Raw genomic sequence first — 97667 nt, 5'->3', positions numbered from 1 at the left:
GGGCATGGTGACCAAGTCCAACCTGATCCTGGGCATGGGCGAAACCCGCGAGGAAATCTCCGAAGCCCTCCGCGATCTTCACGCGGCCGGGTGTGATTTGATCACGATCACCCAGTACCTGCGCCCCTCCGAACGGCACCTGCCGGTGGACCGGTGGGTCAAGCCCCAGGAATTCGTGGACCTCCAGCACGAGGCCGAAGAAATCGGCTTCCTCGGTGTCATGTCCGGTCCGCTGGTCCGCTCCTCCTACCGGGCCGGGCGTTTGTGGGCCACCGCGATGCGCAAGAAGGGCTGGGAAATCCCCGCCGCCCTGGCCCACATCGAGTCCTCCGGCACCACCCGCCAGGAAGCCTCCACCATCCTCGCCGCCCACGCCTGACCCCGGGTCGGCAACACTTCACCGGCAACACCATGAAGCAGTACCGAAGGGCCGGATGCCAAGCGTAATGGCGTCCGGTCCTTCGACGTCCATCACGTAGAATTAAGGCACTATGGCGAATTCCTCTGATTCCAGCAAATCGACCCCCTCGGCCGACGCCCCCAAGCGTGGGCTGTTCCAGCGCAAGCCCAAGGAAGCCAAGGCCAAGAAGCCGAGCCAGCTGAAGCAGATCGCTGAAGTCTTCAAGATGACCCGGCGGAATGATCCCCAGGTTGTGTGGATCATGCTGCTGGCATTCCTGGCAGTGGTTGCCGTGGCCTTCCTCGTCGGCTTCCTCCTGGACAACTGGGTTACCGGCCTCATCATCGGTATTCCCTTGGGTCTCCTGGCCGCCGTTTTCATCCTCTCCCGTCGCGCAGAGAAGGCTGCATTCGCGCAGATCGAGAACCAGCCTGGTGCTTCCGGCGCGGCCTTGGGTACTCTCCGCCGCGGCTGGGTCACCCAGGACCAGCCTGTCGCGGTCAACCCTCGCACCCAGGACGCCGTGTTCATGGCAATTGGTCGTCCCGGCGTCGTTTTGGTCAGCGAAGGTCCCACGCACCGTGTCAAGCCGCTGGTGGAAGCTGAACGTAAGCGACTCACGCGCATCCTGCCCAACGTCACCATCCACGTTCTGGAATCCGGTCGCGGTGAGGGCCAGGTGCCTTTGAACAAACTCGCCAAGACCATGGGAAAGATGAAGAACGAACTCACCAAGGTGGAGGTCAACGCTGTGTCCAAGCGCATCAACTCCCTCGGTACCCGCCTGCCGATCCCCAAGGGCATCGACCCCTACAAGGCCCGCCCGGACCGCAAGGCTGCACGCGGACGCTGATTGTCCGTAGGTGCTTGATTGCCTATACGAAAAACCGCCCTTGTCTCAAACGAGACAGGGGCGGTTTTTGTTGGTTTTGCTTATTTATTGGTGCTTCTATGGGGTTGCTTCCAACCGCGAGGACTGAAACGCTACATCCGAATGAGGATGGTGTTCATCGCTTTATCATGAATTCCACGCTGATCCGGATCAAAGATGACTGCGGGGATAACCAGGCACAGGAGCAAAGTGCGCACCACAGCGGCGAGGGGTCCGGCCGGGCCTCCCCCCAAGCGGACCACATGGATCCCGGCAATCCTGTGGCCAATGCTGTAGCCGAGGGTGCCGATCAGCAGAATCTGCTCCGCAGCAAAGATGGCGAGCGTTGCCCACTGGTTTCCACTAAATGCGAAGTTGCTGATGACCAGGGCGATCGTCCAGTCGATCACGATTGCCAGGATTCGCCGTCCGGCCCGCGCCATCGAGCCTGGTCCGGCCTCAGGAAGGCCGAGTCTCTCACCCGGGTATTTAGAGATGCCGGATGTGTCTGGCCCGCTCAGCCAGGAGCCTATGTCTTTTCGATCAACCACCCTCCAAGCCTAACGGCTGCCGGACTGACGGTCCGACGTCGTAGGGCACCTATCGTGCCTGCGCCTTCGCTTAGCTGGGGCCAAAGTGTTCGCCCACTGGACCCGCTTGGACCTGACACAGGAAAGCCGACTACCGTTTACACAACAGATCATTCTGTAACCTGCCCGAAACAATACTGACACTCCCGGGAAATCCCATCTCCCTAAGGTGGTATGAGTTGCTAGCCACCGCGGCAAGGGGAATTTTTTGTGTCTCCGGGCCTCCGGCATGGGCTGGCTCACGCGGCCTTCCGGGCCTGTTACTTGATATGCATAAGGAGCATAGATGTTCAAGACTGCGGACGAAGTCCTCAAGTTCATCAAAGACGAAGACGTCAAATTCGTCGATATCCGCTTCACCGACCTTCCGGGCGTCCAGCAGCACTTCAATGTGCCGGCAAAGAGCGTAGACCACGACTTCTTCGTGAACGGTCAGCTCTTCGACGGATCTTCGATCCGCGGTTTCCAGGGCATCGCTGAATCCGACATGCAGCTCATCCCGGATGTGACTTCGGCTTTCATCGACACATTCCGCATTGAGAAGACGCTGGCGCTGAACTTCTCGATCGTGAACCCCCGTACGGGCGACCCCTATCACCGCGACCCCCGTGGCGTAGCCGAGAAGGCTGAAGCCTACCTGGCTTCCACCGGCATCGCGGACACGGCGTTCTTTGCTCCCGAGGCAGAGTTCTTCGTCTTCGACAACATCCAGTACCAGTCCTCCCCGCAGGGCAGCTTCTACAAGATTGACTCCGAAGAAGCCCACTGGAACACCGGCCGCAAGGAAGAGGGCGGAAACCTCGGCTACAAGACCCCCGTCAAGGGCGGTTACTTCCCGGTTTCCCCCACCGACAAGCAGGCTGACCTCCGCGATGCCATGTGCGTTGAACTGGACAAGGCCGGCCTTGAGGTCGAGCGCTCCCACCACGAAGTTGGCTCCGCCGGCCAGGCAGAGATCAACTACAAGTTCACCACGCTGACTGCAGCTGCTGACGACCTCCAGAAGTTCAAGTACGTCATCAAGAACACTGCGGACGCATGGGGCAAGTCCGTAACCTTCATGCCGAAGCCGGTCTTCGGTGACAACGGCTCTGGCATGCACTGCCACCAGTCGCTGTGGAGCAACGGCGATCCGCTGTTCTACGACGAGAAGGGCTATGCCGGCCTCTCCGACACTGCCCGCTGGTACATCGGCGGCCTGCTGAAGCACTCCTCCGCGGTCCTCGCGTTCACCAACCCGACCGTCAACTCGTACCGCCGTCTGGTCAAGGGCTTCGAAGCTCCGGTCAACATGGTGTACTCCCAGGGCAACCGCTCTGCTGGTATCCGTATCCCCATCACGGGCTCCAACCCGAAGGCCAAGCGCATCGAATTCCGCGCTCCGGACCCCTCGTCCAACCCCTACCTGGCCTTCGCTGCCCAGCTGATGGCCGGCATTGACGGCATCCGCAACCGCATCGAACCCCCGGCTCCCATCGACAAGGACCTCTACGAGCTCCCGGCCGAGGAAGCCAAGGACATCCCCAAGGCTCCGGGTTCCCTGGAAGAAGCCCTTGAGGCCCTGCGCGAGGACAACGAGTTCCTGCAGGCTGGCGGCGTCTTCACCCAGGACCTGATCGATACCTGGATTGACTACAAGTACGAGAATGAGATTCGCCCGCTGTCGCTGCGCCCGAACCCGTACGAGTTCGAGCTCTACTACGGCGTCTAGCAACTCCCGCGGCTAAACCAGGTTTAGCCTACGCGGAACCCACCAAGGTTCCCGAATAAGAAGGGCCGGCAACAGGTTTTGTACCTGATGCCGGCCCTTCTCTTTGTCTTTTTGCTGCTGCTACCGCCGAATCAGCAAGATCCGTAAGGCTGTGGCGAAGTGCTAGCTACTCGGATTCCTTGCCCTGATCCCGGTCCCGGATGTTTTTTCCGAACTCGTCCAGCTTCTCCTTCACCACCTTTGCGGCATCTGCAAGACCCTTTTCCGCGCTGCTCAGGGGATCCAATTGCAGGTAGACGTGCCGATCGATGGGGAGGTCGTACTCGTCCTTCAAATGCGTGCCGCCGGAGACGCCATCGAGCGATAAATATACGAGCGCCTCGGTTCTTGCGATGCCCGCGATCGTCCCGAAGACAACCGTGAAATCGTTGGGCTGAAAGCTAATGGATTGACCCACGTGGCGGCGATCCAACTCTCCAGCAGGAATAGCCTTCTCAAACGAACTTCCGTTGTATTCCATGTACTTCTCCTAAGCATCGAGAGCAGTTACGGAACGAGTCTATAAGGCTTTTCAACGGACGAACCAGCACCTTGCCTTGGTCTTTAGTGCCTTGTTTTCGGGACTTCACCGGGTTGTTCCGGGGCTGCGCAGTCCGCGCAAAACACCTGATCGGTTTCTTCACCGCAGCACTGACAGCGGTGAATCAGTGCCGCTTGCTCAATCACATAGGTTGTCATAGCAAACATGGTGCCTACCAGGGGTAGGTCAGGGCACGAGTAGTGTGTACTCGTTTTTTACCCTTCGGGCACAGCCGGCTACTTGGTTTCGAAAAGGCCCTGCGCTCCCCCGTCACCCTGCCGCCATTCGGCGTCAGTAAAGGTTGCGAAACAGCGCCGGCACGCATAGACGTCGCCGCGGCCATGCGGCGAAGACCAGTGCGGGCCCGCCTGCTCACACCGGAAGCACGACGCATCTGAGAAGGGTGCCCCCTCCGAATCCCGCCTGACTGTCACGCGAGAATCCTAAGGGACAGCATGCCCGCTCGAACAGACCCTGGGGGATGCCCGGCATTGGTCGTTCGAACTGGTCCTACTGCTTCCCGTACTTCTTATGTACCGCCTGCTTGGTCACGCCGAGGCAAAGTGCGATTGCCTCCCACGATAAACCGGACTGCCGGGCTGCGCGTACAAGGGAGGCCTCGGCCCTGCCAACTTCCTTGTGGAGTTCCGCTACCGCATACAGCGCCTCCGCGGGCCCCATACCATCCATTGATCCAACAAGGGTTTTCATTCTGTCCACCTCCATGCCGTCAACCATAGTTGACTCCATGATCTTCGTCAACATTTGTTGACGGCTCACCCGGGGACGAAATTTCAGCATGCTCAAAGGCCCTGTACATGATGCGTTGCGGGCCGGAGTTGCCGCCGAGGTAGCGGCCAGCATCCACAAAGCCAGCTTTTGCATAGGCTGCAATGCCTGCAGGGTTGCGCTCGTTGACGGAAAGCACGACGCCGGCCTGATCACCACCGCGCCTGGCTGTCAGTTTCCGGGCCTCGCCTACAGCAGCCTCCGCAGCCAGCGTCCCGAGGCCCCGACCCTGGCATGTTGAATCGATAAGGAATCCCCTGAGAAGCCACACGGAATCGTCATCCTGCCATCCCGCAAGGCGCGCCGCTCCAGACTGGAGGGTCAGGACTCCGACACCCACTCCTTGAGCCTCAATCACGTAGGGCAGCCGTGACTCCTCTTCGAGTCCGACCAACATCATGCGCAGGGGGTCCCCCACAAAATCCCGCTGGGCTGGCTCCACCGCCATTTCCGCCACAGCGCCCAGCTGGATGTCGCGGGCATCATCGTCCAGCAGCTTGAGCGGAATAAGCCAGATACTCATCACCAGCCACCCTCAATTACCGTAGAACTCTTTTTCGAACACAGCCCTGGCCCGGCGGCTAAGGCGCAAGTAATCCTCCTCGAACTGTCCCGCGGCTCCGGGCGCGTAGCCACACCAACGTGCCACAGCTTCAAGATCCCTCCGTGAGGATGGAAGAACATCCGATGCCCGGCCCGTCACTATGACGTTCGCCGAGCGGATTCGGCTGGCGAGCTTCCACGCCTCCCGTAAGAGTCCGGCGTCGTCCTTGCCAACAAACCCAAGGTTCTCGGCCGCGGCAAGTGCCTCCAACGTGGACGTAGTGCGCAGCTCAGGCTGCTTCCCCGCTTGCTGCAACTGGATGAGCTGGACCAGCCATTCAACATCGCTCAATCCACCGCGGCCAAGCTTCACGTGGCGCGCCGGATCAGCGCCTCGAGGTAGCCGCTCCGATTCCACGCGGGCCTTGACGCGCCGGATTTCCCTGACGTCCTGCTCGGAGAGTTCAGCCGGGTAACGAATGGGATCAATAAGCTGGAGGAAGGCCACTGCCAAGTCGTCTGAACCGGCCATGGGACGCGCCCGCAGCAGTGCCTGCGATTCCCAGATGAGGGACCACCGGCGATAGTACTCGGCATAGGACTCCAAGGACCGGACCATGGCGCCGTTCTTCCCTTCCGGCCGCAGGTCCGCGTCTACCATCAACACCCGCTCGGCCATGATCGCGGGCTTTAGCGGCTGGGTAAGAAGGCTGGAGACTTTGGCGACTATCGCCGTCGCCTGTTCCTGGGCTTCCTCATCCGTGAAGCCGGGCCGTGCTCGGTGAACGTACATGACGTCGGCGTCTGAGCCGTAGCCGATCTCACGGCCACCTTGCCGTCCCATCGCCACCACCAGAACCTCTGTTTTCAGAGGATCGTGCTGGGTAGCGATAGCTTCTGCCACGTGCAGGGCTCCGAGCACGGCCGCCCGGTCTGTTTCGGCCAACGCCAGCCCCACGGCGTCCTGGTCCAGCAACCCGGCGCTATCGGCAATCGCGGTCCGCAGTATCTCCCTGCGACGAATCAACCGGATGAGGCGCATGGCACTTTCCGGATCCGGGTGCCGCGACAATTTGGACCGGATTTCCTGCCATTGCGCCTCGAACGGGACAGGAGCCAGGTCCTTGTCGCTGCCAAGCCACGCCACGGACTCCGGTGAGACTTCCAGGAGGTCCGAAATGAGGCGGGAATTGGCAAGTACCTGGCAGAGGCGTTCGGCTGCCGCTTGGGAGTCACGAAGCATTCCCAAGTACCAGTGCGTGGTCCCCAACGCTTCGCTGACCCTTCGGAAGGCCAGGAGCCCTGCGTCGGGATCCACGCCCTCGGCAAGCCAGCCCAGAAGAATAGGGAGCAACTGCCGTTGAAGTGCCGCACGCCGGCTGACCCCGGCAGTCAGCGCCTCAATGTGACGCATCGCGCCCTTGGGGTCAAGGTAACCGAGGGCAGCAAGACGGCCCTGGGCAGCTTCCGGGCTCAGCTTGGCGTCTTCGCTGCTGAGTTTCGCGGCGGTGTTGAGCAATGGACGGTAGAAAATACGCTCATGCAAATCCCGCACGGACCGTTTGGTCTTCTGCCAGGTCGCCATCAGCTGGTCGGGATGCGGGCGTTCAAGTGAGAAGGGCCCCAGGACAGCCTTGGCCAACACCCGCTGCGCATCCTCCGCCACGGGCATGAGATGGGTGCGTCGCAACTGGAACAACTGAATCCGGTGCTCCAAAAGCCGAAGATAGCGATACGCGTTGTCGAAGCCGGCGGCGTCGGCACGCCCGATGTAGCCCCCGGCCGACAATGCCGCAATGGCCGACGTCGTGTCACGGCAACGAAGGGACTCGTCCGACTTGCCGTGAACCAGCTGCAACAACTGCACAGTGAATTCGACGTCGCGCAGCCCACCACGTCCCAACTTGATCTGCCGCTGTTCCTCGGCGGCCGGAATGTAGTCGGTGACCCGGCGCCTCATGGCCTGGACGGATTCGACGAAGCCATCACGGCCGGCGGACGCCCACACGAGTGGCTCCACTGCCTTTTCATAGCGCTGGCCCAGTTCCCGGTCACCGGCAATCGTGCGTGCCTTCAGCAACGCCTGGAATTCCCAGCTCTCAGCCCATCGGGCGTAATAGCTCAGGTGTGAAGGAAGGGTCCGCACCAACGGCCCGGATTTTCCTTCCGGGCGAAGGTTGGGGTCCACTTCCCACAAACCCGGCTCGGGTGCGGATGAGGAAATCGCCCGCGAGATGCCGGAGGCCAGGGCGGTGCCGATGGTCGCGGCGCGGGCGTCGTCCAACTCCTCTGCCTCAATGACGTAAATGACATCGACGTCGGAAATGTAATTAAGCTCGCGGGCACCACATTTGCCCATGCCAATGACTGCGAGTCCGACGTCGGCCACCTCCGAGGCGTCGAACTGGGCCGCCGCCTCGGCCCGGGAAACGGCAAGGGCAGCTTCAATGGCGGCTCCAGCGAGGTCGGCAAGCTCTGCACCCACGGCGGGCATGAAGTCTTGCGGCGAGGCAGCGCAGAGGTCCTTGATGGCAAGCTCTGTTAGCCCGCGGCGGTATGCCGTCCGCAAGGCCGCATACGCCGGAAGCCCCGTCAACCCGGCCACTGGACGCTGCGCACCCGGCTCGGCCTTGACCGAACGAAGGAGGAGGGACCTGAGCTCTTCGCTTGATGCCGGAAGGGGCTCCGGGCTTACCCGGGCCTCAAAAACATCCAGGTGCTCCGGCCTGCGCATGAGGAACTCCCCCAGCGCCTCCGATGCCCCCAACAGCCGATACAAGGATTCGCTCGTGTCAGGGTCCGCGCCGGCCAACTTCTTGAGGCCGGGATTCTTCTCAATCAGCCGGACCAGTGATTGCAACGCGGTATCCGGGCTCGCCGCCAAGGAGAGCCCGGCGAACAGGGCATCCTGCTCGATCCCTTCGAGTTCCGGGGCAGCGAGAAAACGTTCGCCCTTTTCCAGGTCATTGAATCCGGCTGATATGAGCCGACGTGCAAGGCTCATTCGCCCTGCCTACAGTATGCCGAGGTTGCGCTGCAGCTCGTACGGCGTGACCTGGAGGCGGTAGTCCTGCCATTCTGCGCGCTTGTTGCGCAAGAAGTGTTCAAAGACCTGTTCACCCAGAATCTGGGCTACCAACTCCGATTCCTCCATGGCACGAATGGCATCGTGGAGGCTGGCCGGCAGCGGAGCGTGGCCCATGGCTTTGCGCTCCGCGGTGGTTAGCGACCAAACGTCATCCTCGGCAGCTGCCGGAAGCTCGTAGCCTTCCTCGATACCCTTCAAACCGGCGCCCAAAAGGACGGCGTATGCCAGATATGGGTTGGTGGCGGAGTCGATGCCGCGGTACTCGATGCGCGCCGACTGGCCCTTGCCGGGCTTGTACAACGGCACTCGCACCAGCGCGGAGCGGTTGTTGTGGCCCCAGCTCAAATAGCTCGGTGCCTCACCGCCGCCCCAGAGCCTCTTATAGGAGTTCACGAACTGGTTGGTGACCGCCGTGAATTCGGGAGCGTGCTTGAGGATCCCGGCGATGAACTGGCGGGCAGTCTTGGACAGCTGGAACTCCGCGCCGGCCTCAAAGAAGGCATTGGTGTCGCCCTCGAAGAGCGAGAAGTGTGTGTGCATTCCGGAGCCGGGGTGGTCCGTAAACGGCTTGGGCATGAACGTGGCATACGTGCCCTGCTGCAGGGCGACTTCCTTGATGACCGTGCGGAAGGTCATGATGTTGTCCGCAGTCTGCAGGGCATCCGCGTACCGCAGGTCAATCTCGTTCTGGCCCGGCCCGCCCTCGTGGTGGCTGAACTCCACCGAGATACCGACCGATTCCAGCATGGTCACCGCGGTACGGCGGAAGTCCTGCGCAACACCACCAGGGACGTGGTCGAAATAGCCGCCTTCGTCAACGGGGACCGGCGCACCATTGGGGCCAAGCTCCTTTGACTTCAGCAGGTAGAACTCAATCTCAGGGTGCGTGTAGCAGGTGAAACCCATATCCGCGGCCTTGGCAAGGGTCCGCTTGAGGACGTTTCGGGGATCTGCTGCCGACGGTTCCCCATCCGGCGTTAAGACATCACAGAACATTCTGGACGTTTGCTCGGTCTCACCGCGCCAGGGAAGGATCTGGAACGTTGAGGGGTCCGGCTGTGCCAGCATGTCCGACTCAAAAACCCGCGCCAGGCCCTCAATCGCTGAACCATCGAATCCCAGGCCCTCTTCGAAGGCACCTTCAACCTCAGCCGGCGCAAGTGCCACGGACTTCAGTGAACCCACGACGTCGGTGAACCACAAGCGTACGAAGCGCACGTCACGCTCTTCGATCGTCCGCAGAACGAACTCTTGCTGGCGGTCCATAGGGCCTCTTTTCCGGTTCGGTGTCCATGCCGCAGTTCCCATCATTGAAGCCACGGCAGCTCAGACTTCACTCTACTAAGCATTCGGGAGGAATGCCGCCGCAGTAGCTGCGCGTAACACAGCGTTTACAAACAGTGACCCTTGGCACACTGCTGGCAGGCGCCGTCGGCACGGCTTAGGCTCTATCCATGGCCCCAAGCAACCTTCCTGAGTCCACCACGCCCGCCGAAGTCCCCGCGCCCTATGGCACCGGCCCCACGGCGGCAGCCCAGGCATCGCCAGCGGGCGCCAAGAAGCAGGTCAGCAGGGTGCGCATCCATCACCTCCAGCAGGCCAAGGACAACGGCGAGCACTTCGCCATGCTCACCGCATACGAGCAATACACCGCCGAGATCTTCGACCAAGCAGGGATCGAAGTCCTCCTGGTGGGCGACTCCGCCTCAAACAACGTCTTCGGCAACGAGACCAGCCTTCCCGTCACTGTGGACGAACTGCTGCCCTTGTGCCGTGCCGTAAGCCGCTCAGCCAAGCGCGCCCTGGTCCTGGCGGACCTGCCCTTTGGCAGCTATGAGGTTTCAACCGAGCAGGCAGTCGCCACAGGCGTCCGCTTCCTCAAGGAAGGATTGGCCCACGCGGTCAAAATCGAAGGCTCTGCCTACTATGCGGAGACCGTGAAGGCCATGGTCCAGGCAGGCATTCCTGTCATGGCCCACATTGGATTCACTCCCCAAAGCGAACATTCCCTGGGTGGCTACCGGGTCCAAGGCAGGGGCGAGGACGCCCAGCGGCTGATCGAGGACGCAGTTGCCCTGCAGGACGCTGGCGCTTTCAGCGTCCTCATGGAAATGGTGCCCGCGGAAACTGCCGCTGCCGTGGATGCCGCATTGCGCGTACCGACCGTAGGCATCGGAGCCGGCAAGAGCACCACAGGCCAAGTGCTGGTCTGGCAGGACATGGCCGGACTGCGTGGGGGCAAGATGGCCAAGTTCGTCAAGAAGTACGCAGACCTGCGCACCACGCTCACGGATGCCGCCGCAGCTTTTGGAGAGGACGTCAGGTCCGGAGAATTCCCCGGACCCGAGCATTCCTTTTAGCTAAGTCCGTGGTGCGCCAGTAGAGCTAGTCGTCGTCCTGGGCGTCCCAGGCGTCGTTGCGTTGCTTGACCTTTTCCAGCGCATGTTCGGCTTCTTCCCTGGTCTTATAAGGGCCAATCAGCTGTGTCCAATCGGACATGGCGTCCTCTTCGATCTCATGCGTCTTGACGTTGTACCAGTACTCCGTCACGTCTCCTCCTCATTGCGTCGGCCCTCAAACGCGTAACGTTGGCGTCAGTCACGCGGACCCGGCCGCACTTTGTTACTTGCGTCTCTTGCCTGCCTTATATGATCAATCTATGCCTTCTCTTGCTTCGACCGCACCCATCGGCACGCTCACTCCGGGAATCATCAGCCCTGAACGGGCTGTCCCGGCGTCGATCCCCCGCCCCGAGTACGTGGGCAAGAAGGCACCCAGCAAGTTCACCGGCTCCGAAGTGAAGTCAGCGGAGACCATCGAGAAGATCCGTATTGCCAGCAGGATCGCTGCCCAGGCCATCGTTGAAGTTGGCAAGCACATTCAGCCCGGCGTAACGACGGACCAGTTGGACATGGTTGGCCACGAGTTCCTTGTGGACCACAACGCCTACCCGTCCACGCTGGGCTACCGGGGCTTCCCGAAGTCCCTGTGCTCTTCCCTCAATGAAGTCATTTGCCACGGCATCCCGGATTCCACGGTGGTACAGGATGGCGACATCCTGAACATTGACATCACCGCGTTCATCGGCGGGGTGCATGGAGATACCAATTACACTTTCCTGGTTGGCGACGTGGACGAGGAATCCCGTTTGCTGGTTGAGCGGACGCAGGAGTCACTCAACCGGGCCATCAAGGCCGTGGCCCCCGGCCGCGAAATCAACGTAATCGGCCGCGCGATCCAGTCCTACGCCAAGCGCTTCGGCTATGGCGTGGTGCGGGACTTCACGGGCCACGGTGTTGGTGAGGCTTTCCACACGGGCCTCATCATTCCGCATTACGACGCAGCCCCGGCGTACAACACCGTGATCGAGGCAGGCATGGTCTTCACCATCGAACCCATGCTTACCCTTGGCACGATCGAATGGGACATGTGGTCCGACGACTGGACGGTTGTAACCAGGGACCACAAGCGCACGGCCCAATTCGAACACACCCTGCTGGTCACCGAGACCGGCGCGGAAATCCTGACCCTTCCTTAAGCTGTCTGGAAGGTCCATCGCAGCCGCGGGCGGCTGCGCCATGCCCACCCCTCCTGCCATGATCGGAATTGCATTGTCCAAGAAGGATGAGAAGACCCACAAGAACCCTCCGCTGATCGGAATCGATATCGGCGGCACGGGCATCAAAGGCGGCATCGTCGACCTGAAGAAGGGCAAGCTGATCGGCGAACGCTTCCGCGTTCCCACGCCGCAGCCGGCTACCCCAGAGGCAGTCGCCGAAGTGGTGGCAGAGATCGTCAAAGAACTTTCCAGCCGCCCCGACGCCCCTGCCGCTGATTCGCCAGTGGGTGTCACCTTCCCGGGCATTATCCAGCACGGTGTGGTCCACTCCGCTGCGAATGTGGATAAGTCCTGGCTTGACACGGACATCGACAAGAAGTTTACGGAGCGGCTGGGTCGGCCGGTTGAGGTCATCAACGATGCCGACGCAGCAGGTCTCGCAGAGGCCCGCTATGGCGCCGGCGAGGGCGTGGACGGCACCGTCCTGGTCATCACGCTCGGCACCGGCATCGGCTCCGCCTTCATTTTCAATGGTCAATTGGTTCCCAACGCCGAGCTCGGCCACCTCGAGGTGGACGGATTCGACGCCGAAACCAAGGCATCAGCCGTGGCCCGCGAACGCGATGGCTTGAGCTGGGACGAGTACGGCGTGCTGCTCAACCGCTACCTGCAGCACGTCGAGTTCCTGTTCTCCCCCGAGCTTTTCATTATCGGCGGCGGCATCTCCAAGCGCTCGGATGAATACTTCCCGCACTTGCAATTGCGCACCAACATCGTCACAGCCAAGTTAAAGAACGACGCCGGCATCGTGGGCGCCGCCCTTGAGGTCGCCTTGCACCACAAACTCGCCAAGTAGCCGCAGGGTGACTGTGGACAACGACGCCATAGCCGGAATCGCGATCGTCACGGGTGCCAGCCGCGGAATCGGCGCGGCAGTTGCAAACGCTGCGGCACGTTCCGGATATGGCGTCGTGGTCAACTACTCCTTGGATGCCGAGGGTGCTGATGCAGTGGTCAAAGACATCCAGGCGCAAGGGGGCAAGGCACTGGCCGTGCAGGCCGACGTCAGCCAGCCCGCCGACGTCGGGCGTTTGTTCGACGCAGCCGCAGCGTGGGGTCCTGTAACAGCGGTCATCAACAACGCGGCCATTACCGGCAACCTCATTGGAACACTTGCCGACGTGCCTGCCGAGACAGTGCAGCGTGTCATGGACGTGAACGTCGCTGGCATGATCTTCATGTGCCAGGAAGCGGTTCGGAGACTCTCTACCGAGAACGGCGGCCCTGGTGGTTCGATCATCAACATCTCCTCGACGGCAACAAAAGCAGGCTCCCCCCGGACATGGGTTCACTATGCGGCGTCGAAAGGTGCGGTGGACGTTTTGACGGTGGGCCTGGCAGCGGAAGTGGCAAAGCAGGGCATTCGTGTCAACGCCGTGGCTCCGGGCAGTACCAACACCGGGCTCCACGCAGCTGCAGGAATGCCCGACCGCGTCGAGAGGCTCAATCCAACCATTCCGATGGGCCGGGGCGCTGAACCTGAGGAGGTGGCCGCGGCTGTGATGTGGCTAATGTCCGGCGAGGCCGGCTACATTACTGGAGCGGTACTCCCCGTATCAGGCGGCCGCTAGAGCTGGCTTTTCTCGGAACCTTTGGCTTCCTTGGCCCCGGCTTTGGCGTGGGTCCCCGCTTTTGCGTGCGCCTCGGCCTCATGCCGTAGCAAAGATATTGCGGATTCGAAGTCTTCGAGTGACTCGAATGCTTGATAGACGCTGGCGAACCGCAGGTACGCCACCTCATCCAGTTTCCGCAACGGACCGAGAATTGCCAGGCCTACTTCGTGGGCGTCGATTTCAGCGGCACCCGAAGAGCGGATGTTCTCCTCGACTTCCTGCGCCAGCATGGCGAGATCGTCTTCGGTGACAGGGCGGCCTTGGCACGCTTTCCGCACACCGCTGATGACCTTGATACGGCTGAACGGCTCCCCGACTCCTGAGCGCTTGATGACGGACAGGCTGGTGGTTTCCACCGTGGTGAAGCGTCGCCCGCATTCAGGGCATTGCCGGCGGCGCCGGATGGAAGTTCCGTCGTCGGCCATGCGGCTGTCAACGACGCGTGAGTCAGGATTCCGGCAGAACGGACAGTACACGCTGGGCCTCCCTGATCAGCTCCGGCCCACGTCCCAGCGGCAGTGTGCCGGAAACGCAAAGGTGCCGGAAGATTTCCTTCCGGCACCAGTTTACGTTCGATGACACTGTAATGACAAGCTTGTAATTACTACATGTAGTGGTGTTGACCCGTATATGTTGTGGTCAGGTCCCGTTTACCCTGCTGGTTTCGATGTCAGCGTTGCCCGCTGAAGCGGATCCTGACTGCATCCCCATGGCCTGGAAGGTCCTCGGCCCCGGCCAAACTCACGATGTGGCCGCTGACCTGTTCCAGAGCCGCACGGTTGTAGTTGATGACCTGCACTGCGCGCAGGAAGGTGGTGACGTTCAGCCCCGAGGAGAAGGCAGCCGTGCCGCTGGTGGGCAGCACGTGGTTGGATCCGGCACAATAATCGCCAAGGCTCACGGGACTGTAATCCCCCACGAAAATGGCGCCCGCGTTACGGATCCGCGCCGCCACCGCCGGTGCGTCCGCCGTCATGATCTCAAGGTGTTCAGCGGCGTAGGCATTGCACACGGCAATCCCCTGCTCCAGGTCATCCACCAGCACTACACCCGATTGCGGACCGGAGAGTGCCTCAAGGACGCGTGCGCTGTGCTTCGTGGCGGCTGCCTGCCGCGCCAATTCACCCACGACGGCGTCCGCCAGGTCAGCGGAGTCCGTCACCAGGACAGAGGCGGCTTTGGGATCGTGCTCCGCCTGGCTGATGAGATCGGCAGCCACGAGCGCGGGCTGGGCAGTGGAATCGGCCAAGATAGCGATCTCGGTAGTCCCCGCCTCGGAATCGATGCCAACGACTCCCTTCACCAGCCTCTTGGCAGTGGCGACGAAAATATTGCCAGGCCCGGTGACGAGATCCACAGGCTCGATAGGAGGCACTCCCTCCGAACCGGGGATGCCGTAGGCAAACGAAATGATTGCCTGCGCACCGCCAATTGCGTAGACCTCATCGATGCCCAGCAGCGCTGCCGCCGCAAGGATGGTGGGGTGCGGGAGTCCGCCGAAGTCCTTTTGAGGCGGTGACGCCAAGGCGATGGATTCCACACCTGCAGCAACCGCGGGAACCACGTTCATGATCACCGAGGAGGCCAGGGGCGCGAGGCCACCCGGGACATACAACCCAACACGCCCCACGGGAATCCAGTTCTGGCTGACAACCGCGCCATCAGCCAAAGCGACGTCAACATTGGCCGGACGCTGCTGATCGGCGAACTGCCTCGCCCGGCTGATCGACTCTTCCAGCGCGGCGCGGACAGTGGGATCAATATCAGCCAGGGCCTTGGCAAGTGCCTCCGCCGGTACACGCGGGTGGGACTGTTCAACGCCGTCGAAGTTCCTTGCAAGTTCCGTCAGCGCGGCGAAGCCACGGCTACGAACAGCTCCCATGATGTCCAGGACCTTCTGCTCCGCATCGGCCATCGTCTGATGCTTGGCCCTGGGTACCGCGGCGCGCAGCTCAGCCAGGGAGAGGTGGCGGCCGCGGAAATCGATACTGCGGAAATTCAAGGATGCAGTGGCAGGGGCGGAAGTATCCGAAGAAGTGGTCACCCGCCTATTTTACGGGCTTCCTGGAAAGAACCCCGAACAGCGCAAGTACGAACGTCACGAAGGCGATGGCGCCCGGCCACAAGACGAGGACGGCGTACGAGCGGAGGGTGAAACCGTATTCCGCACCCAGTGAAGGATCCGGAGCGGGGCCCCACAGCTGCCCTGCAACCAAGCCAACCACCCAGGCAACCGCAGCGCCGGCGGCTCCCCCTGCCAGTGCCAAGGCCAGCCGCCTGCCGCCCCCAGTCCCCTGGAGCTTTCCGTCGAGCAAGAGGCCAGTGACACACCCGGCCACCAACATCAGGGCGGCAAGGGCCAGATCGCGCGGCAGCCACGAAGCCGGGTTGGCAGGATTTGCCAGATCGGGGTTGCCCGAAACCAGGTTCCCCCCGCCCGGGGCCAGGATCCACCAGAGAATTCCTATGACTACCCCCGATGCCGCCGGCAGGACAAGCCACAGGGCGTCCCGCGAACGCCGGGGAGTTGCGGCGTCGGTCTGGACTTCCGCGGGAACGTGCACAGTGGGCTCAGTCATGGAACTCACATTAACAAAGGTTCGTGTGTGCTCATTAAAATGGAGAAGTGGGGCACAGGGAGGAATACCCTGAGAGAAAGACGCCCCCGACCCAGTTCCAGGAGATTCATCAACGTGGCAAGCGAACTATCCGGCTTCGAAAAGACGTTCAGGGAAATGTTTCGCCGCCATGCCGCCGGGGTGGCCATCATCACAGCCAACCTGAATGGCAAGCCTTTTGGCTTCACTGCCACCTCCGTTGCATCCCTGTCCGCCGAGCCGCCACGTTTCACCTTCAACATGGCCCGAAGCTCAAGTTCCTGGCCGGCCATCGCCAATGCCAACTACATTGGCGTGCACATGCTCGGACTGGAGAACCAGGCGCTGGCAGATCGCTTCGCCAAGACACGGGACCGCTTCGAAGGCGACCACTGGGAGCCAGGTCCTTACGATGTGCCCATTCTCAAGGACGTAGCAGGTTGGCTGGTGGGAAAGATCCAAATGCGGTTGTCGTTTGAGAACAATGCTGTGGTGGTCGTGGAGGTCGTCGACGGCCAGGTGGGCGACGACGGCGCTCCCCTGCTCTATCACGGTGGCGGCTATAGCCAGCCGAGGCCGTTGGACTACGAAATCTAGCCTTCTGGACTAATTATCCAGGCAGGCCGGACCCAACAGCACCTTCAGGTCGCCGAAGAGCGATGGGCTGGGGTTGACCCTCATGTGCACGGGAAGCCCCATGACCTCCACTTTGGTGTCCCCCATGAGCTTAAGCCGCACCTCGGAGTTGCCCCGATGCGTCCGCAACACATCCCGAAGGTCGGTAACCACTGCCTCGGTGGCCTTGAACGTTGGAATGGTGATCACCACCGGTCCGTTCACGCTCTCACTGAGGTCCGGCACCGAGAGTTCCATGCAGTTCAGCGTCACGGCTCCATCATCCCTGCGCTGCAGGCGCCCCTTGACCACCACGATCAAGTCTTCAGCCAGGACGGAAGCGATGGGTCCGTACACCTGACCGAAGAACATGACCTCCATGGAGCCGCCCAGGTCTTCAATCTCGGCACGGGCGTAGGCGTTGCCACTGGCCTTGGCGATCCTGCGGCTCAACGACGTGATCATGCCCGCGATGGTGACAATCGCGCCGTCGTGCGGTCCGTCCTCGGCAATGATGGAAGTAATGGACTGCTCCGCATGCTGGCTGAGGACGCCTTCCAAGCCCTGCAAGGGGTGGTCCGAAACATAGAGACCCAGCATGTCGCGCTCGAAGGACAGCTTGTCCTTCTTCTCCCATTCGGGGAGGTCCGGAATTTCCGTGGTCAGCGAAGCTTCAGGTTCCTGGTCCTCGAAACCGGCGAAGAGATCGAACTGGCCGATTGCTTCGTTGCGCTTGAGGGTGATGACGGAGTCGATGGCCTCTTCATGGATCATGGCCAAAGCACGGCGATGATGTCCCAGTGAGTCGAAGGCACCAGCCTTGATCAAGGATTCGATGGTGCGCTTGTTGCAGACAACTGCAGGGACCTTCATCAGGAAGTCCTTGAAGGATGTGTAGTTGCCTTCCGTAGTCCGTGCAGAGACCATGGCTTCCACCACGTTCACGCCGACGTTTCGGATGGCCCCCATGCCGAAGCGGATGTCCGTTCCCACGGGAGTGAAGTTCAACGAGGATTCATTGACATCCGGCGGAAGAACGGTGATGCCCATCCGGCGGCACTCGTTGAGGTAGATAGCGGACTTGTCCTTGTCATCACCAACGGACGTGAGCAGGGCAGCCATGTACTCGGGCGCATAGTGTGCCTTCAAGTAGGCAGTCCAGTAAGAAATGACCCCGTAAGCGGCCGAGTGCGCTTTATTGAAGGCGTAGTCGGAGAACGGAAGCAGAATGTCCCAGAGCGTTTTGACGGCGGCCATGGAGTAGCCGTTGTCCTGCATGCCTTGGGAGAAGCCGGCGAACTGCTTGTCCAGCTCCGATTTCTTCTTCTTGCCCATGGCACGGCGCAGGATGTCGGCTTGGCCCAGCGAGTAGCCGGCAAGCTTCTGCGCCACCGCCATAACCTGTTCCTGGTACACGATCAGGCCGAAGGTCCCGCCCAGGATCTCCTTGAGCGGCTCTTCCAACTCCGGGTGGATGGGAATCACTTCCTGGATCCCGTTTTTGCGCAGCGCGTAGTCGGTGTGGGCGTTGGCACCCATGGGTCCAGGCCGGTACAACGCGAGAACTGCGGAGATATCTTCGAAGTTGTCAGGCTTCATGAGCTTGAGGAGGGACCGCATGGGTCCACCATCGAGCTGGAACACACCCAAGGTGTCACCACGCGCCAGAAGCTCGTAGGATGCAGCATCGTCGAGTTCCAGGTTTTCCAGGTCCAGGTCAACGCCGCGGTTCATCTTGATGTTTTCCAGGGCATCCGAAATGATCGTCAGGTTTCGGAGGCCGAGGAAGTCCATCTTGATCAGGCCGAGGCCTTCGGACGTCGGATAATCGAACTGGGTGATGACCTGGCCGTCCTGGAAACGGCGCATGACAGGAATGACGTCGATGATGGGATCCGAGGACATGATGACGCCCGCCGCGTGAACACCCCACTGGCGCTTCAGTCCCTCAATACCCAGCGCGGTCTCGAAGACTTTGGCGGCCTCGGGATCGGTGGCGATCAGCTGGCGGAAATCTCCCGCTTCGCTGTAGCGCTTGGATTCCGGGTTCTGGATGTCCGCCAAGGGAATGTCCTTGGCCATGACCGCCGGCGGGAGTGCCTTGGTCAGCTGCTCGCCCATACTGAACGGGTAGCCAAGCACACGGGAGGAGTCCTTGAGCGCCTGCTTGGTCTTGATGGTTCCATAGGTGACGATCATCGCCACGCGCTCGTCGCCGTACTTCTTGGTGACGTAGTCGATCACCTCGGAGCGACGGCGATCATCGAAGTCGACGTCAAAGTCGGGCATGGAAACGCGGTCCGGGTTGAGGAAGCGCTCGAAGATCAGGCCGTGCTGGAGCGGATCAAGGTCAGTAATACGCATGGCGTAGGCCACCATGGAACCTGCACCGGAACCACGCCCCGGACCAACACGGATCCCGTTGTTCTTGGCCCAGTTGATGAAGTCGGCGACCACCAGGAAGTACCCGGGGAAGCCCATGGAGGTAATGACCCCGAGTTCGTAGTCAGCCTGCTTGCGGACATTGTCCGGAATGCCTTGGGGATAGCGGTACTTAAGGCCGGTGTCTACTTCCTTGACCAGCCAGGAGGTCTCGTCTTCCCCGGGAGGACAAGGGAAGCGCGGCATGTAGTTGGCGCCGGTGTTGAACGAAACTTCGCAGCGCTCGGCGATGAGCAGCGTGTTATCGCAGGCCTCCGGGTGATCGCGGAACAGCTCACGCATTTCCTGCGGAGATTTCAGGTAGTAGCCACTGCCCGAGAAGGCGAAGCGGGAGCCGCCGTTGTCGTACGTCGGCTCCAGGAGCGTGGAGCCGGACTGGATGGCCAACAAAGCTTCGTGGGCCTTGGCATCGTGTTCATGCGTGTAGTGGAGGTCATTGGTGGCCACCAGCGGGAGGTTGAGCTCCTTGGCAAGGCGCAGGAGATCCCCGGTAACGCGCCGTTCAATGTCCAGCCCGTGGTCCATCAGTTCGCAGAAGTAGTTTTCCGCCCCAAAAATGTCGCGGAACTCTGCGGCGGCTTCGACAGCCTCGCGGTAAAGGCCGAGCCGCAGCTTGGTCTGGACTTCCCCGGAAGGGCAACCGGTAGTCGCAATGAGCCCTTCGGAGTACGTATTGAGCAATTCCCGGTCCAGCCGCGGCCACTTACCAAAGACAGAATCCAGCGATGCGATGGACGAGGCCCTGAACAGGTTCCTCATGCCGACGTTGTTGTAACTCAGGAGCGTCATGTGGGTATACGAGCCACCACCAGAGACATCGTCCTTACGCTGGCTTTCGTCGCCCCAGCGAACGCGCTCCTTATCCCCGCGGGCAGTACCCGGGGTCACATAGGCCTCGACGCCGATGATCGGCTTGATGCCCTTGTCCGTGGCCTTGCGCCAGAAGTCGAACGCACCAAAGAGGTAGCCATGGTCAGTGGTAGCCAGGGCCGGCATGCCCAGGCGTTCGGTTTCATCGAACAGCTCACCCAGGCGGGCCGCTCCATCCAGCATGGAGTATTCGGTGTGGGTGTGCAGGTGGACGAACGAATCATTGCTGGAAGTCACCACGACAGTCTACCGTCCCGCCTCCGACAAAATAGGGAACCTTGGACCGGGCCGGCCCGGAAGGATTGCCTAGGCTGAGCCCGTGGCCAGCAGGTCCAAGGCGTATTGAAGGTCCGCTGGGTAGTCGCTGGTGACTTCCACCCACTCGCCGGTCCGCGGGTGCGTGAAGCCCAGTTGCCGTGCATGAAGCCACTGTCGGGTGAGTCCCAAGTTTGCTGCAAGACGGGGATCAGCACCGTAGGTGAGATCGCCGGCGCAAGGGTGCCGCAAAGCAGAGAAGTGGACCCTGATCTGGTGCGTCCGGCCCGTTTCCAGGTGCACCTCCACCAACGTAGCTTTACCAAAGGCTTCCAGAACCTCGTAGTGGGTCACCGAGGGCCGGCCGTCTTCTATAACTGCAAAGCGCCAGTCGTGGCCAGGGTGGCGGCCGATCGGGGCATCAATAGTGCCCTCAAGTGGATCCGGAAGTCCTTGGACAACCGCGTGGTAGACCTTGTCCACCGTCCGCTCCTTGAAAGCCCTTTTGAGGACCGTGTAAGCATGCTCCGTCTTAGCCACAACCATCACGCCGGAAGTGCCGACGTCGAGCCTGTGGACAATGCCCGCACGCTCGGGTGCTCCCGACGTCGAAATCCGGTACCCGGCTCCAGCCAGGCCGCCGACCACCGTGGGTCCCACCCAGCCCGGCGACGGATGCGCCGCTACTCCCACTGGCTTGTCGATGACAACGAATTCCTCGTCATCCAACAGGATCTTCAAGCCTTCCACAACTTCCTCCACGACTTCCAGGGGATCCGGCCGCTCGGGAACCGTGACGTCCAACACCGCGCCCGCAACAAGCTTTGCCGATTTGCCGAGAGCCGCACCGCCACTGGTGACGTTGCCTTCGGCAATCAGCAGTGCCGCAGCAGAACGGGAAATGTCCAGCAAACGTGCAAGTCCAGCGTCAGCCCGCGCTCCTGCAAGGTCCTCAGGCACCACAAGCGACTCACTCACCGACGCTCTCCTCATTGGAGCCCCCAGCGGGCTCGGCTGGCTTGGCTGTTTTTGGTGCTGCCACTTGCCGGGTGCCGTCCATGCCCACCCCGCGCAGGGTCAGCAGGCAAATGATCACAACGCCGGACACCACGGCTGAGTCGGCGATGTTGAAGATGGCAAAGTTCGGTACCTGGATGAAATCCACCACATGACCCATGGCAAAGGACGGTTCACGGAACAATCGATCCGTCAGATTGCCCAATGCGCCACCGAGCAGCAGCCCAAGCGACAATGCCCACCAGGCGGAGCCGAGCCGCCGCAACTGCAAAAGAATGGCAACGGAAACCCCGGCCATGACGATCGTGAAGACCCATGTGACATTCTCACCAATGGAAAAAGCAGCCCCGGAATTGCGGATGTAGTACCAGTGCAGCAACGGTGGCAGCACTGGAATCCGCTCACCTTCCGTCATGGTGCTGGTCACCCAAAGCTTGGTGAGCTGGTCAAAGGCGTAGGCAAAAACTGCAAAACCCGCAAAGAGCCAGATCATTGCAGGACGCCATTTGCGTCGGACGGGAAGTGCCGGCCGCGATGCGTCGTCGGTGAGGTCGTCGGTCATAGTGCTTTCGTTCGTGGAGCGTTGTGGGCTGCTACCAGGGTGTTAACAGCAAAAGCCGGTGGCAGAGGAGACCTCAGCCACCGGCTTTTAGAATACTTGCTAAACGTCTGCGGTTGCTTCGCCGACCTCAGGGGCAGCGACGGAACCACGGGCGTCGAGGTCGCGCAGCTGGCCCTCGATGTAGGCCTTCAGGCGCGAGCGGTAGTCGCGTTCGAAGCCACGGAGCTGCTCAACCTTGCGTTCCAGGACCGAACGCTGCTGCTCAAGGGCGCCAAGGATCTTGCGGGACTTCTCCTGGGCGTCGTTGACGAGACTGGAAGCCTCGATCTGCGCCTCAGCGATAATCTTTTCCTTCTGCTGTGCACCGTCGGCAACGTGCTTGTCGTGCATCTGCTGCGCCATGGCCAGCAGTCCTGCAGCGGACTCAGCAGTAGGCGTCACACCGTTGCTGGGAGCAGGTGCCTTGGCAGCGGCGGCAGCCGCAGCGGCCTGCTCGGCTTCCTTCTTCTTGGCAGCTTCAGCAGCCTTCGCCTCGGCTTCCGCCTTGGCCTCGGCTTCCTTGTCCACCTTAACCGGGGCCGGAACCTTCTCGACGACCGGAGCCGCAGCAGTTGCCGCGGGCACAGCCGAGCCAGCTTSGCCGAGCTTCTTGCGAAGTTCGTCGTTCTCCTGGTTCAGGCGGCGCAGTTCAACCACGATCTCGTCGAGGAAGTCATCTACCTCGTCCTGGTCGTAGCCTTCGCGGAACTTGGTCGGCTGAAAGCGCTTGTTGACAACGTCTTCTGGCGTCAAAGCCATCTGGTCACCTCGTTGGTCTAGTTAGTCAGTAGGCCTTCCGGCCGTTCAAAACTACGGTACCTAAATATCATCTGGTTCCTCCAATTCAACACCATCGTGTTGAATTGGAGAATTTGCGGCCTTCGAACCCTCGCGAGCCCTCGGTTCCGCGGTACAGCATCAGTGCGCAGCTACGCCAGGCCGCTGCTCACCGCCATGGCGATGCTCACGGCGATAATCAGGATCAGGAAGCCCAGGTCCAAGGAGATTCCACCCATTTGCAGTGGCGGTATCAACCTGCGAAGCCTTCTCAGTGGTGGGTCTGTCACGGAGTAGACAACATGGGCTGTTACCAATGCCACACCGCGGGGCCGCCATTGACGGGCGAACATCTGAACCCATTCGAAGATCAGCCTGATGATAAGGGCAATGAAAAACAGCAACAACACAATATAGATAAGGCCGAAAACAATGCCCACGAGTTAGCTCAGATCTCCCACTTGTTCCGGAATGCCGATCAGTCCCTGCTCTTGAAACGCCGACCGGTCCTTACTATTGCAACACAGATGCCAGGCAGGTTGACCCGCCTGGCATCCTCGTAGCGATCGTTCTTAGCTCTGGTTGAAGAAGCTGGCCTGGGTTTCGCTGGCCTTCTTGTCGTCCCCAATGACTTCCACATACGACGGCGACAACAGGAAGACCTTGTTGGTAACCCTTTCGATGCTGCCGTGGAGGCCAAAGACCAAACCGGCCGAGAAGTCCACCAGGCGCTTGGCGTCTGCCTCGCCCATGTCGGTGACATTCATGATCACGGGAATGCCATCCCGGAAGCTCTCGCCAATAATTTTGGCGTCATTATAAGAACGCGGATGAACTGTGGTGATCTGCCTCAAACCCGAGGCATCTTCGCGGCTGGACGCCGCACGCTTAATGGGTGTCACGGGTGCGCGGTATTCCTCTTCGGCGTCAACAGTGGGCATTTCACGGACAACTTCCCGGACGGGTGCAGGCGCTCGGCGCTCTTCCCGGTCCTGTGCCTGGGGGCGTTCTTCGTCGTGGTGCGCGACGGCCTGCTCAGATTCGTAGTGTTCATCGCCGTCGGCGAGCCCAAGATAGATCATTGTCTTGCGCAGAGCGCCAGCCATGGTGCACTCCTATCGTTTCTGCAGTAGGCGGGCCGCCATGACTTGACATATTGGAACCCCGGCCCGTCATTCCAATACTTTGACGCTACCCCACGGCCGGACGCGAACCGAGAATATCGGAGCCAATTCTCAGGTGTGTCGCCCCGAACTTGATAGCGGCTTCAAGGTCCTGGCTCATGCCTGCTGATATTCCTGAAGCAGCCGGATGATTGGCCCGCAGTTCCGCGGAAACAACCGCAAGTCGTTCAAACGCCCCTTCCGGATCGGCGCCCAGCGGGGCCACAGCCATTACTCCAGCAAGCCTCAGTCCGGGCGCGGAAGCGATCTTTGCCGCGAGGGATTCCACCTCCGAGGGATGGGCACCACCACGGTGCGCCCCGGCGTCGTCATCCAAACTGACTTGGATGTAGCACTCAAGGTCTTTCCGCCCGGTGACGTCCTGTTCACGGGCGACTGCTTTTTCCAGGGCGTCGATCACCTGTAGACGATCTACTGACTGCACCGAGTAGGCGTATTTGGCCACGGATTTCGCTTTTTTGCTCTGTAACTGGCCAATGAAGTGCCATCGGACGTCCAGGTCTGCGAGCTCGGCACTTTTCCCCGCGGCCTCCTGGTCCCGGTTCTCGCCGACATCCCGGACTCCGAGCGTGGACAGTCGCCGCACATCAGCTGCCGGATGGAACTTGGTCACGACGATCAGCCCGGGCCGATCCGTACGTCCCGCCGCAGCCGTCGCCGCTGCAATCCGTGTCTTAACGACCTCGAGCCGGCGGGCGAGTTCAGTGGTGCGTGCATCCGAAGCCGCAACGCCGGACGGGGCATCGCCGGACAGGGCATCGTCATGTCCAAGGTTAGTCATGAGTCCACACCAAACCTGCGAATCGACCCGTACGGGAATCCCGCCGGTAGGAAAAAAGGGAGTCATTTTCCAGGGTGCACTCCCCTGAATACTCAACCGTGACGTCGCCCTCAGCCAACTGGGCGCGAACACCGGCAGGAAGGTCCAAAGCAGGCGTTCCCCACGATGTACTCGACCAGGCGGCGGGTGCCACCGTGGCAACATCTTCGCGAAGCTGCTCGGGAACCTCATAGCAGGATCCACAAATAGAGGGCCCCAGCCAGGCGCGGATGTTCAGGGCACCGAGCCTGCGAAGCTCGTTGACGGTTGCCGGGACAACGGAAGAGGCCACGCCTGGACGTCCTGCGTGCGCGACAGCGATGATGGGACCACGATCGCCTGCATCTCCAACAAGGACCACAGGAACACAATCAGCCACCATGACGGACAATGGCTGGGCAGCCTGGCTACCTGAAGGCATGGAAACCATTGCATCCGCAGTGGGACCGGGACCGTAGCTCGAAATAAGGGCGACCTCATTGCCATGAACCTGGTCCATGTACTGAAAGCTACGGTTTCCCAGGTTCGCAGCATCGTCCAACCGGGCACGACGCTCGGTCACATCCCCGGGGTTGTCCCCCACATGGAGGGCCAGGTTCCCGGCGCCTGTGTCCGTGAAGGCCACAGAAACGCCGGGCTGTACTTCATTGCGCCACCAAAACACGGGATATTGACTCTCGAAGCCCGCTTACTTCAGGAAATCAGGAACGTCGAGGTCATCCGAGCGGCTGCCCGACAGGTCCGGCTCAACAACGGCAGGAAGGTCGACGTCGAAGCCGGAGTCCGCCGGGAGCGCCGACGGACGCTGCTGGCCCCAATTGCTCAAGCCTGCCGCGCCGATGCCTGCAGTTGCATGCTGCGGTGCGTTTGCGTTGGAAGGAGCCGTGTTTGGCGCAGCAGGACGCTCGGCAGGCACGGGGTTCTGCGCCGGACGCGACTGGTCCATGGACGGAGAGGTTGCCTTGACGTCGTCGAATCCAGCGGCAATGACGGTGACGCGGGCTTCGTCGCCAAGGGCGTCGTCGATGACCGCGCCGAAGATGATGTTTGCCTCCGGGTGCGCGACTTCCTGCACCAGGCGGGCTGCCTCGTTGATTTCGAACAAGCCGAGGTCTGAACCACCCTGGATGGACAGCAGCACGCCATGCGCGCCGTCGATGGAGGCTTCCAGGAGTGGCGAGGCGATGGCCAACTCGGCAGCCTTCACTGCGCGGTCTTCGCCACGGGCGGATCCGATACCCATGAGCGCAGAGCCCGCACCCTGCATGACGGATTTGACGTCGGCGAAGTCGAGGTTGATGAGGCCCGGGGTGGTGATGAGGTCCGTAATGCCCTGGACACCGGAAAGCAGTACCTGGTCAGCTGAGCGGAAAGCGTCCAGGACGGAGACGTTGCGATCGCTGATGGACAGGAGTCGGTCGTTGGGGATGACGATCAGGGTGTCGACTTCATCACGCAGGGCGTCGATGCCGGCCTCGGCAGAGCCCGCACGACGGCGGCCTTCGAAAGTGAAGGGGCGGGTCACCACGCCAATGGTCAGCGCACCCAGGGAGCGGGCGATGCGTGCGACTACAGGGGCTCCGCCAGTACCGGTGCCACCACCTTCGCCAGCCGTTACGAAGACCATGTCAGCGCCGCGGAGAACTTCTTCGATCTCGTCAGCGTGGTCTTCGGCGGCCTGCTTGCCGACCTCGGGGTTGGCTCCGGCGCCAAGGCCGCGCGTAAGCTCGCGACCGACGTCGAGCTTGACATCGGCATCACTCATGAGGAGCGCTTGCGCGTCAGTGTTGATGGCAATGAACTCGACGCCCCTGAGGCCGACCTCGATCATGCGGTTGACTGCGTTCACGCCACCGCCGCCGATGCCGACGACCTTGATGACGGCCAAGTAATTCTGCGGTGCTGCCACGTTTCGTGCCCCTTGCTTGTGTCCTATAGCGAAACTGATCGAGTCCAACTTGAATCCTTGGACCTTAACCCTCTAGTTGAAGGTTATAGTTATGTCAAGTAACTCTACTGCGACGGTATTTCCTCCGCTTCGCACATGCAATGACCGCTTGCGCGTGTCGCTTGATTGTCGCGAAATAAGGTCACCGAGGCCCGCAGGTTACGTGCTCAATGCTCTTTATTTGGTGAATGGATGCCGGGGCACGCTGACGTCGTAGACGTTCACGGGAACTTTGGGATCCGGCGGCATCTTAAGTAGTGCCTCAAGCGCCTTCGCCTTCAGTTCCTTGTCCTCGGCATTGCCCCACACTACCGTCTTTCCGTCCACCAGTTTCAGCTCCACGGCATCAGGCGACGCAGCGGATGCGGTGGACATCCTCGCAAGCACATCGGCCGGCAAAGTGTTCAGGACAGCCGCAATGGCTTTAAACAACCCAGTGTTGGTGGCACCCGCACCAGCGTCGATCAGGGGCAGCGCAACCGCAGACTGATCCTGTGTGGCTCCCAACTGGACTCCGTCTACATCCACCATCACAAACGAGTCGCCTTGCTTCAACAGGGCCACTGGTACGCGCTCATTGACGTGCACGAGCAATTCCGACGGCGGCCTTGCCTCCACAGTTGCCGAACGCACCTGGACCAAGGGTTTCAGGAGCTCCTTGACTTCCTGCTCGCTCACCTGCGGCAGCGGCTTGCCCTCGACACCTGACAAAGCCTTCTGCACAGTCTCAGGCGTCACTAGCTTGGTGCCGTCCACAGTGATGGTCCGGACCGCGAGCACGGGCGAATAGATGGCACCCACTATGAGCACCGTTACGAAGGCCGTAATGATGCAGAGCGTCCACAGCAGGAGCCTGCGTTTGCGTTTGCCCTTTGGCTCGGGAAAAGCAATGACGTTGTCCGCGCTGCTCTGCTTGACCGTACTCGTCACTGGAGATGGCCCGACTGAACGTTGGGCGCTGATGACACTGTCCGGGGAACCACCGGCCGAACGGCTCTTGTTCTCCCGGCTGGAATCTGCCCCGGGCTTGAAGGTTGGCTTACGGGTGCTAGCCACCCAGCGCCTCCACAATCACCGGGCCGTAAGCAGTGACATCTCCGGCTCCCACTGTCAGCACTATGTCCCCCTCGCCAGCGGACGCCACAACAGCATCCACAGCTTCGTCACCAGAGACCAGCCGTCCTTGGGAGAGCCGGTCAGCAATCAACGAACTAGTGACGCCGGGGATGGGGTCTTCACGGGCAGGGTAGATGTCCAGGACCAGCGCCGTGTCCGCAGCGTCCAGTGCCGCTGCAAACTCCGCAGCGAATTCCCGGGTCCGTGAAAACAAATGCGGTTGGAAGAGAACGTGGACTTTGTTGCCGCCGGCCACAGAGCGCGCGGCGGAAAGGGCCGCACGCACTTCAGTTGGATGGTGGGCGTAGTCGTCGTATACACGCACGCCCCTCCCCTGCCCTTTGAGTTCAAAGCGCCGGGACGCACCGGTGAAGTGTCCAAGTGCCGTAGCCGCCGTCCCGGGCGCTACGCCAAGCTCCAAGGCCACGGCGAACGCGGCAGCCGCATTGAGCGCGTTATGCCTTCCCGGGACCTGCAGGTCCAAGTCGTACCCGACTCCATCGACTGCTACCGAGACATCACCCGGGCCACCATCGTGAAGGCGGATATCGGCGTCGTGACTTGTCCCGTACGTAAGCACGCGAGTGGTTCCCTTGGCGGCTGTCCGCTGCGCCAAGGCGCGGGCGCCCTCGTCGTCCGCACATGCCAGAAGGACTCCGTGGGGCGGCAGGAGCGCCGCGAAGTTATCAAAGGAGGCATAGACAGCTTCAGCGGTTCCGTAGTGGTCCAGATGGTCCGCTTCCACGTTGGTGACGACGGCGATCAGAGGACGGTAGTTGAGGAACGAACCATCGGACTCGTCCGCTTCAGCCACGAAAATATCCGAGGAACCATGAGCCGCGTTGACTCCCAGTGCCGGGACGTTCGCGCCAATGGCGAACGACGGATCCAACCCTGCTTCCTTGAGCAGGACCGCGACCATGGAGGTGGTAGTGGATTTGCCGTGCGTACCGGCGATGGTGACCACCCTGTGGCCGTCCATGGTGGCAGCCAATGCCTCGGAACGATGCAGGACGGGCAAACCGGCCTGGCGTGCCGCAGACAACTCAGGATTGTCAGCACGGATTGCGGAGCCGGCAACAACAGTTTGGGCGTCACCCAAATTGGCGGAGTCGTATCCCACGGCAATACGGGCACCTGCTGCGGTCAGGTCATGCATGACTGGAAGGTCCTTGGCGTCCGTACCACTCACGGGAACGCCCCGGGCCACCATGATCCGGGCGATGGCTGACATTCCCACGCCGCCGATGCCGATGAAATGTACTCGTCCAAGGGACTCGAGTGGTGCAATCGCGTGCGTCATGCGGATACCGCTTCCAAGACAAGATCAGCCATGCGCTGATCGGCGTTTCTGATGCCAAGGGCCTCGGACCTGCGGGCCATGTCGTCCAGCCTGCCGCGGTCCGATACGAGTGGAATGAGTTCTTCTTTGAGCCATTCCGGGGTGAATTCTTTGTCCTGGACCATCAGCGCTCCGCCGGCCTCCACCAAGGCAGCTGCATTAAGGGCTTGCTCACCGTTGCCGATCGGCAAGGGCACGAACACCGCTGGAACCCCTACTGCTGCCACTTCGCTGACGGTTGCGGCCCCGGCACGGGCGAGCAGGATGTCTGCAGCAGCGTAGACATTCTCCATTCCATCCACGTACTCCACCTGCCGGTAGCCATCAGCGGCGAGGAGTCCGCCGTCGTTATCCAGAACAGCCTTTCCGGTACCGGTGATGTGCAGTGTCTGGATCCCGGCAGCTGCCAGCGCGGGCAAGGCAGCAGCCACAGCACGGTTGATGCTCAGTGCTCCGGAGGACCCGCCAGTCACGATCAAGGCAGGACGGTCCGGATTGAGGCCCAGCGAAGCCTTGGCAGCAGGCGCGGCCTTGGTGCGGTCCAGTCCTGAGATGGCGGGGCGCATGGGCATTCCCACGTGGCGGGCGCCGCGAAGGCGCGTACCGGCAAACGCCACGGCAACATGGCGGCTGAACCGTGCACCCACGCGGTTCGCCAGCCCCGCCTTCATGTTGGCCTCGTGGATCACGATAGGCGTACCGCGCCTGCGGGCGGCCAAATACATGGGCGTGCACACGTAGCCGCCCACACCCACCAGCACATCGGCCTGTGCGTCATTCAGGATTCGTTCCGCCTGCTTGACTGCTCCCCTCAAGCGCCCCGGAAGCTTCACGAGATCAAGGGACGGTTTTCTTGGCAAAGGGACACGGTCAATAGTGGCGAGCTCGTACCCGGCCGCCGGGACAAGCCTGGTTTCCAGGCCCGACGGCGTGCCGACAGCCAGGATGGCAGCTTCCGGACGCTTTTCCTTGATTGCGTCCGCGATGGCCAGCAACGGACTGACATGGCCGGCCGTACCACCGCCTGCAAGCACGACGGACAACGGCTTGGACGCGTGGGGGGAATCTGAAGTCATGAAGTGCTATTTACGCTTTCGTGCGGTCTTGGACAAACGACGCGGCAAGAGCCTGGGACGCTGTTGTGGTGGCAACTGTCCGCGGGCCAAGGACAACACTACGCCCACGCCGCACAGCGACATCACCAAGGCCGAGCCACCTGCAGAAATGAAAGGCAGCGGGACACCGATCACTGGAAGCAGCTGGGTCACCACGGCCATGTTCATGCTTGCCTGTCCCAGGAGCCACACCATGATGCCACCGGCGAGCGTGCGCTGGAACGGATCCGTCTGCCGGACAACGACACGGAAAATGGCGATGCCAAGGATGGCGAACAACACCAGGACCACAAGGGTGCCCACCAGTCCCAGTTCCTCGCCGATGATGGCAAAGATGAAGTCATTGTGGGCCTCGGGAAGCCAGTTGTATTTTTGCCTGCTCTGCCCCAACCCAAGTCCGGTCCAACTGCCCTGCGCCAATCCATACATGCCGTTGGTGGACTGGTAGGTGAAGTCGGAATCTGCGGTGCAGGAATCCCCTGCCATACCCAACCAGGCTGTCACCCGGCAGATCCGGTTGGGACTGATGATTGTCATGGCCGTAGCGCCAATGGCTCCCGCGACGCCCGCAATGGCCAGCATCTTGGTGGGAACCCCGGCAAAGTACAACCCCGCAGCCACAATGGCCATGACAACGATCGCCGTGCCCAGGTCATTGCCCACGAGGATCAGCCCAAGGACCAGGGCAGCACCGGGGACCACCGGGATGATCACGTGCATCCAGCGATGCAGGTACTTCTCCTTGCGTGCCAGGACCGCCGCTATCCAAACACAAAGAACCAGCTTCGAAATTTCCGAGGGCTGGATGCTGATCCCGCCGATGTCGATCCAGTTCTGGTTGCCCAGTGTGCTGCGGCCGAAAACCTGGACAAGTATCAGCAGGACCACAACGGCACCGAGTCCCCACCAGGACAGCCTCTTCATCCAGCTGACGTTGGTCCGGGAGATCAGGTACATCGCCACAAGTCCAACGACGCCAAACATCGCCTGCTTCAACGCGTCTGCGTACGGGGACTTGCCTTCGGAAATCGCTTCCACACTGGAAGCAGAGAGCACCATCATGACACCGATGGCCGTGAGGGCCAGGGCGCATCCAAGAATGAGGTAGTACGTGGAGCTGTTGGGCGCTTTGCTCTTGCCCTCCAGGCCTTCCCAGAAGGAGCGAACATGGCCCCGGAGCCGGACGGGCTTCTTGCGGGCAGCCGACGGAGCCTCGGCTCCGACGTTCCCGGAAACCTTGCCGCGGCTGCGGGTGGGCGTGCTGACCATTGTTACTCCTCGGTGGTCTTTGCCTGCCCTTCCACGAGCTCGCGTACTGCCTGGACGAAAGCGTCGCCACGGTGAGCGTAGGAAGAGAACTGATCCATGGATGCAGCCGCTGGAGCCATGAGTACGGTGTCACCTGGTTCCGCCACGCTGGCCGCTGCCCTCACAGCCTGGGCCATGATGGTCTCACCAAAAATCGGCGAGGAGGCGTTACCGTCTGCGGTCTGCACACTTTCAGTGTCGCCCTTGGGCTGGGCTATCACGGGGACATCCGGTGCGTGTCGCTGGAGGGACGCTTCCAAGGCCTCCGTGTCAGTGCCGATGAGCACCACGGACTTCAAGCGGGGGGCGTGCTCCTTGACGAGGTCATCGTAATTGACGCCCTTGGAGAGGCCCCCTGCGATCCAGACCACGTTGTGGAAAGCTGAAAGTGCGGCCGAAGCGGCGTGGGGGTTGGTGGCCTTTGAATCATTGATCCACAGGACGTCGTCGTGTTTGGCCACGAGCTGGATACGATGCTCGCCAGGCAAATAGTTGACCAAGCCCTGCTTCACGGCGGCAGGCTCAACCCCATAAGCACGCACGAGGGCCGCGGCGGCCAAGGCGTTGGCCACCATGTGGCGTGGTGCCACTGGCCCAAGATCGGAGATGGACGCGAGTTCGGCGGCTGAGTTTTTCCGCTCTTCGATGAACGCGCGGTCAACCAACAATCCATTCACCACACCCAGCATGCTGATGCCGGGGGTGTTCGTGGTGAATCCGACCGCACGGCAACCTTCCACGACGTCAGCGTTCTCCACCATCCGTTCGGTTTCAATTTGGTCGGCGTTGTAGATGGCCGCCTTCTGCGTGTTCTCGTAGACCTTGGCTTTATCGGCAAGGTAAGAGGCGTAGGAGCCATGCCAGTCCACGTGGTCTTCGGCCACGTTCAGGCATACGCTGGCCACCGGGGACAACGAATGGCTCCAATGCAACTGGAAGCTTGAGAGTTCCACCGCAAAAGCGTCGTACTCCACCGGGTCCCTGAGAGCGTCAAGGATGGGCGTGCCCACGTTCCCCACGGCAATGGCTTTGAGTCCGGCGGCCTGCAGCATGGACTCGGTCATCCCTACCGTGGTGGTCTTACCGTTGGTGCCGGTGATGGTGAGCCAATCAGCGGTCTTCCGGCCCGCCCGTTCGCGGACGCGCCAGGCTAATTCGACGTCGCCCCACACCGGAATGTGCTTGCGTGCGGCGGCGGCCAGCAGGGCTTGGTCCGGGCGCCACCCCGGCGAGGTCACAATGAGCTCCGGCTTGTTGCCGTCAATGAGGGGAAGGACCTTCACGGCCTCTTCGCCCAGCAGTACATCCACCGCCCCCACGATTTTCAGGGTGTCGGCCTGCGCCTTTGCTTTCGCCGTGGTGGAGGCATCCACCACCACAACTCTTGCACCAAGTTCGATGAGGGTATCTGCGGCGGCAAAACCGGACACGCCGATTCCCGTCACCACTACACGCAAGCCACTCCAGTCGGCATCCCAACTGGTGAGATCCTTAAGGCGGTCGTTGGCCGACGGCGCGCTCTCCTGGCTTGCATTCACAGCAGCACCACCCATTCAGCGTAGAAGATTCCAAGGCCGGCGGCCACGAAGAGCCCGGCAAGGATCCAGAAGCGGACAACAACCGTGACCTCTGCCCACCCCTTCAGTTCGAAGTGATGTTGCAATGGGGCCATCTTGAAGACGCGTTTGCCACCTGACAGCTTGAAGAAACCCACCTGGATGATGACGGAAAGGGTGATCAGGACGAACAAGCCACCGATGAAGGCCAGTAAAAGTTCTGTGCGGGACAGGATCGCGAAAGCGGCAACGGCGCCTCCGATTGCCAGGGAACCGGTGTCACCCATGAAGATCTTGGCCGGTGATGTATTCCACCAGAGGAAGCCCACCAAAGCAGCGCTCAGGATTGCCGCGAGGAGCGCCAGGTCCATGGGGTCGCGCACTTGATAACAACCGCTGCCGGCCTCACGCGGCGAACCGCAGGCCTGGTTGTTCTGCCAGATCCCCATGATCGTGTAGGCGCCGAACACCATGATGGATGCTCCCGACGCGAGCCCATCCAGGCCGTCTGTCAGGTTCACGCCGTTGGTTGCTGCGGTGATGATGAGGTTGGACCAAACGACAAAGAGAATTGCGCCCAGGATGGTCCCACCAAAGGCGAGATCCAGCCAGGGGATGTCGCGGACGAGGGAAATTTGCGTGGAAGCCGGACGAAGTCCGTCCTCGTTCGGAAACTGCAGCACCAGAACGGCAAAAATGATGCCGACGGCGGCTTGCAGGATCAGCTTGGCGCGGGCGTTCAGGCCCAAACTGCGCTTGTTGGAAATCTTGATGTAGTCATCCAGGAAGCCAACGAAGCCCATTCCCACCATGAGGAACAGCAGCAGCAGCCCGGACGCGGAGGGTCCCGCGGACCGTGGATTCATCATCCACATGATCAAGTGGGTCACGAAGTAGCTGATCAGAACCGCGGCAACAACCACGGTCCCGCCCATGGTAGGCGTGCCTCGCTTGGTGTGGTGCGAGGTGGGACCGTCATCGCGGATGAACTGCCCATAGCTCTTGGCCACCAGGAATCTGATGAACAGGGGCGTCCCTATCAGGGCCGCTAGGAGGGCGACGCCGGCGCCGATCAAAAGTGCAATCACAGCAGCTCGTTCCCTTCGCTTGCGGCATCTTCAGCCGCGCTTTCCCCGGTGGACTCGGCCCGTGGGGGTAATGCTATCCGATCGCCCAAATGCCTCAGCCCCACGCCGTTGGAGGACTTGAACAAGACCAGGTCTCCGGGTTGCAGCTCCCTTTGCAGGAGTTCGTAGGCTTCTTCGGCAGTCTCCGTGAACGAACATTCGTCCCCCCACGAACCTTCCTGGATGGCCGATATGTAAAGGGCCCGCGCTTCGCGTCCCACCACCACGAGCCTGGAGATGTTCAAGCGCACCACCTGTGTTCCCACTGCAGTGTGCTCCCGGATGGAATCCTCGCCGAGCTCAAGCATGGCTCCAAGGACGGCCCATGTGCGCCTGCCTTGGCCAAGATCAGCGAGGGTGCGCAGCGCAGCCCGCATCGACTCAGGATTGGCGTTGTACGCGTCGTTGATGATGGTGACACCGTCAGGGCGCTCGGTTCGCTCCATGCGCCAGCGGCTGGCAGCGGACTGGGAACTAAGCGAGGAGGCAATGTCTGCCGCAGGGATGCCCGCGGCAAATGCCGCAGCAGCAGCCGCCAGCAGGTTCGTCACGTGATGGCCGCCGATCAGGCGGCTTCGGACGTGAACGGAAGGGCCGCCGTCGGGCAGTACAAGTTCAAACTCGGGGTGGCCTTCGGCGTTGACCACAACGTTGCGCGCTTCCACGTCTTCGTTCGTCGCTGGAGAGGCACTGAAGCCGAGGACTTTGGCCGTGGTGCGGGTCTTCATGGCGGCAACGCGGCCGTCGTCCAGATTCAGGACGGCGGTGCCGTGCTCACTTAGCCCTTCGACGAGTTCGCCCTTGGCCGTGGCGATGTTTTCGACACCACCGAATTCCCCGGCGTGGGCGGTGCCGACCACCAGCACCACACCAATATCGGGCTGCACCATCCCAACGAGGTACTTGATGTGTCCGATGCCGGTGGCACCCATCTCGATGACGAGGAAGCGGGTGTCCGTATCGGCAGCAAAAACCGTCAGGGGGACGCCAACCTCACCGTTGTATGAGCCCCGGGGAGCCACCGTGGGCCCCGCTTGGGACAACACGCCGGCGAGTAAGTCCTTGGTGGTGGTCTTGCCGGCGGAGCCAGTAATGCCGATCACCGTAAATTCCTCGCCGCGCTGTTCCCGGGCAGAGCGGATGCGGCGGACTGCTTCGGCAGCAAGCGCTCCCATGGCGAGCACGGCATCATCAACAACGACGGCGGGATACGGCTTACCGTCAACGTCAGTGACCTCGCGTTCGGCCAACACCAGGACGGCACCCCGCTCGAAGGCAGCGTCAACGAAGTCATGACCATCTGCGTGCTCGCCGGGCTTCGCCACGTAGAGCGAACCAGGTGTAGCTTCCCGGGAATCAGTGACGACGGAAGTGGGCGCGATGTCCCCGTCTCCGGTTAAACGGCCATGGGTGATGTGGGCGATATCCGCCGCAGTAAGTGCAATCATCTCGGTTTAGGACTCTATCCGCTGGTCCGTTGAAACGCTGAATCCCCTGGATGTCAAGGCGGTCCGTAGTTCCACTCTGTCGTCGAGAGCCAGGTTGACGCCCTTGACCTCTTGCCATACCTCGTGGCCACGACCAGCGATCAGGATGGTGTCCTTCGCAGTGGCCAGCTCCACGGCGAGTCGGATGGCGGCATCCCGGGGTGATGATTCGATGATTTGGCTGCTCAGGTTCCCTGATTCACGGGCGGCATGGGCACCTGCGAGGACCTCTGACCGGATAGCCGCCGCATCCTCGTCATGGGGGTCGTCGTCACTGACAATGACAATATCCGCCAAGCGTGCCGCGATGGCGCCCATGGTCGGACGCTTGCTTTGGTCCCGCTGCCCGGTGGCCCCGAACACCACGATCACCCGGGAGCCTTCCTCACGTGAACGCACAGCCTGGAGTGCGCGGGCCAGGGCGTCGGGATTGTGGGCAAAATCAACCACGGCCGCCGGCGCGGTGGAGATGAGCTGCATTCGTCCAGGAACGGCCACGGTGAAGGGATCGTGGGCGTCCAGTGCGCCTTGGAGGGTCTCTACATCTATGCCTGATGACAACACCATGATCGTGGCAAGGGCCGCGTTCGCCACGTTGAAGTCACCCGGTAAGCCAGTGTGTACGCGCAGGACGCGGCCGTCTGTGTGCCGCAGTTCAAAATCGGTGCCGAGTCCACGGGAGGTTGTTGAGGCAACGGACCAATCGGCAGGGCTGCCCCCTGTCGTGGCAGTAAGTGTGGTGACCGGAATGTCCGCTGTTCGCGCCAGGTTCCGGCCCCACTCGTCATCGACCATCACCACAGCCTGGCGTGCCCGTCCGGCAGTGAACAGCTCGGCCTTGGTGCGGAAGTACTCTTCCATGCTGCCGTGCAGGTCCAAGTGGTCCTGGGTGAGGTTCGTGAACCCGGCGACGTCGAACATCACGCCATCGACGCGGTGATAAGCAACGGCGTGGGAGGACACCTCCATGGAGGCAGCCTCCAGCCCGCGTTCCCGCATCAAGGCGAGCAGTGCATGGACGTCGGTGGATTCCGGCGTGGTCAACAGGCTCGGAATAGGATCTCCCCCGGCCAGGATCTCGATTGTTCCGATGAGTCCCGGGGTTTTACCCAGGGCACGGAGCAAGGAGTTGATGAAGTATGTTGTAGTCGTTTTACCGTTGGTCCCGGTCACTCCAAACAGCGTCGGGAACCCGCCGTCGTCCGGCTGGCTGCGGTAGACCAGGGCCGCCAAACGCCCGACGACGGCGCGCGGCTCGTCGACGATGAGGACAGGTACGGGCTGCTCGCCTGCCAGGGCGAGCTGCCGTGCCCCGGCGTCATCAGTGACTACTGCGACGGCGCCGGCCTCGACCGCCTGTGGGACAAAGTCGGCTCCATGGCGCGAAGCGCCGGGCAGGGCCATGTAAAGGTCACCCGGTTCAATGGCCCGGGAGTTCAGCGAGATCCCCGTCACTCCCTTGTTGTCGCCGTCCGCCGGGACGGGGACACCAAGGGCTTCCGCAAGGGTCGACAAAGGCACTGCAGCCACAGACGCCGGACGAAAGCCGGAGGTGCCGGTCTCGGGCGTCTCGGCATGGAAAGCGGCCTCATTGTGCTCTGACACGTGGTTCTCCGTTGATGCTCGGTGGAACGACCGGCTTGGGGCCAGCGGCGCCCAGCCGATAGTGATGGATCAAATTCTTTGGCCGAAACAGACGCCCAAGAAGCTTACTTGACGAACTGCGGCAGGCGCGCGGGGGTGCCGGTGGATGGCGCCACGTTGTAGGTCCTGAGGACCTGGGACATGACCGAACGGAACACGGGACCATTGGTGATGCCGTAGATATTTCCCCGGGGACGCTGCAGGACTACCTCCACGATGAAGCGCGGGTCATCCATGGGCGCCATCCCCACCATCGAGGCCGTATACCCGTCAAAGCCGGCGAGTCCATCTTCCCGGGGCGCCTGTGAGGTGCCTGTCTTTGCTCCCACCCGGTACCCGTCAATGGCCGCGTCCTTGATCTGTCCTTCGGTCACTGCGCTTTCCAGGATGTCCTTCATTTGTTGGGCAGTCTCCTTGGACACCACCTGCCGGGACTCCTTGGCAGGCACCTTCTGCTCTACACCCTCAGGCGTGATGTAACTATCGATGAGCCTTGGCTGCACCATCACGCCGTCGTTGGCAATCGTCTGGAAGGCCCGGACGGTTTGCAGCGTCGACTGCGAAACTCCCTGACCAAACAGGACCGTGTACTGCTGGCGTTCATCCCACTGATCAGGCTTGGCGAGGATACCCGTCGCTTCCGCGGGAAGGCCAATGTCCGTTTGTTCGCCGACGCCGAACTTCTTCAACCATTCGTAGCGCTGCTCTTTGCTCAGCCTGCTTCCCGCCATCACGGTGCCGGTGTTCATGGACCAGCCCAGGATTCCGGCCAGCGTGCGTTCTTCGGTGCCGTGCTCGAACGCATCGGTGAACGTCTGACCGTCGATGGTATACGAGGGCGGGATGGTGAAGTGGTCCAGCGGAAAGGACTTTCCCTCCTCAATCACGGCAGAGGCAGTGATCATCTTCTCGACGGATCCAGGCTCGTAGGCGGCCGTCACAGAACGCACACCGCGGTCCTTGGCATCAACCTTCCCGGGGTCGTTGGGGTCCGGGGCGTTCGTGTCGGCCAAGGCGATGAGGTTGCCCGTCTTGGTGTCGATCACAATGATCGAACCCCACTCAGCGTTCATCTTGTTGACCTGGCTTTGGATGGCCTGCTGTGCGAAGTACTGGATGTCTGTATTGAGGGTCAGCTTGACGTCGCTTCCATCGACAGCTGGTGTGAGCTCATCGGTGGCCACGGGAATCCTGAGGCCATCCGCGCCAATCTCGAAAACACGCTTGCCCTCGGTACCGCGGAGCACTTGGTCCTGGGTTTGCTCGATGCCTGCCTGGCCTGTGGTGCCATCCTGGAGGAAACCCACCACGCCCCCTGCAACGCTGCCGTTCGGATAGACACGCTTACTGACGCCTTCGGCGGCCACACCCGGAATGTGCAGCTTGGAGATGCGGTCTTCAAGCTCCGGCTTCACGTCCTTGGCCACCGTAGAGTACTTCTTGTCGCCAGTGAGCGACTCCCTGACCTTGGCAGGGTCAGCCCCGAGGAGCGAAGCCAGTTCGGAGATCCCCTGGTCCCGGGAGATCGTCTCTATTTCTTCAGTCTTCTCGTTGTACCGTTTGAACTCAGCTGTAGCAGTGTTCAGGACCTGATCCACAACAATGTTGTAGCGGATGACACTGCTGGCGAGGACAGTACCGTTGGCGTCCAGGATCCTGCCGCGTTCGGCCGGCAGTACCTGCGGCGTGAGCCGGTTGGCAAGAGCGGCCTCGGCCATCCCCCCGACATCGAGGCCCTGCACCATGAAGAGTTTTCCGCCCACCACCAACAGCAGGGTCAGCATGATGCCAAGACCAACCCGGAGCCGCTTCCTTGCCGCCGGCACCTTGGTCTTTTTTGATTTGCCGGGGTTTTGCGCCACGTTGATTCCTTGCTGCTGGCCTTGCGTCGGTGATCTTGTGGGCTAGTGCCCTGGTGCCTTCTGCTGGGGAGCGGGAACTGATCCCCCGTGAAGCTCCGCAGGGGGTGCTGCCGGCTTGGCAGCAGGCGCAGCCGGCTTCGCAGCAGGAGCAGCCGGTGTGGCCGCAGGCGCTGCAGGTGTTGCCGGCTTGAGGTTCTCCAACGGATCCTTGGTAGTCACCGAGGGAACCACATCAAGCTGGCCGGCAACGGCCGGAGGGGCGATCACCGCCGCGGGGTTGTCTCCCTTGACAGCAGGGGTTGCCTTTCCGGTGACCGCCATGGTGTTCAGATCAATCTGCCCCTTGACGGTGGACTGTACCATTCCCAATTCTGCAGCCTTTGCAGCAAGATTCTGGGGAGCCTCGAAGTTCTGCTTCTTCTGTGTCAGGTCCTGGTTTTCCTTGTTCAGCGTGGCTGCTTCTGATTTCAGCTGCACCAACCGGTACTGGGCTGTGGATACAGAGATGTTAAGGACGAGCACCGTCAGCAGGGCGGCCGCCATCACCACGAAGCACAGGACAACAAAGGGAGTGCGCCGCTTCCCGGGGACGCTGCGCACAAGCGAAAGCGGCGTGCGCGCCTTTCGGCCGACGTCGGGCTTGCCTGCTGGAGCCGGGAGTGCCCTGGCCGTGTTGCCTACCACGGAGGAGGGCAGTGTCTTCGCTGCGGCGGTGCTCATGCGACTCTCCTTGGCTTGATGCGCTCCACGGCCCTGAGTCGGGCAGACGCCGCGCGGGGGTTCTCGGCAATTTCTGCGGCCGTAGGCACTTCCGTGCCTTTGGTCAGCGTTTTCAGTTCGGGTTTGTGTTCTTCGAGTTCAACGGGGAATCCGAGCGGTGCTGAGGACTTGGATCCGGCCTGGAAGACGGACTTTACGATCTTGTCCTCCAGGGAGTGGTAGGACATCACGACAATCCGCCCGCCCATGGCCGTCGCTGCGACGGCGGCTGGAACAGCCCGTTCCAGGACGTCGAGCTCTTCGTTGACCTCGATACGCAGCGCCTGGAAGGTCCGTTTGGCCGGGTGGCCACCGCTCTTGGCCGCGGCAGCAGGTACCACGCCCCGGATTTGCTCAACGAGTTCTCCGGTGGTGGCGAAAGGCTTCTCAGCCCGGGCAGTAACGATCCTGTTCGCAATCCGCCCGGCGAACTTCTCTTCGCCCCACTTGCGGATGATGCGGACCAGGTCTTCTTCGCTGTAGTTGTTGACGACATCTGCCGCGGTTTGCCCCCGGCTGGTGTCCATGCGCATGTCCAACGGAGCATCGTAGGAGTAGGCGAAGCCACGCTCCCGTTCATCCAACTGCAAGGACGATACACCCAGGTCCATGAGGATGCCGTGGACCTCAGGGATACCCAAATCCGCCAGGACGTCCTCGATTTCGTCATAGACCGCGTGAACTAAATCCGTGCGATCCGAGAAAGGTTCCAGCCGCGCACCGGCCAACGCCAAGGCTTCCTCATCGCGGTCGATACCCACGAGGTGCAGATCAGGGAAGCGTTGCAGCATGGCCTCGGAGTGGCCGCCCATGCCCAGCGTCGCATCGATAACGATCGGCCTCTCACCACGGGTGCGTGCTGCTTCGAAGCCGGGGGCGAGCAAGTTGATGCAGCGGTCCTTCAGGACGGGCACGTGGCGCTCAGATGTGGGCTTTGCCGCGTCCTGCTCTGCCACGTTGCCTCCTCTTTCCTCAATCGCTTGCATTCAATTCCTTGGATCGGATCCCCATCCGCGCCTATCGTTCCGCCGGCCTGGCTCAGGGGAAGTTGAGCCAGGAAGACAGTTCGATGGGCGGCTGGAGATCCCATCCAAGAACCGGGGCCAAGGCCCCCTCCGCCGGTTAGATGAACCCGGGCAGATTGTCATCGTCGGTTTCCGAGAAGGCTGCTTCCTTCTCGGCGAGGTATTCATTCCAAGCCTCGGCATCCCAGATCTCCGCGCGGGTACCGGCACCGATAACTGCCAATTCCCGGCCAAGCCCTGCATAGGCCCGGAGCGCCGGCGGAATCGTCACGCGCCCCTGCTTGTCAGGTACCTCGTCAGAGGCTCCAGACAGGAAAACCCGAATGTAATCACGAGCCTGCTTGGAGGACAGTGGCGCCTCCCGCATCGATTCGTGAATGCGCTCGAATTCCTTCTGGCTGAAGACGTAAATGCAACGTTCCTGACCCCTTGTGAGAACCAGGCCCTCGGCAAGTTCCTCACGGAACTTCGCGGGAAGTATGATCCGGCCCTTTTCATCAAGACGTGGGGAATGGGTGCCAAGAAACACCGGCCCACCGCCCCTCAGTCAAGGTGCCCGTTCATACCCAACCCTGCCAATACCCTCTTATGTGCTCCACTTTACTCCACAAAGCCCCACAGTCAACGCACAACAGGGCGTTTCTCCACCACTTTGAGTTTCTGAAGGCGCGTAATGGCGCGGATCCACGGACGTGGTGGGAAGTGGAGGACAGAGGCAGGTCTGGGTGCACGCCTCAATGGGCCACGCTGGAATCAGGCGCAGCACGGTGTCGCTGCCGCTCCACAGTGGGCTGCCAATCCTGAAGGGGTGGAAAGTGGAGGATGGTGCAGCAAGGAGGACTGGGCAGTTGGGAGGACTGTGCAGTTAAACGCAAAAAGACCCGTTAGGGGTCTTTTGTGTCCCCTGCAACTCAGGGGCATGCACCAATTACGGCGCAGGTAATTATGGAATCGCTACTTGGAAGGATCCGTTTCCGGGCTAATGCTGGCGGTCACGCTCAATTGTCGTCGCGGCGACGCTCGTCCCAGCGCTCCTCAAGATTGCTCATGAACGAACTCTTGGACTTTGACTTTCCGGCTTTCCCCTTCCGGGCCTTGCCGAACGCCGCGCCCCGAAGAGTCGCAAAGTAGACACCTGCACCCATCACGACAAAGCCGAGGACACCAACGAAAATCTGTTGGAGTGACACGCCAACCAGCAGCAAAAGGATGCCTGCAATGGCACCCAGGACACCAATTATCACGTGCCGGGTTGACCAGCTGCGGATGGGATCCGAACCCATGGTGTTGGCAAACTTCGGATCGTCCTCATGAAGCTGCTTCTCAAGTTGCTCAAGCAGCTTCTGTTCATGCTCCGAGAGGGGCATCGCGACCTCCTTTAGTCAGCCAGCGTCTGGACGAATCGCGGCCTGTGCGTCTGTTTCCAAAACGATCGGGCCACGAAAAGCGTTCCCAAAAATTTCCGCTTTGTTAGCGGACACCCTGGGACCGACTGCTCAGGAAACAGCTGTCCAGACGATCTAAATATCTGTACTAATTAGGATAGTTTGTCAGGCGCTGTTCTGAAAGACGCGCGGAGGGCGCCTGCCCGGCTTCGCGGGGGTCATTGGGCGTCAGGAGTCTTGCCCGGATCCAGGAGCCTGGCCGGGAGCAGGGTTTTGGAGCCGAAGCGTTCCGCAACGCGGTCAAGGGCCTGCTCCGCGGCCCGCCAGTTGTCATCCCGCCGGTCAAGGCTGAGCTGCAGGGACGCCTGGCCGGCCGGTTCCAGCTGCTCAGCACGGACGCCTACAAGACGGACGCTCATGGATCGTGCCCCCAAGGACTCCAGCAATTGCACGGCAACCTGGTAAATAAGCTGGGCGCTGTCAACGGGAGTATGTACCGTCCGGCTACGGGTCACAGTGGAAAAGTCGGCGTATCGGAGTTTCAAAGCTATGGTTCGGGCCAGCATCCCGGAACTTCGCAGCCGCGCTGCCGTGCGATGGGACAACCTGAGGAGCTCCCGCTGCACCAGGGCGTCGTCTGCCGAATCTGTGGCGAAGGTCTCTTCTGCCCCGATGCTCTTTTCCAGCCTGGTAGGAGTGACTGGCCGGGGATCTATTCCCAGGGACAGTCGGTGCACATGCTCTCCGCTGGCGCCAAGGACCTTTTTCAACGATGCCACGGGCGTTGCTGCTACGTCGGCCACCGTCCGTATGCCGAGGCGTGCCAGCACCTCGGCGGTCTTGCCGCCGACGCCCCAGAGGGCATTGACGGGCAGGCTGTGGAGGTACGGGATGGTGTCCTCGGCGTCGATCTGGAGGATGCCGTCCGGCTTGCAGCGGGTGGATGCGATCTTGGCCACAAATTTGGTTCCGGCAATCCCCACTGAAGCGGTGATACCAAGCTCAGACCGAACCCGTTTGCGGATGAGATGGCCAATGTCCAAGGGGGATCCGAGACGGCGGATTGCACCGCCGACGTCCAGGAAAGCCTCGTCAACGCTCAACGGCTCCACGAGATCCGTGATGGAGGCGAAGATCTCCATGAGCTGCGCCGAAACCTCGTAGTAGAGCTTGTGGCGCGGGTGGATGATGACAGCGCCCGGGCACATCCGCATGGCTATGGCCATCGGCATCGCTGACTTCACACCTGTGGCCCGGGCTTCGTAGGACGCCGATAACACAACCGAACGTTCAGCAGGGAAGCCGACGATTACTGGCTTGCCCCGCAAGTCTGGCCGGCTGCGCAATTCCACGGAAACGAAAAAGGCATCCATGTCCACGTGGAGGATGCTGGTTCGCCGCTGTTCCCGCAGGGCATCCTGAGCGCTGCGGGCTGGTTCGCTGCCCACGCTTTGGGCGCTACCGGATGCTTCCTGACTCACAACGGCAATACTATGCCCGGCCACTGACTAAACTGGAGGCACAGTCCCCCGTCAGCCCAAGGAAGGATACCCCTGTGAAGCTCTTTGGAACTCCTCAATCGCGAGGGTTTGCCCTGCTCGCAGCGAGTGTCGCCCTGGCGGTTTCCGCCTGTACTCCGCCCACCAGCAGCCCGGCCCCATCCGCATCGGGGAGCTCCTCTGATTCCTCCACGGCTGCGCCATCTTCCCCGGCATCCCCTTCATCCTCGACTCAGGCTCCTGACTCGTCCGGATCAGCCGGACCTGTGCCGGGCGCGACGGCCACAGTGGGCGCCTTGGTCCCCGGCTTTCCGGAACAGCTCATCCCGGTGATGCCCAAGACGTCCGTGCGCTCCAGCAGCTTTGACAAAAACGTGTCTCCTACCACCGTTGCGCTCGTAGGAACGGTTAAAGCTCCGCCGGAAAGCGTGGTGGATTACTACAAGACATCCCTTGAAGCGCAAGGGTTCAAGGTTGTTCCGGGCGCCCAAGCCGTAGGCAACGTCACGTCGATCGACTTCATCCGCGGTGACGGTGAAACGGTCAATGTTTCCGTGAGGCAAAAGGAAGGCGTTTCCACGTTCACGATCGGCGCGAACGTGGYGGCCGGGTCCGTCAAGTGACACCGGTTTCCCAACTCCACACGGAGCAACTCGAGTTTATTGGCGGCGTAGCCGGGAAGCTGAATGAGTTCCTGGCGGTCCAGCAGGACATGATGGCTACGATTTCGCCCGATGTCGCTCCCCTTATGGGGTCAATATCGAACCTCGTCACCGGCGGAAAACGGCTCCGTGCGCTGATGTGCTACTGGGGCTGGCGGGGTGCGGGCGGTCCCGCCGGTGACTCGGACATCCTGACGGCCGGTTGTGCTTTGGAACTTTTCCAAGCCGCGGCCCTCATCCACGACGACATCATTGACCGTTCGGATACGCGTCGCGGGGGTCCCAGTGTGCACCGTCGCTTCAGCCAACTCCATCAGGCCAATGGTTGGGCGCTGGACAATGAACGCTTCGGCCATGCAGCGGCGATCCTGACCGGCGATTTGTGCCTTTCCTTCAGCGAGGAATCCTTCACGGAAATCGGACCCCGGGCAGCAGCAGGAAGCGAAGCACGCCGTATTTTCAATCTCATGCGGGCCGAGGTAATGGCCGGGCAATACCTGGACATTCTCGAGGAAGTAGCCGGCCCTGTACGCGATCGAGCGGGTTCCGTGGACCGCGCCACCTCGATTATTCGCTACAAATCCGCAAAATATTCCACCGAGCACCCCTTGGCCCTGGGTGGAGCGTTGGCAGGCGCATCCAAAGAGCTGCTGAAGGCATATTCCGCATTTTCCTTGCCCTTGGGCGAGGCGTTCCAATTGCGCGATGATGTCCTGGGTGTTTTCGGCGATCCCGAGACGACAGGAAAACCCGCGGGCGATGACCTCCGCGAGGGCAAACGGACAGTGCTCGTTGGATTTGCCATTAACCTGGCTCCCACGGATCAAGCCACGTACCTGGACGAAATGCTGGGGAAACCGGATCTGGGTGAGGACGATGTTTCCACAATCCGCAATATAATGGTCAACTGCGGAGCGCTTGATGCCACGGAGTCCCTTATTGACGAGCTGAGCGACCAAGCCTTCGCCGCCCTGGAAGAGCTGCCGGTGGAAGAATTACCGCTCACAGCATTGCGCCAACTGGCTGAGGCAGCTGTCAGCCGGGCCGCTTGATGGCACTTCCCAGGCGTTGAGACGACGACGGCGGTCAAGAACCGCCGTCGTCCGATGTTTAACTGCTTATGACGGAATCCAACTGTCGGCTAACCGACTACCGGGCGAGACTGCGTTACCAGGCGAGAGACTGGGCGCGACGCCGAATCTCCGTCTTGCGTCCTTCGCGCAATGCATCGATAGGCCGTCCGCGCAATGAATCGTCAGGGGTAAACAACCACACGATGAGTTCTTCGTCGTTGTAACCGGCATCGCTAAGAACCGCAATGGTTCCCTTCAAGCTGTCCACGACGTGTCCATCCTGAATAAACAGCGCCGGAATCGAGCGGATATTCCGCTCCCCCCGCCTGATGGCAACCAGCGCACGCTCATCCAACAGTCCGTGGACTTTGGTGATGGAAACTCCGAGCAGCTCGGCGACATCCGGCAGCGGCAACCAGTCGGAAACAAGGCTTTCTACATTACTCACGGAACAAGGTTGCCACGCCGGGCTGCCTGTCGCCTAGCCGAAGTACGACGGCGACCCTCCACGCCGGAGAAAGTCGCCTTTTCATGGGGGTGAATTCGGCGAGGAGATTTCCAAAGCGCGCGAATTGTTGTGCCTGATGAATAAGTGTGAGAGATTCACACTGATCACACTTGCAACATTGATAACATCAGTAACATTGGCAACACTGGTAACAGCGGCAACACAAACTAACTCCCGCTGCTGAGATGAGGACACATTCCATGACGACGCCCCGCTCGCCGAAACGAACCATGAGCATGCCGGTTATTGCGGCAACCACGGCTGCGCTTCCCGCCGTGGTTTTGTCCTCGCTTGCCTTGGCCCAGCCAGCCACGGCTGCACCGGCACCCCAGCCGCGCAAGATTCCCGCTACCCTCGCTGCAGCCATGAAGGCCCAGGCCACCAAAGTGGGCAATGTGATTCCCGCCCAAGCGGTTGCGGCGACGCTTCCGTCCGCCCTGCGGCCCATGACTCCCTCCGTACCGGACACCTACAAGATCGTCCGCGGAGACACCATCAGTGCCATTGCACGCCGCTTCAACCTGGACACGTCCGCCGTCCTGCAGTTGAACAAGCTCACGGCGACAACGCTTATTTACCCGGGCCAGACCATCAAACTCACTGGCACTGCCCCGGCCGCCCCTGACCAGGCGCCCGCGCCGGCGCCGAGCGCACCTTCAAATGCCACAACCTACACGGTGGTTTCTGGCGATACGCTGGGCGCGATCGCCGCCCGGTACGGTGTCCCACTGTCCAGCATCTTCAGCTGGAACAATCTCAGTGGCAGCTCCATCATCTACCCTGGCCAGAAGATCAAGGTCAGTGGGGACTCTTCGCCCTCGACTCCCTCTGCTCCTGCCCCGGCTCCGGCACCTGTGGCCACTCCCGTAGCCAACACTGGCTCCTACACCATCAAAGCGGGCGACACCCTGAGCTCCATTGCATCCCGTCACAACGTTTCGTTGTCAGCGCTGATGAGCGTCAATACAGTTTCGGCAACGACCGTCATTTACCCCGGACAGAAGCTCACCATCCCCGGCACTACGTCACTGCAGCCCGCCGGGGAAACCAAGCCCCTGGTGCCGAGCTCGTTCCTCGGCTTTACGTACCCGCCCGCTGTCGTCAGCTCCGCCAACGAGAACAAGGCGCTGCTGAACGCTTCGCCTGTCCCGAGCCGTGATGAAATGAAAACAATCGTGGCTGATACCGCCCGGCGCATGGGAGTCAGCCCCTCATTGGCACTTGCCTTCGCCGAACAGGAATCCGGTTTCGACCAGCGTGCGGTCTCCCCCGCCAACGCCATTGGAACCATGCAGGTCATTCCTTCCTCCGGCCAATGGGCATCTGATTTGGTGGGCCGCAAGCTCAACCTCCTAGATCCCTATGACAATGCAACGGCCGGCGTCGCCATCATCAGGGCACTCATCGCCACCAGCAAAGACCTCGACAACGCCATTGCGGGTTACTACCAAGGGCAGTACTCGGTCAGCAAGTACGGCATGTACGACGACACCAAGCGCTATGTCGAATCGATCAAGGCCCGGCAACGTACTTTCGGCTAGGCCGTTCCCAAGCACCTTCGGACGAGGCCCGGGTCCTTTGCGGATTCGGGCCTCTTCCCTGCCTCGTTTAGGATCGTATGGTGCAGGAACCAACGCAGGACCACCTCATCGGGACCACCGTGGACGGGCGCTACAACGTCCGATCACGACTTGCCAGAGGTGGAATGTCCACCGTCTACCTGGCCACAGACCAGCGCCTGGAGCGCGACGTGGCCCTCAAAGTCCTGCACCCGCACCTGGCCAATGACGAGACGTTCCTGGAGCGGCTCAGCCGCGAGGCCAAGGCCGCTGCGAGCCTGTCCCATCCCCACGTTGTCAGCGTGCTGGACCAAGGCGAAGACGGGCACATCGCGTATCTGGTGATGGAGTATGTCAAAGGCCATACGCTCCGCGACGTCATCAACCAGCAGGGTGCACTTCCACCGCGCCTTGCCCTCGCCCTGATCGATCCGGTCATCGAAGGTTTAGCGGCAGCCCACGGATCAGGACTCATCCATAGGGACATCAAGCCCGAGAACGTGCTCATAGCCGAAGATGGCCGGATCAAGGTAGGCGACTTCGGATTAGCCAGGGCTGTCACGGCCACCACAAGTACTGGCGCCTTGATCGGCACGGTCGCGTACCTCGCTCCCGAATTGGTGCTCGGCAAACCCGCTGATGCCCGCAGCGACGTCTACTCAGCGGGCATTATGCTGTACGAAATGCTCACAGGCAAGCAGCCATATGCTGGTGAGTCCCCGATTCAAGTTGCTTACCAGCACGTCAACGCCGTAGTTGGCCGCCCCTCCGAAGCTGCTCCCGGTCTTGCCGAAGATCTGGACGAACTGGTGCAGTGGTGTACTGCTGTGGACGCCGAAAACCGGCCCGTGGACGGCTCCGCCTTGCTGTCGGAACTGCGCCACATCCGAACCACACTGAGCGACGAACAACTGGACCACAGGCAGCCCTCCTCCCGGCCCCTCTCCCCTGGCGCTGCTGCTGGGGCAGCTGGTTCGGCGGGTCGCGCTTCCGGCGCCGCTCGGCAGGGAGCCACCCCGCAAGAGAACCCCACCGAGGCCCTTGCCACTACAGCATCGCCCACCGAATTCATCCCACACCAGAGCAACCCGACAACCGTGATGGCAGGATCTGTACGGCAACCACGCAACGCCGACCTGGCCCTTCCCGGTGTGGACGATGACCTGCGCCAGCCCAGCAAACGGGAGCAGAAGAAGCTGGAGCGGCAACAGGCTAAAGACCAGGCCCGGGCTGCTGCCACCCCGATGCGCCCCTTGCGTGAAGGCAATCCCCGGCGGCGCGCTGTTATTTGGACAGTCGTGATCGTGATCCTGGCGCTGCTGGCAGGTTCTGCCGGATGGTTCTTCGGCATGGGACCTGGATCTCCAGGCACCGTTCCCGATGTCAAGAACAAGACAGTGGCCGAGGCCCAACAACTCCTGCGAACAGCCGGATTCCAGTCCGAGCCTAAGGATGTATTCGACGACGACGTCCAGGCCGGGCTCGCCGTCGGGACTGAACCCAAATCCGGGGAAGTGGTACGGAAGTTTCAAACCATCGCACTTTTCGTTTCAAAAGGCGCACAGCTCTTCGCGCTCCCTGGGCTGACAGGTGGGACTCTTGATGACGCAAAGACGGCCCTGAACGCTGCCCAAATGACCCTTGGCAACGTCACAGAGGCTTTCGACGAAAAGATCCCCGCAGGCATTGTCATCTCCCAGGACCCTGCCCCGGGCAAAGAAGTCCGCCACGGCACGCCCGTTTCCTTCGTTGTTTCCAAAGGACCCCAGCCCATCCCCGTTCCCGATGTTCGGGGTTTGCCGCAGGATGCTGCCGTGAAAGCAATTCAGGATGCCGGTTTGAAGGCCGCTGTAGCCCCGGAGACGGTCAACGACAAATCTGTGCCCAAGGGCGCCGTTGTGGCGCAGTCCCCTGGCAACGGCACGCTCGTCCGCGGTGAAACGGTGACCCTGACGCTGTCCAAGGGACCCAAGCTGGTGAAAGTGCCGAGCTTTATTGGCAAGCAGGCCGATGATGCAGAGAAGGAACTGAAAAAGCTCGGTTTCAAAGTAGAGATCAACAAGATTTTGGGTGGATTCTTCGGCACAGTCCGCGATCAGAACCCAGTGAACACCGAAGTACCTGAGGAGTCAGTGGTGACATTGACCGTCGTCTAGCGAACCGGCGGGACGATTATCTGAAAGGTTCACGAAAAAAGGTGCGGTCCGGATTCATCCGGACCGCACCTTTCTTGTATCTACTACCGCTTGGAGAGAGCTCCTGCCACGAGGAAGGCCATCTCGAGGGACTGCATGTGGTTCAGGCGCGGATCGCAGACAGACTCATAGCGGTCCAGGAAAGCGTCCTGATCGATGGGATCTGCACCACCGAGGCACTCAGCGACGTCGTCGCCGGTCATTTCGACATGCAGACCACCCGGAACCGTTCCCAGGGAGTGGTGTACCTCGAAGAATCCACGTACTTCATCGATGACGTCGTCGAAGTTGCGGGTCTTGTACCCGTTTGGCGAGGTCACCGTGTTGCCGTGCATCGGGTCCGTGACCCACAGGACCTGGGCACCGGAGGCAGTAACGCGCTCGACGACGGCCGGCAGCTTTTCGCGGATGTTGGTGGCACCCATGCGGGTAATGAATGTCAGGCGCCCGGGTTCGCGGTTCGGGTCCAGCTTGTCGATGAGGCGCAGGGCATCGTCGCCGCTGGTGGTGGGGCCGAGCTTGACTCCAATGGGGTTCCGTACACGGGAAAGGAAGTCCACGTGGGCATGATCAAGTTCGCGGGTCCGCTCGCCGATCCAGAGGAAGTGGGCGGAAGTGTCGTAGGGCAGGCCGGTGCGGGAGTCGATGCGGGTCAGTGCGCGTTCGTAGTCGAGCAGCAGTGCCTCGTGGCTGGCGAAGAACTCAACCCGCTTGAGCGCCTCGAAGTCAGCACCACAGGAGTCCATGAACATGATGGCGCGATCAATGTCGCGGGCAAGGGACTCGTACCGGGCATGCGCCGGGTTCTCAGTGAAGCCCTTGTTCCATTGGTGGACCAGCCGAAGATCCGCGAAGCCACCTTGGGTGAATGCCCGGATCAGGTTCAGTGTGGATGCCGACGTATGGTAAGCCTTCAGCATCCTGCCGGCGTCGTGCGCGCGGGACTCGGGTGTGAAGTCGTAGCCGTTGACGATATCTCCGCGGTATGCGGGAAGTGTCACGCCGTCGCGAGTTTCATCGTTGGACGATCGTGGCTTGGCAAATTGGCCGGCCATGCGGCCCATCTTGATGACCGGCATCGCCGCACCGTACGTCAGCACGACGGCCATCTGGAGGATCGTCTTGACGCGTGCGCTGATCTTGTCCGCGGTAGCGGCTTCAAAGGTTTCTGCGCAGTCTCCACCCTGCAGGAGGAAAGCCTTGCCCTGGGCGGCCGCAGCCAAGCGCTCCCGAAGAACATCAACTTCGCCGGCAAATACCAAAGGCGGAACGACGGAAAGTTCCTTGACGGAGGCCTTGAAGACCTCGGAGTCAGACCACGTGGGCTGCTGGGAAATCGGCAGGTCCCGCCAGGCGTCAAGGCCGGGGTAATTTGCAGCCCCACTCTGGGCGGTGCTGGCGAGTGGGTCTACTACAGGGGGTGCGGTGTTCGCGGTTAGCTCAGTCACCCTTCAAGAGTAGTAGCCTCCGCCAAGGTTGGGGCACTGCAGGCGTAACTGTCCCTGCCGAATGCGTCACAGTCCCCCGCTGGCCGCTCCCCCGTCTTCCTTGGGTTCATCCTTGTCATCGGCGATGTCTGAAGGGGCCTCCTCGGCCGCTTTGACTTTACCCACGGTCCCGGGCCCTTTGCCGTCCAGGCGGGCCTTGACCACAGCTGCGTACTCGTCCACATACTCTTGTCCGGAAAGCCGCATCAGCTCGTACATGATTTCGTCAGTTGCAGCCCGTTGAATGAGCCGGTCATCCTCCATGCCGTAATAGCGGCTGAAGTCCAAGGGCTGCCCAAAGATGACACCGATACGCCGGATGCTGGGCAGCCTCTTGCCAATGGGCTGGACCTTTTCCGTGCCAATCATCGCCACCGGCACCACAGGGACACGGGTCTGGAGCGCGAGCCGCGCAACACCCACCTTGCCGCGGTAGAGCTTGGCGTCCGGACTCCGGGTGCCTTCGGGGTAGATCCCCAAGAGCCCGCCGGAATTCAGGACGTCCTTCCCGGCTTGCAGCGACAGCTCCGACGCGGCTCCGCCGGAGCGGTCCATGGGCAGTTGGTTCGTCAGCCTGAAGAACAGCGCCGTCAAGCGGCCCTTCATGCCCTTGCCGGTGAAGTACTCGGACTTGGCAAGGAAGATCACGGGCCGATCCACCATCAGGGGCAGGAAGATGGAGTCCGAAAAGGACAAATGGTTGGACGCCAGGATTGCTGGGCCGTTTCCGGGGACGTTGTCCAGCCCTTTGACCCATGGCCGGAACAGGAGTTTGAGAACAGGACCAAGAAAGATCCTCTTCATGACCCAATAGAACACGTTTGTCCTCTCACGGCCGGTTTACGGGCGTCCTTCCGGCCAAGCCGGTGGGACTCAACAGCAACCCTACTCCAGAGAGAAATATCGGTAAGAGTGACACGATGGAGCCATGACGGAACGCAACCAACCAGCCGCGCCGCTCGCTTTCCACCATCCCGGCCATGGAGCCAATGCTTCCACCGGAGTGGCCATCTGCCACGGATTTACGGGTAGCCCGCTGAGCGTCCTGCCCTGGGCCGAGTATCTGGCCGGGCAGGGATTTTCCGTTTCAGTGCCTTTGCTTCCCGGTCACGGAACCAGCTGGCATGATCTCGCCACCACACGATGGCAGGACTGGTACAGGACATTTGAGCGAAGCTATCTGGACCTTGCCGCCCGGACCGAGACGTGTTTTGTGGCAGGCCTGTCCATGGGCGGTGCCGTTGCCCTCCGCCTCGCTTCACTGCACGATGTTCCAGGCCTGGTCCTGGTGAACCCAGGGTTGAGTTTCTACGATCGCCGGGTCAGGTACGTCGGAGCACTCAAGTACGTCATGCCCACCACCTCACCCATTGAGGAAGAAAAACCGACGGCGGCCGCCACACAGGACGGTGACTACTCAAAGACGCCTTTGAAGTCAGTGCACGAACTGAAGAAGCTCTTCCGCCAGGCAACCCGGGCCCTCCCACAAATTCAAGCCCCGGCGCTGGTCTTCAAATCTTCAGTGGAYGGCGTCATCCCGCCCACTTCCGTAGCTATGATCAGCAGGCATATGGACCCTTCCCGACTCAAGGTCGTGACCCTCCCGGCGAGCGGCCACGTAGCCACGTTGGATGTGGATGCACCCACCATCTTTGAAGAATCGGCGCAGTTTTTCCGTCAGCATGCCGCGGACAGAGTAGCCTCAGAGTCATCATGAAAATGCTTCCCGATTTCTCCCCGTTCCTCAGCAACTGGACTGGCTCAGGCCCCCGGGTTGGCGTCGTCATGTCACACGGGTTTACGGGAAGCCCGCACAGCGTCCGGCCCTGGGCGGAGCACCTGGCAGCGGCGGGATATGCCGTCAGGGTTCCGTTGCTCCCCGGGCACGGAACTACCTGGCAGGATATGGCCACGCGTTCATGGCGTGAATGGCACCGGGCCGTTGATGATTCCTACAGGGAACTGGCAGGCGAATGCGATTTCGTGTTCGCGGCTGGACTGTCCATGGGCGGAACGCTGGCGCTGCGCATTGCGGCGACACGGCCCGTGGCCGGCACCATTGTGGTAAACCCCGGCCTGGTACTTGATGACCCGCGCGCCGTGATCGTTGCGGCCCTCAAGTACGTCATGAAGAGCACTCCGGCAATCGCCAATGACATTTTGAAGCCGGACCAGGACGAAGGGGCATATTCCCGCACCCCGGTTGCAGCGGCCCACGAGTTGAAGAAGATGTACAAAGACACTGCCGCGCTATTGCCCCGCATTAGTTCCCCTGTCCGGGTCTTTCGCTCCACAGTGGACAATGTCATCTCCAACGCCAGCCTCGAATTCCTTCGTGCACGGGTCCAGGCGCCCGTTGACGTCACCTACCTCAGCAACAGCCATCATGTTGCGACCCTTGACAACGACGCCCCTGAAATCTTCACGGGAACCGTCGACTTCATCCAAAAGACCATGGCGGCCCTGGCCGGCGACGGGTCTTCCCTCGAAAAGGACAAAGCCGATGAACAGGCCTGATCCCAACTCTGCCGATCAGAGCGCCAACAAAGACGACGACGCCGTCTGGCTGGATTTGGTGGCCCGGCTGGAGGCGACGGAATCCTTACCGCTCGGAGAGGCCTCGGAACCGGGCCGGCAGGAAAGGGACCAGGCAGAAACCGGGCCAGCCAGGGAAGACGCTCCGGCCAGGGAAGACGCTCCAAAGGGCTTCAGGGACTTTGATCCGCTGGGACTGTCTTCTCCATCCGCGGCAGCGGCACCTGATGCCCGAACGCCACAAGGAGAAAAGGAAGAATCAGACGGCAGGCCCCTGGGTCCCCGCGATTTCGAAGTGGACGACGACGACGGCGCCTTCGTTCCCGAGGAGCCTCCCAGCCTGGTGGGAACGGACCCGCTGACCATGCTGGCATGGATCGGCGCTGTAGGCGGCCCCCTCGCCCTGCTTTTTACGGCGATGTTCTGGCGTTCGGCACCCTTGCTGGCCATCCTTGGCATAGTGGTGGCCTTTGCAGCCTCCGTCGTCTACCTGATCATGCGGCTACCGCACGAGAAAAACGAGGACGACGACGGCGCACGCATCTAGGTGCGCGCGCCCACTTGGTTGTTGGCCGGCTTAGCTATGGGCACGGCCGCTGACCCTCGAAAGGTCAGCAGCGCCGATCATGCCTGCACGGGGTCCCAGAGCGGCGAGCTCAATCCTTGCCATCGGACGGAATCCACGCCCCGTCAAATTCCGGGCGAATGCCTCACGGGCCGGTCCGGCGAGCAGGTCCCCGGCGTCGCACAATCCGCCGCCAATCACGAACATCCCGGGATCCAGTGCCGCCGCCAGGTTGGCCAGCCCCAAGCCCAACCATTCACCTTGGTCCGCCAACAGTTCCCTTGACGTGGAGTCCCCGGCAAGCGCCAACACTGTAACTGCAGCGCCGGTGATGCTCTCCTCAACACCGCCCGCCCGCTCAAGGAGTGCGCGGCCCTCAGGCGAGTTGGTTCGCACCAATTGGCGGGCCTCACGGCCGAGGGCGTTCCCCGACGCGTATTGCTCCCAACAGCCACGGTTGCCGCATTCGCAACGGTGCCCGCCAGGGAAAATGATCTGGTGACCGAATTCGCCTGCCACACCGTAGCGGCCGCGTTCAACCCTCCCGTCCATCACCATTGCGCCGCCGATGCCCGTGCCCAACGTGATGCACACCAGGCGGCTCTCACCTTGGCCGGCGCCAAAGCGCCACTCCGCCCAGGCGGCTGCGTCGGCGTCGTTCGTTAGTAAGACCGGCCGCCTCAATAGATTCTGAAGGCTTTCCCTCAGGGGCTCGTTGCGCCAGGCAAGGTGCGGACTGAACAGTACCGTACCGCCGTCGAGGTCCATCCAACCGGCCGCGCCAATACCCACGGAGGCAATCCGGTGCTCTGCGCTGAGTTCATCAACTAGTTCCACGATGGTCTGCTCCACGGCCCGGGGGTCCGCGCCTGGCGTGGACCTGCGTGCCTCGGCAAGGATCCTGCCCTCGGCGTCAACAACCCCGGCAGCTACCTTTGTGCCGCCGATGTCAATGCCGATGGCCAACCCCCGCCGGCCCAAATGACTCCTGCGCCCAGCCCAGGGAACATCCTTCAAGGCAGCGACTGGTGGCCGGGGCCGGGCACGGGAACTGGACCGTAATGAAGGCATCCCAACATCCTATTCTGCCGGGCCCGGGGAGGCAGACATCGCCAAGCGCTGGACCACGCCAAGTTGCTCGAAACGGACGGTCATCCGTAAAGTTACTCGCCAGTAGGTTAAATAGGACACACCTCCGCGAGTGGGCATACTAGAGTGAAAGCAGCCTCTCGCGGCCCATGGATATCAAAGGAGCTACCGTGCGTGAATTCAGTGTTCCGCCTCTTGTCAATGTTGCCCCTGAAACCAACATCACGGACCTCGTTGTGCGGGAAGCGGCCAAGCCTTCAAACCCGGCTCTGTTCGCCAAACTGGACAGCAACGCACAATGGCAGGACATCCGGGCCACGGATTTCCTCGCCGATGTCAGGGCCTTGGCAAAGGGCCTTATCGCCAGTGGAGTGGGCGCCGGCGACCGCGTCGGCATCATGTCCCGGACCCGTTATGAATGGTCGCTGGTGGACTTTGCCATCTGGTTCGCAGGAGCCGTTTCTGTCCCGATTTACGAGACCTCTTCCCCATCGCAGGTGGCCTGGAACCTGGGCGATTCCGGTGCTGTGGCCGCCTTCGGTGAAGCCGCCCACCACGAGGACATCATCAGGCAAGCTGTCGCAGCCGAAGACATCCAGTCAGTGGCCAACGTTTGGCAGCTTGAGGGTGCCGGCCTTGATGCCCTTCGCTCCGCTGGCACCAGTGTCACCGATGAGGAACTGGAGACGCGCCGCTCCGCTGCAGGCCTGACGGACCTTGCCACCATCATCTACACCTCCGGAACCACAGGAAGGCCCAAGGGCTGCGAGCTGACCCACGGAAACTTCGTGGAGCTCTCCGAGAATGCCCGTGCGGCGCTGGGCGAGATCATCAACGAGTCCGCCAAGACCATCATGTTCCTCCCGCTGGCCCACGTCTTTGCGCGGTTCATCTCCGTGCTGGCCGTCGCAGGGGGCGTCAAAGTAGCCCACACTCCGGATATCAAGCATCTGCTGGCCGATCTGCAGAGCTTCCAGCCGACATTCATCCTTGCTGTGCCGCGCGTCTTCGAGAAGGTCTACAACTCGGCACTGACCAAAGCCGAGGACAGCGGCAAGGGCGCCATTTTCCACCGTGCAGTGGATACGGCAATCGAGTATTCCAAGGCTCGACAGGCCGGTTCCCTGGGCTTGGGGTTGAAGCTCAAGCATGCAGTGTTCGACAAACTCGTCTATGGAAAACTCCGCGACGCCATGGGCGGACATGTGGCGCACGCTGTCTCAGGTGGCGGCCCCTTGGGCGAACGCCTGGGCCACTTCTTCCAAGGCATCGGCCTGCAGATCCTGGAGGGATACGGCCTGACGGAAACCACGGCGCCCATCTCCGTCAACACTCCCTCGATGATCAGGATCGGCACCGTGGGCGCCCCGCTTCCCGGCAACGCCGTAAAGATCGCAGACGACGGCGAAATTCTCGCCAAGGGCGTCTGTGTCATGCGTGGCTACTACAAGCGCGAAGACCTCACGCAGGAAACCTTTGCCGACGGGTGGTTCCGCACCGGGGACATCGGCGAGCTGGACAGCAATGGCTTCCTTAAGATCACCGGCCGCAAGAAGGAAATCATCGTCACGGCAGGTGGGAAGAACGTGGTTCCTGCGCTGCTGGAAGACCAGATCCGTGCAGACGCCTTGGTTTCCCAGGTTCTGGTGGTGGGCGATAACCGCCCGTTCATCGGCGCCCTGGTCACGTTGGATGAAGAGGCCTTGCCGGGATGGCTGGAACGCCACGGGCTTGCATCCGGCACCACTTTGACTGAAGCCGCCGAGAACCCGGTAGTAAGGGCTGCCGTCCAGGACCTCATCAGCAAAGCGAACCAGTCAGTTTCCCAAGCGGAGGCCATCAAGTCCTTCCGGATAGTCCCCGCGGACTTCACCGAGGCCTCCGGCCACCTCACTCCGTCGCTGAAGGTCAAGCGCGCCCAGGTCATGAAGGACTTTGACGTCGTGATCGAAGAAATGTATTCAGCGCCCCGCGCGCAGTAGCTACGGCGATACAGCAAACGAAAAACCCCTTCCGGAATTCCTCCGGAAGGGGTTTTTCGTTTGTGGATCGTTAGCCGATCACCAGCAGCAAATCGCCGCCCTGGACCTGCTCCACGGAGGAGATGGCGAGGCGGGAGACCGTGCCGGCCACCGGCGTCGTGATGGATGCTTCCATCTTCATGGCCTCGATGGTGGCAACCGTGTCGCCGGCGTTGACGACATCGCCTGCCTTGACCGTAACGGTGACCGCCCCGGCGAACGGGGCTGCAACCTGGCCTGGCTGTGCTGGGTCGGCCTTCTCTGCCGCCTTGACGTTGCTCACCACGGAACGGTCGCGGACAACCACTGGACGCGACTGGCCGTTCAGCGTACACATCACCGTACGCATGCCCTTTTCGTCAGCTTCGGACACGGCCTCAAGCTGGGCAATGAGGCGGACGCCTTTCTCCAGCTCGATCACGTGCTCCGAGCCCTGCTGGAAACCGTAGAGGTAATCACGGGTGTCCAGCACGGAGATATTGCCGTAGGTCTCCACGCTCTTGAGGTAGTCCTTGGTAGGACCTGCGAAGAGCAAGCGGTTCAGGGTGTGCTGGCGCGTCTTCGAATCACCCTTCAGCGCGGCGCTGTCCTCTGAACTGATCTCAACGTCCCGGACCTTGATGCTGCGGCCTTGAAGGGCCTTGGTACGGAACGGCTCGGGCCAGCCTCCGGGAGGATCTCCGAGTTCGCCGGAAAGGAAGCCGATGACGGAGTCCGGGATGTCGTAGTTCTGCGGGTTCTCGTTGAAATCCGCAGGGTCAGCGTTCAGGCCGACAAGGTGCAGTGCGAGATCGCCCACCACCTTGGAGGAAGGAGTCACCTTGACCAGGCGGCCCAGGATGCGGTCGGCCGCCGTGTACATGTCCTCGATGGCTTCGAACTGCTCCCCCAAGCCCAAGGCGATGGCCTGCTGGCGAAGGTTGGACAGCTGGCCACCTGGGATCTCGTGCTGGTACACACGGCCTGTGGGACCCGGCAGGCCGGACTCGAAGGGCGCGTAGACCCGTCGAACCGCTTCCCAGTAAGGCTCCAGTGCACCGACGTTGGCAAGGCTCATCCCGGTGTCGCGCGGCGTATTGGCCAATGCTGCCACCAGCGCCGAAGCGGCAGGCTGGCTTGTAGTCCCGGCCAAGGAGGCAGCAGCGACGTCAACGGCGTCCACTCCGGCGTCGACGGCCGCCAGAAGAGTTGCGAGCTGGCCACCGGCGGTGTCGTGCGTGTGCAAGTGCACGGGCAGGTCGAAACGCTCTCGCAGGGCGGAGACGAGCTTGGCAGCCGCGGCGGGACGCAGGAGTCCTGCCATGTCCTTGATGGCGAGGATGTGGGCACCGGCGTCGACGATCTTCTGGGCAAGGTCCAGGTAGTAGTCGAGGGTGTACAGGTCCTCGTTGGGGTCAAGGAGGTTGCCGGTGTAGCAGAGTGCGACCTCTGCGACGGCAGTCCCTGTTGCACGCACAGCCCGGATTGCCGGGGCCATCTGGTTGACGTCATTGAGGGCGTCGAAGATGCGGAAGATGTCAATGCCGGTAGCCGCTGCTTCGTTGACGAAGGCCTCGGTCACCTCTTCCGGGTAAGGAGTGTAACCAACAGTGTTCCGTCCACGGAGCAGCATCTGGATACACGTGTTCGGCAGTGCCTGCCGCAGAGCAGCCAAGCGGTCCCAAGGGTCCTCGCCAAGGAAGCGGAGCGCGACGTCGTACGTCGCACCACCCCAGGCCTCGACGGAAAGCAGCTCCGGCAGCAACGCCGTGACGGCCGGGCCGGCCGCTACGAGGTCGCGGGTACGGACACGGGTAGCCAGCAAGGACTGGTGGGCATCACGGAACGTGGTGTCCGTGACGGCGACTGCCTGCTGCTCACGCAACGCTTTCGCAAAGCCCTCCGGACCGAGCTCCAGCAGCTTCTGGCGCGAACCGGATGTGGGCACCGGACCATCGATCACGGGCAGCTTGCTGGCGGGGTCGGAGTGGACCTTGAGCTCGCCATTCGGCTTGTTCACAGTGACCTCGGCCAGCCACGTGAGCAGCTTGGTTCCACGGTCGGCAGAGATGTGCGACTTGAGCAGTTCAGGGCGCTTGTCGATAAAGTCCGTGGCCACGTTCCCGGCGTTGAAGTCCGGATCCGCGAGGACGGCTTGCAGGAAAGGAATGTTCGTGGACACGCCACGGATGCGGAATTCCGCCAGGCCACGCCGCGCACGGGCAACGGCGGCCGGGTAATCGCGGCCACGGCAGGTCAGCTTGACGAGCATGGAGTCGAAGTGCGGGCTGATCTCGGCACCGGAGTAGACGGTGCCGCCGTCGAGACGCACGCCGGCACCACCTGCGGAACGGTAGCCGGTGATCTTTCCGACGTCGGGACGGAAGCCGTTGGCCGGATCCTCCGTGGTGATGCGGCACTGCAGGGCGGCGCCCTTGATGGAGACCGTCTCCTGGCTCAGGCCAAGGTCTGCCAGTGTCTCGCCGGATGCAATGCGCATTTGCGCCTGGACGAGGTCCACATCCGTGATTTCCTCGGTAACAGTGTGCTCCACCTGGATGCGCGGGTTCATTTCGATGAACACGTGCTGGCCTGCACGCTCGCCTTCGGTGTCTACCAGGAACTCAACCGTTCCGGCGTTGACGTAGTTCAGGGCCTTGGCGAAGGCCACGGCGTCACGGTAGAGCGCCTGGCGGATGTTTTCATCCAGGTTGGGCGCGGGGGCGATTTCCACCACCTTCTGGTGGCGGCGCTGCAAGGAACAATCACGCTCGAACAGGTGCATGACGTTACCCTCGGCGTCCGCCAGGATCTGCACTTCGATGTGGCGCGGGCGCAACACGGCCTGCTCGAGGAACATGGTGGGATCGCCAAACGCAGCATCGGCCTCGCGCATGGCGGACTGCAGGGCTTCGGGGAGGGCTTCACGGGTCTCCACGCGACGCATGCCACGTCCACCACCGCCGGCAACAGCCTTGGCGAAGATCGGGAAGCCGATTTCGTCGGCTGCCGCGATCAGTTCATCGAGGTCCTTTGAAGGCTTGCTCGACTTCAGCACGGGGACACCGGCCTTGCGGGCAGCTTCCAGGGCAGCAACCTTGTTGCCTGCGAGTTCCAGGACCTCGGCAGGCGGGCCCACGAAGGTGATTCCCGCGGCCTTGGCCGCACGGGCCAGGTCAGGGTTTTCCGAGAGGAAGCCATAGCCGGGGTAGATGGCGTCGGCGCCGGCTTCCTTGGCGACGCGGACAACCTCCTCGACGTCCAGGTAGGCGCGGACAGGGTGGCCCACCTCGCCGATCAGGTAAGCTTCGTCGGCCTTCTGCCGGTGGATCGAGTTGCGATCCTCATGCGGAAAGACGGCTACGGTCTTGGCGCCCAGTTCATAACCAGCGCGAAACGCCCTGATCGCGATTTCGCCGCGATTGGCCACCAGAATTTTCGAAAACATACTTCTCCTGCATCATTGCGGGTGGATCGGTCGGTGGTCACAGTGTGTAGTGCCGCCAGCATCAAACACAAATCTTTGTGGCAACCATCACAATGGAATCGTCATCTGGGCTGTATATGCGTGCGCGCGACTCCCCACCGTGCTAATGGCCGCAGCATCCTCCGGCACCCGGGCGCGTAGAAAGCGGGAATCCACGGCCCCGCCCCATATGATGTTGGAGGGGCTTCGGCAAGCCCCGGCTCCGGCGGTCCCGGAGCGGAAAACAGCGCGATACGGCAACCGGCGTTAGGTTTTGGGTTTTCAAGTGCAAGTAGTCAGCATCAGCAGCCTCAAAGGCGGAGTGGGAAAGACGTCAGTGACCACCGGCCTGGCGTCCGCGGCCCTCGCGGCCGGCATTCCAACCCTCGTGGTGGACCTCGATCCCCATGCCGACGCTACGACGGCACTCGGCGTCCATCGAGGTGACCAGTTGGACATTGGCCGCATGCTCAAGAGTCCCCGGAAAGCGAAACTTCCCGAGAACGTCGCCAGCAGCAGCTGGGTTTCCAACGGTTCCAGCGGCGGCAGGCTTGACGTTGCTGTTGGATCCGCGTTCACGGGTATCTATGACCGCCCGGATCTCGGCCGCCGCGACCTTCGCAGGCTCTCGGCCGTTCTTGCAGGAACCACCAACTATGAACTGATTCTTGTGGACTGCCCTCCTTCGCTGAACGGGCTCACCCGCATGGCATGGAGCGCCAGCGACCGCGTAGTGCTCGTGGCCGAGCCCGGCCTGTTCTCCGTGGCCGGTACCGAACGGACCATGCGCGCCATCCAGTTGTTCCGGCAGGAATTCGCTCCTCATCTGGCGCCAGCGGGAATCGTCGCCAACCGCGTTCGCACCGGGTCAGCAGAGCACACCTTCCGGCTGTCCGAGATGGAGTCCATGTTCGGCGAGCTGCTCCTGACGCCGCACATTCCGGAGCAGGCAAACTGGCAGCAAATCCAAGGCGCAGCGCACTCCGTGCACCACTGGCCTGGCGATTCAGCCAAGAACTCCGCAAAACTCTTCGACGCACTCTTGCAGAGCCTGCTTGAAGGCCAAGCCGGCTTGCGGAATCGCCAGCAGCGCTAGCCCCCACGCGCCAGCCATATGACGGAAGAAGCCGCACCCTCTATCCAAGGGGCGGCTTCATCCGTTACCAAGACATCCAGTTGGGCTTATTTAGCCGATACGGCGGGCAACGCGCCGCTTGCTCAATTCGTCGTCCGGAAAGGACTGCTCGGCGGCGTGCTCGCTCGGAAGCGCGGCAAGGCTTCCCTCGACTTCCCGCCATACACGTCCCACCGCGATGCCAAAGACACCCTGTCCGCCTTGCACGAGGTCAATGACTTCGTCGGCAGAGGTACATTCGTAAACACTGGCGCCATCGCTCATCAGCGTAATCTGCGCAAGGTCTTCAACACCACGCTCGCGAAGATGCTCCACGGCTGTGCGGATCTGCTGCAGGGAAACACCGGTATCAAGTAGTCGCTTGACTACCTTGAGCACCAGGATGTCGCGGAATCCATAGAGACGTTGCGAGCCGGAACCCGCAGCACCACGGACGGCCGGCTCAACCAAACCGGTGCGCGCCCAATAGTCCAGCTGACGGTACGTGATACCTGCAGCCTTGCAGGCAGTGGGCCCGCGGTAGCCCGCGTCCTCGTCCAGCACTGGAAGGTCCTCTGTGAAGAGCAAACCTTGGGCGCCGGATGCGGGCGCAGCAATGCCGGTCGAGGCCTGCTTCAGCTCGCCTGCTTCGCCTTTCGGACTCACGTGACCTCCTTGTTCTCAGTTCCCTTGGGGACGGTGCTTACCACTGATCACAACGCCGAAATTCAGCCGTGTAATTCCCACAAGTCGGCACCTTCCAGTGTGACTTGCGCGGGCAGTGTATGCAACGGGAACTTGATACCTTCGACGTTAGGCCCGGGAGGGCGTTAGGTCAAAGACCTCGGGCGCAAAATCCGGTCGTGTCGAAAGTTTCACCCTCAACTTTAGGCTTAGGGTGATTCAGCCTTCGAAATCCTCAGGTTCCACGTCGTCCAGGAACTCGCGGAAACGCCGCATTTCACGTTCTTCGTCCACACTGGGATCCGGCTCTGAATCTTCGCCTTCGTCATGCTCAGTGATCCGGACTCCTGCTTCCTCCATCACCGCATCCGCGCACCAAATGCGGCATTTGGCCCGCAATGCAAGGGCCAACGCATCGGAAGCGCGCGAACTCACTACAGTGCCGTCGTCGAATTGCAGTTGCCCGTAGAAGATGTTGTCTTCGACCGCCACGATGTTAACGCTGATGATTGAATGCCCCAAGGATTCTACGACGTCAATCAGGAGATCGTGGGTCATCGGCCGCGGTGGGACCACACCTTGCTGGGCCAGGGCAATGGCGCTGGCTTCGGGTGTTCCTATCCAGATGGGGACATGCCGTTCACCCTTGATCTCCCGCAGGAGGACCAAAGGCTGGTTGGACGGCAGTTCGATCCGGACGCCGACAATTTCAACTTCGATCATCAGGTGTCCATCCGGGAGATACGGTCGTGGACGAGCGCCCTGTGCAGCGTCAGGCACAGTTCGCTGATTTCACGTGCTGCCTCGGCAGCCCGTGCTTGGGAGGCGGCGTCGCGCCTGGACGTCAGGGGCGCAACCGCTCTCTCCACCAGGCCGAACTCACGCTCGGCTGCAGCCTGGAACGGCCGGAGATGGCGCGGCTCCAAACCATGACCCTCCAACTGGACGCAGGCACGCGCAACCTGGAGGGCGTGTTCGTCGAACTTGCCGCCAACATGGCTTATTAGTCCGAAGCTCAGGAGCGACTCCAGCAAGGGTACGCTTGCACCCGATTCGGCCCGGAGCTGCTCCTCGGTCAATGCGCGGGCACGGCCTTGGATTTCGGCAGCCATTTCCGCCGAAACTACCCGGGGTGACACCGTGACGCCTGGAGGCAGGTTTTCGGGACGCTCCCCGCGATCGATCGCGTCCAAGTAATCCTTGATGACCTTGAGCGGCAAGTACTGGTCGCGCTGAAGGGCAAGGACGAAACGGAGGCGCTCAACATCACTGTCCGCGTACTGCCGGTACCCGGCAGGGGTCCGCTTCGGATTAATGAGGCCCTTTTCCTCAAGAAAGCGGATTTTGGACGCAGTCATTCCTGGGAAGTCGTCGCTCAACTGCGCCAGGACTTCCCCGATGTTCAGGACCTGCGGTCCGCGACGTTCCGGCTGGGCCATTGCCACAGGCAGGTACCCCGGGGTCAGACTTGGCCCGCCGGGCGGCCAGGGCTGAAGTAGTAGGTCAGCCGGAACTTGCCGATCTGCACCTCGTTGCCACTCTTCAGCAGCACCCGATCCACGCGGTCGTGGTTCACATAGGTTCCATTGAGGCTACCCATATCCACGAGTTCGAAGCCCATTGGGGTGCGGTGGAACTCCACGTGCTTGCGCGACACCGTGACGTCATCCAGGAAGATGTCTGCGTCCGGGTGCCTGCCGGCCGTAGTGGTATCTGCGTCCAGAAGGAACCGGGCCCCCGCGTTTGGTCCGCTGTGCGCGATGAGCAAGGCAGAGTCCGGCGGCAGGGCATCAACGGAGGCACGCTCTTCGGGTGCAAGCCGGGGTGCAACGCTTGGCTCGTCCCACGTTGGCGTGATGCTGATCGAGGTGGTCTCCGACGTGGGTTGCTCTTCCGCGCCCCTTCCGACATTGGCTTGGTTCTGTTCGCCGCCAACCATGGAATTTCCTCCTCATCCGCCGGCAATTCCAAACCTTGCCGGCCACTTCCGCCTCCCGGTACCGCCGGGCAAATCGGTTGCTGGCCCGCCTTCCCGCGTCCTTGGCTAAAAGAATGCAGCCGGGCGGGCCAGATAACTTTAGCCTACCTGTTGTTCGTACTCCGATGCACTGAGCAGGGAATCCACTGCATCGGCTTCTGCCAGCTTTACTTCAAAAAGCCAACCATCGCCGTAAGGATCAGAGTTGATCAGGGCCGGATCCTGGTCCAAAGAGTCATTGCGGTTAATGACTTCACCGCTAACGGGAGCATAGATATCACTGACGCTCTTGGTGGACTCAACCTCCCCAACAACTTCATTCCCGGTGATCTTTGTCCCGGGTTCGGGCATCTGGGCGTAAACAACGTCACCCAGGGCGTCCTGCGCGAAGTCGGTAATACCAATCCGCACCACGCCATCGGCGTCAGGGGCAGAAACCCACTCGTGCTCTGCGGTGTAGGAAAGATCGGCTGGAATATTGCTCATGGGTCGCCTTTCATCGGGACATTTACGGATCTCGACGGCGGCCCGGGCATCCGGCCACCGCTGAAAGTATAGGCACAATTCCCCTGTGCCTGATGAGGTCTCTGCCATGATTGACCCATGACTGAACAAGCACAAGTACCGGCTCGGAAAAAACGCAATTGGGGCGTCAAAATTATTCTGATCCTGGTGGCATTGCTTGTCGCTGTGGCAGCCTACTTTATCCTTGGGGCCATTCTGCCCCGTTGGTGGTCCGATGTTGTCGCGGGGCAGATCCGCCGGGACCTCGGCGCGAGCGTATTGGTGGGCATGTTCTACGGCTTCGTCTTCACCTTCGTTCCCCTCGTGGTGGCGTGGCAGGCAACCCACAAGGCTGTCTCCTGGCCTTGGAAGATAGTCATCCTGCTGGCGGCTGTGGCCATCGCCACGCCAAACCTCCTGACGGCAGGCATTGTGTTCGGTTCGACCGAATCTGCGCACGCCGGCCAGCGCACCTTGAGCGTGGATGCCGGATTCTTCACCACGTGGACGGCAATCTCGGCGGTAGCGGCTGCGGCGATTTTTGCGGTGGTTACTGTTCTTTGGGCACTGTGGCGCCGTCGCGGCAAGCAAATGAGGGTGTTGAAGCAGGCAGAGAACGAACGTACCAAGGCTGCGAAGAGGGCAGAGCAGGAAGCCCGGGACGCTGCACCCAACCCCTAGGACGCGAAAGCCCGCCACGGATATTGTCCGTGGCGGGCTTTTTGGTTTTGCAGCCCAGCGTCAGGAGACTGCCGCCCCCTGAGGTTCGCGTTCGACGTCGGTCCTGGTCTTTGCTGCTCCAACTTCCTTGCGCTTGGCTGCTGCGGCGGCAGCAAGCATGACCAACAACGCGGCTACAGTAATCGCGGTCCCTGCCCAGATGGGCGAGGTGTAGCCCAGACCAGCCGAAATGGTGACCCCTCCGAGCCAGGCGCCCAGCGCATTCCCCAGGTTGAAGGCGCCAATGTTGGCCCCGGATGCCAGGGCGGGAGCGGAGGAGGCAAAGTGCATCACGCGCATCTGCAGACCGGGGACGGTAGCAAAACCGAAGCCGCCCATGAGGGCCAGCGAGATCAAGGTAGCGATGCTGCTGGACGCGGTGAGGGCGAAGAAGCCCAGGACCAGCACCAAGCCGGCGAGGATTATGACGAGGGATCCGTCCAGGTTTTTGTCGGCCGCCTTCCCACCCAGGAAGTTGCCGACGAACAGTCCGCCACCGAAGAGCACCAGCAACCACGGGACGGCGCCCGGCTCAAAGCCGGAGACTTCCGTAAGCGTGAAAGCGATATACGTGAAAGCGCCGAACATGCCGCCAAAGCCCAAAATCGTCACGACGATGGAAAGCCAGACCTGGCCGGATTTGAAAGCTCCCAGTTCGCTACGGAGGCCTTTGGTCGGCTCCGTACTCCCCTTAGGCACCATCAACGCGATACCAAGCAGGGCCACAACGCCGATTCCGGTGATGGCCCAGAACGTTGAACGCCAGCCCAGGTTCTGGCCGAGGAGGGTGCCGAAAGGTACGCCAAGGACATTGGCGGCAGTAAGTCCAGTGAACATGATCGCAATGGCACCGGCCTTTTTGTGCGCAGGAACCAGGCTTGCTGCCACCACCGAGCCGATTCCGAAGAACGCACCGTGGCACAACGCCGCAATGATGCGGCCTACAAGCATTGCCGTGTACGAGTCGGCGATAGCGGAGAGGAAGTTGCCGACGATGAACAGAACAAGCAGTCCAACAAGGACCGGCTTGCGCGGCAGCCTGGTTACGGCGGCAGTAACCAGAAGGGCGCCGACCGTCACGCTTAGTGCATAGCCGGAAATGAACCAGCCTRCCGAGGCCTCGCTGACCTGGAAATCTGTCGCCACCTCCGGCAAAAGGCCCATGATGACGAACTCGGTTAATCCGATGCCAAATCCGCCAAGGGCGAGGGCTATCAACCCTGCGGGCATGTGGAACTCCTTAAATGGGTGGCTCCCAAAAGCAAAGTGGATGTGCGCCTCTGGAAACCCGTAGAATAATAGTTGCAGACGCTGTATATATAGTTGCACACGCTAGATAATTGCGCAAGCAACTACTTTCGGTCGGCTGCACTGATACGCAAACCAAGGCAGGAGCACAACGGGCATGGGCATCAAGGATGACGCCGTAGAAGTACGGGCACAGGGATGGCGCACCCTCGCTGCCCTGCATGGAAGCATCGAGGCAGAACTCGAGAAAGCACTCCAGGCTTCCACCGAGCTGTCGGTGGTGGAATACACGGTTCTTGACGCCCTGAGCCGCCAGGATGGATGGCACATGCGCATGCAGCAACTTGCCCGGGCCACGGCACTTTCCAGCAGCGCAACCACCCGCCTGGTCAACCGCCTGGAGGACCGGGGGCTGCTGACGCGGATCCTCTGCGCGGATGATCGGCGCGGGATCTATACCGAGCTCACAGTCGCCGGCCAAAAGCTGCTTGAGGCAGCAAAGCCTGTCCACGATGAGACCCTGGCGTCGGCCCTGGAAGCCGCTGAGCAGGTTCCCGAACTCGAACCCCTGGTACGCGCGCTGGGGGCGCTGCAGAAGGCCTGAGCTTCGACGTCGGGGTCGGCCATTCCCGCCCTTGTTCGCCCTCCTCACCGCACAACGGCGAGAGGAGCGAACAAGAGCGGGCTTGCCGCTGCCCACGCAGATTCGGACTTAACGACCAAAGGCCGGAACCCCGCGTTTCCGCGTGATTCCGGCCTTTATGGTCGGGCTGACAGGATTTGAACCTGCGACCCCTTGACCCCCAGTCAAGTGCGCTACCAAGCTGCGCTACAGCCCGCTGGTTCCACCGTTCTCCGCCTAGGTTTTCCTCCGAAGAGTCCCACCTAAGCAGTCCGGCCGAACCACCTCCAAAAGCTTACACGAAGTTGGAGGGTGCCAATGCCATCAGAGCCAAAGTCGACTGTGATGCCCGTCTCATTTAGCGCTTCTTGCCGCGCTTCTCACGAACGCGCATGTTGACCTCGATGGGCGTGCCTTCGAAGCCGAACGTTTCGCGCAAGCGACGCGTGATGAAGCGGCGGTATCCGGGATCCAGGAAACCGGTGGTGAACAGGACGAATTTCGGCGGGCGGCTGGAAGCCTGGGTGCCGAAGAGGATACGCGGTTGCTTGCCACCACGAACCGGGTGCGGGTGGGCAGCAACCAGTTCACCCAGGAACGCGTTCAGGCGGCCAGTGGGGATACGGCGGTCCCAGCTCTCCAGCGCAGTATCCAAAGCAGGAACCAAGCGGTCCTTGTGCCAGCCGGTCTTCGCGGAAATGTTGACACGCGGAGCCCACTCAACGTGGGCCAGGTCCTGCTCGATTTCACGCTCGAGGTAGCGGCGGCGTTCGTCGTCCAGCAGGTCCCATTTGTTGAACGCGAGCACCAGGGCACGGCCGGACTCAATAGCCAACTGCAGAATGCGGACGTCCTGTTCGCTGAGGACTTCGTCCACGGCGAGGAGCACGACGGCGACCTCCGCCTTTTCGAGCGCGGCCTGCGTACGCAGTGAGGCGTAGAAGTCGGCGCCCTGTGCCATGTGCTGGCGCCGGCGGATACCTGCGGTGTCCACGAAGCGCCACGTGCGATCGCCAAGTTCGATGAATTCGTCAACCGGGTCACGGGTAGTGCCGGCTAGCGGATCCACCACTACGCGCTCGGAGCCTGCAAGCTTGTTCAGCAGGGAGGACTTACCGACGTTCGGGCGACCGATCAGGGCGATACGGCGGGGTCCACCGGAACGCTCTACGCCCTCCACGAGGGAGAACTCAGGCAGGGTGTCCATGACGTGGTCCAGGAGGTCGGCTACGCCGCGGCCATGGAGGGCGGACACCGGGTACGGCTGGCCGAAGCCCAAGCCCCACAGTGCAGCGGAGTCAGCTTCCTGCGCGAAGTCATCCACCTTGTTGGCCACCATGATGACCGGCTTCTTGCTCTTGCGCAGCATCTTCATGACGCCTTCATCCGTTGCAGTCGCGCCAACGGCGGAGTCCACGACGAAGAGAACAGCGTCGGCAAGCTCAACAGCCATCTCGGCCTGCTCGGCAACACGGGCGTGGATGCCCTTGGCATCGTGTTCCCATCCGCCGGTGTCTACCAAGGTGAAGTTGCGGCCGTTCCAGCGGGCAGAGTACATGACGCGGTCGCGGGTAACACCCGGGGTGTCCTCAACCACAGCTTCGCGGCGGCCCAGGATGCGGTTGACCAAGGTTGACTTGCCCACGTTCGGGCGGCCGATGATGGCCAAAACCGGGTCCAGCTTGAGGGGACCTTCGTCGCCTTCATCGCCGTATTCGCCACTGAGCAGCGCGGCATCTTCTTCGTCGAGGTCGTAATCGTCCAGGCCGGCCCGGAGGGTGGCTGCACGGAGTTCGGCCTCTTCGTCGTCCAAGGCAGCCAGGTTTTCAGCCACCTGGTCGGTGCCGGTGGGCGTGTATTCGTCGTCGCCGGCTCCGTGGAGGCCGGATTTTTGAGTCGTATCGCTCATTGCACGTTCCTTAATGGTGGTCTGCCGGCGTCCCGGCTACTTCTGTTTGGCGGTGCTGCGGTGTGGATGGTCCGAACGGAGGTTCCTGGGGAAGGCCCTGCCCTGTAGTCCTGACTGCATCCTGGACGTGTTCGGCCAGTGCATCGCGGATTGCCGCAGCCGCCCTGTCCATTGAAACACGCCCCGGTTCGCCCTTCCGGCGCTGCACCGTGAGGGGTTCGCCGAAGCTGACATACAGCCTGCGGCGGGGTTTGGGAATATGGTCGCGGTGCTCATCACCCGCACGGGTTCCGAGAATCGCGACGGGTATGACGGTGGCTCCGGAGTTGATAGCCAGCCAGGCGACACCGTTGCTGATGCTCTCAGCAGAGCCGCTCCCCCGGGTACCTTCGGGCAGGATCCCAACGCAACGGCCGGCGTCGAGCAATTGCTTGCCCACGTGCAGGGCGCTGCGGTCACCGCTTCGGTCCACGGGAATCTGCCCTGATCCCTTGAGGACGCGGCCCAGGAATCCACGGAACATCTCTTTCTTGACCAGGATGTGCATGGGACGCGGCGAAGCGCCGAACATCACTGGACCGTCCAGGAAGCTGATGTGGTTAGCGGCAAAGATCACTGGACCAGCGGCGGGTATGTTGCTCTTGCCCGACACCACCGTCCGGTAGATGACATGATCCAGGAACCAGCCAACGGGCCGGCTCCAAATGCGTGTCCACCTAGCCGGAAGGTGGAGCGCAGGAAGCTGGTTATTAGTCGCCATAGATGACCTTGCTAACGATCGCGAGGGCTGTTTCCACTGTTTCCTCAAAGTCCAGGTCCGAGGAATCGAGCGTCACAACGCCGTCAGCCGCTTGGGTGAAGTTCACCACCGTGGAGTCCTTGGCATCACGCTGCGTCACCTGCGCGGCAAGCTGTTCCTTGGTCTGCGTACCGCCCAACTGAATACCACGACGCCGGAGCCTGGCTTCTTCGCTTGCGGTCAGGAGCATGCGGACCTCGGCGTTGGGGGCAACCACTGTGGTGATGTCGCGTCCCTCCACCACCATCCGGTGATGGTGCTGGTCGATGAGCTGGCGCTGGCGGCGGATCAGCTCCGTGCGGGCACCCAATGTAGTAGCGACGGCGCTCACGGAAGACGAAATCAAGGGATCACGGATTTCATCGGTAATGTCCGTGCCGTCTACTGCCACATACTCGGTAGCGGTGCTGGTGCTGATTTCCAGGGGCATGAGCTTGGAAGCCTGCTCCACCGCAGCGCCGTCCTGGAGGTCGAGCCCTGTTTTGAGGCAGTACCACGTGAGTGCGCGGTACATCGCACCGGTATCCAGGTACGCCAGCTTCAAGCGCCGGGCAACTTCCTTGCTGACGCTGGACTTGCCCGACCCCGAGGGGCCGTCGATCGCGATCACGAGCGGCTTGCCGGGGCGGGCGACTGTCTCCGGCCCAAAGAATTCACGCGTCATTACTGGAGTACCCGCCATCCACGGTCGGTTAAGGCTTCAACAAGGAGGTCGTGCTTGCTCGGCAGGACTGAGAGCTCCACCATGCCCACGTTCTGGCCCGATGAATGATCGAGCCGGAGGTCTTCGACGTTCACGCCGATCTCCCCAATTTCGGTCAGGAGCTGCGCGATCTGGCCAGGCTTGTCATCCACGAGGATCGTAAGCCAGGAATACGCTTGTGGAGGCCCGCCGTGCTTGCCCGGAATCCGGGCCTGTCCGGCGTTGCCTTCACTGATGAGCTGGGCGAGATCCAACCGCGCTCCGGGTGCACTCGGCGCTTCCAAAGTCCCTATCAACCGATTCAGGTCCTCACGAACACCGTGCAGGATGGAAACAACCTTTTCCGCGTTGCCACCCAGGATCTGCACCCACAGGGTGGGATCGCTGGCAGCGATGCGGGTGGTGTCCCGCAACCCGTTCCCGGCCAAGGACAGCGCATGCAGGGGTGTCCCCTGCAAGCGGCTCGCCAAGAGCGAAGACATGATCTGCGGCAGATGCGAGACCAAAGCCACCGCTTCATCGTGCTCATCAGCGGTGAACTGGGAGACGATTGCCCCCAGGTCCCCCGCCAGCGAACGTGCCGTCTGCAGTGCGTCGGTGTCGGTTTCCTCCGTTGGGCAAACCACCCACGGCATGGACGTGAAAAGCTCGCCCCTGGCTGCAACCGGCCCGGACTTTTCCCGTCCGGCCATCGGATGGGTCCCCACGTACCTGGCCAGGTCCACGCCGCGCTCCCGCAATTGGGATTGAATCGTGGCCTTGACACTGGCAATGTCAACGACGACGGCGGACGGGTAGTCCGCCAGGGCTTTCTCCACGACGTCGGCCGTCACGTCAGGCGGTGCAGCGACAACAACCAACTGAGGTTGCTCGTCAAGCTCAGCCAAGGGCCGGCCAGCACCAATGTCCACCGCGACCGCCTGGTTCGTCGGCGAGGGGTCGAAAAGGAAAACGGGAACGCCGCGCCCGCGCAGGCCAAGGCCAATGCTGGCACCAAGCAAGCCTGTACCAAGAACCACGACCGGGCCATCAAGATGGCCGCGGCCGTGCGAGCGGAATGCCGACATGCCCTAGAGCCCCACAGATGCCAGAAGGTGACCGACTTCCTGCCTGCCGAGGTTGCGGATGCTTCCTTGGCGCTGGTCTCCCAGGCCAATGGGACCGATCTTGACACGGACAAGACGCTCTACCGGGAAACCAACAGCATCGAACATACGGCGAACGATGCGGTTCTTGCCGGAGTGCAGGACAACCTCAATGAGCACGTGGCCAGGGGTGGAGTCAACAAGGCGGAAGGAATCCACTGTTGCCAGACCGTCTTCAAGCTCGACGCCGGACTTCAGCTGCGCGCCGACGCCCTGCGGGAAGGGGCCGCGAACCTGCACCAGGTACGTCTTGGGCACCTCATAGGAAGGGTGGGTCAGGCGGTTGGCGAGTTCGCCGTCGTTGGTCAACAACAGCAGCCCTTCGGTGCCGACATCCAAACGCCCGACGTGGAAGAGCCGCTCACCCTTGGCGTTCTTCAGGAAGTCGCTGATGCACGGCCGGCCCTCGGGGTCTTCCATGGTGGAGACAACGCCCTTGGGCTTGTTGAAGACCATGTAGACGAGGGTTTCGTCCAGCTGGATGCGGATACCGTCAACGTGAATCACGGCGGTTTTGGGGTCAACACGCATGCCAAGCTCGGTAGTGACCACGCCATCTACCTCGACGCGGCCTTCGAGGATCATTTCCTCGCACACGCGACGTGAAGCCACGCCGGCCTGCGCCATGACCTTTTGCAGGCGTACGCCGTCCACATCGTGGAGGTCCGACTGCGGGACTTCCTGGCGCGGACCGCGGTTGCGGCCAGGCTTGCGGATGGGGCCCAGGTTCTGGCCGAAGCGTTCGCTGCCGAAAGCCTTGGAGCCGTATTGCCTGGCGGGCTTCGCCTTGGGCTTCAACGCACCGGGTGTTCCGGGAGCCTTGCCGTAACCGGGCTTGTTGGAGCCGGGCTTGCGGAAGGGCTTGGCAGGCCGGGCGGCCTGGCCGCGATCGTAATCGCCAGCCGTTGTGGGGTTATCCGGATCGAAAGGGGCCGCTTCCCGTGGCTTTGAAGCCTTGAACGGGCGGCCCTCGCCCTGAGTGAAGTTGCGCTTTCCAGCGCCGGCACTGCCGCCGCGGCCGGAGAAGCCGCCGGCGTTGGAGCGGCCTGTGCCGCCCCTTGCCTCATTGCGTCCAGAACTGTTGCGTCCCGAACTGTTACGTGGTGAACCCTGGCGTCCCGCCTGTGTCATGACCCGTCCTTGTGTAGTAATGGCCGGCATTTAGTGCTGCAATCAACACTAGCCAGCCGGGCAGACATCGTCTGCCCCTTGTTGCCGTGGCACCGTCCATGCGGTGCCGTGAATCAGTATGTAGTTATCGTGCGGTGCCGGGCTTACATCCGGCTGGCGTCGTAGTACTCGTCGATCCCTTCCAAACCCGGAAGGTGCGGCGAGAGCTGGGGCAGTTCCGCCACCGAGCCGATTCCCATCCGTTCCAGGAAGTAGGAGGTTGTCCTGTACAGGACAGCCCCTGATTCGGGATCGTTCCCGGAGTCTTCGATCAGACCACGCTGGGTTAGAGTCCGGACCACAGAATCGACGTTGACGCCTCGAATTGCGGATACCCGGGCCCTGGAGACCGGTTGCCTGTAGGCAATGACCGCCAGTGTTTCAAGCGCTGCCTGAGTGAGCCTGGTGGTCTGCCCTTCGAGGACGAACCTGCCCACGATGTCCGCAAAATCAGACCGTGAATAGATCCGCCACCCACCGGCGACGTTCCGCAATTCAAAACCCCGGGGGGCAGAGCTGGCAACGGCAAAGCCGACAGCATCCACGTCCGGGGCTTTAACAGTATAGCCGCTATACTCCCGCTGCAGGTCCTGCAGCAAATCCTCGACGACGGCGACCGTTACGTTCAATCCCGCAGCCAACTCCTCCGAGGTGGCTGGCTCATCGATGACCATGAGCACAGCTTCCAACGCTGCCCGCGCCCCGCCAGGCAGGGTTTCGAGCTCAGCAAGGCCAGCTGCGCCCACGTCCTGCTCAGTCACTGGCTTTCCCTTCGGTCGTTTCCTCGTACTCTTCGCTCAGGTTCGAGCTGTCCCATTCGTCCACGTCCCCAGTCCATCGCACTGTCAGTTCTGCCAACGGACCTTGCTGTTCGAATGCCACAACCCTGTCCCTGAACATCTCCAGCAAGGCCAGGAAGCGGGCCACCACCACCAAGGTTGTCTCGGCGTCGGCTATCAGCACGCGGAAGGAGAGGGGGGCTCCAAGTTGAAGCCGGTATCCGATGATCTCGGCTTGCTCCTTGACGCTCACAGGGGGTGCGTGGAGATGGTCCAATCCCACCTCTGCGGGCGCCGTGTCCTTTGGCTTCAGTGCCTTGGCGGCAAGCTCCGCGAACTGTTCAGGGGTGTGCCGCCACACAAGTTCGGGCAGCAGCGCGGCGAAATGGGCCTCCAGTGCCACTTGGCGCGGGTATCTCCGCTCTTCCTGTTCCAGGGTTTCACTGATGAGACCTGCCACTTGCTTGAACGCCTTGTACTGGAGCAGCCGGGCGAAGAGCAAGTCCCGGGCTTCCAGGAGAGCAATATCTTCGTCGTCCTCTACTTCGCCAGCGGGAAGGAGCCGGGCAGCTTTGAGGTCCAGGAGAGTGGCAGCGATCACCAGGAATTCGCTGGCCTCGTCCAACGCCCAGTCCTCCCCCAGTTCCTGGAGGCGGCGGATGTACTTGATGAACTCATCGGTGACGGTGGCCAAGGCCACCTCGGTGATGTCCAGCTTGTGCTTGGATATCAGGCCCAGCAGGAGGTCGAACGGCCCGGTAAAGTTTGCGAGCCGAACCTCAAAGCCCGCCTTACGGGTGTCGGAGGTGCCGGCGTCGGACGTTTTCTCCGGACTTGCCGCCTCGGCGAGTGACCGTCCCACGTGTCCGCTACGGCGCGCCGCCGCGCGAGATAAGTTCTTTTGCGAGGCGGCGATAGGCGTCTGCACCGATGTGGTTGCCGGCGTAGCTCGTAATGGGTTCCGCGGCCACTGTGGCGTCCGCGAACTTAATGGAACGCTTGATGACGGTCTCGAAAACCTTGTCACCGAAGGCCTCCACGAGGCGCGAGATGACTTCGCGGCTGTGCAGGGTGCGGGCGTCGTACATGGTGGCGAGGACGCCGTCCACCTGCAGACGTGGATTCAAACGGTCCTGCACCTTCTCGATGGTTTCCACGAGGAGGGCCACTGCGCGAAGCGCGAAGAACTCGCAAATCAACGGAATGATGACGCCATGGGCGGCGGTCAGTGCGTTGACAGTCAACAGGCCGAGGGACGGCTGGCAGTCGATCAGCACGACGTCGTAGTCATCTTCAACGCTCTTGAGTGCGCGGTCCAGGACTTGCTCGCGGGCGACTTCGTTGACCAGCTGCACTTCAGCAGCGGAGAGGTCGATGTTTGCAGGCAGAAGGTCCACACCTTCCACTCCGGTCTGCTGGATAGCATCCCGGATGTTCACTTTGCGGTCCATGAGGACGTTGTAGACAGTGAGATCGAGTTCGTGCGGATTGGCGCCGAGCCCTGCAGAAAGAGCACCTTGTGGATCAAAGTCCACCAAAAGCACCCGCCGGCCATACTCCGCGAGCGCCGCCGCAAGGTTGATGGTGGACGTGGTTTTGCCCACTCCGCCCTTCTGGTTAACCATGGCGATGACCCTTGCCGGGCCGTGGGAGGCAAGTGGAGCCGGTTCCGGGAAGTCGCGGTAAGGACGGCCCGTAGGCCCCATGATGGCGTCTTCCAGATCGAGCTCGGTGTCTCCCAGCGTAGCTGTTCCCCGTTCGCTGCTCACGTATCTAACCACTCTTTCGACGACGATCTTCCCTGCCGCTGTTCCCCTGGGTACAGCGCTGCTACCCACCTAGGCTACAGCGCCCGACACGGCATTTCAGGGAACTTGACTTTCGTTGATCTTTGAGCCTTGACCCTCTAGTTGAGGTCGAAGGTTGGCCGGTCGAAGGCTTGCTTTGCTTGGCTGCCGGGCCTCCTTGTCTTCCTTGGCGAACGGCAAAGGACCGACACCCCGAATGGGTGTCGGTCCTCGTTGCTATGTATTGGTGTTAGATGGTTGCCTTGTGACGGGTTTCAGCTTCCGGTGCCGTCTCCGCCTCGGCGCCGTGGGCGATCATTGTCGTCTCGTCGAACGGCTCGCTGCCGGAGAGGACACGCTCCACCTGGGCGTTGTCGATTTCCTTGACCCAGGTGCCGATCAGAACGGTCGCAACGGCGTTGCCTGTGAAGTTCGTCAGTGCACGGGCCTCAGACATGAAGCGGTCGATGCCAACGATCATGCCCACGCCACCCAGGAGCTCGGGCCTGTGTGCCTGCAGGCCGGCGGCAAGCGTTGCCAGGCCAGCTCCAGTGACGCCTGCAGCGCCCTTGGAAGCGATGATCATGAACACCAGGAGCGAGATCTGGGCGCCCAGGTCCAGCGGCGTACCCATGGCGTTGGCAACGAACAAGGAGGCCATAGTCAGGTAGATGGCAGTGCCGTCAAGGTTGAAGGAGTAGCCGGTGGGTACTGTCACGCCGACAACCGGCTTGGAGACACCCAAGTGTTCCATCTTGGCGATGAGGCGGGGCAGGGCTGCCTCGGAGGAGGACGTGGAGAAGATGAGGAGGTATTCCCGGGCCAGGTACTTCATCAGCTTGAAGATGTTGACGCCGGCCACCGCACGGAGCAGCGAGCCGAGGATGACCACGATGAACACTGCGCAGGTGATGTAGAAGGCCACCATCAGCGTGAACATGCTGAGGATTGCCTGGGCGCCAGTGGCACCGACGACGGCGGCGATCGCACCGAACGCGCCGACGGGAGCCAGCCACATGATCATGATGAGGATCCGGAAGACAAGGCGCTGTCCGTGGCCGATTGCGGTAAGGATCGGGGTGCCCTGCTTACCCATCTTCTGGAGCGCGAAGCCCACCAGGATGGCTGCGAGGAGGGTGGGCAGGACGGGAATGTCGCTGGGGATGATGCCCATCAGGAAGTCCACGGTGCTGTCCGTGGCCGCCTTCTTGTTGGGATCGTATGGAGTCAGCTTCAGGCCCTCACCCGGGTGAATGAGGTTGCCGACAACGAGGCCGATAGCCAGTGCGAAGGTTGACATGGCTACGAAGTAGCCAAGTGCGAGTCCACCTACCTTGCCGACGGTTGCGGCTTTGGCGATGGAACCGATGCCCAGAACGATGGTGCAGAAGATGACCGGAGCGATCATCATTTTGATGAGCTTGATGAAGCCATCACCGAGCGGCTTCAGGGACTTTCCAACCTCAGGGAACAGCAGGCCGACCACGGCACCGAGCACTACGGCCAGGATGACCGCGATGTACAGGTAATGCGACTTGTCGAGCCCCCTGCGTCCACCGGTGGTGGCTACTGCCGACTCTCCTCGTTGAGAGGTCATGGGATTCTCCTTCTGGATACTGTGTAAGGCGCTGCGGTCCTGCACTTGTGTCCAATCCGCTGCCCTTGTGTGATATCCATCATTCAGCCATGGGTGACACACATCACCGTTGCGGTCATATTGGTCATGGGAGGCCTACTTGTTTCATCGCTGGAGCATCGCCCGCCGCTTGTTTGTGGCAAACCTGCTGTTCGTACTGGTGCTGACAGCTGTCTTCGGCGCGTTCTCGGTACTGGAGGCGCGGGATCGGGCGTACGAGGATGCCGGCAGCCGGATGCTTGCGATCGCAACATCCATTGCCCACAACCCCTTGGTGTTGCAGGCGGCGGCAACTTCTGATCCGTCAGCCATACTGCAGCCCTATGCGCTGGAGGTCATGAAGGACGCGGACGCAGATTTCATCACCATCATGGCTCCCGACCGGACCCGATGGACCCATCCCCGTCCCGAAGAGCTGGGCAAGCCCTATATCGGCACGATCGAGCCTGCCCTGCGGGGTGAGACTTTCACGGAAGTCACTGCGGGTACATTGGGGCCCTCGGTCCGCACGATCGTGCCTGTGAAGGACTCCGGTGGAACCGTCAAGGCCTTGGTGGCGGCAGGCATCACCGTAAGAACCGTGGATACCGATGTCGCCGAAAGGCTGGGAGTGATTGGCGGCATCGCGCTGGTGGTCTTGTTCTTCGGCTCCATAGCCTCCTGGCTGCTCGGACGTTACCTGCGATCCGTGACCCGCGGCTGGGGTCCCGAACAGCTCGCGCAGCTCTTCGCCTACTACGAATCAGTCCTGCACTCCGTCCGTGAAGGCGTGATCCTGATCGATACCCGCGGAAAAGCAGTGATGTACAACGATCAAGCCGCGGAGTTGCTGGGACTGGAACCTTCCGAGGCCGACCGCTCCCCCGATGATGCTCCCAAGCTGTCCGACCTCCCCTTCGACGGGAGCCTGCGAGCGCTTTTCGAATCCGGCAGGCCAGCCCATGACGAAATCCATTTGACCGGTTCACGGATCCTGGTGGTCAACCAAGCCCCTGCCGTGGGGCCGGTCCCTGCCCGGAGCCGGCAAAAGCCATCGGTCTACGGCACAGTGGCCACCATTCGTGACCGCACTGAGATTGAGTCGTTGGGAACCGAGCTGGAAACCATGAAGACTCTCTCGGATGCGTTGCGTGCCCAGACCCACGAACATGCCAATCGCCTGCATATGATCGTTTCCCTTCTTGAGTTGGGCCGCACGCCCCAAGCGCTCGAGTTCGCCACCAAGGACCTGGAGCTCAGCCAGCAGCTCACGGACGACATGCTTGCTTCGGTGGATGAACCGGTGATGAGTGCATTGGTGATGGGCAAGTCTGCCGAAGCACATGAGCGTGGGGTGGAATTGGTGGTTCGGACATCAGGGAGTTCTGGCGTCCGTGGTCTGGAAATCCAGGACCTTGTGACGATTCTGGGAAACCTCCTGGACAACGCCATTGATGCTGCCGCGTCCGGTGAGATGCCCCGAAAGGTGGAACTGGACGTTGAAGCCAGTGTGGCCGGTGTTGGATTCACTGTTCGGGATTCCGGGGCCGGTATCGATCCTGGTTCGATCGATGATGTGTTGCAGTACGGGTACAGCACCAAGTCCGCCCAGGACAATCCGCGGGGAGCCCATGGGCGTGGTGTCGGCCTTGCCTTGGTCCGACAGGCGGTCCAGCGGCTGAACGGTACTATGACGATCAGCAATCCAGGCGGCGCCCAGTTCCATGTTGTGCTGCCCGCGCCCGTTACCGAGGAAGAGAATGCATGACAGACATCCGCGTCCTGGTGGTCGAGGACGAGCCCATCGCCTCAGACGCCCACTCTATTTACGTGGGCAGGCTCCAAGGGTTCACGCTGGTGGGAACGGCCCCGGATGGCCAGTCTGCACTGCGCATCCTTGGCGAATTCGCTGCGTCCGGCTCGCCGGTGGACCTGGTGCTGCTCGATATGAACCTGCCGGACCTTCATGGGTTGGATGTTGCCCGACGCATGCGCTCCGCGGGAGTCTTCGCCGACATTATTGCCATCACAGCCGTCCGTGAATTGAACATCGTGCGCAGCGCCGTTTCCATCGGCGTCGTGCAGTATTTGATCAAGCCCTTCACTTACGCGACCTTTGCCGACAAGCTGAACAGCTACCGCACTTTCCGTGATCAACTGGCGGGCTCGGTGTCCGGCATCTCCAAGGCCGGAGCATCCCAGAGCGACGTGGACCAGGCCTTCGCGAGTCTCCGGGCACCCACGGAACTACCACTGCCGAAGGGGTTGTCAGGTTCCACATTGGAGGCGGTGAAGGATCTTGTCCGCGCCCGGCAACAAGCCGTATCCGCTAGTGAAGTGATGGATGCCCTTGGAATGTCCCGGGTCACAGCCCGCCGGTATCTGGAGTACCTGGCCGACGCCGGGACGGTCACCAGGGCCCCGCGCTACGGAACGCCAGGGCGCCCGGAGAACGAGTACGGCTGGAACCGGGGCTAACACGCGCCTTAACGACTGGTCCGCCCGCGATCTGGACCTCAAGTTCCCCACAGAGCCTGCAAATGTATACATTGCTCCGCTCTTTTTGAAGATTTATCCAATTTCCTTGAGTTTGTGTATACACTGAGATCATGCGCGCCAGTGATCGGGCCTATGCGGCCCTCCGTGAAGACATCATTGAGTGGCGCCTTCGGCCCGGCACGGTTCTGGCAGAAGTCGAACAGTCCGAGCGGCTGGGGGTTTCCCGCACGCCGGTGCGGGAGGCGTTGGGCCGGCTGATGGCTGAGGGATTGACGACGGCGGCAGGCGGCCGCGGCGTCGTCGTCACCGATATCTCGCTGGACAGCATCGACGAACTGTTCGAACTGCGCGAAACACTCGAAGTCAGGGCCGCAGCCCTCGCCGCCGAACGTGGGGAACCGGGCGTCTTCGCCGAGCTGCAGGCGCAGCTGCTGAGGGCTCCGGATCTGCTCAGCGAGAAGGATCCTGGCCGGCACGAGTATTACGCGTTGGTTAGCCGGCTCGACGAGGCCATCGATGCTGCGATCTCCAACTCCTACCTTGCCCAGGCGATGCGGAGCCTGCGCGTGCATCTGGTACGGGTGCGCCGGCTGGCAGCCGATGATGCTGCCAGGCTTCATGCCGCGGCCGCGGAGCATGCGGCCATTGCCGAAGCGATCGCGGCAGGGAATCCCCGGCTGGCCGAAGCAGCCACCACACTTCATTTGCACCGAAGCCTTACCCACGTCAAAGCCGCTCATGTGGCCCGCTAAAGACCCTCAGTAGAAGGAGCACCATGGTCAAGAACAACCACGTCCGCGTTTACAAGTCCGAAGAGAACCTCCCGCGTGAGGAGCAGTTGGCACACAAAATCGCCGTGGTCGCCGCCGACCCCGTCGACGTCACCCCCGAGGTCACCGATATGGTGATCAACCGGATCATCGACAACGCCTCGGTGGCCATTGCCTCCCTGAACCGGGCACCGATCGTCGCAGCACGCGCCCAGGCCCTGACGCATGGGCCGTCCACGAACGGCAAGGGCGGGCACGTTTTCGGTATCACGGAACGGGTCTCCCCCGAATGGGCTGCCTGGGCCAACGGGGTAGCCGTTCGCGAGCTGGACTACCACGACACGTTCCTGGCCGCGGACTACTCCCACCCCGGAGATAACATCCCGCCGATCCTCGCCGTCGCCCAGCACGTCGGTGCCAGCGGTGCCGACCTCGTGCGCGGCATCGCCACCGGGTATGAAATCCAGGTGAACCTGGTCAAGGCCATCTGCCTGCACAAGCACAAGATCGACCACGTCGCCCACCTCGGCCCGTCCGCCGCAGCCGGGATCGGCACGTTGTTGGGGTTGGATGTTGAGACGATCTTCCAGTCCGTTGGCCAGGCCCTGCACACCACCACCGCCACCCGGCAGTCCCGCAAGGGCGAAATCTCCACCTGGAAGGCACACGCCCCGGCCTTCGCTGGCAAGATGGCCGTCGAAGCAGTGGACCGCTCCATGCGCGGACAGACCTCGCCCGTGCCGATCTACGAAGGCGAAGACGGCGTGATCGCCTGGATGCTCGACGGCCCGGACGCCGCCTACGAGGTCCCGCTGCCACTGCCCGGTGAAGCCAAGCGCGCCATCCTGGACACCTACACCAAGGAACACTCCGCCGAGTACCAGGCCCAGGCGTGGATCGACCTGGCCCGCAAACTCAACCGCGAGCACCCCGAAACCACCGATCCGGCCAACGTGGCCTCGGTGCTGATCAAGACCAGCCATCACACCCACTACGTGATAGGTTCCGGCGCGAACGATCCCCAGAAGTACTCCCCCACAGCGTCCCGGGAAACCCTGGACCACTCCATCCCGTACATCTTCACCGTCGCCCTGCAGGACGGCGCCTGGCACCACGTGGATTCCTACGCTCCCGAACGGGCCGCCCGCCCGGACACTGTTGAACTGTGGCACAAGGTCACCACCGTGGAAGACCCCGAGTGGACCCGCCGCTACCACTCCCTGGACATCGCAGAGAAGGCCTTCGGCGGTTCCGTGGAAATCACGCTCACCGACGGCACCGTCATCACCGATCAGATCGCCGTGGCCGACGCGCACCCGCTCGGTGCCCGGCCGTTCGCCCGCGAGCAGTACATCAACAAGTTCCGCACGCTTGCTGCCGGTCTCGTGGAGGAAGCCGAAATCGAACGGTTCCTCACCGCCGTCGAACGCGTCACCGAACTGTCCGCAGGCGAACTGGACCAGCTGAACATCACCGCAGCCCCCGGCGTGATCGACCTCGCGGCAGCTCCGAAGGGACTGTTCTAAATGCTGTACTCCACAACCACACCCGAACAGAAACGCCTCAAGCTCCGCGAGTTRCTGGCCTCCGGGACCGTGCAGCAGTTCCCCGGGGCGTTCAACCCGCTCTCGGCACGGCTCATCGAGGAAAAAGGCTTCGCCGGGGTCTACATCTCCGGCGCCGTCCTAGCCAACGACCTCGGCCTGCCCGACATCGGCCTGACCACCCTCACCGAAGTCGCCACGAGGGCAGGCCAGATCGCCCGCATGACCGACCTGCCCTCACTCGTGGACGCGGACACCGGCTTCGGCGAACCCATGAACGTCGCCCGCACCATCCAGGAACTCGAAAACGCAGGCCTCGCCGGATGCCACATCGAAGACCAGTTCAACCCCAAACGCTGCGGCCACCTGGACGGCAAAAACGTCGTGGACATCGACACCGCCACCAAACGCATCCGCGCCGCAGCAGACGCACGCCGGGACCCGAACTTCCTCATCATGGCCCGCACCGATATCCGCGCCGTCGATGGAATCCAAGCAGCCCAGGACCGCGCCAGAGCCCTCGTGGACGCCGGCGCCGACGCGATCTTCCCCGAAGCCATGGCCGATTTGAGCGAGTTCCAGGCCATCCGCGACGCCGTGGACGTCCCGATCCTGGCCAACATGACAGAGTTCGGCAAAAGCGACCTCTTCACCGTGGACCAACTCCAGGGCGTCGGGGTAAACATGGTCATCTACCCCGTTACCCTCCTCCGCATTGCCATGGGCGCTGCAGAGCGTACGCTGGAATCGATTAAGGCTGCGGGGACTCAAGAGGCACAAGTGGAAAACATGCTCACGCGTGCGCGCCTCTATGAACTCGTGGATTACGAGGCCTACAACCAGTTCGATACCGGCGTTTTCAACTTCCAGGTTCCTGGCATCCGCTAGGTCCGGGAATCACCAAGGGGACAGCAGGCACTCCGGCAAACCGGGGCGCTTGCATAATGAACGAAGGAGTTCAGCATGGCTGCTGAAGACATTAAAAAAGGCCTTGCCGGCGTCGTGGTGGACTACACCGCCGTCTCGAAGGTCAACCCGGACACCAACTCGCTGCTGTACCGGGGATACCCGGTCCAGGAACTGGCTGCCAAGTGCAGCTTCGAAGAAGTTGCCTACCTGCTGTGGAACGGCGAACTGCCCGACGATGCCCAACTGGCTGAATTTGTTGCCCGCGAACGCGCGGGGCGTGCCCTGGACCCTGTGGTCAAGTCAGTTATAGACACGTTGCCCACCACCTCACATCCCATGGATGTTTGCCGTACGGCAGCGTCCGTGCTGGGAGCCCGGCACGAGCTGGCCGAGGATTCATCCCCCGATGCCAACATGAAGAAGGCGATCGACCTCTGGGCTGCGATGCCTGCCGTCGTGGCCTATGACCAGCGCCGCCGGCGCGGCCAGGACGCAGTGGAACCGCGGGAGGACCTGGACTACTCCGCGAACTTCCTGTGGATGACGTTCGGTGAAGAAGCAGTGGTGGAGGTTGTGGAGGCATTCAACGTCTCGATGATCCTTTACGCGGAGCACTCCTTCAACGCCTCCACGTTCACAGCCCGCGTGGTCACCTCCACGCTCTCGGATCTGCATTCGGCCGTGACCGCTGCTATCGGCGCCCTCAAAGGCCCGCTGCACGGCGGCGCCAACGAGGCCGTGATGCACACGTTCGATGAGATCGGCATCCGCAGCGAAGAATCCATGGAGGAAGCCGCGATCCGGGCCCGGGCATGGATGGAAGACGCCCTGGCCCAGAAGAAGAAAGTCATGGGCTTCGGGCACCGCGTCTACAAGCACGGCGACTCCCGGGTACCCACCATGAAGGCCGCCCTGGACAAGATGATCGCCCATTACGGACGCCCCGAACTCCTGGGACTCTACAACGGACTCGAACAAGCCATGGACGAAGCCAAAGCCATCAAGCCCAACCTCGATTACCCCGCCGGCCCCACGTACCACCTCATGGGCTTCGATACGCAGACGTTCACCCCATTGTTCGTCGCCAGCCGGATCACCGGCTGGACAGCACACATCATGGAACAGTTTGCCTCGAATTCCCTTATCCGTCCGCTCAGCGAATACAACGGACCGGAAGAGCGGCACGTGCCGTAGCCTCTTGGCGCTCGGGCGCTAAGGAAGCAGACGACGGCGGGTCGGTCACCGAAAGGCGACCGGCCCGCCGTCGTACGCTGGGAAACCTTTTCTACTGCTCGGTTCCGATCCAATCGATGGTGTGGACTTTGGCCACGCTCTCGTTATCGGCAGCCAGGTCCACTCGAACTGCGATCCGCTGCCCGGAAATCATCGCGGGCAGCCAATGCTCGGCGTCGGCCCACATCCGTTCCACCGGTAGCTTGGACACTGGGAACCATTCCGGCGCGATCTCATCGCTTTCAACCGGTTCACCTTCCCAAATACGCGTCAGGTACACGGTGGTGGCCATGTTCCATTCCGGTCTGGCAGGAAACACGAAATCAATGATGCCGGCGGGGATGAGGTCCGCAGCCTGGACCACCACGCTGATCTCCTCCATGACCTCGCGGCACACCGCCTGGATTGCGGTCTCCCCCGGTTCCACGTGCCCACCCACGCCCACCACTTTGCCGCGCCCAAAACCGGTCTTCTTGGTGCCGAGGAGGACGTGTTCCCCGTCCGCGTCATCGCGGAGGAGGAAGCACAGTGTCACATGGGCTGCTGTCATGCTGCCTACCTTAACCCGATCTCCTCTACCGGGGCTGGCATTGCGACGGTCAGCCCAATTGCTACCGTGAGCCCAGTTGCCTACAGTGAGCCCATGAACGAAGGTGGCGGCGAAGCGCGCGCCGAGACTCAGGCGCAGGCCATCAATCACGATGCGAAGCCCCAGGCAGCGGAAGATGTCGAAACAGTTCCTGTTGCCGAGTCACCAGCACACGCCCGACTCGGGCAGGAGCGCGATGCCTGGCTGCCCCGTTGGGTGGTAGCGCATCCGCTATACGTCGGCTGGGCCTGGACGGTGGTGTGGGCCGGGCTCATTGTTCTGGATGAAGTGGTGGACCTGGCCGGATGGACCTGGTATTTGCTGGTCCTCGCCGCTGCTTTGCCCACGCTGCTGTCCACGCTGGCTGTGCTGCATGCCACGCCCCGCAGCCACCTCAAGGCAGTGGATGCCACTGTCCTGGGCCATTTTTTCGTCCGCTTCCTCGCCCTGGTAGTGGCCTTCATGGTGTGGGCCGCCTCTGTGGTGATGAGTGCTTCCATCTCGACCACCGTGCAAACCGTCATCGGCGACTCCGAAAAGGAGGTGACCGCACTCGGCTTCAACCTCATGCTGGCTTCGGTCCCGCTGGTGCTCTCTGTCCTGTGGATGGCGTTCATAGTGCGGTGCGCCTGGTTCCTCCGCCGGCTACGCGGTTGGCGGCAAATACCCCTGAAGACGCGGGTACCCAAAAAGTTCCTCAAGGGTCAGCCACGGCTGAAGCGGGTGGTGGTGGGGCTGGCCCACCCCGGGCTCTTGCTGGTGGCCGGATTGGGGACGTCGCTGCTGGCCTTGTTCGTCGATGCCGTGGAATTGACGTTCAGTGTCCTGGACTAGTTGCGGCTCCTGCCGACCACAGGTTCAGCCGAGCGCCCTGGGATGGGCAGCAGCGTAAACTTCCCGCAAAGTATCGGCCGTGACCAACGTGTAGACCTGGGTGGTGGTCACCGACGCGTGCCCCAACAGCTCCTGGACTACGCGCACGTCAGCCCCGCCTTCCAGAAGATGCGTGGCAAAAGAGTGCCGCAAGGTGTGTGGCGAAACATCCTTGGTGATGTTTGCCTTCTCCGCGGCAGTTTTGAGGATTGTCCAGGCACTTTGCCTGCTGATCCTGCCGCCACGGGCATTGAGGAACAAGGCGGGAGTGCCCTTGCCCTTGGATGCCAGCAGCGGCCTTCCCCGGACCACATAGGCTCCGACGGCGCGTGCACCGTAAGAGCCCAAAGGAACCAACCGTTCCTTGGAACCTTTGCCGAAGAGCCTGACGATTGCAGGTTCGCCACCGGCGTGCTCCAGGGATACATCGTCAACGTCCAGCCCTACGGCCTCGCTGATGCGCGCACCCGTGGAGTAGAGAAATTCAAGCAGGGCCCGGTCCCTCAACCCGGTCGCAGAGTCCGAACCCGCAGCTTCGAGGATCCGCGTTACTTCACCAACGCTGATGGCTTTCGGAAGCCGTTTGCCCGGCATCGGCGGGTGGACATCGCTGGCGGGATCCGACGTCGTGGTTCCCTCAAGGGCCCAAAACTTATGGAGCCCCCGCACGGCCACGACGGTTCTGGCGGCAGAGCGGACGCCGAGGGCCGCAGCCCCATCGGAGCCGTCGGACAAGGCCTGGGCAAAGGCGGTGACATGATGCCGTGTGATGTCTCCGGGCCGTTCCACTCCTTGACTCGCCAGGAAGTTCGAATAGCGGGCAAGGTCACGGCGATAGGCAGCCAAGGTGTTGGCAGCCAGGCCACGTTCCACCCCGACGTGCTGGAGGTAGTCCGTAACTCCGCGATCGATGCCGTTGGCGGTGCGGGTGGCGGCCTCGGCCATTCTCAGCGCTGGCTCGGGTGCGCGGGCCACGGCGCGTCAGCGGGGCGCAGGCTGGAAAAGCCATCGGCCTTCGCGGCGGCGGCTGCAAGGATTCCCAGGACCGCGGACGGATTGTGCAGGCGCCCTTCCAGGACCGCTTTCACGGCGTCGTCGAGCGGAATCCAGTGGAACTCAATTTCTGACTCTTCGTCGGTGCGGACATGCAGGTCAGCCTCGGGAACAGCGCTCAGCCCACGAGCCAGATAGATGCGAACAGCCTCGCTGGAGGATCCCGGAGAGTTGAAGAAGTCCACCAGGACATTCCACGTGGCCGCAACAAGATCAGCTTCCTCAGCGAGCTCCCTGGCAGCACCCACGACGAAATCCTCGCCCTCAATGTCCAGCAAGCCGGCGGGGATTTCCCAGAGGTCCATACCAACGGGGTGCCTGTACTGCTTCAGGAGCAGGATTTCGCCGTCAACGTTCATGGGCAGCACGGCCACCGCCCCAGGGTGGTCGATGTAATCCCGGACCAGGGTGTCCGTATCCTCGCTGAGCTGGAAGGCGTCGCTGACCACATCCCAGATGCGGCCTTCGTAGACCTTGCTGGTGGACAAAAGACGGCGCGGGCTCGGCATATCCGAAACCTGCCTTGAGGTGCTGGGGGTTTCAGAAATGCCGGGCATCGCGCCGTCCTTCGTTAGTGCTTGCGTTTACCGTTTACTTGGCAGCTACTTACTTGGCAGCTACCGCGCGGGCAGCCGTCTTGGTTCCCACAACGGCGCCTTCACGACGCTCCAAGGCAGCCTTCACGAGGCCTGCGAAGAGCGGGTGCGGGCGCGTCGGGCGGGAGCTGAGCTCAGGGTGTGCCTGCGTCGCGACGTAGTACGGGTGCACTTCGCGGGGAAGTTCAACGTACTCAACCAGCTTGCCGTCAGGAGAGGTACCTGAGAAGACCAGGCCCTCTGCCGCGATCTGGTCACGATACTTGTTGTTAACCTCGTAGCGGTGGCGGTGGCGTTCGCTCACCGAAGTGGTGCCGTACGTCTCTGCGACTACGGAGCCCTCGTCCAGCTTGGCTTCGTAGAGGCCCAGGCGCATGGTGCCGCCGAGGTCTCCCTTGCCTTCCACAATGTCCAGCTGCTCTTCCATGGTGGCGATAACCGGGTACTTGGAGTCCGGCTCGAACTCACTGGACGAGGCGCCTTCCAGGCCAACCACGTTGCGGGCGTACTCGATCACCATGCACTGAAGGCCAAGGCACAGGCCCAGAACCGGGAGCTTGGATTCGCGGGCAAACTTCAACGCGCCCAACTTACCCTCCAGGCCACGGATGCCGAAGCCTCCCGGCACGCAGATCGCGTCGACGCCGGCAAGGGACTTGGTGGCGCCCGCAAGTGTTTCGCACTCGTCAGAGGGGACCCAGCGGATCTTGACTTTGGCTTCATTCGCGAACCCACCTGCACGGAGGGCCTCGGTCACCGAAAGGTAAGCATCGGGAAGATCGATGTACTTGCCCACCAGGGCGATCTCGACCTCATGCTTGGGGTTGTGGACAGCTTCGAGCAGCTTGTCCCACTTGCTCCAGTCGACGTCCTTGAACGGCAGATCCAGTGCACGGACGATGTAGGAGTCCAGGCCTTGGGAGTGCAGAGTCTTGGGGATGTCGTAGATGCTGGGTGCGTCAGCGGCGTTGACCACGGCGTCGATATCGACATCACACATGCGGCCGATTTTCTCGCGCATGGCGTCCGGCACTTCGCGGTCCGAACGGATCACGATGGCTTCGGGCTGGATACCGATGGAACGAAGGGCTGCCACGGAGTGCTGCGTCGGCTTGGTCTTCAGTTCCTGGGAAGGACCGATGTACGGAACCAGGGAAACGTGGAGGAAGAAGACATTGTTTCGGCCGATGTCCTGGCGCACCTGGCGGGCCGACTCAAGGAAGGGCTGCGATTCGATGTCGCCCACCGTGCCACCGATTTCAGTGATGATGACATCCGGAGCGTTCTTGCCTTCGGCGGGAAGGCGCATGCGGCGCTTGATTTCATCCGTGATGTGCGGGATGACCTGAACGGTGTCTCCGAGGTATTCACCGCGGCGTTCCTTTGCGATGACCGTGGAGTAGATCTGGCCCGTTGTGACGTTGGCCGAACCTTCGAGGTTTTCATCGAGGAAGCGCTCGTAGTGTCCGATGTCGAGGTCGGTTTCGGCGCCATCATCAGTCACGAAAACTTCGCCGTGCTGGAAGGGATTCATCGTGCCCGGATCCACGTTCAAATAGGGATCGAGCTTCTGCATAGTTACAGACAAACCGCGTGCCCGCAGCAGGTGGCCGAGGCTGGAAGCCGTCAGACCCTTACCGAGCGAGGACGCCACACCACCGGTGACGAAGATGTGTTTGGTCGTCTTGGACGAGCCCGGGAACCGGGAATTTACACGGGAATTTGATCGCTGCACCACGGAATTCGAGCTTATCATCAATTACGCCTTCCAAGCGTCCGTCCGGATTCCCCAAATGGTCAATAGTTGCCCAAGACCATGCCTGCAATCAAGAGCCGGGCGGGACCAAGTGCACGGATGTGATAGTGGTCGCAGTCCTTAATCAGCCCCGTGCCGGGAATTTCCCAGGCCGCTGGGGAAGCAATTTCGCATCGTCCAACAATTCCTGCGCGTGTGCCTGGGCAGATTCTGAGTCCTCCTGCCCGGCCAACATACGGGCAAGCTCCTTCACGCGCTCGTCGTCATCCAGCAGTTGCACATCGCTGGAGGTGAATCCGGTGGACGTTTTTCCGTCGGCGCCCCGCACTGAGGTTTTGGTAACCCGGATGTGCTGATCAGCGAAGGCGGCAACCTGCGGCAGGTGCGTCACAACGAGGACCTGGACGTGGCGGGCCAACATGGCCAGCCGGCGCCCGATCTCGACGGCGGCCCGTCCACCCACACCGGCGTCCACCTCGTCAAAGACGAACGTAGGAACAGGATCCACCGCCGCGAGCACCACCTCGATGGCCAGCATCACCCTTGAGAGTTCACCGCCGGAGGCTCCCTTGCCCAGTGGACGCGCCGGAGCGCCGGAGTGTGGCTGGAGGAGGAAGGCGATCTCGTCAGTCCCCCAGGGGCCAAGCGATCCGCTGTCCTCTATCTGGATGATCAACGTGGCATCCGCCATGGCCAAAGCCTTCAACTCTGCACTCACGCGGGCTGAGAGGTCCTTGGCCGCCTTCAGCCGGGCCTTGCTGATCGCTGCGGCCTGCTTGCGCAGGGTAGCTTCGCTCGAAGCCACCTCGGCATCCAAGGATTCGATGCGGCTTGAATCGTCCTGCAGCTCGTCCAAACGCATCCGGGCCGTAGTCGCCCACTCCAACACCTCATCGATGCTGGGGGCGTACTTCCGGATCAGTTTGGCCAAGGCTGCGCGGCGTTCCTCAATTTCAGAGAGCCGCTCCGGGCCTTCAGTGTCCAATGCAGCTTGGTAGCTGGACAAGTCAGCGGCGATATCGTTCAGCAGGAAACCAACTTCTGCAAGACGTGCAGCAGCGGCCCCCAACGCCTCATCGTGTTCTGCAACGTGCTCCAGCGTCCGCTTGGCCGCATCCACCATCGATGTGGCATCGCCGGCATCGCCGAATTCCTCGGCGATGAGCGACTCATGTGCCGCTGCCGCTGCGAGCCGGAGTTCTTCAACGTTGGCAAGCTTTACGGCCTCAGCCTTGAGGGTCTCATCCTCACCAGGCTGGGGATCCACGTCATCGATCTCTTTGAGAGCGGCGTCCAGCGATTCCGCCTCACGAAGCCGTTCCCGCGCTTCGCTGCGAAGTGTCTCCAGCTCGGCCTGAATGGACTTCCAGTGGTTGTACAGATCCTGATACTCCCCCAGAACCTTGGCCAGCGCTGCACCAGCGAAGCGATCCAGGGCGTGTCGCTGTGCCGTAGCGCTTTTCAGCCGGATCTGGTCCGATTGTCCATGCACCACCACCAGGCTCTCGCCAAGTTCGGCCAGAACCCCTACCGGTGCCGCCCGTCCCCCAACGTAAGCCCGGCTGCGGCCGTCGGCACCAACGGTGCGGGCCAGCAGGAGTTCAGCGACGCCGTCGAACTCCTCAGCCTCACCGCCGGCCTCCTTGGCCCGCTCCACCGCGGTGTGGCCTGGATCAAGCTTCAGGACTGCCTCGGCGGACGCAGATTTGGCGCCGCTCCGGACTGCGCCGGCATCCGAACGGGCACCCAGGAGAAGCCCGACGGCGGTCACCACCATGGTCTTGCCGGCACCAGTTTCACCGGTTACGACGCTGAGGCCGGGCCCTAGCGGCAGGGCGGCATCGGTGATGACACCGAGATCACGGATTCGGAGTTCTTCAAGCATGCTTCACTTCGCATTCGTGGGGTCGGATGGCTCACCGTGCCCCGGGTTCAGGGACGTTTCGGTATCCCGGAGATCACTCGCGTCCCGGGGGGTAGGCAAAGGAGCCGGTGAAAGTGTTCGAATCACGGGGATGGGGCCGGTGTGGACTTCCCCTGAGCGGGGAGCCGGACCACGCCAGCCGTGGATGGGAAGCTGGAACTTGCGCACAAGCCGTGCCGAGAAAGGAGTCTTATGTGTCCGTGCCAGCCTTACCGGTGTGGCCGAGCGTGTCACCTCAACACGGGCTCCCGGAGGCAAGTCAACGGAGCGCCTGCCATCACACCAAAGGACGCCCAAGGCATCCGTCCGGTTCATGATTTCCACGGCCAGCTTGGATCGCGGAGAGACCACCAAGGGTTTGGCAAAAAGGGCATGGGCGCTGATTGGCACAATGACGAGCGCCTCCACCTCAGGCCACACCACCGGCCCACCAGACGAAAACGCGTACGCCGTTGATCCCGTTGGTGTCGCAAGGACCACACCATCACAGCCGAACGACGTCAGGGGTCGTTCATCCACCTCAGTGACGACTTCCAGCATCCGTTCCCGATTGGCCTTCTCAATCGCGGCCTCGTTCAAGGCCCAGGTATGCCAGATCTTCTGGCCCTTGATCCACACCTGGACATCGATCGTCATGCGCTCTTCAACGGTGTACTGGCGGCTCGCGATCCATTCGACCGTCTGGGCCAGGTCAGCACGTTCGCTCTCTGCAAGGAAGCCCACATGGCCGAGGTTGACGCCCAGCAAGGGAACGTCCACTTCCCGCACAAGTTCCGCCGCGCGCAGGATGGTTCCGTCGCCACCCAGGACCATCACCAATTCCACGTCTTCCAAACTCACGTCGTCGTGGAGGATCTCAATGGGGGTATCAACGGCACCAAAGAAGCGCTCGACATCTGCCAATTCTGACTTCTGAAGGACCGGCACCAGGCCCGACGAGTGCAATTGCGTACAAGCATCCCACGCCGCCCGGAGCGATTCCTCCCGCCCTGTGTGGGCAAGGACAAGTACATGCCTGCTCATCGGGTTCTGCTTTCTAGTCGTTTGGCCAGAGGTTCTTTATCAATGCAGCAACGTCCTCGTCCCGCTCTTCGATCTTAGGCAACACAGCGGACATCCTGCGCTTCATCCACAGGAAGTACTCAACATTTCCGTCCTGGCCCGGAAGTGGACTTGCCGCCAGGCCATGAAGTTGCAGCCCCGCATCAACTGCAGCGCGGGCAACCTGGGCCACCGCCCGGCGTCGTTCATTCTCGGAAGACACGACGCCCGTGCGGCTTAGCCGCTCCTTGCCGACTTCAAACTGCGGCTTGACCATCAGGACAAGGTCTCCGCCAGGTTCCGTGCAGGCAGCAAGGGGGCCCAGGACCAACGTCAGGGAAATGAAGGACAGGTCTGCGACAGTCAGGCTTGCGGTGCCACCGATCTGGTCCGGCGTCATATACCTGACATTGAGCCCTTCATGGACCACCACCCGGGGATCATCGCGGAGCAGCGGCACCAGTTGGCCATGCCCGACGTCGACCGCCACCACTTGCGCGGCTCCCTGCCGAAGCAGAACGTCCGTGAAGCCGCCAGTGGAGGCTCCGGCGTCGAGACACCGGCGACCGGATACTGCTACCGCCGGAAACGCGGCCAGCGCGCCGGCCAACTTGTGCCCGGCGCGGCTCACGTAAATGTCCTCAAGGTGGGATTGGACGTCCAGATCTGTCTCGGCGTCCACTTGCTGGGCCGCTTTGGCGAAGACAACCCCGCCTGAACTCACCTTGCCGTCGCTAATGAGCTTGGCAGCGTGCGTCCGGGACCTCGCCAGCCCACGGGTGACGAGTTCCTGATCAAGTCTTGCCATTCGCTAATTCTCGCCTTCCGGGCGGGTACGAGCGGTATCCCGGTCCGCTACCGGCGGCAGGCCGGGCTCAGCATCCAGAGCCTCCAGGAGGGAGTCATGAATTGCCGTGTACAACCCAGCGTGGTCTGCCACAGGAGCCCCATGAACGCCCTCCAGCAAGCCAAGGGCGCGGTCCACAGGGACGTCGCCGGTGGCTTCAAGAGCCTCTGGCCAGCGCACAGGGGGCCGTTCAGCCTCAGCTTCCGGGTAATTGTTGGCCTCGGTCATCGCACCAGTCTAGTGAGTTCGCCATTCCAGCTGGGGCGCCTGAGCTACAGCAGTGTCCGGAACCTCAGCCCACCATGCCGCGCAGGCAGCACGCCACGCGTCGAGGTCATCCTTACTCCCGGTCAACGAGACCTTGCCATCCTCAGCAACTGCTGACGCTGCACCGCAACGGTAAGTGCCAGCGTCGTTGACGATTTCCGGGTAAGGGGCGTAAAGGTCCCCCAAGTCTGCCAAAAGGTAGTCCGGACGCTCTTCCGTCCGGGCAGCCAGAATCGACAGCGTCGTATCGACGCCGGTGAGTACCGCCGCCGTCGCAAATCCAGCACGGTTGCCGCCCAGGATGTCCGTATCCAAACGGTCCCCCACTACCAGTGGGCGATCGGAATTCAGGCGCTTGGCGGCAGCGTGGAACAACGGCGCTTCGGGCTTGCCGGCAACCAACGGCGTCTTGCCCGTTGCGGCCGCAACTGCTGCAACGAGGGTACCGTTCCCAGGAGCCATACCGCGTGCCTGCGGAATGGACATGTCCGTGTTGGTCGCGAACCATTGGGCACCGCCGGCGACAACGTAGGAGGCCTCCGCGAGGTCCTTCCAGCCGATCTCCGGGTTGAAGCCCTGGACGACAGCCACCGGCGACTCCTCTGCACTGTGCACGGGCTTGAGGCCCACGAGTTCGATCTCGTGGGCCAACGCCGCACTGCCAGTAATGAGCACGTGAGCCCCCGCGGGCAGCATGGAAGCAAGCAGCTCCCCGGCAGCCTGCGAAGAACTGACCACCTGGTGATCCTCCGCAGGCGCTCCCAGTTCCCGCAAGTGCGCAGCAACCTGGGCGGGAGTACGCGAGGCGTTGTTCGTCACGTAACCCAAGCCGACGCCTACCGTCTCCAGGCGCTGCAGCGACTCCACAGCCCCGGGAATGGCATGGGGACCTGCATAAACGACACCGTCAAGATCGGAAAGAACCGCGTCAAAGGACGAAATGAGTGAATCAGCCATGCTGCGAGTCAGTGCCCTGTTCCTCGGTGGATTCCGTGTGTGCTACTGCTTCCTCGGCTTCTTCTGATTCGTCAGCTTCTTCGGCTTCGTCAGCTTCTTCGGCTTCGTCGGCTGAATCAATGTCCGACTCGGCGTCGTCCGACTCGAAGTAATCCGACTCTGCATCATCAATGTCAACGTCGTCGTGTTGGGCGTCTGCAGCAGCCGCCTCCGCGATCACCGTTTCGCTTTCCGGCCTCACGACGTCGGAATCCTCGCCGCGCTTCTCGAAGCGTGGCTTCCGCGCAGCCGCTGCTTCTTCCTGCTCGTCCCAGCCGAGGTCAAGAATTTCCGGTTCGGCGAAGTCACCAACGCCGAGGGCATTCTCAGCTACCAGTGCCTGACGAGCCCACTTTTCGGCTTCCTCAGTGCGACCCACGGCAGTCAGTGCTTCTGCATACGCGCGGAACAGACGGGGGCTGTAAGAGAATGCCCTGTTAATGTCCAGCTGCGGGATCTCAAGCTCGGCTACAGCAGCATCGAGCTGGTTGAGGTCCGCTCGCGCGCCAGAAGCCACAATCGCCAGCTCTACCTTGCCCGGAGCATCCAGATCCTGCGCTTCAGGAGACCGGACCATGTCCAGTGCACGGTCAGGGCGGCCAAGACCACGCTCACAGTCGGCCATGACGGGCAGGTGAACGTTGGAACCGCTGATGCGGCGGTACGTACGGAATTCGCGCAGCGCTTCGCCATAGTGACCTGCAGCGTAAGCCGTCAAGCCAACAGCTTCCCGGACAGCCGACAGCCGACCACCCCTGCGACTGGCGGCCAAAGCGTGTTGGAAGGCCAGCTCCGGCTCGATGTCGATCAGGCGACCGGCCATGACCAGGTGCTTCGCCACCCAGCCTGCGCTCTGCTCTTCGAGGGTCTTGATCTGGTGCCCGGTGGCGCGGTCAAGTTCCTTGCCCGTGACATCCTCATCGATCTCCGGAGAACGTTCGCGGTCAGGGCGGTTGGCGCTGCGAATGTCCTTCGCGTTGGGAACGCGGGCGGGACGGTCTTCCCAGGAGTTGGAGCGGTCATTGTTGAACGGACGACGCTCGCCACCACGCTCGGGACGGTCACCAAACGGCTTACGCTCGCCACGATCATTGCTGAACGGACGACGCTCCTCGCCATCACGACGCGGGCCATCAAAGTTCCGCGGGCCACGCTCAGGGCGGCTACCGAAGGGCTTACGCTCGCCACGGTCATTGTTGAAGGGACGACGCTCGCCACCACGCTCGGGACGGTCACCAAACGGCTTACGCTCGCCACGGTCGCTGTTGAACGGACGACGCTCACCATCGCGCGCGGGACGGTCACCACGGTCATTGTTGAAGGGACGACGCTCATCGCCATCTCGACGCGGGCCATCGAAGTTCCGTGGGCCCCGCTCGGGACGGTCACCGAAGGGTTTACGCTCGCCGCGGTCGTTGTTGAAGGGACGACGCTCACCATCACGGGCCGGACGGTCACCACGGTCACCGAACGGCTTACGATCACGATCGCCACCGAAGGAACGACGCTCACCATCGCGGGGCGGGCGGTCACCGAAGGGTTTACGCTCGCCACGGTCACTGTTGAACGGACGACGCTCACCATCGCGCCCCGGACGATCAGCGCGGTCACCGCGGTCACCGCGGTCACCGAACGGCTTACGATCACGATCGCCACCGAAGGAACGACGCTCACCACCACGGGCCGGGCGGTCGCCGAAGGGCTTACGCTCGCCACGGTCGCTGTTGAACGGACGACGCTCACCATCACGCGCCGGACGCTCCCCGCGGTCACCGCGGTCACCAAAGGGCTTACGATCACGATCGCCACCGAAGGAACGACCCTGCTCATTGCCGTCGCGGTTCTCCCTGGAACGGAATCCACGAGGGTCTCCACCAGAGTTGTTGTTGGGGCGGAAAGAACCGCGCTCACCGCGATTCCCGCCAAAGTTTCCGCGGTTGCCGTCGCGATTGCCGCCGTTGTGCTCAGCCATGGTGGATTCCTCCTGTTGCGAGCCGACCACTGGCGCGTGCGTAGTCGCTCATAACCCTTATTTCGTTGTCACGCCGTCTGCAGCACTGGGCTACCGACTCGTATGTCTTATGCAATTCTAGGCGACAGCGCCTCAGGCGCCGAACGTCAGGGCAGCTCCACGGGTGTCCCGTGGCAAGTCTCACAACATTGTTGGCGCTGCGCCTTTTGGGGTCTTAAATGGGGGAAGCCCCGGCCGTGGTGGTCGGGGCTTGCTGTGTCTGGTTGTTGGTTAATGTGGGAGACCCCCCGACCCTGGTGTGGGTTGGGGGGTCTCGACCTAATGGTTGTCCGGCGGTGTCCTACTCTCCCACACCCTCCCGGGTGCAGTACCATCGGCGCTGTGGGTCTTAGCTTCCGGGTTCGGAATGGGACCGGGCGTTTCCCCCACGCTATGACCGCCGTAACCTTGTTACCCGAACCCCTGTGCCGGTTTGGTTCCGGTGTTGGGGTGGGAAGCTTTGTGGTTACAACATGTGTGTTCCCTCGATGTTGAGGGTCCTGTGGTGTTGTGTATTCAGTTGTTGGTTCCTGGAACGGTTGTTGTTCGGGAACCACATAGTGGACGCGTGCAGTGTTTTTGTGTGTGGTGTAAGTTGTTGGCCTATTAGTACCGGTCAGCTTCACGAGTCTTTAGTCCTCGCTTCCACATCCGGCCTATCAACCCAGTGGTCTGGCTGGGGGCCTCT

89 protein-coding genes, 1 tRNA gene, 1 rRNA gene and 1 pseudogene are annotated in these 97667 nt (G+C 61.8%); 27 read left to right on the top strand and 65 right to left on the bottom strand.

The window, feature by feature from the left end; genetic code table 11:
• Together AC1DCM_RS20555 and AC1DCM_RS20550 are read left to right on the top strand one after the other, a co-directional pair.
• Positions 1–379, top strand: a pseudogene (locus AC1DCM_RS20555) (lipoyl synthase); the annotation flags it as partial.
• Positions 380–491: 112 nt separating this feature from the next.
• Positions 492–1253, top strand: a complete 762-nt coding sequence (locus AC1DCM_RS20550; protein ID WP_442005554.1) for a DUF4191 domain-containing protein — start codon at positions 492–494, stop codon at positions 1251–1253.
• 131 nt (positions 1254–1384) lie between these two features.
• Here AC1DCM_RS20550 and AC1DCM_RS20545 read toward each other — a convergent pair whose 3' ends face one another.
• Positions 1385–1822 (bottom strand): RDD family protein, encoded by a 438-nt coding sequence (locus AC1DCM_RS20545; protein ID WP_442005555.1) that lies wholly within the window; start codon positions 1820–1822, stop codon positions 1385–1387.
• Positions 1823–2147: 325 nt separating this feature from the next.
• Between AC1DCM_RS20545 and glnA the strand changes: the two genes are divergently transcribed.
• On the top strand, positions 2148–3572 hold the full coding sequence (glnA, locus tag AC1DCM_RS20540) for a type I glutamate--ammonia ligase (RefSeq protein WP_442005556.1): 1425 nt from the start codon (positions 2148–2150) through the stop codon (positions 3570–3572).
• A 166-nt stretch (positions 3573–3738) separates the two neighbouring features.
• Here the strand turns inward: glnA and AC1DCM_RS20535 are convergent, their stop codons facing one another.
• The 5 genes from AC1DCM_RS20535 to AC1DCM_RS20515 form a co-directional block, all read right to left on the bottom strand.
• Positions 3739–4092 carry a hypothetical protein gene (locus tag AC1DCM_RS20535; protein WP_442005557.1) on the bottom strand — a complete coding sequence of 118 codons (354 nt, stop codon included), beginning with the start codon at positions 4090–4092 and terminating at the stop codon, positions 3739–3741.
• A gap of 570 nt (positions 4093–4662) precedes the next feature.
• On the bottom strand, positions 4663–4878 hold the full coding sequence (locus AC1DCM_RS20530; RefSeq protein WP_431120185.1) for an AsnC family protein: 216 nt from the start codon (positions 4876–4878) through the stop codon (positions 4663–4665).
• 4 nt (positions 4879–4882) lie between these two features.
• Positions 4883–5464, bottom strand: coding sequence for a GNAT family N-acetyltransferase (locus tag AC1DCM_RS20525; protein ID WP_477519510.1), 582 nt, complete (start codon positions 5462–5464; stop codon positions 4883–4885).
• A gap of 12 nt (positions 5465–5476) precedes the next feature.
• Complete coding sequence (locus AC1DCM_RS20520; RefSeq protein ID WP_477519509.1) at positions 5477–8488, bottom strand: bifunctional [glutamine synthetase] adenylyltransferase/[glutamine synthetase]-adenylyl-L-tyrosine phosphorylase; 3012 nt, start codon at positions 8486–8488, stop codon at positions 5477–5479.
• Positions 8489–8497: 9 nt separating this feature from the next.
• On the bottom strand, positions 8498–9838 hold the full coding sequence (locus AC1DCM_RS20515) for a glutamine synthetase family protein (RefSeq protein ID WP_224089573.1): 1341 nt from the start codon (positions 9836–9838) through the stop codon (positions 8498–8500).
• A gap of 188 nt (positions 9839–10026) precedes the next feature.
• On the opposite strand from AC1DCM_RS20515, the gene panB reads away from it, so the two are divergent.
• Positions 10027–10932, top strand: coding sequence for a 3-methyl-2-oxobutanoate hydroxymethyltransferase (panB, locus tag AC1DCM_RS20510; RefSeq protein ID WP_442005560.1), 906 nt, complete (start codon positions 10027–10029; stop codon positions 10930–10932).
• Between the two features lie 25 nt (positions 10933–10957).
• Here the strand turns inward: panB and AC1DCM_RS20505 are convergent, their stop codons facing one another.
• A complete protein-coding gene (locus tag AC1DCM_RS20505; protein ID WP_216922998.1) occupies positions 10958–11122 on the bottom strand; it encodes an SPOR domain-containing protein in 165 nt (54 codons plus the stop codon).
• 109 nt (positions 11123–11231) lie between these two features.
• Between AC1DCM_RS20505 and map the strand changes: the two genes are divergently transcribed.
• From map to AC1DCM_RS20490, 3 genes are all read left to right on the top strand, one after another.
• Entirely contained in the window at positions 11232–12110 is an 879-nt protein-coding gene (gene map, locus AC1DCM_RS20500) for a type I methionyl aminopeptidase (RefSeq protein ID WP_442005561.1), read from the top strand.
• A 73-nt stretch (positions 12111–12183) separates the two neighbouring features.
• Positions 12184–12987 (top strand): polyphosphate--glucose phosphotransferase, encoded by an 804-nt coding sequence (gene ppgK / locus AC1DCM_RS20495; protein ID WP_442005635.1) that lies wholly within the window; start codon positions 12184–12186, stop codon positions 12985–12987.
• 7 nt (positions 12988–12994) lie between these two features.
• Positions 12995–13762, top strand: a complete 768-nt coding sequence (locus tag AC1DCM_RS20490; protein ID WP_442005562.1) for an SDR family oxidoreductase — start codon at positions 12995–12997, stop codon at positions 13760–13762.
• Here the strand turns inward: AC1DCM_RS20490 and nrdR are convergent.
• The 3 genes from nrdR to AC1DCM_RS20475 all read right to left on the bottom strand — a co-directional run bounded on the left by nrdR (position 13759) and on the right by AC1DCM_RS20475 (position 16383).
• Entirely contained in the window at positions 13759–14280 is a 522-nt protein-coding gene (gene nrdR / locus AC1DCM_RS20485; protein ID WP_442005563.1) for a transcriptional regulator NrdR, read from the bottom strand. The two genes, AC1DCM_RS20490 and nrdR, sit on opposite strands and share 4 nt — an antisense overlap.
• A gap of 194 nt (positions 14281–14474) precedes the next feature.
• Positions 14475–15848 carry a histidinol dehydrogenase gene (gene hisD / locus AC1DCM_RS20480; RefSeq protein ID WP_442005564.1) on the bottom strand — a complete coding sequence of 458 codons (1374 nt, stop codon included), beginning with the start codon at positions 15846–15848 and terminating at the stop codon, positions 14475–14477.
• 4 nt (positions 15849–15852) lie between these two features.
• Positions 15853–16383, bottom strand: a complete 531-nt coding sequence (locus AC1DCM_RS20475; RefSeq protein ID WP_477519508.1) for a hypothetical protein — start codon at positions 16381–16383, stop codon at positions 15853–15855.
• Positions 16384–16497: 114 nt separating this feature from the next.
• Between AC1DCM_RS20475 and AC1DCM_RS20470 the strand changes: the two genes are divergently transcribed.
• Complete coding sequence (locus AC1DCM_RS20470) at positions 16498–16998, top strand: flavin reductase family protein (RefSeq protein WP_416418636.1); 501 nt, start codon at positions 16498–16500, stop codon at positions 16996–16998.
• Between the two features lie 9 nt (positions 16999–17007).
• Here the strand turns inward: AC1DCM_RS20470 and dnaE are convergent, their stop codons facing one another.
• From dnaE to dinB, 23 genes are all read right to left on the bottom strand, one after another.
• Positions 17008–20565, bottom strand: a complete 3558-nt coding sequence (dnaE, locus tag AC1DCM_RS20465; RefSeq protein ID WP_442017566.1) for a DNA polymerase III subunit alpha — start codon at positions 20563–20565, stop codon at positions 17008–17010.
• Between the two features lie 69 nt (positions 20566–20634).
• Positions 20635–21561, bottom strand: a complete 927-nt coding sequence (locus AC1DCM_RS20460; protein ID WP_442005567.1) for an RluA family pseudouridine synthase — start codon at positions 21559–21561, stop codon at positions 20635–20637.
• Complete coding sequence (lspA, locus tag AC1DCM_RS20455; protein ID WP_477519507.1) at positions 21554–22162, bottom strand: signal peptidase II; 609 nt, start codon at positions 22160–22162, stop codon at positions 21554–21556. Before lspA ends, AC1DCM_RS20460 begins: the two co-directional genes overlap by 8 nt.
• A gap of 99 nt (positions 22163–22261) precedes the next feature.
• Positions 22262–22960, bottom strand: coding sequence for a DivIVA domain-containing protein (locus tag AC1DCM_RS20450; protein ID WP_477519506.1), 699 nt, complete (start codon positions 22958–22960; stop codon positions 22262–22264).
• A 170-nt stretch (positions 22961–23130) separates the two neighbouring features.
• Positions 23131–23418, bottom strand: a complete 288-nt coding sequence (locus AC1DCM_RS20445; protein ID WP_442005570.1) for a YggT family protein — start codon at positions 23416–23418, stop codon at positions 23131–23133.
• 132 nt (positions 23419–23550) lie between these two features.
• Complete coding sequence (locus AC1DCM_RS20440; RefSeq protein WP_216922977.1) at positions 23551–24084, bottom strand: cell division protein SepF; 534 nt, start codon at positions 24082–24084, stop codon at positions 23551–23553.
• 85 nt (positions 24085–24169) lie between these two features.
• Positions 24170–24943, bottom strand: a complete 774-nt coding sequence (locus tag AC1DCM_RS20435; protein WP_477519505.1) for a YggS family pyridoxal phosphate-dependent enzyme — start codon at positions 24941–24943, stop codon at positions 24170–24172.
• Positions 24936–25646, bottom strand: a complete 711-nt coding sequence (locus AC1DCM_RS20430; RefSeq protein WP_477519504.1) for a purine nucleoside phosphorylase YfiH/LACC1 family protein — start codon at positions 25644–25646, stop codon at positions 24936–24938. The genes AC1DCM_RS20435 and AC1DCM_RS20430 overlap by 8 nt, the downstream gene beginning before the upstream one ends.
• A 24-nt stretch (positions 25647–25670) precedes the next feature.
• Entirely contained in the window at positions 25671–26891 is a 1221-nt protein-coding gene (ftsZ, locus tag AC1DCM_RS20425; RefSeq protein ID WP_442005573.1) for a cell division protein FtsZ, read from the bottom strand.
• A 216-nt stretch (positions 26892–27107) separates the two neighbouring features.
• Complete coding sequence (locus AC1DCM_RS20420) at positions 27108–27986, bottom strand: cell division protein FtsQ/DivIB (RefSeq protein ID WP_477519503.1); 879 nt, start codon at positions 27984–27986, stop codon at positions 27108–27110.
• Positions 27979–29349, bottom strand: coding sequence for a UDP-N-acetylmuramate--L-alanine ligase (murC, locus tag AC1DCM_RS20415; RefSeq protein ID WP_477519502.1), 1371 nt, complete (start codon positions 29347–29349; stop codon positions 27979–27981). The genes AC1DCM_RS20420 and murC overlap by 8 nt, the downstream gene beginning before the upstream one ends.
• A complete protein-coding gene (murG, locus tag AC1DCM_RS20410; protein WP_477519501.1) occupies positions 29346–30464 on the bottom strand; it encodes an undecaprenyldiphospho-muramoylpentapeptide beta-N-acetylglucosaminyltransferase in 1119 nt (372 codons plus the stop codon). The genes murC and murG overlap by 4 nt, the downstream gene beginning before the upstream one ends.
• Positions 30465–30470: 6 nt before the next feature.
• A complete protein-coding gene (gene ftsW / locus AC1DCM_RS20405) occupies positions 30471–31772 on the bottom strand; it encodes a putative lipid II flippase FtsW (protein ID WP_442005577.1) in 1302 nt (433 codons plus the stop codon).
• A 2-nt stretch (positions 31773–31774) separates the two neighbouring features.
• Positions 31775–33364 (bottom strand): UDP-N-acetylmuramoyl-L-alanine--D-glutamate ligase, encoded by a 1590-nt coding sequence (gene murD, locus AC1DCM_RS20400; protein ID WP_477519500.1) that lies wholly within the window; start codon positions 33362–33364, stop codon positions 31775–31777.
• Positions 33346–34455 (bottom strand): phospho-N-acetylmuramoyl-pentapeptide-transferase, encoded by a 1110-nt coding sequence (mraY, locus tag AC1DCM_RS20395; RefSeq protein ID WP_442005579.1) that lies wholly within the window; start codon positions 34453–34455, stop codon positions 33346–33348. Before mraY ends, murD begins: the two co-directional genes overlap by 19 nt.
• A complete protein-coding gene (locus AC1DCM_RS20390; RefSeq protein WP_477519499.1) occupies positions 34452–35942 on the bottom strand; it encodes a UDP-N-acetylmuramoyl-tripeptide--D-alanyl-D-alanine ligase in 1491 nt (496 codons plus the stop codon). Before AC1DCM_RS20390 ends, mraY begins: the two co-directional genes overlap by 4 nt.
• 6 nt (positions 35943–35948) lie before the next feature.
• Positions 35949–37586, bottom strand: a complete 1638-nt coding sequence (locus AC1DCM_RS20385; RefSeq protein ID WP_477519498.1) for a UDP-N-acetylmuramoyl-L-alanyl-D-glutamate--2,6-diaminopimelate ligase — start codon at positions 37584–37586, stop codon at positions 35949–35951.
• A 104-nt stretch (positions 37587–37690) separates the two neighbouring features.
• Positions 37691–39487, bottom strand: coding sequence for a peptidoglycan D,D-transpeptidase FtsI family protein (locus tag AC1DCM_RS20380; RefSeq protein WP_477519497.1), 1797 nt, complete (start codon positions 39485–39487; stop codon positions 37691–37693).
• A gap of 42 nt (positions 39488–39529) precedes the next feature.
• Entirely contained in the window at positions 39530–40207 is a 678-nt protein-coding gene (gene ftsL / locus AC1DCM_RS20375) for a cell division protein FtsL (protein WP_477519496.1), read from the bottom strand.
• On the bottom strand, positions 40204–41232 hold the full coding sequence (rsmH, locus tag AC1DCM_RS20370) for a 16S rRNA (cytosine(1402)-N(4))-methyltransferase RsmH (protein ID WP_477519495.1): 1029 nt from the start codon (positions 41230–41232) through the stop codon (positions 40204–40206). Before rsmH ends, ftsL begins: the two co-directional genes overlap by 4 nt.
• 136 nt (positions 41233–41368) lie before the next feature.
• Positions 41369–41800, bottom strand: a complete 432-nt coding sequence (gene mraZ / locus AC1DCM_RS20365; protein WP_223936683.1) for a division/cell wall cluster transcriptional repressor MraZ — start codon at positions 41798–41800, stop codon at positions 41369–41371.
• 469 nt (positions 41801–42269) lie between these two features.
• Positions 42270–42638, bottom strand: a complete 369-nt coding sequence (locus tag AC1DCM_RS20360) for a DUF3040 domain-containing protein (protein WP_224167050.1) — start codon at positions 42636–42638, stop codon at positions 42270–42272.
• 236 nt (positions 42639–42874) lie between these two features.
• On the bottom strand, positions 42875–44137 hold the full coding sequence (gene dinB / locus AC1DCM_RS20355) for a DNA polymerase IV (RefSeq protein ID WP_477519494.1): 1263 nt from the start codon (positions 44135–44137) through the stop codon (positions 42875–42877).
• A gap of 74 nt (positions 44138–44211) precedes the next feature.
• Here dinB and AC1DCM_RS20350 point away from each other — a divergent pair, with 74 nt between their 5' ends.
• A complete protein-coding gene (locus tag AC1DCM_RS20350; protein ID WP_477519493.1) occupies positions 44212–44778 on the top strand; it encodes a hypothetical protein in 567 nt (188 codons plus the stop codon).
• Positions 44775–45869 (top strand): polyprenyl synthetase family protein, encoded by a 1095-nt coding sequence (locus AC1DCM_RS20345; protein WP_477519492.1) that lies wholly within the window; start codon positions 44775–44777, stop codon positions 45867–45869. The genes AC1DCM_RS20350 and AC1DCM_RS20345 overlap by 4 nt, the downstream gene beginning before the upstream one ends.
• Before the next feature lie 115 nt (positions 45870–45984).
• Here the strand turns inward: AC1DCM_RS20345 and AC1DCM_RS20340 are convergent, their stop codons facing one another.
• The gene (locus AC1DCM_RS20340) at positions 45985–46338 is read right to left on the bottom strand and encodes an Rv2175c family DNA-binding protein (protein WP_442005587.1); all 354 of its coding nucleotides are present in this window, start codon (positions 46336–46338) and stop codon (positions 45985–45987) included.
• Positions 46339–46598: 260 nt separating this feature from the next.
• On the opposite strand from AC1DCM_RS20340, the gene AC1DCM_RS20335 reads away from it, so the two are divergent.
• Positions 46599–47939, top strand: a complete 1341-nt coding sequence (locus AC1DCM_RS20335) for a lytic transglycosylase (protein WP_477519491.1) — start codon at positions 46599–46601, stop codon at positions 47937–47939.
• Between the two features lie 77 nt (positions 47940–48016).
• Positions 48017–50113 carry a Stk1 family PASTA domain-containing Ser/Thr kinase gene (gene pknB / locus AC1DCM_RS20330; RefSeq protein ID WP_477519490.1) on the top strand — a complete coding sequence of 699 codons (2097 nt, stop codon included), beginning with the start codon at positions 48017–48019 and terminating at the stop codon, positions 50111–50113.
• A gap of 83 nt (positions 50114–50196) precedes the next feature.
• Here the strand turns inward: pknB and AC1DCM_RS20325 are convergent, their stop codons facing one another.
• Entirely contained in the window at positions 50197–51600 is a 1404-nt protein-coding gene (locus AC1DCM_RS20325) for a class II 3-deoxy-7-phosphoheptulonate synthase (protein WP_442005590.1), read from the bottom strand.
• A 66-nt stretch (positions 51601–51666) separates the two neighbouring features.
• Positions 51667–52458, bottom strand: a complete 792-nt coding sequence (locus AC1DCM_RS20320; protein WP_442005591.1) for a lysophospholipid acyltransferase family protein — start codon at positions 52456–52458, stop codon at positions 51667–51669.
• 109 nt (positions 52459–52567) lie between these two features.
• Between AC1DCM_RS20320 and AC1DCM_RS20315 the strand changes: the two genes are divergently transcribed.
• Genes AC1DCM_RS20315 through AC1DCM_RS20305 form a run of 3 tightly spaced genes read left to right on the top strand, consistent with a single transcriptional unit; the run spans position 52568 to position 54721 of the window.
• Positions 52568–53356 (top strand): alpha/beta hydrolase, encoded by a 789-nt coding sequence (locus AC1DCM_RS20315; RefSeq protein ID WP_442005592.1) that lies wholly within the window; start codon positions 52568–52570, stop codon positions 53354–53356.
• Positions 53353–54156, top strand: coding sequence for an alpha/beta hydrolase (locus AC1DCM_RS20310; protein WP_442005593.1), 804 nt, complete (start codon positions 53353–53355; stop codon positions 54154–54156). Before AC1DCM_RS20315 ends, AC1DCM_RS20310 begins: the two co-directional genes overlap by 4 nt.
• On the top strand, positions 54143–54721 hold the full coding sequence (locus AC1DCM_RS20305; protein ID WP_477519489.1) for a hypothetical protein: 579 nt from the start codon (positions 54143–54145) through the stop codon (positions 54719–54721). The genes AC1DCM_RS20310 and AC1DCM_RS20305 overlap by 14 nt, the downstream gene beginning before the upstream one ends.
• 30 nt (positions 54722–54751) lie before the next feature.
• Here AC1DCM_RS20305 and AC1DCM_RS20300 read toward each other — a convergent pair whose 3' ends face one another.
• Entirely contained in the window at positions 54752–55810 is a 1059-nt protein-coding gene (locus AC1DCM_RS20300; RefSeq protein ID WP_442005595.1) for an ROK family protein, read from the bottom strand.
• 188 nt (positions 55811–55998) lie between these two features.
• Here AC1DCM_RS20300 and AC1DCM_RS20295 point away from each other — a divergent pair, with 188 nt between their 5' ends.
• On the top strand, positions 55999–57810 hold the full coding sequence (locus AC1DCM_RS20295; protein WP_442017593.1) for an AMP-dependent synthetase/ligase: 1812 nt from the start codon (positions 55999–56001) through the stop codon (positions 57808–57810).
• 70 nt (positions 57811–57880) lie between these two features.
• Here the strand turns inward: AC1DCM_RS20295 and AC1DCM_RS20290 are convergent, their stop codons facing one another.
• Positions 57881–61276, bottom strand: coding sequence for a pyruvate carboxylase (locus tag AC1DCM_RS20290; RefSeq protein ID WP_442017594.1), 3396 nt, complete (start codon positions 61274–61276; stop codon positions 57881–57883).
• Between the two features lie 304 nt (positions 61277–61580).
• Between AC1DCM_RS20290 and AC1DCM_RS20285 the strand changes: the two genes are divergently transcribed.
• Positions 61581–62390 carry a ParA family protein gene (locus AC1DCM_RS20285; protein ID WP_477519488.1) on the top strand — a complete coding sequence of 270 codons (810 nt, stop codon included), beginning with the start codon at positions 61581–61583 and terminating at the stop codon, positions 62388–62390.
• Positions 62391–62480: 90 nt separating this feature from the next.
• Here AC1DCM_RS20285 and AC1DCM_RS20280 read toward each other — a convergent pair whose 3' ends face one another.
• The 5 genes from AC1DCM_RS20280 to gcvH form a co-directional block, all read right to left on the bottom strand.
• Positions 62481–63074 carry a MerR family transcriptional regulator gene (locus AC1DCM_RS20280; RefSeq protein WP_275965381.1) on the bottom strand — a complete coding sequence of 198 codons (594 nt, stop codon included), beginning with the start codon at positions 63072–63074 and terminating at the stop codon, positions 62481–62483.
• Positions 63075–63311: 237 nt separating this feature from the next.
• Positions 63312–63815, bottom strand: a complete 504-nt coding sequence (locus AC1DCM_RS20275; RefSeq protein WP_216922920.1) for a bifunctional nuclease family protein — start codon at positions 63813–63815, stop codon at positions 63312–63314.
• A complete protein-coding gene (gene ftsR, locus AC1DCM_RS20270; RefSeq protein WP_442017595.1) occupies positions 63815–64531 on the bottom strand; it encodes a transcriptional regulator FtsR in 717 nt (238 codons plus the stop codon). The genes AC1DCM_RS20275 and ftsR overlap by 1 nt, the downstream gene beginning before the upstream one ends.
• Before the next feature lie 23 nt (positions 64532–64554).
• On the bottom strand, positions 64555–65031 hold the full coding sequence (locus AC1DCM_RS20265; protein ID WP_442017596.1) for an FHA domain-containing protein: 477 nt from the start codon (positions 65029–65031) through the stop codon (positions 64555–64557).
• Positions 65032–65169: 138 nt separating this feature from the next.
• On the bottom strand, positions 65170–65556 hold the full coding sequence (gcvH, locus tag AC1DCM_RS20260) for a glycine cleavage system protein GcvH (RefSeq protein ID WP_216922914.1): 387 nt from the start codon (positions 65554–65556) through the stop codon (positions 65170–65172).
• Positions 65557–65673: 117 nt separating this feature from the next.
• On the opposite strand from gcvH, the gene AC1DCM_RS20255 reads away from it, so the two are divergent.
• The gene (locus AC1DCM_RS20255) at positions 65674–66255 is read left to right on the top strand and encodes a hypothetical protein (protein ID WP_477519487.1); all 582 of its coding nucleotides are present in this window, start codon (positions 65674–65676) and stop codon (positions 66253–66255) included.
• A 60-nt stretch (positions 66256–66315) separates the two neighbouring features.
• Here AC1DCM_RS20255 and AC1DCM_RS20250 read toward each other — a convergent pair whose 3' ends face one another.
• Complete coding sequence (locus AC1DCM_RS20250) at positions 66316–67524, bottom strand: MFS transporter (RefSeq protein WP_477519486.1); 1209 nt, start codon at positions 67522–67524, stop codon at positions 66316–66318.
• Between the two features lie 175 nt (positions 67525–67699).
• Between AC1DCM_RS20250 and AC1DCM_RS20245 the strand changes: the two genes are divergently transcribed.
• Positions 67700–68146: a MarR family winged helix-turn-helix transcriptional regulator gene (locus AC1DCM_RS20245; RefSeq protein ID WP_216922909.1), complete on the top strand. Its 447-nt coding sequence runs from the start codon at positions 67700–67702 to the stop codon at positions 68144–68146.
• A 158-nt stretch (positions 68147–68304) separates the two neighbouring features.
• Here the strand turns inward: AC1DCM_RS20245 and AC1DCM_RS20240 are convergent.
• The 10 genes from AC1DCM_RS20240 to AC1DCM_RS20195 all read right to left on the bottom strand — a co-directional run bounded on the left by AC1DCM_RS20240 (position 68305) and on the right by AC1DCM_RS20195 (position 78053).
• Positions 68305–68381, bottom strand: a tRNA-Pro gene (locus AC1DCM_RS20240).
• Positions 68382–68522: 141 nt separating this feature from the next.
• Positions 68523–70073, bottom strand: a complete 1551-nt coding sequence (gene der, locus AC1DCM_RS20235) for a ribosome biogenesis GTPase Der (RefSeq protein ID WP_431119613.1) — start codon at positions 70071–70073, stop codon at positions 68523–68525.
• 10 nt (positions 70074–70083) lie between these two features.
• On the bottom strand, positions 70084–70833 hold the full coding sequence (locus tag AC1DCM_RS20230; RefSeq protein WP_477519485.1) for a lysophospholipid acyltransferase family protein: 750 nt from the start codon (positions 70831–70833) through the stop codon (positions 70084–70086).
• Complete coding sequence (gene cmk / locus AC1DCM_RS20225) at positions 70823–71536, bottom strand: (d)CMP kinase (RefSeq protein ID WP_431119609.1); 714 nt, start codon at positions 71534–71536, stop codon at positions 70823–70825. The genes AC1DCM_RS20230 and cmk overlap by 11 nt, the downstream gene beginning before the upstream one ends.
• Positions 71536–72642 (bottom strand): prephenate dehydrogenase, encoded by a 1107-nt coding sequence (locus AC1DCM_RS20220; RefSeq protein WP_431119607.1) that lies wholly within the window; start codon positions 72640–72642, stop codon positions 71536–71538. Before AC1DCM_RS20220 ends, cmk begins: the two co-directional genes overlap by 1 nt.
• Before the next feature lie 3 nt (positions 72643–72645).
• Positions 72646–73851, bottom strand: coding sequence for a pseudouridine synthase (locus tag AC1DCM_RS20215; protein WP_431119606.1), 1206 nt, complete (start codon positions 73849–73851; stop codon positions 72646–72648).
• Between the two features lie 143 nt (positions 73852–73994).
• Positions 73995–74651 (bottom strand): SMC-Scp complex subunit ScpB, encoded by a 657-nt coding sequence (scpB, locus tag AC1DCM_RS20210; protein ID WP_477519484.1) that lies wholly within the window; start codon positions 74649–74651, stop codon positions 73995–73997.
• Positions 74644–75531 carry a segregation and condensation protein A gene (locus tag AC1DCM_RS20205; protein WP_477519483.1) on the bottom strand — a complete coding sequence of 296 codons (888 nt, stop codon included), beginning with the start codon at positions 75529–75531 and terminating at the stop codon, positions 74644–74646. The genes scpB and AC1DCM_RS20205 overlap by 8 nt, the downstream gene beginning before the upstream one ends.
• A 7-nt stretch (positions 75532–75538) precedes the next feature.
• Positions 75539–76438, bottom strand: a complete 900-nt coding sequence (locus AC1DCM_RS20200) for a ParA family protein (RefSeq protein WP_442005615.1) — start codon at positions 76436–76438, stop codon at positions 75539–75541.
• Positions 76439–76706: 268 nt separating this feature from the next.
• A complete protein-coding gene (locus tag AC1DCM_RS20195) occupies positions 76707–78053 on the bottom strand; it encodes a cation:dicarboxylate symporter family transporter (RefSeq protein ID WP_477519482.1) in 1347 nt (448 codons plus the stop codon).
• 139 nt (positions 78054–78192) lie between these two features.
• Between AC1DCM_RS20195 and AC1DCM_RS20190 the strand changes: the two genes are divergently transcribed.
• The 6 genes from AC1DCM_RS20190 to AC1DCM_RS20165 all read left to right on the top strand — a co-directional run bounded on the left by AC1DCM_RS20190 (position 78193) and on the right by AC1DCM_RS20165 (position 84987).
• Positions 78193–79839, top strand: a complete 1647-nt coding sequence (locus AC1DCM_RS20190) for a sensor histidine kinase (RefSeq protein WP_477519481.1) — start codon at positions 78193–78195, stop codon at positions 79837–79839.
• Entirely contained in the window at positions 79836–80549 is a 714-nt protein-coding gene (locus tag AC1DCM_RS20185; RefSeq protein WP_442005618.1) for a response regulator, read from the top strand. Before AC1DCM_RS20190 ends, AC1DCM_RS20185 begins: the two co-directional genes overlap by 4 nt.
• 131 nt (positions 80550–80680) lie before the next feature.
• A complete protein-coding gene (locus AC1DCM_RS20180; protein WP_477519480.1) occupies positions 80681–81322 on the top strand; it encodes a GntR family transcriptional regulator in 642 nt (213 codons plus the stop codon).
• Between the two features lie 23 nt (positions 81323–81345).
• Positions 81346–82866, top strand: coding sequence for an MmgE/PrpD family protein (locus AC1DCM_RS20175; RefSeq protein WP_477519479.1), 1521 nt, complete (start codon positions 81346–81348; stop codon positions 82864–82866).
• On the top strand, positions 82867–83772 hold the full coding sequence (gene prpB / locus AC1DCM_RS20170; RefSeq protein ID WP_477519478.1) for a methylisocitrate lyase: 906 nt from the start codon (positions 82867–82869) through the stop codon (positions 83770–83772).
• Positions 83773–83847: 75 nt separating this feature from the next.
• A complete protein-coding gene (locus tag AC1DCM_RS20165; protein WP_477519477.1) occupies positions 83848–84987 on the top strand; it encodes a bifunctional 2-methylcitrate synthase/citrate synthase in 1140 nt (379 codons plus the stop codon).
• 91 nt (positions 84988–85078) lie between these two features.
• On the opposite strand, the gene AC1DCM_RS20160 is transcribed toward AC1DCM_RS20165, so the two are convergent.
• Positions 85079–85576 (bottom strand): 8-oxo-dGTP diphosphatase, encoded by a 498-nt coding sequence (locus AC1DCM_RS20160; RefSeq protein ID WP_477519476.1) that lies wholly within the window; start codon positions 85574–85576, stop codon positions 85079–85081.
• 93 nt (positions 85577–85669) lie between these two features.
• Here AC1DCM_RS20160 and AC1DCM_RS20155 point away from each other — a divergent pair, with 93 nt between their 5' ends.
• The gene (locus AC1DCM_RS20155; protein WP_477519475.1) at positions 85670–86449 is read left to right on the top strand and encodes a hypothetical protein; all 780 of its coding nucleotides are present in this window, start codon (positions 85670–85672) and stop codon (positions 86447–86449) included.
• Between the two features lie 24 nt (positions 86450–86473).
• On the opposite strand, the gene xerD is transcribed toward AC1DCM_RS20155, so the two are convergent.
• The 9 genes from xerD to AC1DCM_RS20110 all read right to left on the bottom strand — a co-directional run bounded on the left by xerD (position 86474) and on the right by AC1DCM_RS20110 (position 95791).
• The gene (gene xerD, locus AC1DCM_RS20150) at positions 86474–87433 is read right to left on the bottom strand and encodes a site-specific tyrosine recombinase XerD (RefSeq protein ID WP_477519511.1); all 960 of its coding nucleotides are present in this window, start codon (positions 87431–87433) and stop codon (positions 86474–86476) included.
• Between the two features lie 2 nt (positions 87434–87435).
• The gene (locus AC1DCM_RS20145) at positions 87436–88098 is read right to left on the bottom strand and encodes an NUDIX domain-containing protein (RefSeq protein ID WP_442017612.1); all 663 of its coding nucleotides are present in this window, start codon (positions 88096–88098) and stop codon (positions 87436–87438) included.
• A 49-nt stretch (positions 88099–88147) separates the two neighbouring features.
• A complete protein-coding gene (locus AC1DCM_RS20140; protein WP_477519474.1) occupies positions 88148–89893 on the bottom strand; it encodes a CTP synthase in 1746 nt (581 codons plus the stop codon).
• A gap of 124 nt (positions 89894–90017) precedes the next feature.
• A complete protein-coding gene (gene recN / locus AC1DCM_RS20135; RefSeq protein ID WP_477519473.1) occupies positions 90018–91778 on the bottom strand; it encodes a DNA repair protein RecN in 1761 nt (586 codons plus the stop codon).
• Positions 91779–91781: 3 nt separating this feature from the next.
• Positions 91782–92840 carry an NAD kinase gene (locus AC1DCM_RS20130; RefSeq protein WP_442005628.1) on the bottom strand — a complete coding sequence of 353 codons (1059 nt, stop codon included), beginning with the start codon at positions 92838–92840 and terminating at the stop codon, positions 91782–91784.
• A gap of 13 nt (positions 92841–92853) precedes the next feature.
• Positions 92854–93666: a TlyA family RNA methyltransferase gene (locus AC1DCM_RS20125; RefSeq protein ID WP_477519472.1), complete on the bottom strand. Its 813-nt coding sequence runs from the start codon at positions 93664–93666 to the stop codon at positions 92854–92856.
• 3 nt (positions 93667–93669) lie between these two features.
• Positions 93670–93933: a hypothetical protein gene (locus AC1DCM_RS20120; RefSeq protein ID WP_442017616.1), complete on the bottom strand. Its 264-nt coding sequence runs from the start codon at positions 93931–93933 to the stop codon at positions 93670–93672.
• Positions 93934–93942: 9 nt separating this feature from the next.
• Positions 93943–94929 carry an HAD-IIA family hydrolase gene (locus AC1DCM_RS20115; protein WP_477519471.1) on the bottom strand — a complete coding sequence of 329 codons (987 nt, stop codon included), beginning with the start codon at positions 94927–94929 and terminating at the stop codon, positions 93943–93945.
• A complete protein-coding gene (locus tag AC1DCM_RS20110; protein ID WP_477519470.1) occupies positions 94922–95791 on the bottom strand; it encodes a hypothetical protein in 870 nt (289 codons plus the stop codon). Before AC1DCM_RS20110 ends, AC1DCM_RS20115 begins: the two co-directional genes overlap by 8 nt.
• On the opposite strand from AC1DCM_RS20110, the gene AC1DCM_RS20105 reads away from it, so the two are divergent.
• Positions 95744–96994 (top strand): hypothetical protein, encoded by a 1251-nt coding sequence (locus tag AC1DCM_RS20105; RefSeq protein WP_477519469.1) that lies wholly within the window; start codon positions 95744–95746, stop codon positions 96992–96994. The genes AC1DCM_RS20110 and AC1DCM_RS20105 overlap by 48 nt on opposite strands.
• 273 nt (positions 96995–97267) lie before the next feature.
• On the opposite strand, the gene rrf is transcribed toward AC1DCM_RS20105, so the two are convergent.
• Positions 97268–97384, bottom strand: a 5S ribosomal RNA gene (gene rrf, locus AC1DCM_RS20100).
• Between the last annotated feature and the right edge of the window lie 283 nt (positions 97385–97667).

The sequence above is a fragment of the Paenarthrobacter sp. 10N417 genome (genome assembly GCF_056394745.1).
The sequence above is the reverse complement of the archived record's forward strand: the minus strand, read 5'-3'. Positions and strand labels throughout refer to the sequence as shown.

Bases quoted from the DNA above. Each gene is read 5' to 3' on its own strand.
- AC1DCM_RS20525 (WP_477519510.1), bottom strand. From the start codon at position 5,464: ATGAGTATCTGGCTTATTCCGCTCAAGCTGCTGGACGATGATGCCCGC.
- AC1DCM_RS20120 (WP_442017616.1), bottom strand. From the start codon at position 93,933: ATGACCGAGGCCAACAATTACCCGGAAGCTGAGGCTGAACGGCCCCCT.
- AC1DCM_RS20115 (WP_477519471.1), bottom strand. From the start codon at position 94,929: ATGGCTGATTCACTCATTTCGTCCTTTGACGCGGTTCTTTCCGATCTT.
- AC1DCM_RS20230 (WP_477519485.1), bottom strand. From the start codon at position 70,833: ATGGCGACTAATAACCAGCTTCCTGCGCTCCACCTTCCGGCTAGGTGG.
- pknB (WP_477519490.1), top strand. From the start codon at position 48,017: ATGGTGCAGGAACCAACGCAGGACCACCTCATCGGGACCACCGTGGAC.
- AC1DCM_RS20110 (WP_477519470.1), bottom strand. From the start codon at position 95,791: ATGGCCGGTCGCCTGATCGACATCGAGCCGGAGCTGGCCTTCCAACAC.
- cmk (WP_431119609.1), bottom strand. From the start codon at position 71,536: ATGACGCGTGAATTCTTTGGGCCGGAGACAGTCGCCCGCCCCGGCAAG.
- murG (WP_477519501.1), bottom strand. From the start codon at position 30,464: ATGACTTCAGATTCCCCCCACGCGTCCAAGCCGTTGTCCGTCGTGCTT.
- ftsR (WP_442017595.1), bottom strand. From the start codon at position 64,531: ATGGCCCAGCCGGAACGTCGCGGACCGCAGGTCCTGAACATCGGGGAA.
- AC1DCM_RS20515 (WP_224089573.1), bottom strand. From the start codon at position 9,838: ATGGACCGCCAGCAAGAGTTCGTTCTGCGGACGATCGAAGAGCGTGAC.
- AC1DCM_RS20155 (WP_477519475.1), top strand. From the start codon at position 85,670: ATGAACGAAGGTGGCGGCGAAGCGCGCGCCGAGACTCAGGCGCAGGCC.
- der (WP_431119613.1), bottom strand. From the start codon at position 70,073: ATGAGCGATACGACTCAAAAATCCGGCCTCCACGGAGCCGGCGACGAC.
- AC1DCM_RS20300 (WP_442005595.1), bottom strand. From the start codon at position 55,810: ATGCCTTCATTACGGTCCAGTTCCCGTGCCCGGCCCCGGCCACCAGTC.
- AC1DCM_RS20305 (WP_477519489.1), top strand. From the start codon at position 54,143: ATGAACAGGCCTGATCCCAACTCTGCCGATCAGAGCGCCAACAAAGAC.
- AC1DCM_RS20535 (WP_442005557.1), bottom strand. From the start codon at position 4,092: ATGGAATACAACGGAAGTTCGTTTGAGAAGGCTATTCCTGCTGGAGAG.
- AC1DCM_RS20335 (WP_477519491.1), top strand. From the start codon at position 46,599: ATGACGACGCCCCGCTCGCCGAAACGAACCATGAGCATGCCGGTTATT.
- AC1DCM_RS20130 (WP_442005628.1), bottom strand. From the start codon at position 92,840: ATGAGCAGGCATGTACTTGTCCTTGCCCACACAGGGCGGGAGGAATCG.
- AC1DCM_RS20145 (WP_442017612.1), bottom strand. From the start codon at position 88,098: ATGCCCGGCATTTCTGAAACCCCCAGCACCTCAAGGCAGGTTTCGGAT.
- AC1DCM_RS20275 (WP_216922920.1), bottom strand. From the start codon at position 63,815: ATGATCGAAGTTGAAATTGTCGGCGTCCGGATCGAACTGCCGTCCAAC.
- AC1DCM_RS20265 (WP_442017596.1), bottom strand. From the start codon at position 65,031: ATGGTTGGCGGCGAACAGAACCAAGCCAATGTCGGAAGGGGCGCGGAA.
- glnA (WP_442005556.1), top strand. From the start codon at position 2,148: ATGTTCAAGACTGCGGACGAAGTCCTCAAGTTCATCAAAGACGAAGAC.
- AC1DCM_RS20530 (WP_431120185.1), bottom strand. From the start codon at position 4,878: ATGGAGGTGGACAGAATGAAAACCCTTGTTGGATCAATGGATGGTATG.
- gcvH (WP_216922914.1), bottom strand. From the start codon at position 65,556: ATGAGCAATATTCCAGCCGATCTTTCCTACACCGCAGAGCACGAGTGG.
- AC1DCM_RS20290 (WP_442017594.1), bottom strand. From the start codon at position 61,276: ATGTTTTCGAAAATTCTGGTGGCCAATCGCGGCGAAATCGCGATCAGG.
- xerD (WP_477519511.1), bottom strand. From the start codon at position 87,433: ATGGCCGAGGCCGCCACCCGCACCGCCAACGGCATCGATCGCGGAGTT.
- AC1DCM_RS20220 (WP_431119607.1), bottom strand. From the start codon at position 72,642: ATGTCGGCATTCCGCTCGCACGGCCGCGGCCATCTTGATGGCCCGGTC.
- AC1DCM_RS20550 (WP_442005554.1), top strand. From the start codon at position 492: ATGGCGAATTCCTCTGATTCCAGCAAATCGACCCCCTCGGCCGACGCC.
- AC1DCM_RS20160 (WP_477519476.1), bottom strand. From the start codon at position 85,576: ATGACAGCAGCCCATGTGACACTGTGCTTCCTCCTCCGCGATGACGCG.
- ftsL (WP_477519496.1), bottom strand. From the start codon at position 40,207: ATGAGCACCGCCGCAGCGAAGACACTGCCCTCCTCCGTGGTAGGCAAC.
- AC1DCM_RS20185 (WP_442005618.1), top strand. From the start codon at position 79,836: ATGACAGACATCCGCGTCCTGGTGGTCGAGGACGAGCCCATCGCCTCA.
- AC1DCM_RS20310 (WP_442005593.1), top strand. From the start codon at position 53,353: ATGAAAATGCTTCCCGATTTCTCCCCGTTCCTCAGCAACTGGACTGGC.
- AC1DCM_RS20520 (WP_477519509.1), bottom strand. From the start codon at position 8,488: ATGAGCCTTGCACGTCGGCTCATATCAGCCGGATTCAATGACCTGGAA.
- AC1DCM_RS20255 (WP_477519487.1), top strand. From the start codon at position 65,674: ATGACTGAACAAGCACAAGTACCGGCTCGGAAAAAACGCAATTGGGGC.
- AC1DCM_RS20140 (WP_477519474.1), bottom strand. From the start codon at position 89,893: ATGATAAGCTCGAATTCCGTGGTGCAGCGATCAAATTCCCGTGTAAAT.
- AC1DCM_RS20215 (WP_431119606.1), bottom strand. From the start codon at position 73,851: ATGACACAGGCGGGACGCCAGGGTTCACCACGTAACAGTTCGGGACGC.
- map (WP_442005561.1), top strand. From the start codon at position 11,232: ATGCCTTCTCTTGCTTCGACCGCACCCATCGGCACGCTCACTCCGGGA.
- AC1DCM_RS20475 (WP_477519508.1), bottom strand. From the start codon at position 16,383: ATGACTGAGCCCACTGTGCACGTTCCCGCGGAAGTCCAGACCGACGCC.
- AC1DCM_RS20245 (WP_216922909.1), top strand. From the start codon at position 67,700: ATGGGCATCAAGGATGACGCCGTAGAAGTACGGGCACAGGGATGGCGC.
- AC1DCM_RS20360 (WP_224167050.1), bottom strand. From the start codon at position 42,638: ATGCCCCTCTCGGAGCATGAACAGAAGCTGCTTGAGCAACTTGAGAAG.
- AC1DCM_RS20195 (WP_477519482.1), bottom strand. From the start codon at position 78,053: ATGACCTCTCAACGAGGAGAGTCGGCAGTAGCCACCACCGGTGGACGC.
- AC1DCM_RS20390 (WP_477519499.1), bottom strand. From the start codon at position 35,942: ATGATTGCACTTACTGCGGCGGATATCGCCCACATCACCCATGGCCGT.
- recN (WP_477519473.1), bottom strand. From the start codon at position 91,778: ATGCTTGAAGAACTCCGAATCCGTGATCTCGGTGTCATCACCGATGCC.
- AC1DCM_RS20435 (WP_477519505.1), bottom strand. From the start codon at position 24,943: ATGACTAACCTTGGACATGACGATGCCCTGTCCGGCGATGCCCCGTCC.
- AC1DCM_RS20440 (WP_216922977.1), bottom strand. From the start codon at position 24,084: ATGGCTGGCGCTCTGCGCAAGACAATGATCTATCTTGGGCTCGCCGAC.
- murC (WP_477519502.1), bottom strand. From the start codon at position 29,349: ATGACGCACGCGATTGCACCACTCGAGTCCCTTGGACGAGTACATTTC.
- AC1DCM_RS20180 (WP_477519480.1), top strand. From the start codon at position 80,681: ATGCGCGCCAGTGATCGGGCCTATGCGGCCCTCCGTGAAGACATCATT.
- panB (WP_442005560.1), top strand. From the start codon at position 10,027: ATGGCCCCAAGCAACCTTCCTGAGTCCACCACGCCCGCCGAAGTCCCC.
- rsmH (WP_477519495.1), bottom strand. From the start codon at position 41,232: ATGCAAGCGATTGAGGAAAGAGGAGGCAACGTGGCAGAGCAGGACGCG.
- AC1DCM_RS20165 (WP_477519477.1), top strand. From the start codon at position 83,848: ATGGCTGCTGAAGACATTAAAAAAGGCCTTGCCGGCGTCGTGGTGGAC.
- murD (WP_477519500.1), bottom strand. From the start codon at position 33,364: ATGGGTGGTGCTGCTGTGAATGCAAGCCAGGAGAGCGCGCCGTCGGCC.
- AC1DCM_RS20175 (WP_477519479.1), top strand. From the start codon at position 81,346: ATGGTCAAGAACAACCACGTCCGCGTTTACAAGTCCGAAGAGAACCTC.
- ftsW (WP_442005577.1), bottom strand. From the start codon at position 31,772: ATGGTCAGCACGCCCACCCGCAGCCGCGGCAAGGTTTCCGGGAACGTC.
- AC1DCM_RS20125 (WP_477519472.1), bottom strand. From the start codon at position 93,666: ATGGCAAGACTTGATCAGGAACTCGTCACCCGTGGGCTGGCGAGGTCC.
- lspA (WP_477519507.1), bottom strand. From the start codon at position 22,162: ATGACCGACGACCTCACCGACGACGCATCGCGGCCGGCACTTCCCGTC.